General features: G+C 63.9%; 117 protein-coding genes and 2 pseudogenes (2 of these 119 running past the window's edge). 52 read left to right on the top strand and 67 right to left on the bottom strand.

Going from position 1 to position 107,809, the window contains the following annotated elements; genetic code table 11:
- Together ACS7SF_RS25200 and ACS7SF_RS25195 are read right to left on the bottom strand one after the other, a co-directional pair.
- Positions 1-76, bottom strand: partial view of an AraC family transcriptional regulator gene (locus ACS7SF_RS25200; protein WP_439893193.1) — the start only. Its footprint begins 752 nt before the window's first position; 76 of the gene's 828 nt are visible here — the first part of the coding sequence; its start codon is at positions 74-76; its stop codon lies off the left edge, out of view.
- A 390-nt stretch (positions 77-466) separates the two neighbouring features.
- The gene (locus tag ACS7SF_RS25195; RefSeq protein WP_439893192.1) at positions 467-799 is read right to left on the bottom strand and encodes a darcynin family protein; all 333 of its coding nucleotides are present in this window, start codon (positions 797-799) and stop codon (positions 467-469) included.
- Positions 800-878: 79 nt separating this feature from the next.
- Here ACS7SF_RS25195 and ACS7SF_RS25190 point away from each other — a divergent pair.
- Positions 879-1,484: pseudogene (locus tag ACS7SF_RS25190) on the top strand (TetR/AcrR family transcriptional regulator).
- Between the two features lie 153 nt (positions 1,485-1,637).
- Here ACS7SF_RS25190 and ACS7SF_RS25185 read toward each other — a convergent pair.
- From ACS7SF_RS25185 to ACS7SF_RS25175, 3 genes are read right to left on the bottom strand one after another with little or no spacing between them, the layout of a single operon-like run.
- Complete coding sequence (locus ACS7SF_RS25185) at positions 1,638-2,411, bottom strand: enoyl-CoA hydratase (protein WP_439893191.1); 774 nt, start codon at positions 2,409-2,411, stop codon at positions 1,638-1,640.
- A complete protein-coding gene (locus tag ACS7SF_RS25180) occupies positions 2,408-2,842 on the bottom strand; it encodes a MarR family winged helix-turn-helix transcriptional regulator (protein WP_439893190.1) in 435 nt (144 codons plus the stop codon). The genes ACS7SF_RS25185 and ACS7SF_RS25180 overlap by 4 nt, the downstream gene beginning before the upstream one ends.
- Complete coding sequence (locus ACS7SF_RS25175) at positions 2,839-3,726, bottom strand: alpha/beta hydrolase family protein (RefSeq protein ID WP_439893189.1); 888 nt, start codon at positions 3,724-3,726, stop codon at positions 2,839-2,841. Before ACS7SF_RS25175 ends, ACS7SF_RS25180 begins: the two co-directional genes overlap by 4 nt.
- Before the next feature lie 117 nt (positions 3,727-3,843).
- Here ACS7SF_RS25175 and ACS7SF_RS25170 point away from each other — a divergent pair, with 117 nt between their 5' ends.
- Positions 3,844-4,200 carry an ArsR/SmtB family transcription factor gene (locus tag ACS7SF_RS25170; RefSeq protein WP_426398971.1) on the top strand — a complete coding sequence of 119 codons (357 nt, stop codon included), beginning with the start codon at positions 3,844-3,846 and terminating at the stop codon, positions 4,198-4,200.
- Positions 4,184-5,143 carry an SRPBCC family protein gene (locus ACS7SF_RS25165; protein ID WP_439893188.1) on the top strand — a complete coding sequence of 320 codons (960 nt, stop codon included), beginning with the start codon at positions 4,184-4,186 and terminating at the stop codon, positions 5,141-5,143. Before ACS7SF_RS25170 ends, ACS7SF_RS25165 begins: the two co-directional genes overlap by 17 nt.
- Here ACS7SF_RS25165 and ACS7SF_RS25160 read toward each other — a convergent pair.
- Both ACS7SF_RS25160 and ACS7SF_RS25155 read right to left on the bottom strand, forming a co-directional pair.
- Positions 5,133-5,258 (bottom strand): hypothetical protein, encoded by a 126-nt coding sequence (locus ACS7SF_RS25160; protein WP_439893187.1) that lies wholly within the window; start codon positions 5,256-5,258, stop codon positions 5,133-5,135. The genes ACS7SF_RS25165 and ACS7SF_RS25160 overlap by 11 nt on opposite strands.
- A gap of 8 nt (positions 5,259-5,266) precedes the next feature.
- The gene (locus ACS7SF_RS25155; RefSeq protein WP_439893186.1) at positions 5,267-5,659 is read right to left on the bottom strand and encodes a tautomerase family protein; all 393 of its coding nucleotides are present in this window, start codon (positions 5,657-5,659) and stop codon (positions 5,267-5,269) included.
- A gap of 103 nt (positions 5,660-5,762) precedes the next feature.
- Here ACS7SF_RS25155 and ACS7SF_RS25150 point away from each other — a divergent pair, with 103 nt between their 5' ends.
- Positions 5,763-6,617 carry a LysR family transcriptional regulator gene (locus ACS7SF_RS25150; RefSeq protein WP_439893185.1) on the top strand — a complete coding sequence of 285 codons (855 nt, stop codon included), beginning with the start codon at positions 5,763-5,765 and terminating at the stop codon, positions 6,615-6,617.
- Positions 6,618-6,621: 4 nt separating this feature from the next.
- On the opposite strand, the gene ACS7SF_RS25145 is transcribed toward ACS7SF_RS25150, so the two are convergent.
- Both ACS7SF_RS25145 and ACS7SF_RS25140 read right to left on the bottom strand, forming a co-directional pair.
- Complete coding sequence (locus ACS7SF_RS25145; RefSeq protein WP_439893184.1) at positions 6,622-7,743, bottom strand: beta-ketoacyl-ACP synthase III; 1,122 nt, start codon at positions 7,741-7,743, stop codon at positions 6,622-6,624.
- Between the two features lie 190 nt (positions 7,744-7,933).
- Complete coding sequence (locus ACS7SF_RS25140; protein WP_439893183.1) at positions 7,934-9,160, bottom strand: M20/M25/M40 family metallo-hydrolase; 1,227 nt, start codon at positions 9,158-9,160, stop codon at positions 7,934-7,936.
- Positions 9,161-9,409: 249 nt separating this feature from the next.
- Between ACS7SF_RS25140 and ACS7SF_RS25135 the strand changes: the two genes are divergently transcribed.
- The 3 genes from ACS7SF_RS25135 (at position 9,410) to ACS7SF_RS25125 (ending at position 11,252) form a co-directional block, all read left to right on the top strand.
- Positions 9,410-10,084, top strand: a complete 675-nt coding sequence (locus ACS7SF_RS25135; RefSeq protein ID WP_439893182.1) for a histidine phosphatase family protein — start codon at positions 9,410-9,412, stop codon at positions 10,082-10,084.
- A gap of 39 nt (positions 10,085-10,123) precedes the next feature.
- Complete coding sequence (locus tag ACS7SF_RS25130) at positions 10,124-10,888, top strand: SDR family oxidoreductase (RefSeq protein WP_439893181.1); 765 nt, start codon at positions 10,124-10,126, stop codon at positions 10,886-10,888.
- A gap of 91 nt (positions 10,889-10,979) precedes the next feature.
- Positions 10,980-11,252, top strand: a complete 273-nt coding sequence (locus ACS7SF_RS25125; protein ID WP_439893180.1) for a hypothetical protein — start codon at positions 10,980-10,982, stop codon at positions 11,250-11,252.
- Between the two features lie 11 nt (positions 11,253-11,263).
- On the opposite strand, the gene ACS7SF_RS25120 is transcribed toward ACS7SF_RS25125, so the two are convergent.
- Positions 11,264-12,130 (bottom strand): LysR family transcriptional regulator, encoded by an 867-nt coding sequence (locus ACS7SF_RS25120; protein ID WP_439893179.1) that lies wholly within the window; start codon positions 12,128-12,130, stop codon positions 11,264-11,266.
- Positions 12,131-12,232: 102 nt separating this feature from the next.
- Between ACS7SF_RS25120 and ACS7SF_RS25115 the strand changes: the two genes are divergently transcribed.
- The 3 genes from ACS7SF_RS25115 (at position 12,233) to ACS7SF_RS25105 (ending at position 14,264) form a co-directional block, all read left to right on the top strand.
- Positions 12,233-12,859: a LysE family transporter gene (locus ACS7SF_RS25115; protein WP_439893178.1), complete on the top strand. Its 627-nt coding sequence runs from the start codon at positions 12,233-12,235 to the stop codon at positions 12,857-12,859.
- 162 nt (positions 12,860-13,021) lie between these two features.
- A complete protein-coding gene (locus ACS7SF_RS25110) occupies positions 13,022-13,582 on the top strand; it encodes an HdeD family acid-resistance protein (RefSeq protein ID WP_439893177.1) in 561 nt (186 codons plus the stop codon).
- 13 nt (positions 13,583-13,595) lie between these two features.
- Positions 13,596-14,264, top strand: a complete 669-nt coding sequence (locus tag ACS7SF_RS25105) for a phosphoribosyltransferase (RefSeq protein WP_439893176.1) — start codon at positions 13,596-13,598, stop codon at positions 14,262-14,264.
- Between the two features lie 18 nt (positions 14,265-14,282).
- On the opposite strand, the gene ACS7SF_RS25100 is transcribed toward ACS7SF_RS25105, so the two are convergent.
- The 5 genes from ACS7SF_RS25100 to ACS7SF_RS25080 all read right to left on the bottom strand — a co-directional run bounded on the left by ACS7SF_RS25100 (position 14,283) and on the right by ACS7SF_RS25080 (position 18,894).
- Positions 14,283-15,548 (bottom strand): MFS transporter, encoded by a 1,266-nt coding sequence (locus tag ACS7SF_RS25100; protein ID WP_439893175.1) that lies wholly within the window; start codon positions 15,546-15,548, stop codon positions 14,283-14,285.
- A 714-nt stretch (positions 15,549-16,262) separates the two neighbouring features.
- The gene (locus ACS7SF_RS25095) at positions 16,263-17,288 is read right to left on the bottom strand and encodes an AI-2E family transporter (protein ID WP_439893174.1); all 1,026 of its coding nucleotides are present in this window, start codon (positions 17,286-17,288) and stop codon (positions 16,263-16,265) included.
- A complete protein-coding gene (locus tag ACS7SF_RS25090; protein ID WP_439893173.1) occupies positions 17,285-17,950 on the bottom strand; it encodes a DUF1345 domain-containing protein in 666 nt (221 codons plus the stop codon). The genes ACS7SF_RS25095 and ACS7SF_RS25090 overlap by 4 nt, the downstream gene beginning before the upstream one ends.
- A gap of 52 nt (positions 17,951-18,002) precedes the next feature.
- Complete coding sequence (locus ACS7SF_RS25085) at positions 18,003-18,326, bottom strand: hypothetical protein (RefSeq protein WP_439894480.1); 324 nt, start codon at positions 18,324-18,326, stop codon at positions 18,003-18,005.
- Between the two features lie 184 nt (positions 18,327-18,510).
- The gene (locus ACS7SF_RS25080) at positions 18,511-18,894 is read right to left on the bottom strand and encodes a hypothetical protein (RefSeq protein WP_439893172.1); all 384 of its coding nucleotides are present in this window, start codon (positions 18,892-18,894) and stop codon (positions 18,511-18,513) included.
- A 412-nt stretch (positions 18,895-19,306) separates the two neighbouring features.
- On the opposite strand from ACS7SF_RS25080, the gene ACS7SF_RS25075 reads away from it, so the two are divergent.
- Complete coding sequence (locus tag ACS7SF_RS25075; protein WP_426399033.1) at positions 19,307-19,474, top strand: DUF6726 family protein; 168 nt, start codon at positions 19,307-19,309, stop codon at positions 19,472-19,474.
- A gap of 46 nt (positions 19,475-19,520) precedes the next feature.
- Here the strand turns inward: ACS7SF_RS25075 and ACS7SF_RS25070 are convergent, their stop codons facing one another.
- The 20 genes from ACS7SF_RS25070 to ACS7SF_RS24975 form a co-directional block, all read right to left on the bottom strand.
- Entirely contained in the window at positions 19,521-20,033 is a 513-nt protein-coding gene (locus ACS7SF_RS25070; protein ID WP_439893171.1) for a hypothetical protein, read from the bottom strand.
- Positions 20,030-20,596 carry a glycoside hydrolase family 19 protein gene (locus ACS7SF_RS25065; protein ID WP_439893170.1) on the bottom strand — a complete coding sequence of 189 codons (567 nt, stop codon included), beginning with the start codon at positions 20,594-20,596 and terminating at the stop codon, positions 20,030-20,032. Before ACS7SF_RS25065 ends, ACS7SF_RS25070 begins: the two co-directional genes overlap by 4 nt.
- Positions 20,589-20,999 carry a hypothetical protein gene (locus tag ACS7SF_RS25060; RefSeq protein ID WP_439893169.1) on the bottom strand — a complete coding sequence of 137 codons (411 nt, stop codon included), beginning with the start codon at positions 20,997-20,999 and terminating at the stop codon, positions 20,589-20,591. Before ACS7SF_RS25060 ends, ACS7SF_RS25065 begins: the two co-directional genes overlap by 8 nt.
- A 62-nt stretch (positions 21,000-21,061) precedes the next feature.
- Positions 21,062-21,622: a DUF4376 domain-containing protein gene (locus tag ACS7SF_RS25055; RefSeq protein ID WP_439893168.1), complete on the bottom strand. Its 561-nt coding sequence runs from the start codon at positions 21,620-21,622 to the stop codon at positions 21,062-21,064.
- A gap of 65 nt (positions 21,623-21,687) precedes the next feature.
- Positions 21,688-23,394 (bottom strand): gp53-like domain-containing protein, encoded by a 1,707-nt coding sequence (locus ACS7SF_RS25050; protein ID WP_439893167.1) that lies wholly within the window; start codon positions 23,392-23,394, stop codon positions 21,688-21,690.
- 71 nt (positions 23,395-23,465) lie between these two features.
- Positions 23,466-24,134: a hypothetical protein gene (locus ACS7SF_RS25045; protein ID WP_439893166.1), complete on the bottom strand. Its 669-nt coding sequence runs from the start codon at positions 24,132-24,134 to the stop codon at positions 23,466-23,468.
- The gene (locus ACS7SF_RS25040; protein WP_439893165.1) at positions 24,134-25,264 is read right to left on the bottom strand and encodes a baseplate J/gp47 family protein; all 1,131 of its coding nucleotides are present in this window, start codon (positions 25,262-25,264) and stop codon (positions 24,134-24,136) included. Before ACS7SF_RS25040 ends, ACS7SF_RS25045 begins: the two co-directional genes overlap by 1 nt.
- Positions 25,265-25,269: 5 nt before the next feature.
- Positions 25,270-25,650, bottom strand: coding sequence for a phage tail protein (locus ACS7SF_RS25035; protein ID WP_439893164.1), 381 nt, complete (start codon positions 25,648-25,650; stop codon positions 25,270-25,272).
- Positions 25,647-26,315 (bottom strand): phage baseplate assembly protein V, encoded by a 669-nt coding sequence (locus ACS7SF_RS25030; protein ID WP_439893163.1) that lies wholly within the window; start codon positions 26,313-26,315, stop codon positions 25,647-25,649. The genes ACS7SF_RS25035 and ACS7SF_RS25030 overlap by 4 nt, the downstream gene beginning before the upstream one ends.
- Positions 26,312-27,403 carry a phage late control D family protein gene (locus tag ACS7SF_RS25025; protein WP_439893162.1) on the bottom strand — a complete coding sequence of 364 codons (1,092 nt, stop codon included), beginning with the start codon at positions 27,401-27,403 and terminating at the stop codon, positions 26,312-26,314. Before ACS7SF_RS25025 ends, ACS7SF_RS25030 begins: the two co-directional genes overlap by 4 nt.
- A gap of 58 nt (positions 27,404-27,461) precedes the next feature.
- Positions 27,462-28,427 carry a hypothetical protein gene (locus ACS7SF_RS25020; RefSeq protein ID WP_439893161.1) on the bottom strand — a complete coding sequence of 322 codons (966 nt, stop codon included), beginning with the start codon at positions 28,425-28,427 and terminating at the stop codon, positions 27,462-27,464.
- A 6-nt stretch (positions 28,428-28,433) separates the two neighbouring features.
- Positions 28,434-30,197, bottom strand: a complete 1,764-nt coding sequence (locus ACS7SF_RS25015) for a hypothetical protein (RefSeq protein ID WP_439893160.1) — start codon at positions 30,195-30,197, stop codon at positions 28,434-28,436.
- Between the two features lie 31 nt (positions 30,198-30,228).
- Positions 30,229-30,633: a hypothetical protein gene (locus ACS7SF_RS25010; protein WP_439893159.1), complete on the bottom strand. Its 405-nt coding sequence runs from the start codon at positions 30,631-30,633 to the stop codon at positions 30,229-30,231.
- Positions 30,630-30,764: a hypothetical protein gene (locus ACS7SF_RS25005; RefSeq protein ID WP_260803557.1), complete on the bottom strand. Its 135-nt coding sequence runs from the start codon at positions 30,762-30,764 to the stop codon at positions 30,630-30,632. The genes ACS7SF_RS25010 and ACS7SF_RS25005 overlap by 4 nt, the downstream gene beginning before the upstream one ends.
- Positions 30,765-30,796: 32 nt before the next feature.
- Positions 30,797-31,183 carry a hypothetical protein gene (locus tag ACS7SF_RS25000; RefSeq protein ID WP_439893158.1) on the bottom strand — a complete coding sequence of 129 codons (387 nt, stop codon included), beginning with the start codon at positions 31,181-31,183 and terminating at the stop codon, positions 30,797-30,799.
- On the bottom strand, positions 31,183-31,614 hold the full coding sequence (locus tag ACS7SF_RS24995; RefSeq protein WP_366170265.1) for a hypothetical protein: 432 nt from the start codon (positions 31,612-31,614) through the stop codon (positions 31,183-31,185). Before ACS7SF_RS24995 ends, ACS7SF_RS25000 begins: the two co-directional genes overlap by 1 nt.
- A 75-nt stretch (positions 31,615-31,689) precedes the next feature.
- A complete protein-coding gene (locus ACS7SF_RS24990) occupies positions 31,690-33,222 on the bottom strand; it encodes a phage tail protein (RefSeq protein WP_439893157.1) in 1,533 nt (510 codons plus the stop codon).
- A 122-nt stretch (positions 33,223-33,344) separates the two neighbouring features.
- Positions 33,345-34,181 carry a hypothetical protein gene (locus ACS7SF_RS24985; RefSeq protein WP_439893156.1) on the bottom strand — a complete coding sequence of 279 codons (837 nt, stop codon included), beginning with the start codon at positions 34,179-34,181 and terminating at the stop codon, positions 33,345-33,347.
- A 338-nt stretch (positions 34,182-34,519) separates the two neighbouring features.
- Positions 34,520-34,948, bottom strand: a complete 429-nt coding sequence (locus ACS7SF_RS24980; protein WP_439893155.1) for a hypothetical protein — start codon at positions 34,946-34,948, stop codon at positions 34,520-34,522.
- A 140-nt stretch (positions 34,949-35,088) separates the two neighbouring features.
- The gene (locus tag ACS7SF_RS24975) at positions 35,089-35,376 is read right to left on the bottom strand and encodes a MarR family transcriptional regulator (RefSeq protein ID WP_439893154.1); all 288 of its coding nucleotides are present in this window, start codon (positions 35,374-35,376) and stop codon (positions 35,089-35,091) included.
- A gap of 204 nt (positions 35,377-35,580) precedes the next feature.
- Between ACS7SF_RS24975 and ACS7SF_RS24970 the strand changes: the two genes are divergently transcribed.
- Positions 35,581-36,366, top strand: a complete 786-nt coding sequence (locus ACS7SF_RS24970; protein WP_426399052.1) for a S24 family peptidase — start codon at positions 35,581-35,583, stop codon at positions 36,364-36,366.
- Between the two features lie 261 nt (positions 36,367-36,627).
- Here the strand turns inward: ACS7SF_RS24970 and ACS7SF_RS24965 are convergent, their stop codons facing one another.
- On the bottom strand, positions 36,628-37,176 hold the full coding sequence (locus ACS7SF_RS24965; protein WP_439893153.1) for a GNAT family N-acetyltransferase: 549 nt from the start codon (positions 37,174-37,176) through the stop codon (positions 36,628-36,630).
- Positions 37,177-37,326: 150 nt separating this feature from the next.
- Here ACS7SF_RS24965 and ACS7SF_RS24960 point away from each other — a divergent pair, with 150 nt between their 5' ends.
- Positions 37,327-38,310, top strand: coding sequence for a DedA family protein/thiosulfate sulfurtransferase GlpE (locus ACS7SF_RS24960; protein ID WP_439893152.1), 984 nt, complete (start codon positions 37,327-37,329; stop codon positions 38,308-38,310).
- A gap of 366 nt (positions 38,311-38,676) precedes the next feature.
- Here ACS7SF_RS24960 and ACS7SF_RS24955 read toward each other — a convergent pair whose 3' ends face one another.
- The 6 genes from ACS7SF_RS24955 to fliF all read right to left on the bottom strand — a co-directional run bounded on the left by ACS7SF_RS24955 (position 38,677) and on the right by fliF (position 45,965).
- A complete protein-coding gene (locus ACS7SF_RS24955; RefSeq protein WP_439893151.1) occupies positions 38,677-40,293 on the bottom strand; it encodes a flagellar hook-length control protein FliK in 1,617 nt (538 codons plus the stop codon).
- 37 nt (positions 40,294-40,330) lie between these two features.
- On the bottom strand, positions 40,331-40,795 hold the full coding sequence (gene fliJ / locus ACS7SF_RS24950; protein WP_426399056.1) for a flagellar export protein FliJ: 465 nt from the start codon (positions 40,793-40,795) through the stop codon (positions 40,331-40,333).
- Positions 40,796-40,911: 116 nt separating this feature from the next.
- A complete protein-coding gene (gene fliI / locus ACS7SF_RS24945) occupies positions 40,912-42,351 on the bottom strand; it encodes a flagellar protein export ATPase FliI (protein ID WP_439893150.1) in 1,440 nt (479 codons plus the stop codon).
- The gene (gene fliH, locus ACS7SF_RS24940) at positions 42,341-43,081 is read right to left on the bottom strand and encodes a flagellar assembly protein FliH (RefSeq protein ID WP_439893149.1); all 741 of its coding nucleotides are present in this window, start codon (positions 43,079-43,081) and stop codon (positions 42,341-42,343) included. The genes fliI and fliH overlap by 11 nt, the downstream gene beginning before the upstream one ends.
- 35 nt (positions 43,082-43,116) lie before the next feature.
- Positions 43,117-44,109, bottom strand: coding sequence for a flagellar motor switch protein FliG (fliG, locus tag ACS7SF_RS24935; RefSeq protein ID WP_366170289.1), 993 nt, complete (start codon positions 44,107-44,109; stop codon positions 43,117-43,119).
- The gene (gene fliF, locus ACS7SF_RS24930; protein WP_439893148.1) at positions 44,106-45,965 is read right to left on the bottom strand and encodes a flagellar basal-body MS-ring/collar protein FliF; all 1,860 of its coding nucleotides are present in this window, start codon (positions 45,963-45,965) and stop codon (positions 44,106-44,108) included. Before fliF ends, fliG begins: the two co-directional genes overlap by 4 nt.
- A 248-nt stretch (positions 45,966-46,213) precedes the next feature.
- On the opposite strand from fliF, the gene fliE reads away from it, so the two are divergent.
- The 5 genes from fliE (at position 46,214) to ACS7SF_RS24905 (ending at position 50,175) form a co-directional block, all read left to right on the top strand.
- Positions 46,214-46,552 carry a flagellar hook-basal body complex protein FliE gene (gene fliE, locus ACS7SF_RS24925; RefSeq protein ID WP_439893147.1) on the top strand — a complete coding sequence of 113 codons (339 nt, stop codon included), beginning with the start codon at positions 46,214-46,216 and terminating at the stop codon, positions 46,550-46,552.
- Between the two features lie 67 nt (positions 46,553-46,619).
- Positions 46,620-47,732 (top strand): glycosyltransferase, encoded by a 1,113-nt coding sequence (locus ACS7SF_RS24920; RefSeq protein WP_439893146.1) that lies wholly within the window; start codon positions 46,620-46,622, stop codon positions 47,730-47,732.
- An 11-nt stretch (positions 47,733-47,743) separates the two neighbouring features.
- The gene (locus ACS7SF_RS24915) at positions 47,744-49,078 is read left to right on the top strand and encodes a glycosyltransferase (protein ID WP_439893145.1); all 1,335 of its coding nucleotides are present in this window, start codon (positions 47,744-47,746) and stop codon (positions 49,076-49,078) included.
- A 165-nt stretch (positions 49,079-49,243) separates the two neighbouring features.
- A complete protein-coding gene (locus tag ACS7SF_RS24910; protein ID WP_439893144.1) occupies positions 49,244-49,666 on the top strand; it encodes an organic hydroperoxide resistance protein in 423 nt (140 codons plus the stop codon).
- A gap of 65 nt (positions 49,667-49,731) precedes the next feature.
- A complete protein-coding gene (locus tag ACS7SF_RS24905; RefSeq protein ID WP_439893143.1) occupies positions 49,732-50,175 on the top strand; it encodes a MarR family winged helix-turn-helix transcriptional regulator in 444 nt (147 codons plus the stop codon).
- Positions 50,176-50,186: 11 nt separating this feature from the next.
- Here the strand turns inward: ACS7SF_RS24905 and ACS7SF_RS24900 are convergent, their stop codons facing one another.
- From ACS7SF_RS24900 to ACS7SF_RS24885, 4 genes and pseudogenes are all read right to left on the bottom strand, one after another.
- Positions 50,187-50,543 (bottom strand): flagellar protein FliT, encoded by a 357-nt coding sequence (locus tag ACS7SF_RS24900; protein ID WP_366170303.1) that lies wholly within the window; start codon positions 50,541-50,543, stop codon positions 50,187-50,189.
- Positions 50,544-50,597: 54 nt separating this feature from the next.
- Positions 50,598-51,035: a flagellar export chaperone FliS gene (gene fliS, locus ACS7SF_RS24895; protein ID WP_439893142.1), complete on the bottom strand. Its 438-nt coding sequence runs from the start codon at positions 51,033-51,035 to the stop codon at positions 50,598-50,600.
- A gap of 52 nt (positions 51,036-51,087) precedes the next feature.
- A complete protein-coding gene (gene fliD, locus ACS7SF_RS24890) occupies positions 51,088-53,133 on the bottom strand; it encodes a flagellar filament capping protein FliD (protein WP_439893141.1) in 2,046 nt (681 codons plus the stop codon).
- A 204-nt stretch (positions 53,134-53,337) separates the two neighbouring features.
- Positions 53,338-54,160, bottom strand: a pseudogene (locus ACS7SF_RS24885) (flagellin N-terminal helical domain-containing protein).
- Between the two features lie 421 nt (positions 54,161-54,581).
- On the opposite strand from ACS7SF_RS24885, the gene ACS7SF_RS24880 reads away from it, so the two are divergent.
- Positions 54,582-55,217: a LuxR C-terminal-related transcriptional regulator gene (locus ACS7SF_RS24880; RefSeq protein WP_439894479.1), complete on the top strand. Its 636-nt coding sequence runs from the start codon at positions 54,582-54,584 to the stop codon at positions 55,215-55,217.
- A 134-nt stretch (positions 55,218-55,351) separates the two neighbouring features.
- Here the strand turns inward: ACS7SF_RS24880 and ACS7SF_RS24875 are convergent, their stop codons facing one another.
- Complete coding sequence (locus ACS7SF_RS24875) at positions 55,352-57,088, bottom strand: putative bifunctional diguanylate cyclase/phosphodiesterase (RefSeq protein WP_439894478.1); 1,737 nt, start codon at positions 57,086-57,088, stop codon at positions 55,352-55,354.
- Positions 57,089-57,580: 492 nt separating this feature from the next.
- Between ACS7SF_RS24875 and fliL the strand changes: the two genes are divergently transcribed.
- From fliL to ACS7SF_RS24750, 25 genes are all read left to right on the top strand, one after another.
- Positions 57,581-58,078 (top strand): flagellar basal body-associated protein FliL, encoded by a 498-nt coding sequence (gene fliL / locus ACS7SF_RS24870; RefSeq protein ID WP_439893140.1) that lies wholly within the window; start codon positions 57,581-57,583, stop codon positions 58,076-58,078.
- A gap of 1 nt (position 58,079) precedes the next feature.
- Positions 58,080-59,087 (top strand): flagellar motor switch protein FliM, encoded by a 1,008-nt coding sequence (gene fliM / locus ACS7SF_RS24865; RefSeq protein WP_439893139.1) that lies wholly within the window; start codon positions 58,080-58,082, stop codon positions 59,085-59,087.
- Positions 59,077-59,535: a flagellar motor switch protein FliN gene (fliN, locus tag ACS7SF_RS24860; RefSeq protein ID WP_439893138.1), complete on the top strand. Its 459-nt coding sequence runs from the start codon at positions 59,077-59,079 to the stop codon at positions 59,533-59,535. Before fliM ends, fliN begins: the two co-directional genes overlap by 11 nt.
- Before the next feature lie 98 nt (positions 59,536-59,633).
- On the top strand, positions 59,634-60,050 hold the full coding sequence (gene fliO / locus ACS7SF_RS24855) for a flagellar biosynthetic protein FliO (protein ID WP_439893137.1): 417 nt from the start codon (positions 59,634-59,636) through the stop codon (positions 60,048-60,050).
- Positions 60,047-60,808 carry a flagellar type III secretion system pore protein FliP gene (gene fliP, locus ACS7SF_RS24850; protein WP_439893136.1) on the top strand — a complete coding sequence of 254 codons (762 nt, stop codon included), beginning with the start codon at positions 60,047-60,049 and terminating at the stop codon, positions 60,806-60,808. Before fliO ends, fliP begins: the two co-directional genes overlap by 4 nt.
- A gap of 9 nt (positions 60,809-60,817) precedes the next feature.
- Positions 60,818-61,087 (top strand): flagellar biosynthesis protein FliQ, encoded by a 270-nt coding sequence (gene fliQ / locus ACS7SF_RS24845; protein ID WP_439893135.1) that lies wholly within the window; start codon positions 60,818-60,820, stop codon positions 61,085-61,087.
- A gap of 30 nt (positions 61,088-61,117) precedes the next feature.
- Positions 61,118-61,915, top strand: a complete 798-nt coding sequence (gene fliR, locus ACS7SF_RS24840) for a flagellar biosynthetic protein FliR (RefSeq protein WP_439893134.1) — start codon at positions 61,118-61,120, stop codon at positions 61,913-61,915.
- 410 nt (positions 61,916-62,325) lie between these two features.
- A complete protein-coding gene (locus ACS7SF_RS24835; RefSeq protein ID WP_439893133.1) occupies positions 62,326-63,024 on the top strand; it encodes a beta-ketoacyl synthase chain length factor in 699 nt (232 codons plus the stop codon).
- Positions 63,021-63,833: a lysophospholipid acyltransferase family protein gene (locus ACS7SF_RS24830; protein ID WP_439893132.1), complete on the top strand. Its 813-nt coding sequence runs from the start codon at positions 63,021-63,023 to the stop codon at positions 63,831-63,833. The genes ACS7SF_RS24835 and ACS7SF_RS24830 overlap by 4 nt, the downstream gene beginning before the upstream one ends.
- Positions 63,808-64,065 (top strand): phosphopantetheine-binding protein, encoded by a 258-nt coding sequence (locus ACS7SF_RS24825; protein WP_366170333.1) that lies wholly within the window; start codon positions 63,808-63,810, stop codon positions 64,063-64,065. The genes ACS7SF_RS24830 and ACS7SF_RS24825 overlap by 26 nt, the downstream gene beginning before the upstream one ends.
- A gap of 64 nt (positions 64,066-64,129) precedes the next feature.
- Entirely contained in the window at positions 64,130-64,375 is a 246-nt protein-coding gene (locus ACS7SF_RS24820) for an acyl carrier protein (protein WP_366170335.1), read from the top strand.
- Between the two features lie 16 nt (positions 64,376-64,391).
- Positions 64,392-65,027 carry a hypothetical protein gene (locus ACS7SF_RS24815; protein ID WP_439893131.1) on the top strand — a complete coding sequence of 212 codons (636 nt, stop codon included), beginning with the start codon at positions 64,392-64,394 and terminating at the stop codon, positions 65,025-65,027.
- Entirely contained in the window at positions 65,024-66,697 is a 1,674-nt protein-coding gene (locus ACS7SF_RS24810) for an AMP-binding protein (protein WP_439893130.1), read from the top strand. Before ACS7SF_RS24815 ends, ACS7SF_RS24810 begins: the two co-directional genes overlap by 4 nt.
- Positions 66,694-68,442, top strand: a complete 1,749-nt coding sequence (locus ACS7SF_RS24805) for a glycosyltransferase family 2 protein (protein WP_439893129.1) — start codon at positions 66,694-66,696, stop codon at positions 68,440-68,442. Before ACS7SF_RS24810 ends, ACS7SF_RS24805 begins: the two co-directional genes overlap by 4 nt.
- Positions 68,435-70,021, top strand: coding sequence for an HAL/PAL/TAL family ammonia-lyase (locus ACS7SF_RS24800; protein WP_439893128.1), 1,587 nt, complete (start codon positions 68,435-68,437; stop codon positions 70,019-70,021). Before ACS7SF_RS24805 ends, ACS7SF_RS24800 begins: the two co-directional genes overlap by 8 nt.
- Positions 70,008-70,463, top strand: a complete 456-nt coding sequence (locus ACS7SF_RS24795; protein ID WP_439893127.1) for an acyl-CoA thioesterase — start codon at positions 70,008-70,010, stop codon at positions 70,461-70,463. Before ACS7SF_RS24800 ends, ACS7SF_RS24795 begins: the two co-directional genes overlap by 14 nt.
- The gene (locus ACS7SF_RS24790; RefSeq protein ID WP_439893126.1) at positions 70,451-71,113 is read left to right on the top strand and encodes an outer membrane lipoprotein carrier protein LolA; all 663 of its coding nucleotides are present in this window, start codon (positions 70,451-70,453) and stop codon (positions 71,111-71,113) included. Before ACS7SF_RS24795 ends, ACS7SF_RS24790 begins: the two co-directional genes overlap by 13 nt.
- A complete protein-coding gene (locus tag ACS7SF_RS24785; protein WP_439893125.1) occupies positions 71,113-73,530 on the top strand; it encodes an MMPL family transporter in 2,418 nt (805 codons plus the stop codon). Before ACS7SF_RS24790 ends, ACS7SF_RS24785 begins: the two co-directional genes overlap by 1 nt.
- Entirely contained in the window at positions 73,527-74,708 is a 1,182-nt protein-coding gene (locus tag ACS7SF_RS24780; protein WP_439893124.1) for a beta-ketoacyl-[acyl-carrier-protein] synthase family protein, read from the top strand. The genes ACS7SF_RS24785 and ACS7SF_RS24780 overlap by 4 nt, the downstream gene beginning before the upstream one ends.
- A 2-nt stretch (positions 74,709-74,710) precedes the next feature.
- The gene (locus tag ACS7SF_RS24775) at positions 74,711-75,193 is read left to right on the top strand and encodes a hotdog family protein (protein ID WP_439893123.1); all 483 of its coding nucleotides are present in this window, start codon (positions 74,711-74,713) and stop codon (positions 75,191-75,193) included.
- Entirely contained in the window at positions 75,190-75,918 is a 729-nt protein-coding gene (locus ACS7SF_RS24770) for a 3-ketoacyl-ACP reductase FabG2 (RefSeq protein ID WP_439893122.1), read from the top strand. The genes ACS7SF_RS24775 and ACS7SF_RS24770 overlap by 4 nt, the downstream gene beginning before the upstream one ends.
- Positions 75,918-77,144, top strand: coding sequence for a beta-ketoacyl-ACP synthase (locus ACS7SF_RS24765; RefSeq protein WP_439893121.1), 1,227 nt, complete (start codon positions 75,918-75,920; stop codon positions 77,142-77,144). The genes ACS7SF_RS24770 and ACS7SF_RS24765 overlap by 1 nt, the downstream gene beginning before the upstream one ends.
- Before the next feature lie 11 nt (positions 77,145-77,155).
- Positions 77,156-78,448: a beta-ketoacyl-[acyl-carrier-protein] synthase family protein gene (locus ACS7SF_RS24760; protein ID WP_439893120.1), complete on the top strand. Its 1,293-nt coding sequence runs from the start codon at positions 77,156-77,158 to the stop codon at positions 78,446-78,448.
- Positions 78,445-78,879 (top strand): hypothetical protein, encoded by a 435-nt coding sequence (locus ACS7SF_RS24755; protein WP_439893119.1) that lies wholly within the window; start codon positions 78,445-78,447, stop codon positions 78,877-78,879. The genes ACS7SF_RS24760 and ACS7SF_RS24755 overlap by 4 nt, the downstream gene beginning before the upstream one ends.
- A gap of 54 nt (positions 78,880-78,933) precedes the next feature.
- A complete protein-coding gene (locus tag ACS7SF_RS24750; protein ID WP_439893118.1) occupies positions 78,934-79,371 on the top strand; it encodes an excinuclease ABC subunit A in 438 nt (145 codons plus the stop codon).
- A 68-nt stretch (positions 79,372-79,439) separates the two neighbouring features.
- Here ACS7SF_RS24750 and ACS7SF_RS24745 read toward each other — a convergent pair whose 3' ends face one another.
- Positions 79,440-80,168 (bottom strand): class I SAM-dependent methyltransferase, encoded by a 729-nt coding sequence (locus ACS7SF_RS24745; protein ID WP_439893117.1) that lies wholly within the window; start codon positions 80,166-80,168, stop codon positions 79,440-79,442.
- Between the two features lie 152 nt (positions 80,169-80,320).
- On the opposite strand from ACS7SF_RS24745, the gene ACS7SF_RS24740 reads away from it, so the two are divergent.
- Both ACS7SF_RS24740 and ACS7SF_RS24735 read left to right on the top strand, forming a co-directional pair.
- Positions 80,321-81,580: an NAD(P)/FAD-dependent oxidoreductase gene (locus ACS7SF_RS24740; protein ID WP_439893116.1), complete on the top strand. Its 1,260-nt coding sequence runs from the start codon at positions 80,321-80,323 to the stop codon at positions 81,578-81,580.
- On the top strand, positions 81,552-82,364 hold the full coding sequence (locus ACS7SF_RS24735; protein WP_439893115.1) for a hypothetical protein: 813 nt from the start codon (positions 81,552-81,554) through the stop codon (positions 82,362-82,364). The genes ACS7SF_RS24740 and ACS7SF_RS24735 overlap by 29 nt, the downstream gene beginning before the upstream one ends.
- 9 nt (positions 82,365-82,373) lie before the next feature.
- Here ACS7SF_RS24735 and ACS7SF_RS24730 read toward each other — a convergent pair whose 3' ends face one another.
- The 12 genes from ACS7SF_RS24730 to flgB all read right to left on the bottom strand — a co-directional run bounded on the left by ACS7SF_RS24730 (position 82,374) and on the right by flgB (position 94,018).
- Positions 82,374-83,117: a YoaK family protein gene (locus ACS7SF_RS24730; RefSeq protein WP_439893114.1), complete on the bottom strand. Its 744-nt coding sequence runs from the start codon at positions 83,115-83,117 to the stop codon at positions 82,374-82,376.
- Between the two features lie 67 nt (positions 83,118-83,184).
- Positions 83,185-84,144, bottom strand: a complete 960-nt coding sequence (gene flgL / locus ACS7SF_RS24725; RefSeq protein WP_439893113.1) for a flagellar hook-associated protein FlgL — start codon at positions 84,142-84,144, stop codon at positions 83,185-83,187.
- Positions 84,145-84,242: 98 nt separating this feature from the next.
- On the bottom strand, positions 84,243-86,180 hold the full coding sequence (gene flgK / locus ACS7SF_RS24720) for a flagellar hook-associated protein FlgK (RefSeq protein WP_439893112.1): 1,938 nt from the start codon (positions 86,178-86,180) through the stop codon (positions 84,243-84,245).
- 127 nt (positions 86,181-86,307) lie between these two features.
- Positions 86,308-87,396, bottom strand: coding sequence for a flagellar assembly peptidoglycan hydrolase FlgJ (flgJ, locus tag ACS7SF_RS24715; protein ID WP_439893111.1), 1,089 nt, complete (start codon positions 87,394-87,396; stop codon positions 86,308-86,310).
- Positions 87,397-87,418: 22 nt separating this feature from the next.
- A complete protein-coding gene (locus ACS7SF_RS24710) occupies positions 87,419-88,525 on the bottom strand; it encodes a flagellar basal body P-ring protein FlgI (RefSeq protein WP_439893110.1) in 1,107 nt (368 codons plus the stop codon).
- A gap of 10 nt (positions 88,526-88,535) precedes the next feature.
- Entirely contained in the window at positions 88,536-89,270 is a 735-nt protein-coding gene (locus ACS7SF_RS24705; protein WP_439893109.1) for a flagellar basal body L-ring protein FlgH, read from the bottom strand.
- A gap of 33 nt (positions 89,271-89,303) precedes the next feature.
- Positions 89,304-90,086 carry a flagellar basal-body rod protein FlgG gene (gene flgG, locus ACS7SF_RS24700; protein ID WP_439893108.1) on the bottom strand — a complete coding sequence of 261 codons (783 nt, stop codon included), beginning with the start codon at positions 90,084-90,086 and terminating at the stop codon, positions 89,304-89,306.
- Positions 90,087-90,124: 38 nt separating this feature from the next.
- Positions 90,125-90,862 (bottom strand): flagellar basal-body rod protein FlgF, encoded by a 738-nt coding sequence (gene flgF / locus ACS7SF_RS24695; protein ID WP_439893107.1) that lies wholly within the window; start codon positions 90,860-90,862, stop codon positions 90,125-90,127.
- 22 nt (positions 90,863-90,884) lie between these two features.
- Entirely contained in the window at positions 90,885-92,096 is a 1,212-nt protein-coding gene (gene flgE / locus ACS7SF_RS24690) for a flagellar hook protein FlgE (protein ID WP_439893106.1), read from the bottom strand.
- A 40-nt stretch (positions 92,097-92,136) separates the two neighbouring features.
- Positions 92,137-92,787, bottom strand: a complete 651-nt coding sequence (locus ACS7SF_RS24685) for a flagellar hook assembly protein FlgD (RefSeq protein ID WP_439893105.1) — start codon at positions 92,785-92,787, stop codon at positions 92,137-92,139.
- A 28-nt stretch (positions 92,788-92,815) separates the two neighbouring features.
- Positions 92,816-93,229: a flagellar basal body rod protein FlgC gene (gene flgC, locus ACS7SF_RS24680; protein WP_366170389.1), complete on the bottom strand. Its 414-nt coding sequence runs from the start codon at positions 93,227-93,229 to the stop codon at positions 92,816-92,818.
- 333 nt (positions 93,230-93,562) lie between these two features.
- Positions 93,563-94,018 (bottom strand): flagellar basal body rod protein FlgB, encoded by a 456-nt coding sequence (gene flgB, locus ACS7SF_RS24675; protein WP_426399121.1) that lies wholly within the window; start codon positions 94,016-94,018, stop codon positions 93,563-93,565.
- A gap of 403 nt (positions 94,019-94,421) precedes the next feature.
- Between flgB and flgA the strand changes: the two genes are divergently transcribed.
- The 4 genes from flgA to ACS7SF_RS24655 all read left to right on the top strand — a co-directional run bounded on the left by flgA (position 94,422) and on the right by ACS7SF_RS24655 (position 97,494).
- A complete protein-coding gene (flgA, locus tag ACS7SF_RS24670) occupies positions 94,422-95,285 on the top strand; it encodes a flagellar basal body P-ring formation chaperone FlgA (RefSeq protein ID WP_439893104.1) in 864 nt (287 codons plus the stop codon).
- Between the two features lie 121 nt (positions 95,286-95,406).
- Positions 95,407-95,727, top strand: a complete 321-nt coding sequence (gene flgM / locus ACS7SF_RS24665; RefSeq protein WP_439893103.1) for a flagellar biosynthesis anti-sigma factor FlgM — start codon at positions 95,407-95,409, stop codon at positions 95,725-95,727.
- Positions 95,728-95,859: 132 nt separating this feature from the next.
- Positions 95,860-96,321: a flagella synthesis protein FlgN gene (locus ACS7SF_RS24660; protein ID WP_426399124.1), complete on the top strand. Its 462-nt coding sequence runs from the start codon at positions 95,860-95,862 to the stop codon at positions 96,319-96,321.
- A gap of 477 nt (positions 96,322-96,798) precedes the next feature.
- Entirely contained in the window at positions 96,799-97,494 is a 696-nt protein-coding gene (locus ACS7SF_RS24655) for a LuxR C-terminal-related transcriptional regulator (protein ID WP_439893102.1), read from the top strand.
- A gap of 138 nt (positions 97,495-97,632) precedes the next feature.
- On the opposite strand, the gene ACS7SF_RS24650 is transcribed toward ACS7SF_RS24655, so the two are convergent.
- The 3 genes from ACS7SF_RS24650 to ACS7SF_RS24640 all read right to left on the bottom strand — a co-directional run bounded on the left by ACS7SF_RS24650 (position 97,633) and on the right by ACS7SF_RS24640 (position 100,096).
- Positions 97,633-98,469, bottom strand: a complete 837-nt coding sequence (locus ACS7SF_RS24650; RefSeq protein WP_439893101.1) for an outer envelope protein — start codon at positions 98,467-98,469, stop codon at positions 97,633-97,635.
- A gap of 503 nt (positions 98,470-98,972) precedes the next feature.
- Positions 98,973-99,701, bottom strand: coding sequence for a GntR family transcriptional regulator (locus tag ACS7SF_RS24645; protein ID WP_439893100.1), 729 nt, complete (start codon positions 99,699-99,701; stop codon positions 98,973-98,975).
- Between the two features lie 104 nt (positions 99,702-99,805).
- Positions 99,806-100,096 (bottom strand): H-NS family nucleoid-associated regulatory protein, encoded by a 291-nt coding sequence (locus tag ACS7SF_RS24640; protein ID WP_426399127.1) that lies wholly within the window; start codon positions 100,094-100,096, stop codon positions 99,806-99,808.
- A gap of 971 nt (positions 100,097-101,067) precedes the next feature.
- Here ACS7SF_RS24640 and ACS7SF_RS24635 point away from each other — a divergent pair.
- Entirely contained in the window at positions 101,068-103,725 is a 2,658-nt protein-coding gene (locus ACS7SF_RS24635) for a putative bifunctional diguanylate cyclase/phosphodiesterase (protein ID WP_439893099.1), read from the top strand.
- A 69-nt stretch (positions 103,726-103,794) separates the two neighbouring features.
- On the opposite strand, the gene ACS7SF_RS24630 is transcribed toward ACS7SF_RS24635, so the two are convergent.
- Together ACS7SF_RS24630 and ACS7SF_RS24625 are read right to left on the bottom strand one after the other, a co-directional pair.
- Positions 103,795-103,998 carry a hypothetical protein gene (locus ACS7SF_RS24630; protein WP_439893098.1) on the bottom strand — a complete coding sequence of 68 codons (204 nt, stop codon included), beginning with the start codon at positions 103,996-103,998 and terminating at the stop codon, positions 103,795-103,797.
- A gap of 872 nt (positions 103,999-104,870) precedes the next feature.
- On the bottom strand, positions 104,871-105,362 hold the full coding sequence (locus ACS7SF_RS24625; RefSeq protein ID WP_439893097.1) for an NUDIX hydrolase: 492 nt from the start codon (positions 105,360-105,362) through the stop codon (positions 104,871-104,873).
- Positions 105,363-105,575: 213 nt separating this feature from the next.
- On the opposite strand from ACS7SF_RS24625, the gene ACS7SF_RS24620 reads away from it, so the two are divergent.
- Positions 105,576-106,736 carry an IS30 family transposase gene (locus tag ACS7SF_RS24620; protein WP_439893089.1) on the top strand — a complete coding sequence of 387 codons (1,161 nt, stop codon included), beginning with the start codon at positions 105,576-105,578 and terminating at the stop codon, positions 106,734-106,736.
- Positions 106,737-106,776: 40 nt separating this feature from the next.
- On the opposite strand, the gene ACS7SF_RS24615 is transcribed toward ACS7SF_RS24620, so the two are convergent.
- The gene (locus ACS7SF_RS24615) at positions 106,777-107,406 is read right to left on the bottom strand and encodes a hypothetical protein (protein ID WP_439893096.1); all 630 of its coding nucleotides are present in this window, start codon (positions 107,404-107,406) and stop codon (positions 106,777-106,779) included.
- Positions 107,407-107,531: 125 nt separating this feature from the next.
- On the bottom strand, positions 107,532-107,809 hold the 3' portion of the coding sequence (locus tag ACS7SF_RS24610; protein ID WP_439893095.1) for a DUF6881 domain-containing protein. It continues 31 nt past the right edge of the window; 278 of the gene's 309 nt are visible here — the last part of the coding sequence; its start codon lies beyond the right edge, outside the window; the stop codon is at positions 107,532-107,534.

Genomic DNA, 107,809 nt, shown 5'->3' with positions numbered 1-107,809 from the left:
CGATGCGCTCGACCCCTTCTATCGGCTCGGCGCGCTTCACCCAGTCGGGGCATGAGCGTGCGGTTTGTCGGTTCATGATGTGTGACCTTGGATGACCTGAGGCATCAGGCTGCGGCACGGACGCTCAGGCGTTGTACGACGCAACGCCGCTATCCGGATAGTGGCACGGGATCCTCCACTAGCGACCACATGCTACGGTCGCCGCGCCGGGTTGAAACGCGGCCGTCAGCCTGGTGGGTATTTGCCGAGGAGGTTAGCGTGGTCCTGAACGGCGGCTATCAGGAAGGCTGAGTGTCCCTTGTGGGTTGCGGATCCAACCGGTCAATGCAACACACTAGAGACTGCATGAGCAGTGGAGGTGTTGCAAATGAAACAACGGCGCCGGATCTATTACACCGAGAGTCAGAAGGCACTCATGTAGGAGCGCTGGCGTAGGGGAGACTCTCTCTCGCAGACAGACTCACTATCACATCAAGTCGATTTCCCGATACCCATTCCGGATCGAAGGAATAATATCGACCACCTCGAAATAAGGTACTGAGAACAGAGCGGAATCGCGCAGACGTTCCATCACGACATAAAACGTGCGCAAGTCACTTGCCTCAAATTGGGCAACATCGGTGCAGCGCCCGCTGAATGCTTCCGCGTCGAAATGGTCGACCCGAATATCGGTACCTGCCAATGCAGTTTCCATGATCGCGGCAGAAAATCCGTCGCGCTCTGAACGCGACATGGCAAGCCAGGCGGGGGTGGTTTTGAGCAGCACAAATACGTTGTAACGACAGGACGATTGATCCATGGTCGGAGCCTTGAAAGAGAGGGATGAGTCGATCAGTATGTGAGTTATTGCTCGCATTTTGTACTCGCATATTTCATTGATGACCGAGCCCCTTCCTGATCCGCACAAACGGCCACGCCAGGCCCGTTCTGCCGCGACGTTCGAGGTCATCCTCGGAGCTTCTGCTCGCATTCTCGAGTCCGCCGGATTCGACGGATTCAACACCAATGCGGTAGCTGATCTCGCGGGAATCAGTATTGGCAGCCTTTACCAGTACTTTCCATCGAAACACGCCTTGATTGTGGAACTGATCAGGCGGGGACAAGACCAGTTTGCCAATGAAGTGAACGAAGCAATTCAGGCGTTACCGGGCGCGTGCGTGGAGGAACAGATCGAGCGGATTATCGAAATCGCCGTACGGCATCAGCTGGATCGTCCGGCTTTGGCGCGGACGCTTGAATATGCTTGAAGTGAACTCGAAGCGAATCAGCTTCAGCGCAAGCTTGACGCAACGGTGGCCGATCTGCTGCGTAGGCATGGAATTCCCTACGAGATGATCGCGGCACGCGATGTAGTCGCTCTCAGCAAAGGCATGATCGATACAGCTGGTGTGGCCGGAGAATTCGATAAGGCTCAGCTGAATCGGCGCGTCAGCCGAGCGGTGTTCGGGTATCCGGGGTTGGCAAGAGCGCCGCAAGAGGAGTGAGTGGCGGCTTTTTCCTCAAAAGTCGCCACTGCTCTTACGCGAAGGCCGCTGGCGGCTCCGGGTCAATAAGCGTCCTTGGTTTCCCGGAAAGGGGCAATAAAAAGGCAGCCGGACCAGGCTGCCGAATGAGACACCACCGAGACACCGCCGCGCTCAGTGCGCCACGGCGTTGAAATTGGGCGGCCGTCGATCAACGAACGCCCGGAAGGCTTCATGCGCCTCAGGAGACTTCAGGCGCTTGGAAAAGCTGGCGTTCTCCGCCTCCATCTGCTGCTTGAGCAACTCAGCATCGCGCATCAGCCGCTTCGTTTCGGTCAGCGCGCCGAGCGGCTGACGCGCCAGTCGCTCCGCAATGGCCTGCGCCTCCGTGCCGAGTTGGTACAGCGGCACCACGCGGTTGGCCAAACCCCACCCGAGCGCCGATTCCGCACTCACCGCATCGCCCAGCGCGAACATCTCGAACGCGCGCACGTGGCCCAGGCGCGCGGGCATCAGCAGACTCGACGCCGCTTCCGGCACAAGCGCCAAGTTCACGAACGGCGTGGAAAGCTGCGCGTTGTCGGCCAGCAGCACGAAGTCGCAATGCAGCAGCATGGTCGTGCCGATGCCGACCGCCCGGCCCTGCACCGCGGCCACCAGCGGGCGCGTGGCACGCACCAACGCGTGCAGAAAGCGGATGACGTTGCGCTGGCCACCACCCTCGCCCATGGCAATCGATGCGAACTCGCCGATGTCGTTGCCGGCCGAGAACATGTCGCCCTCGGCGCGCAGCAGCACCACGCGCACGGTGTTGTCGCTCTCGGCGGCGTCCAGCGCATCGGCCAGCGCGCCGTACATGGCATCGGTGATGGCGTTCTTCTTGTCGGCGCGCGCCAGCGTGAGGGTCAGCACGCCGTCGGCGTTGTGACGCTGGATGTATTCACTCATTGCTCGTCTCCTGTGGGGAACTTGGTCTGCAGGCTGGCCAGCCAGCGCGCAACGACGTCGATCTCGGCGTCGGTAAAGCCTTCGGTGAGGCGCGCATTGAGTTCGGCCAGGCCGGTGCGGGTTTCAGCTAGGGCTTCGCGGCCGGCGGGCGTGATCCAGAGTTGCCAGGCGCGGCCGTCCTTGGCATCGGCGCGGCGCTCGATGAGGCCAGCGTCGACGGTGCGATCGACCAGGCCACTCATGGCGGAGGGGCCGAGGTCCAGCGCGGCACCGGCTTCGCGCATCAACGCGCCGTCGTTCTTCTCCAGGAAGAACAGCAGACCGGATTGCGCGGCGGTCACGCCCTCGCCGGTACGCGTTTGAATCCAGCGCTGCAGGCGGCGTTGCCCGACGTTGATCAGATAGACGAGACGGCGGTCGGGTGCGGTCATGCGGCCTCTGCCTCTGCACGCGACGCCGTAGCGTGCTCCTTCAGCCAGTCCGCCAAACCAGGCCATAACGTGCAGGCGAATTGCGGGCGGAAAAAGCCCAGGTGCCCCACCGGGCCGCCGGCTTGTGCAGGTGCGATCTGCCGGCGCTCGACCCACGTGTTCGTGAAGTGCGTCGTCAACGCGTTGATGGCTGCGGGCGTCGCCCATGGGTCATCGTCAAAGCCGTAGACGAGCACAGGATGCGTTACGCGGTTGAAGCGCTCGATGGCGCCGAGCGTCGGGTCGTCGAAAAAGTAGCGCTGCATGCCGGCCCATGTGCCCCATTCGATGGCGACGCCGCCCGGCAGGTCTTCGCCCAGGCCCAGGCGCTTGCCGGGCACGTAGCCGATCAGCCGGGCCATCAACGGGCCGAGGCCACGCAAGATCAGCTCCACGCGCCAGCGTTCTCCTCGCTGGCGGATGAACCGCGAGTTGCCCGTGTGGCAGGCCACCTGCACGACGCCAGCGACATCCCAGTCTGCGCAGCACAGGCCGATGGCGTGGCCGCCCACCGAATGTCCGACTGCCAGTTGCGGCAGCTCCGGATAGCGCGCCTTCGCCCATCGCATCACGCCTTCTGCGTCGAGCAACGCCCAGTCACGCATGCGTGCAGCAAAACGGCGCAGGCTCTTGGGCCGGGATGCGCCGATGCCGCGGTAGTCGTACGTGATGGTGTGGAAGCCACGTTCCGCCAGGAACTTGGCAAAGGCTTGGTAGATGCGTTGCGGCACGCCCGTGGCCGGATGCATGACCACCACGCCCTGCGGCGTGCCGGCGGCCGTCCACAGCATGGCGCCCAGCGGGTAACCGTCGGCGGCGGGAATGGTTTGGGGTGTGCTGTCCATTGCGTGGATTTAGTTCGCATACGAAGTGTTTTACTTTGTATGCGAACTAAATGAGCCTGTCAACGGCAGAAAGATAAAGTACTTGCTTAACTATTCAGAGTCGCTATAGTTAACCACATGCTTAACCATGACACCTCTCTCGATCTCGCCTTCCAGGCGCTGGCAGACGGCAACCGACGCGCCATGCTGGTTCAGCTCGTGCGCGGGCCGGCGTCTGTGAGCGAGCTGGCCGAGCCGCTCGATATCTCGTTGCCTGCCGTTATGCAGCACCTGTCAGTGCTAGAGAACTCCGGTCTTGTGCGATCGGAAAAGGTGGGCCGCGTGCGTACGTGCCGTATCGAACCCGAGGCGTTAAGCCTCGCCGAGCAGTGGATCAACCAACGACGCCTGGAGTGGGAGCAGCACTTCGACCGCCTGGGCGCCTATCTCGAAACGCTGAAAACCCAAGGAGACCCGCATGACGACGACCGTTGACCAGCCCGCAGGCACCGCCCTACGCCCGCTTGTGATTTCACGCACCTTCCCCGTATCGCGCGACTGGGTCTTCAAGGCCTGGAGCACCGCTGAACACATCAAGCGCTGGTTCTGCCCGACGCACTACACAGTGCCCGATGCGACGGTCGAGTTTCGCGTGGGCGGCAAGTTTGATGTGTGCATGCGCTCGCCCGAAGGGCACGACCATTGGTCGCGCGGCCACTTTCTGGAGATCGTGCCCAACGCGCGCTTGGTGATCGACATGAACGTCGTGGACGGCGACAACCGCCCGCTGATGAACGCCCACACCGTCGTCACCTTTGCCGAGGAATGCGGTGGCACGCGCATGGAAGTCACGCAGACCCACACGCCGCTCGCGCCGATTGCCGAGATGATGATCAAGGGCGCGCCCGAAGGCTGGAAGCAAACGCTCGACAAGCTGGAGCGCGAAGCCGCGCGCGTACCGGTGGCCGATGGCATCCAACGCTCGGTCGTACATGCCACCTTTACGGTGGAGCGCACGTACGATGCACCACGCTCCCGTGTGTTCAAGGCGCTGACGGACCCGGCGGCCAAAGCCAAGTGGTTTGCCGGCGGCAACGGCTACACCCTGCTGGTGCGCGAAATGGACGCCACGCCGGGCGGCCGCGAAGTCGTCAAGGGCCAGTGGGACAGCGGTGTCGTGTCCAGCTTCGAGGCGCTGTATCACGATGTCATCCCCAACGAGCGCGTCGTTTATTCGTACGTGATGCACCTGGACGATCGGAAGATCTCCGCCTCGCTCGCCACGCTGGAATTGCGCGAACCCAAGGATGGCTCGGGCGGCACGCACCTCGTCATGACGGAGCAAGGCGCCTTCCTGGATGGCTACGACGACTCCGGTTCGCGCGAACGGGGCACGCAATTCCTGCTGGACATGCTGGGCAATTCGCTCAAGGACTGATCGCCCGTAACACGTCGCGCGCGACGGTCGCCACGGTGACCGCCGCGCCGACGATCAGCGCCATCCCCCACAGCAAGCCACCCACGTAGGCAACCAGCATCTGGCGCGAGGTCATGGGGCGCCTCAGCCCTTGTCCGCCACGTACTGCGCAATGCCGTGGCCGAACGACCAGTTCTCGGGCAGCACCTCCACGAGGTTGATGAACACGTCTTCGGGCCGTATGCCGGGCTTGTCGCCCAGCAGCTCAACGATGCGCCGATACAGCGCTTGTTTCTGCTCCCGCGTGCGGGTGTTGCTGACGGTCAGTTGCAGGATGACTGCGTCTTCGCTGCGCTGGATGTTCATGTACGTCGGGCTGACGCTGAAGGTGCCGGCGTCATGCTCGGTCACGGTCATGAAGCGGTCGTCTTCCGGCACGTTGAACGTCTCGCGCAGCGCGCGATAGACGCCGTTAAAAATGGCTTGGTGATAGGCGGCAGGCTTGCCGCGGCGCAGTGACACTTGGACGAGAGGCATGGTGAACTCCCTGGTTTGTGGTGTGCACAGCATGCCGCAGGTTGATCATTCAAAAAAGCCATCCTAAGATATTTCAATCATTCCATTTTCAAATGATTGAAGCATGAGAATGCTCGACCTGGAGGCCGTTCAGGCCTTCGTGCTGACCGCCGATCTGAAGAGTTTCACGCGCGCCGCAGAGGCGATGGACTCCACGCAATCCGCCGTGAGCCTGAAGATCAAGCGGCTGGAAGATGCGCTCGGCCGTCGCCTGCTGGAGCGCACGCCGCGCCTGGTGCGGTTGTCGCAGGATGGCGCGGCGTTCCTCTCACCGGCACGCGAGCTGGTGGCGGCACACGAGGGCGCGCTCGGCTCGTTTGGCGTGGAGCGGCGGCGGCTGTCGGTTGGCATGAGTCACCACATTGTCGGGGCCGAACTGCCGCGCCTGCTGCGTCAGATGGGGCGGGCCGAACCGGCGTTGACGCTGGAGATCCGCATCGACAGCTCGCGCGAGATCCTGGATGCATTTGAGAGCGGCCTGCTGGATGCCGCCGTCGTGCTGCGCCACGACACGCGCCGCACCGACGGGGAGGTCCTGATGGAAGAACCCTTCGGCTGGATGGCCGCGCCGGACTTTGAACACCGCGCGGGTGAGCCGCTCTACCTCGCCACCCAGTCCGAACCCTGCCGCGTGCGTGAGATGGCCGTAACCGCGCTGGATGCGGCGGGCATTGCGTGGCAGGAGGTGTTTGTTGGTGGCGGCATGGGCACCATTGGCGCAGCGGTGGCGGCCGGCTTGGCTGTCGCCGCGCTCAGCCGCCGCGTGGCCCCAGCGGGCACCATCGACGTGGGCGATGCCTTTGGCCTGCCGCCGCTTCCACCGCGCAGCGTGGTGCTGTATTCACGCCTGGCCGACCCTGTGGCGAAGAAGGCGCTGCGGACGTTCGCTTCTACCCTGCGGGCCACGGCGGGCCGCTAACCGATTACAGCTTCTGCACCGCCACGCTGCCAATCGAATAGCCCGCACCAAACGAGCAGATCATGCCCACGTCGCCCGCCTTCAGGTCGGCACGATGACGGTGGAACGCAATGATGGAACCCGCCGATGCCGTGTTGGCGAACTCATCCAGAATGACCGGCGCCTCATCGGCCGATGCCTCATGGCCCAGCAAGCGCTTGCCGATCAACTGGTTCATTGCCAGATTGGCCTGGTGCAGCCAGAAGCGGCGCACGCCGGCCGGCGCATGGCCGAGCGATTGCAGATGCGTGGCGATATGCTCCGCCGCCATCGGGCAGACCTCCTTGAACACCTTGCGGCCTTCCTGGCGGAAGAGCTGGTCGCGGTCGTCCGGGTTGCGGTCTTCGCTGCGCGAGAGGTAGCCGGCGTTGTTGCGGATGTTGTTGGAGAAGCTGGTTGCGCACTGCGTGCCGAGTACGCGCCATGCGTCGGTGGAGCGCGTGCCCTCAGCGCGCTCAACCAGCACGGCCGTGCACACGTCGCCGAAGATGAAGTGGCAGTCGCGATCTTTCCAGTCGAGGTGGCCGGAGGTGATTTCTGGGCTCACCACCAGTGCGGCGCGCGCCGTTCCGCTGCGCACAGCGTTGATGGCCTGCTCCAGCCCGAAGGTGGCCGACGAGCACGCAACGTTCATGTCGAACGCATAGCCGCCCGCGCCGATGCCGTTCTGAATCTCCACGCCGAGTGCCGGGTATGAGCGCTGGAAGTTCGACGTGGCGCAGATCAGCATGTCGATGCCGGCGGCATCGCGGCCGGCTGCGGCCAGCGCTTCGCGTGCGGCGGCCACACCAATTTCCGCTTGCAACGACAGTGCATCGTCCGGGCGCTGCGTCAGCTTGGGGCGCATGCGCGTCGGGTCCAGCACGCCGGATTTCTCGACGACATAGCGCTGGCGAATGCCCGACGCCTTCTCGATGAACTCCGCCGATGACTCCGCCAGCGCCGTCAGCTCACCCGCGGCAATGGCCGCTGCATGCTCTGCGTTGTAGCGCTGCGCATAAGCGTTGTAGGAAGCGACCAGCTCCTCGTTGGTGATGACCTCCGGCGCGACCCACAGGCCCGTACCGCTGATGACGACGTCGTGCATACCCGGTATATGTGAAATTTTCGTGGCGGCGACGATAGCACATCGAACCTGCCGCGCGGGGTGAACGGGTGTGGTCGTTTACATCTAGTCCGCCGTTTGCTGTCCGTGCGCGGCCAACGCCACATGGCAAAACAAAGCGGGTGGCCCCAACCGCTGCCACCCCGCGCTTTTGCTTGCCTAACTGCGGCGCTTACTTGCTGCCGGCCAACTCCATGATCATGCGCGACAGCAGATACAAGCGCGGCACCACGCTTTCCACTTCTGCGTATTCGTCCGGCGTGTGAATGCCGCCACCAACAATGCCGAAGCCATCGAGCGTGGGCGTGCCGACGCCAGCAGAAAGGCTCGAATCCGCCGCGCCGCCACTGCCTTCCAGCGTGAGCTTGCGGCCGATCTCGGCGTAGATGGCCTGTGCCTTCTCGGCCAGTGCATCGGACGCAGCATTGCGCGGCATCGGCGGGAAGCCGCGCACGAGCGAGGTCTTCACTTCTGTATCGTGGATCAGCTTGTTGGCCGACACGCGCGCCAGATCGCGCTCCACGCGGTCGAACTCTTCGGGCACGGCCACGCGCACGTCCGCATACGCGGTGGCGTGGTCGGGAATGACGTTGGTCGCATCCCCCGCCTTCAGCACGGTGATGTTGAAAGTGGTCTGCTTGGCGCTGTCACCCAGCTTGCCGAGTTGCAGCGTCTGGTGCGCCAGTTCGGTGGCGGCATTGCGGCCGGACTCCGGCGCCACGCCTGCATGCGCGGCCTTGCCCTTGATGTCGATCTCGGCGGTGCCGCTGCCCTTGCGCCACACGACCAGCCCGTCGGCGGGCCGGCCCGGCTCCAGGTTCAGCGTCACGTCATGCTGCTTGGCTTCGCGCTCGATCAGCGCGCGCGTGCCCTTGGAGCCGGTTTCCTCATTGGTGTTGAGCAGCAGCGTCACCTGCCCGTACTGCTTGAAATCCAGCTGCTGCAGGATCTTCATCGCGTACAGCCCCGCGACGATGCCGCCCTTGTCGTCCATCACGCCGGGGCCGTAGGCGCGTTTGTCCTTGATGACAAACGGCTTGGCGCGAGCGGTACCGTCCTTGAAGACGGTATCCATATGCGCCATCAGCAGAATGCGCGTCTTGCCCGTGCCCTTCCACGTGGCCAGGATGTTGTTGCCCACTGCCGCCGGTGCCGCAGACACCGTTTCCACGTGCGCGCCCGTCTTGCGCAGTTCTTCGGTGACGATGGTGCCGATCTGGCTGAGCCCGGCCTCGTTGCCGGTGCCCGAGTCGATGTTGACCAGGCGCTCCAGCAAATGCAGCGCATCGGCCCGATAGGCTTCAGCAGCAGTCAGGACCTTGGGGTTGGCATCAGCGGCGCTGGACAATCGCGCGGCACACAGCAGCAGCGCGGCAAGCGCAAGGCGGGAGGGTTTCATGCGTGACCTTGATAGCGGAGTGAGAGTGGCAAAACAGCCATTACACACACATTCCGCAAACCCCGGGGCGCCATGTTGCGTTGGGCGCACGGGTGTCAGCCGCAGCTTGCCGTGAATGACAGGACATGCCGTGCCAGACCGATCGCCCGAACTATTCATTCGATGCATTACTGGTCATTCAAACAATAAATTTCAAAAATAGTGCGCTGACCGCTAATCTGGCTCCCCCAGCAACATGGCGAGCAGACGATGGCGGAGCTTTACCTCGTGCGGCACGGACAAGCGTCGTTCGGCGCCGCCAACTATGACCAGCTTTCCGAACGCGGCGAGCAGCAGAGCGTCTGGCTCGGCGAGTATTTCGCGCGGCACGACATCGTCTTCGATCGCGTCATCTGCGGCACATTGCGCCGGCACGAGCAGACCGTCGACGGCATTCTGCGCGGCATGGGCACCACGGGTATCGGCTATGAACAGCACGCCGGTCTGAACGAGTACGACTTCCAGGGGCTGTTTGCCGCGCTGGGCGAGGATTTTCCGGAACTCACGCGGCTGGCATCCGGCTCGATGCGCGACCACTACCGGGCGCTCAAACAGGTGCTGCATCTGTGGTCGGCCGACAAGATTCGCGGCCCGCTGCCCGAAACGTGGGCCGCATTTCAGCAACGCGTGGCGGATGCGCGCGCCGTCATTCAAGCCGGTGGCGGGCAACGCGTGCTCGCCATCAGCTCAGGCGGGCCGATTGCCGTGACCGCCCAGCAAGTGCTGGAGGCTCCGCCAACCAGTGCGATTGCGCTGAACCTGCAGATCCGCAACAGCAGTGTCTCGCAGTACTTCTTCAACGCGGAATCGTTCCAGCTGGCCACCTTCAACGGCATTCCGCATCTGGACGACCCAGCGCGGCGTGCGTTCCAGACCTACGGCTGACCCGAACACCCAACAACATCACACTCGGAGACACCACGCATGAGTACGAACCTGTTCGACCTGACCGGCAAGATCGCCCTGGTGACGGGCGCCAGCCGGGGCATTGGCGAAGACATCGCCAAGCTGCTCGCCGAGCAAGGCGCCCACGTCATCGTGTCGAGCCGCAAGCTGGCCGATTGCCAGGCCGTGGCCGACGGCATCCGCGCGGCGGATGGCAAAGCCGAGGCGCTGGCGTGCCACGTCGGCCGCATGGAAGACATCGAAGCCGCCTTCACGCACATCCGCAACACGCACGGCCGGCTCGACATTCTGGTCAACAACGCGGCGGCCAATCCGTACTACGGCCACATTCTCGATACCGACCTGGCCGCGTTTGAGAAGACGGTGGACGTCAACGTCCGTGGCTATTTCTTCATGTCGGTCGAGGCCGGCAAGATGATGCGCGCCCAAGGCGGCGGCGCCATCGTCAACACTGCGTCGGTCAACGCGCTGCAGCCGGGCGACAAGCAAGGCATCTACTCCATCACCAAGGCGGCGGTGGTCAACATGACGCGTGCGTTTGCCAAGGAATGCGGCGCATTCGGCATCCGCGTGAATGCGCTGCTGCCCGGCCTAACAAAGACCAAGTTTGCCGGCGCCCTATTCGAGGACAAGGCGACCTACGACCGCTGGATCAGCGAGATCCCCCTGCGCCGCCACGCCGAGCCGCGCGAAATGGCCGGCACGGTGCTCTACCTCGTGTCGGACGCGGCGAGCTATACCAATGGCGAGTGCATCGTCGCGGATGGGGGCATCACGCTTTGACCTTGCCCGCAGCCGTTGCGCAACACAGGCCTTGAAATCCATGGAGAGCTGTATATATTTACAGTAACTGTACATTTATACAGCTCATGCCATGGACGATCTGATCCGTATCGAAAACGAGTACGACCGCCAGACGGTGCTCTGGCTGCGCGAGCGCCTGGGTGAACAGGCGTTGAACGAAGTGGTGATCCGCATGGAGAGCCACGGCCGGCCCTATGCATCGGATGTCTGCCGCACGCTTGGTCTGACGCCGCCGCCGCGCAAGCGGGTAAGCCATGCACGGCCACTCAACCGCGCGGTGGGCGAGGCGTATCTGGCCACCATTCGCGGCATTTTGCGAGCAAGCCGGCACGCTGCTGCTTAAACCCTTCCCGGCTAAACCGCCAGCGTTGCGGCGGTTTCCTCACGCAGCCAAGTCAGCCACGCGCCAGCCGGGGTATCTGGCTGGATTGGCGTACTCGCCAGCAGGTAATACGCCGAGCCATCGCGCCGAAACCCCTCCGGCGCCACAAGCCGCCCATCCACTAGGTCATCGCCCGCCATCAGCTTGGAAGCGATAGCGGTGCCCTGCCCCGCTGCAGCTGCCTGCAAGCTCAAATAGAAATGTTCAAAGCGCGCCTCGGGCGAGCGCCCGCGTGGGCGTGGTGACTCGCTGACGCGCCGCCACGTCTGCCAGGCATCGGGGCGTGTTGCCGTGTGCAGCAGGCGACGGCGTGCAGCGGCATCAACTAGCGGAGCATGCACAGGCCCGATCCACTCGTCGCAGATCGGCTCCGCACAGGTATGTTCCGGCCAGGCAAAGTCGTTGCGGCGCAGGGCCACGTCTACGCCCGTGCGCGCAAAGTCGATCGGCCCGCCCGCGGCAAACAAGTGCACCTGCACCGCCGGATGCCGCGCCTGAAAGCGTGACAGCCGAGGAATCAACCACCGCATAGCCAACGTCGGCTCACACGACACCACCAGCGCGGACGATGTTGCCCGCCGCGCGATCCGGTCAATGCTATCCGTGAGAATGAAGAACGCATCTGCCGCCGCCGCGCGTAGCTGCTCACCAGCCGGCGTCAGAAAAACCGCACGGTTGCGGCGCTCAAACAACGCCACCCCGAGCGATTCTTCCAACACCCGGATCTGGCGGCTCACGGCGCCATGCGTGACATGTAACTCGTGCGCGGCACGCACAAAGCTGGCGTGCCGCGCAGCGGCTTCGAATACACGTAGGGTGTTGAGCGGAGGTAGCGCCATCTGTCAGTTTTTCTCACGGAAAATCGGCATCATAAATCGATTTTCGGTGGTGGCGCGCTCGGCCAGAATCGGCGCATTCCCACTTTGCAATGACACGTCGATATGGCCGAACTGCTTGCTGTTGCCCTCATCACCCTCTTGGCTGTCATCAGCCCCGGCGCGGACTTCGCCATGGTCACGCGCAACAGCCTGCTGTACGGCCGACGCGCGGGCGTGTTGTGTGCGCTGGGAATTGCGCTGGGCGTGCAAGTGCACGTGCTCTACACGATGTTCGGTGTGGGGGTGCTGATCGCGCATGCCCCAGCGCTGCTGCATGCCATCAAGCTGGTGGGCGCGGCGTATTTGGTGTGGATCGGCTGGAAGACGCTATCCGCCAAGGCCACCTTGCCCAGCGATGCAACGGTCGCCGACGACACGCGGCATACGCTCTCGACCGGCGCGGCGCTGCGCATGGGCTTCTTCACCAACGCACTGAACCCCAAGACCACCCTGTTCGTCGTCAGCACCTATACGCAAGTCGTGCATGCCAGCACGCCGCTGGCCGCGCAATTCGGCTACGGGCTGTTCATGTCGATGGCCCACGCGGCGTGGTTCGCGCTGGTGGCAACGGTGTTTGCCTCGGGCGCATTGCGGCGCGCGTTACTGGTGCGTCAGCGGATGGTCGATCGCGTGATCGGCGTGATCCTGATCGGGCTGGGACTCGCGCTGGGCGTGGCGCGACTGGCGTAACGTCGCGCAAAAAGAATGCGCCGAATGCGACCGCGCATGCACACGCGCTGTCCCACGGCGATTGAGCCTCGCCACACCTTGCACTACCTTGAAACGACGAGCGATCGCCCGCCGCGCTCCGGCGCGCGGTCGCTTTTTGTTTTCGCTCAAGGAGTGTGGTTCATGCTGCATACGCTTTCCAAACTGTGGTGGGTGCTCGCATTGCGCGGGTTGTGTGCGATGGTGGTCGGCATCGGCGCATTCGTGGTGCCGGCGGCAACGCTGGCCGTGTTGGTGCTCACGTTTGGCGCGTATGCGCTGGTGGAAGGCTGCCTGCTGCTGATGACCTCGTTCGGCCGCCAGGCCATGCAGCGCGACCGCTGGCCCGTGCTGCTGCAAGGGCTGCTTGGGGTCGCGGTCGGCGTGCTCACGCTGTTCAACCCGGCGGTGACGGCACTGGGCCTGCTGCTGTACATCGCCGCGTGGCTGCTTGCGCACGGCGTGTTGCAGATCATCGTGGCGGTGCGCCTGCGCGAAGAGCTTGCCGGCGAGTGGTGGTTGATCCTCGGCGGCATCGCCAGCGTGGTACTGGCAGGCTGGCTGCTGTGGCGGCCGGAAGCCGGGGTGCTGGCCGTGCTGTGGTGGATTGGCGCGTGGGCCATCGTGTGGGGCGCCACGCTGGTCTTCGCGGCGCTGCGCGTGCGCAAATGGGGCCGCAGCGGCTCGGCGCGGGCGTTTGCCTGATGCGCGCACGGTCATGCCAACGCCCTTTCGCGATCGCACGGATGCCGGCAGGCAGCTGGCCGATGCATTAGCCACGCTCGACCTACCGGCACCGCGCATCGTGCTGGCTTTGCCGCGCGGTGGCGTGCCGGTCGGACATGCGATTGCGCAGGCGCTAGGAGCAACGCTTGGCGTGCTGCTGGTGCGCAAGCTCGGCGCACCGCTGCAACCGGAGCTGGCGCTGGGCGCGCTGGCCGATTGCGGCGCTGGCATGCCACCGCATGTCGCATGGAACACCGAGCTGACGCAGGCCCTGCAGCCATCGCAGGCGTATGTCGACAAGGTGATGGCCCACGAGTTGGCCGAACTGGAACGCCGCCGCGCACGTTATGGCGTGACACCCCTGCCGCTTGCCGGCGCCACCGTCATCGTGGTGGATGACGGCATCGCCACCGGAGCCACGGTGCGTGCAGCATTGGCAGCGGCGCGGCGGGCCGGCCCGGGGCGGCTGGTGCTCGCCGTGCCAGTTGCACCGGAGTCCACCTGGCGCGCGCTGTGCACTGAAGTGGACGAGGCCGTGTGCCTGATCGCCGCGCCAGACTTCAGCTTCCAGGCCGTCGGCCAGTACTACGAAGATTTTGAGCAGACCGAAGACAGCGAAGTGATCGCGCTGCTGGCCGATGCCCGGCAGCGCGGTCCCTAACGTGTGATCCGCGCGATATCAGGCTGTGTGCAAGCGCCCCTTGCGCTCGATATCCGGCAGGAACACCGTCAGCAGCCCAATGAGCGGCAGGAACGAGCACAGGTGATACACGTTGTAGATGTCCGTCGCATCGGCCAGCTTGCCGAGCACCGCGGCACCGATCCCGCCCAGCCCGAACGCAAACCCGAAGAACAGGCCCGACACCATTCCCACCTTGCCGGGAATCAGCTCCTGCGCATACACGAGGATGGCCGAGAACGCCGAGGCCAACACCAGGCCGATGATGACCGTCAGCACCGCCGTCCAGAACAGGTTGGCGTAGGGCAGCATCAGCGTGAACGGCGCCACACCCAGGATCGACACCCAGATCACCACCTTGCGGCCCACGCGATCGCCAATCGGCCCACCGACGATCGTGCCGACCGCCACCGAGAACAGGAAGAGAAACAGGAACAGCTGCGACGTCTGCGCCGACAGGTGGAACTTGGTGATCAGGTAGAACGTGTAATAGCTGTTCAAGCTCGCCAGGTAGAAGTACTTGGAGAACAGCAGCACGACCAGCAGCAGCATGGCAAACGCCACCTGCTGGCCTGACAGCTTGACCACCGCATGTGCACGGCCACCCGCCTTGCGGCCATGGCCCGCAGCGCGCTCGCGCTTGTACCAGCCGCCCACGTGATAGAGCACGAAGATGGCGATGAGCGCCGCAATCGAGAACCACGCCAGGCTGTGCTGTCCGTACGGCATGATGATGAGCGCCGCCAGCAGCGGCCCCATGGCGCTACCCGCATTGCCGCCCACCTGGAACAACGACTGCGCCAGCCCGTGCCGCCCACCCGACGCCATGCGCGCCACACGCGACGATTCCGGATGGAAGATCGACGAGCCCGTACCCACCAGCGCCGCCGCCAGCAGCAACGTACCGAAGTTCGGCGCCATCGACATCAACACCAGCCCCACCAGCGTAAAGCCCATCCCCACCGACAACGAATACGGCTTCGGATGTTTGTCGGTATAGAGCCCGACCATCGGCTGCAATAGCGAGGCGGTGATCTGGTACACGAGCGTGATCAGCCCGATCTGCGAGAAGTCGAGGTGGAAGTTGCCCTTGAGCAGCGGATAGATCGCCAGGATCAACGACTGCATCATGTCGTTGAGAAAGTGCGCGAAGCTGATGGCGCCGATCACGCCAAAGCCGGTTGTACCGGCGGTGCCGGCCTGCGGTGCGGGGGTTGCCGCAGGCGTGGGCAACTCAGCGGCGGTACCGTTTGCGGTGGTTTCCATGGGGACGTTTGCGGCCAAAAATTGCAGCGAGGAGCCGTCAATCATGCGCCTAAATAGTGCAGGCGCGTTACCGCAAGTTCGACAATGATTAGCGCGAATCGGACAACTTGCTGTCCAGGCAAAAGCGTCAGGCGCTGCTGCGCCATTCACGCCCCGAAGCTCTCAAACTTCCCGCAAACCCGCGCCGCGCTTGCCTTGGCAGGTAGCTAACCCGTTAGCCATTTTCGCGCGCGCGGTTACTCCGTTCGGAGCATGGTCGCTCAGGAGACGCTTTCTATACTCGCCAGCATGGACCGCTGCACGACGCCCTGGCGCCAGTGCCGACGGCCAAGACGGAGCCAATGCGGTCACACGCAGCACGCTCCGCAATCCGAACCGATGGCGCATCCAACCGATGCAGCACATTGGTCAGCCAAGGAAGGGGAGCGATGAACATCCTGCTAACGGGAACGCTATGCCGCGCGATGGGAGACCTCTTCTATCTGGCCTTGCTCGACGACCGCGTCGTCTGCTGCTTCGTCACGTCCGAAGCGGTGGAATGGACCGGTGCCGCCACGCGCCCACCGCCCGCTTCGTCCCCGTGTACCGGCCCTCGGCTCGCTGACGTCTCTCGGTCAGCGAGTTATTGCGCGCCCCTCGTCCCGTAGGGCGCGCTCTTTTCTGCCGATGCCGTCAGCGCGAGGAGCGCTGGCGCATCACCACAGCGCTGACGCGTCAGCCGATCAACCCGGCGTCCGTCAGTTCGCGTTTCATGTAGGCGTACAGCACTGGGGCGGCAATCACGCCGCCCACGCCAAACAGCGCTTCCATCACGATCAGCGCCAGAATCAGCTCCCACGCACGCGCGTCGATGCGGCTGCCGATGATGCGCGCGTTCACGAAGTACTCCAGCTTGTGCACCACCACCAAGAAGATGAGCGAAGCCACCGCCAGCTCCAGCGACGCCGTCACGCTCATCACCACGATGGCCGTGTTGGAGATCAGGTTGCCCGCTACCGGAATCAGCCCCGCCACAAAGGTCAGCAGGATCAACGATTTGGAATACGGCACGTGCTGCCCGAACAGCGGCAACGCGCCAACCAGGTAAATCGCCGCCAGCGCGGTGTTGAGCGCGGAGATCTTCACCTGCGCGAACACCACGGCTTCGAATGCGGCCGTCAGGCGGCCCAGTCGGTTCAGTAGCGCCGCAGCCAGCGGCTTGTGGCGCGCGGGGTCGGGCCTGTCCGACCACGCCACCATGGCACCCAGGATCAACCCGATCAGCGCCAGCACGCTGTGGCGCAGCCCATCGATACCGACCGTCGACACCTGATGGCCGTGTTCCTTCAGCATCTCGACCAGACGCACGCGCAGGTCCGATACGGAGTTCGGGATGTAGTCCGCCACCGATGCCGGCAGCGAAGCGCGCAGGTTGTCCAGCACATCGGCCACCCGCGTGAGCATGCCCTCCAGCCCGTGCCCATGCTCCACCAGTCGGCCAATGCCCAGGCCGATGCCCGCGAGGATGAGCGTGGCGATCACGAACACGCCGACCACCGCCAACGCCTTGGCATGCCGGGAAAACACGCGCCGCTGGCGCAGCTTCGCCTCCAGCTTGCGTGACAGCGCATAGACCAGAAAGCCCGCAATGGCGGCCGGCAGCAGGCGCAGCCAGAGCACCGTCACGATCATGGCGGCCACCAGTACATAGCTGACCGCCCTAATGGCTCGGGCGTGATTATTGGGAGGAAGCTTCGTCATGAAAACAGGCTGGCAGCAATGTTGATGGAGAGCGCAAGAATGCTCGTATTAAAGAAGAACGACAGCAGCGATTGCCCTAGCACCGCCCGTCGCATGGCGCGCGAACGGATGCTGATATCTGCCGTCTGGCTGGCGACCGCGATCGTAAAGGAGAAGTAGAGGAAATCCCAGTAATTGGGCTCAAGTTCGCGGTCCGGAAACTGCAGCGGGGGCGCATTCGGCGTGCGGTAGTACAGGTGCGCGTAGTGGACGGTAAACATCATCGGCACCATCAGCCATGCGCCGACCACCGTCACGCCGGTCAGCGCGTAGTGCCACGCTTGCGCATGGCCCGCGGCCTTGGCCGTCACCAGCTCAAACGCAATCGCCACCATGCTGGCGATCACGCCCAGGCACACCACTGCCAGCACCGCCGAGGCGCTCGCATCTTCCCGCCGGGCCACGGCACGGATGCGGCGGGGGTCTGCCCGCAGCATCATTACGGAGATCAGGACCAGGTACGTCCACACGGCAGCATCCCAGCCGAGCAGCGTGCGTGTGAGCCAGCCCTGCCCCGCTGGTGCCGCCACGCCGACGATTGCGCCCAGCGCCAACGCCACCAGCAGGCGTGGCCGGGCAGCGGCAAATCGTGAAATCGGAAAGGACTCGTCTTGCGCAGTCACATGGGCCTCTTGTGCGTTTCGAGCATCAAATTGAGGCCACATGGTAGCCGCTTCAAGACAGCGTCAGCATGGACGCGAAGGAACGCTTGCAACGCTCCTGCACCCGTTCGTGCGTCTGCAGCTGGTCGGCGGTGACGGTGGCGTCCGGGTACACGCGGCACATGCCGACGATGGCGATCTCCAGCGAGTTGTACGAGCCCGCCTGGAATTGGAATTGCTCCAGCACCGTATCGTCGGTATCGCGCACGGTGATCTGGAACGGGCCGGGTGTGACCGTGGTGCAACCGGCCAGCGCGGTCGCTGCCATCAGCGCAGAGAGGCCGCCCAACGTGCGGGTCTTGCGGTAAAGACAAGAAAGAGAGTGTGAGGCTTGCATCATGCAGGGTCTTGCGCATCGATGGTGGTCAGACGCCGTCGGCAGCGCGGGGTTCATCGATACCGCGTGGGCTCGCATTTATACCTGCTCTTGATGGCAGCACGTGTCGCGCCCAAACAAAAACGCCCGCTAAATGCGGGCGTCTTGCTGAGCGGATGAGCCGTTGGCGGCTCGGGGCGCTGCCTCAGGCAGCAGCACCGTCGGTGTACGGGTTGAACTTGTCACCGACCTTGGCGCCTTCCGTGTAGGGGTCGAACTTGCCGGCACGGGCCAGTGCGCCTTCGGTGTACGGATCAAACTTGCTGCCGGCCTTGGCGCCTTCGGTGTAGGTGTCGAACTTGCCAGCGCGGGCCAGCGCGCCTTGGGTGTACGGGTCAAACTTGTCACCCACCTTGGCGCCTTCGCTATACGGGTCGAACTTGCTACCAGCCTTGGCACCTTGCGTATAGACGTCGAAACGTTGGCCGGCGGCGGCGCCTTGCGTGTACACGTCGAACTTCGTGGCAGCCAGAGCGGGCACGGTGGCCAGGGCGATCAGGGCTGCAATCAGGGTGCGTTGGGCTTTCATGATGTCTTCTCCGGGATGGGCGCAGCGCGTCGGGCAGTGGCTCGTTTCGAGACCGGTTTTCGCTGCGGCGCCGCATTCGATGAAGTCATCGTAGGCGAGCCTGTTCAGACAATAAATGTCGCGACAGGCAATTTATTGTTGTGATATCTGGAATTACGGGAAAACCCGCGCCAGCCGTGGTTTGGTGGCTTACAGCAAGGCTTGTCGGCTTTATTTGCGCAAACAAAGCATGTGACTTTTTCAGCAAAAGCCAGCGTTGTGCGCTGAACGAACCACCGCGATTGTTGCGTCTTCCCGCATCGCACAATCGCTACGGGCGGCCGGGGGATTGTTATTTCTGGATACAAACGCGCACAAGTCGAGGCGAGACTCTGTGCCACACTGCGCGACACTCAAATCGAACGCACACACGATGAAACGTCTTCTGCTAGTGGCCGCCCTGCTGGGCGCCGCACTCCTCTCTGGTTGTGGCGTGGTCGCCGCGCCCTGCCGCGTGGCATCGGCCGGCTTGAAGATGGTGCCACTGGTCGGGCACGTGGCCGCTGCACCCACGGACGCCTGCGCAGACATCATCGATTGAGGGCGGCCAGCGCAAGGCTGGCGCCCCAGCTCGTAGCACCGAACGTCTATCGAGGCTTCGACGCCTCCATCTGCCCCGCTACCCAATCCTGCAAGTCCTTCAATTGCTGGGCGTTGGCGTGAAAGGCTTCAGCCTCGCGCTCGTGCTGGGCTTCAACGTCAGAGAGGACAACGCCACTGGCGGCTTCATCAAGGAGGCCGGCGGTGGTGGGAAGCTCGGCGCGGTTGGCGGAGTTCCACATGCCGACAAAGCGACCAGGGATGCGGCAAGCAGCATCGTCGTGCACAACGACTTCATGGGGTACCTCGCGATCTCGGTAGAGGATGCGGTCTCGAAAAACGGTCTGGATGCGCGTCTGGGCTTGTGCGGCTTGGTCGGCTACTTGGGCCGTGACGTTGGCCTGGCGAGTTTCGGTTTGCGCAGCGGCGACCTTGGCTCGCAGCGCTTGTGATTGCTCGACATGCCGCCGATGCAGATCGCCCGCGCCGTAGCCAAAGCTGAACGCCAGCACCAACGCGAGGATGGCGCCGCCCCAGAAGCGCGGATCAAGCAAGCTCATGACGCAGTCCCTCCTGCAAGCACGGCGCGGGCACGCGTCCATAGCGCACGTCGATCGTCGAGACCATTTGTGCCGCCATTGATCCGACGCGTCAGTTGTACGAAGGCGGCGTCGGTGTCCTGATCGGCAAACCGATTGAGCCCGTTGCGCAGCCAGAACCACGCGGCCGACGCCGTGGCGTGTTCGGGCAGCTCCAGCAGCTCGGGCTGTGCTTCCAAATCCAAACCCAACGCGATGCCACAAGCGCGGTAGTTGGCGCGGCCGGTGATCTGGATCAGGCCGCGGCCGAGAAAGCGCTTGCCGTCACCGGGTTGCGTATTGCCGAGGTCTGCGCGGCCATCGTAGCCGCGTTGCGCGGGCGTTGGGCCCCACAGTTCACGCACGTAGCGCAGTTGCCCCGATTCGTGCCCGACCTGCGCAAGAAACGCGGCGATGCGGGCGGGCGTGTTGATCTGCCGAAACAGCAGTACGTCGGCCAGGACGGGCGCGAACACATCGGCGCGCCCACCCGCGTTGGGCATGACGGCGCGCAGTTGCGCCGCAGTCAGAAGTGGTTCAGCCATGGCTTGCCTTGTGCATGGATTCGCGCACGTCGTCGACGACCTCGGCGAGGTCGGCATCGCGCCGCTTGTTGATGAAGTTGAAGACCCAGCGCACGATCGCCCAGCCCGGCAGGCCGCAGACGAAGTAGATGCCGCCGAGTGCCATGACGCCGTTGGCCGAGCCGATCCAGTGCGCCACCCCGAAGTACTGAATGACAGTGGCCCCGCCGCCCACGCTGGCGATGACGGTGGAGATGAGCGCCACGGCCCACTCGCCGCGCGCGCGTGGCAACGTCATCACCATGACGACGATGGTGGCGAGCGCGCTTGCGGCAACCGCCACGGCCGCAGACCCGCCAAGCGCCTTGAAGGCCGCCGCGCCCGCAGCCCCCGCTGCGGCGCTGCTGCTGATGGGTTCAGACATGGTTCCCCCGGAAAAGAAAAAAGCCCGCGCGAAGGCGGGCTGTGTTGCTGAGATGACGGTGCTTACCAGGTGATGGCTTGCACCTCTTCAATGCTGCTGGCGGCGTTGATCTTAGCGATCAGGTCCGCGTACTTCTGCTGCGCGGCGACGCGGTGGGCCAGCCAGTCGGCGTTGACTTGCTGGAGTTGCGCGGCGGAGTGCGAGGTAAAGGACCAGTGATCGCCATCCGTGCACCAGAGCGGGATGGTCCAACCCGGCGATGCGGTAGCGGCTGCGCTGACGGCGCTTTGCAGGTTGCGCTGGTCGTTGTCTTGGGATGGGTAGGTGAGTGCGACGCCTAGGGCGGAGGAGGTGAAGCCGGTGGTCAGGGCGGTGGCGCAGGCGGTGCTGATCTTGGTGGCCTGTGCTGCCTGCACCTGGCTCAGGGTCATGAGCGAGATCGGATCAACGGCGATTGGGTTGCCGTCGGCATCGGCGGTGATCGTTTTCCCGGCCGCCTGCGCATCCATCAATTGCGCGTGGGTCATCGACCATTTGGATTCTTCGATGGCATCTGCAGGGATGTTTAGGCCGTGGATGACGGGGTCGTAAAAACCACGGGTTGATTTGGAGTAATAGAGCATGGCTTTCCTTTATCGGCCGATTGGGCCTGTCAGTTTTTTGTGTGCAGGCAACTCAAGGCTTACCGTCAGGCTGGCCTAAGAATCAAATCTCGGAGAGGCCCGCCGATTGCAATGAAACTGCCCGCGTGGGCACTCGCGACATTCCCATTGCTGACCATCTGAACGCCGACAACCTGGAAGGAACTCGATGTAGGAAACCCATAGACGGCATCGGCCGTGCCCAATGACAATGTGCTCATCGGTGTGCACGCTACCGTGTAGACCGCGTTTGGAAACGCGATTGGAAAATTGACGGTAACGGCACCACTTCCGCTTGTGTTGTACATCCCCCACTGGACAATCAGACCGCTTGGCAATTTCTGGTAGCCATTGCCAGAGAGAAATGCGGAAAAGCCTACCGTCTTGTCGATAACAGCGGTGCCCTGCGCCTCCCATACCGCCGCGCCTTCTGAGATGAAGGTAACGTGCCCCGTTGTTGCAATAGGAAGCGTCTTCGATGAACCATAGCCTGCGGCAATAGCGTCGGCACCGGTCGCCACAAACGTTGGTAGAAGCCCAGCCTGGAAGATAAAGAAGCTGACGGTTGTACCTGCAGGAACCGAACTCGCCAATGGCAGTGTTACCGTAAGGGGGCTCGACCCGTTGATCACCAGCATCTTTCCCATATCGGCTGGTCCGATCGTGCGAGACGTAGACACCTGCCCAACGTCAGAGAATTGCATTCCCGCCGACCGCACAAACGCCGTCGTAGCCAACTTAGTACTGCTATCAAACTGCGCCGGCGTCACCCCCGTCGTCAGGGTCTGCCCGGCACTCACCCATCCATTCACCCCGTTTGACACAAACTGCACCGCCTCACCGGGATTCAACGCGAGGCTGTTGGCACTGCTGCCCTGCCCAAACGCGAGCGTATCGGTGCCGTTGCGCGTGACGGTGGTCGAGCCGCTGGACTGCATGTAGGTCACGCAGATGCTCGTGCCATTCGGGCAGTTGGCTGCGGGCGGCAGCGTGATGGTCTGGCCCGTGGCGGTGACGTTCACCAGTGCGCCGAGCGCCGCCGTGGTGAGCGTGCTGGATGTGGCGACGTTCTGGATGCTGGAGTAACGCTCGCCGATGGCAGCCAGGAAACCGCCCGTCGGTGCTGTGGGCGCATTCGGATAGGCGGTGATATTGGCTGCCGTGATCGTGCTCTGCCCATTGGCCACGGTGATGATGGCGAGGCCAACGTAGCCCGCCGTCACCGCTGGCGTCGTCTGCGTGCCAGTGGCGGCAGCGGTGCCCGCGACGAGTTGCAAGGACACCTGCCCCGCACGCGTGGTCGGCTGCGCGTTGCCACTGCCGCCCGGTCCGTTGAACGCCTGCGACGGATTCGCGCTGTTGTAGTACGGCAGCACGACGTTGTTGATGTCGTTCTCCAGGTATGCGGCCTGGATCAGGTAGTTCTGGCTGTAGCCGGCCGTGGCTGGCGCCGAGAGGATGAACGACTGCGCGTCCATGAGGATGCCCTGCTTGAGCAGGCTATGCGTGGTGTCGGCTGGCAGCGCGCTGTACGCGGTGCCATCCACATTGGCGAGCTGATAGATCTGCCCGGGGTTGACGGTCACGCTCATCGATGCGGGCGTGGTCGGCACGCAGCCCAGGCCCGAGACGACGGTGGACGTGCCGAACAAGTCCGCGCTCAACTTGGCCAGCGCGATCATGGTCTGCCGGTTGGTGTTGAGCAGGTCCGTGGTTTGCGGCACCTGGCCGCTGTAGACAATCTGACGATCCAAGACTGTTCTCCAAAAGAAAAAGCCCGGCGGGTTGCCGGGCTGTCGGTGGTGAGGAAAGCGCGTGGGCGCGCCTACGAACTGATACGCGTCCAGATGATGGAAGCGGCGGGCCGTACCGATTCGATGGCGGCGTAGATGTCGGCGTCGGACACGGTGTTGCTGCTCATCGAAGGGTTGACGTATTCGCCTTGCGACGGTGTGCTGTAGCCGGTCGTGACGGTGCTGTAGCCGGCCACGTTGGGGATGCCGCTGCCCAGCGGACGATACGCCTGCACGAACGCCTGGTACGTCAGCGAGACCTGCCCGTACGCACCGGCCATGCCGTAACCGCAGTTCGGCGCATCGTAGGCGCCGCAGTCTGCGGGGCGGCTGGGTTCGATGATGGTGGGCGCGCGTCCGGTCAGGTCCGTCAGCACGCGGATGATGGCGTTGCGTGTGCCGCGTTCGCGAAACAGGTTGGCGACGATGTTGGCGCGGAACGATGCGTCGGACTGTCCCGTCTTGCGCCGGATCGACAGGCCGAAAAAGTCCGCCGCGATCATGTCGAGCCAGCCATCGGTGGCGGTCAGGATGCGTGTCTGCTGCTTCGCATAGGCATACAGGCCGTAGACGTAGGCACCGCTGTACGCAAGGCCCTGCAGCAATCCGTTGAGGATGGGCGACTGCGCCACATCACCAAACCAACGCGGCAGATACCCACGGATGCGCGCGAAGATGTCTTGTTGGTCACCGGTTGCCATTACGTCACCGTGATGGAGTTGGCTGTAGTTTTGATGACTTGCAGGCTCGTGGCAGGCAAGTCTGCTGTGCTGCCGTTGAGCAACGCGCTCGTGACGTTGGTCACCGCCGGTGACGCGTCATACGCCACCTGCGCCAACCGCGAATACGCCAACGGCGTGCCCAGCGGCAAGCTGTTGATGTAGTTCAGCAACGCCGCCTGCACCTGCGCGGCGATGGTCTGATGCGTGTAGCCCGCAGCGGTCGCGATGCTCATGGAGACCGTCGCGTTGACGACGACCGGCCCATACACATAGAACGTGCTGGTCACCGGGCGCACGGCATCCACGGCGTTGCTCACGCTGGCAAGCAGCGTTGACGTGGGCGAACCCGTACCGTCATCCACGATCACGATGAACGTGCCGTTCTGCGGCAGGCCGGCGTAGGTCTGGTTCTCCAGGATCACGTACGTCAAGCCCTGCTTGACGCTTGCGATGGCGGAGCCGATGGCCGTCTTGGTGGCTTTCGACAAGCTCGCCACGTAGGCGATGAAGCGCGAGCGGAACGCTGTGTCAGGCTCGGCATCCGCGCCGTTCACGAACGTGGCCGCGTTGCTGACGGTATCCACACCGGAGATCGCACCGACGATGGTGGATACCGCCCCCGCCACCGCATTGCCCGCTGCACCGGGCGTCACAGCCTGCACCGGCACGATCACGCTGGCCGTGCCGGCGGCAATGACATAGCCGCCGAGCGTGGCGCTGTAGGCCGGGTTGGTCGTATCCACCACCACGTTGAACTGCTGCGTGCCGTCGCCCGTCTGGACCACGGCCGTAAGCGGCACCAGCACCTGCTGCGTGACCGTAAAGCGCGAGAACGTCACGCTGCCCGTGGCCGGCACAGCGGCCAGGCGTGTCAAACCGAAATCGGCCATCCACGAATCGAGGTCGGCCCCGCTGGAAGTGGAGGCGCGCGTAATGGCCATGACTTGCAGGATCAAACCCTGCAGCCACACGGTGACCGCCGCGTTGGCCTCGACGACGGCGCGCAGCACCGACCCGACAGTCAAGTCGACCAGCACCTTGGCATAGCCTTGGATGGCCGCCACCTGGTTGCGCACGAGCGTCACCCAGTCTTGCGTCTGAATGGACATATGGATCACTTGCTCACATTGAATTGAAGGGACACCGGCTCGCGCGTAATCGCGCTGCTGTACAAGATGCGCACGCTTACGCCGCCGGTGATGGCCGCCACATCCACCTGCGGCTCAGGGCTTTGCGCGACGCCCGCCTCTTGCAGGATCTGCGAACGGATCAGCCCACGCAGCGCGGGCACGTCGAGCGTCTCGCCGATCTTCTGCGGCAGGCCCGCGCCGTAGTCGGTGTGGAAGATGTAGTCGCCGGGGTTGGTGACAAGGCGCCGCACGATGCGCTGCTGCGTACGCAGGTCCGCGCTGGCAAGGCCCAGATCGCCGGTGGGCGACACCGCAATGTCGCCGCCCACCCAGTGGTTCACGTCGTTCAGAAGTTGCTGCGTCATGCCACGCCCCCTGTGTTGCTGGACCCGGACTGCACACCGGTATGGCGATGCGTGTCGTCAATCCGATGGCCGTTGGCCGACACCTGACCGCTGAACTGCGTGTTGCCGCTGATGCTCATCGAGTTGCCCGAGCCGTTGTTGCCCGACACCGCCATGCCCGCTTGGCCCGTGATGGTTTGTGTGACCACCAGCGTGCCGTCGATCTGCACCGGCCCCGTGTGGTTCCACTGCGGCGCCTGGCTGGTGAGCGTGCCCGCGCTGATGAGCGTGACCGTGCCGTCGTTGTGGAACTGCAGCTTGGAGCCCGATGCATGCGTCAGAAAGAACTCGCCCGACTGCGCACCGGTGGGCCGCGCCTGATCGCTGAACAGGCGCGCGCAGATGACGCCGTTCTCGATGTCGCCGCCCAGGAATTGCACCTCCACCTGATCGCCCGGGCTGACCGGCGCATCGATGCCCCAGCCATTGCCGACCCAGGCAGTGGCAACAGGCATCCAGCCGGTCAGCGAGCGCTCCGGGTCGGCGGTGTCTTCAGGTTGGAGGCGCACGCGCGCAGAGGCCGTGCCAGGGTCGTAGCTGGTGACGATGCCCATGCGGTTCTCCGCGCGGCTGGACTGCGCCATCATCGCGGCGAGCACCATCTGGTTGCGAAGCTGTTGAATCATTGGCTCGTGTCCTTGTTGATGTTCTTGGCCGACACCTCCATCACGTAGCCCTCGCTCAGGCTCATGCTGCGGGTGATGCTGTCGATCAGGTAGCCCTGGTCGAAGTTGGTGCCGGTGCCGGTCAGGCTGACGATGTCAGTGGGTGTGAGCAGGTGGTCAGCAGGCAAGCGCGCACGCAGCTTCATTTCGTGCTGCGCGACCTCATCAAACTTCTGTTTGGCCAAGCGCTTGACGCCGGCTTGGTCGAGCCCGTTGCGCTCAACGGTGTGTGTCGGCTTTTGGCCTTTGCCACCCCCAGGCGCATTGCTGTAGCGGGCCGTGAACTTCTTGCCTTGCTTCGCATTCCACGAGCGCGCTTCCACCGTCACGCCCTTGGCAACCGTCAGGTCGCGCGATAGTTGCAGGCTCGACACGTTGGCGGCCGGATTGCCGTTCTCGTCGCGTGCCCATCGCAACTCGTAGGGCAATGCGGGCCCTTGCAGGCGCGGCGCGAAGTAGAGCGTCTTGCCACTTACGTAGCAGAGGAAGTCCTCTTCGCGCGCCAACGCGGCAAGCAGGTCCCACTCGGTGCGTTGCGCCGTCAGGCTGACGCTATCGTGCGCGTAGGTCTTGCCGATCAGCCGCTTCGTCTCCGGGCCCTCAGCTTGCAGACCGTGTGCGTCAGCCAGCTTTTTCGCAACCTGCGACGCGGTCATGTTCTGAAACTGCAACGTCACCTGCGCGTCGATAAACAACGCGGTCAGGTCCCGGCCGCTCAGCGTGAGCTGCGCGGAGACCGGGTCCAGCTCGACACTATCCACACGGCCATAGATCAGGCTTTGCAGCGTGGTCTCGTCATACTGCAGCGGATTCGGCGGAAAGCCGGCAAAGATCTCCACCTCCAGCGCAAGCTGGCTAGAAAACCAGTTCGCATCGCGATCGGGCGGCAACGCACTCGCCGCCAGCGTGATCTGGAACGTATCCGCCTGCTCATACGAGTTGCTCAGGACCGACCAGCTCACACACGCGGGCACACGTTCGCCGCCCACCTTCACGATCGTGCGGGGCTGCCGCACATCGGGTATCACGGGTAGCTTGTTCAGGCTCATAAGAAAAAAAAGCCCCGCGTGGCGGGGCTGTCCGGTTGATGAGAACGCGCGCTATGCGCTATGGATTCGGCAAACCACCGGCCGTGTCTTTGTGGGGCGGCACGATCAGGGTTTTGACGCCTTGTACCAGCGGGTCCCATAGCAGCTCGGGGTTCGCCTTGGCGAGGCTCGTCCATGCCATCGCGTCGTCGTACTCCTTGGCGGCGAGCTTCATCAGGTCACCACCGGCCGTCACCACATGCTTGGCGCTCTTGTAGACGGACGCGATATTCGTCTGCATGCGGCCCGCAACGCGATCGAGCTGAACCAGCACGGGCAAGCTCAGCGCCGAGTTGATCTGGCCATTGAGCTTCGCCACCTGCTGCGCCAACGGATTGTTCGGCAGGATGCCGCCCAGCGTGGCCACCTTCATCAGCTCGCTGTTGGCGGAGGCAACCAATGCCTGCGCACGGTCCCGCACGGCCGTCACCTTCTGCAGCACGTTGCTGAGCGTGGACTGCGCAGCGTTGGCAAAGCTCGCCACCGTGTCGATCGCCGCGTTGGCCGAGTCGATCAGGCTGGATAGCTTGCTGTCTCCAATGCTGCTCGCCATGTCGGTCATGGCGGCGGCGTCGCTCTTGACCAGGCCGTCAATGCCGGTACCTTCATCCGGCATCGTGTACTTGGACATGTCGCTCGACACCTCGCACGTGATCTTGTAGGGGATCTTGTATGCACGCTGGAAGTCCGCACGAAATTCGCGGATGACAACGATGTAGCAGATCTCGGACCACTGCAGCACCAGTTCCTTGCCGCTCACGCGCAGATCGTCCAGCTCGCGGGCGCGAGCGAGTGCTTCTGTACCGAGCAGCCAGCCAGACCACTCGACGGGCGCACAGAATGCCCCCATCGAGTCGATCACCCGCGTGCCACCCACCAGGTCATGCATGGCCAGCTTTTGCGTGCCGCCAAACGAGATGGTTTCGGGAATTTCCAGACCCTTGAATTGGAAATTCTGTCCGAGTTTGAGAGTGAAGTCGAGCATGGTTGATCAGAGTCCGGATGGCATGAGGTTCATGCCGGTGTTGAAGTTGCTGGCCCCTGTTTGGGGGCGAGCCAATTGGTTGTCGGCATGCTTCCACACCACCTGCCCGACAGCGCGGCCATCCATAATCACATCGCCTTTGAGAGCAACCGGCTTGGAATCTGCGGGCTTGACGGCGTTGCTGACAGGACCACGGTTATGCCCCTCATTCGAATAGGAGGCAGCGTTGTCTCGCGCAACTGAATCCGTATATGCATCCTTGAGCGCCTTGTCGATCTGACCAACAACACCTCCAAGATTGAATCGCTGCGCGAAGGCGCGAAGCTCCTCCGCTACGTTTTGTATGAACGTCCGGATGAAGGTGATCGGCATTGCCGCGATTCGGCTCAGCGCATCCCACGCCTCCTGGACTCCACCTTTGATCTTCTCGAAAATCGGCGCCACACCCTCCCAGAGCATCGCAACGACGGCTTTGATCCTGTCAAGAATCGGCTGCACACGCGCCACGATTGCTGCTGCAGCAGCCTTGCCCCGCTCGAAGAGCGATAGCAACTGTGCCCAAAGCCACTGGGCTCCCTGCTTCAACAGCTCGAAGGCGCCAAGCAATCTTGGCTTGATCTCGTTCCAGTTCTTGTAGATCAAGAAAGCGACGCCAGCAATGGCCGCTAGCGCTAACGTCACCGGCAACGTCATTGCGCCTATCACGCTCACTACTGCGCTCAGTGCTGCACTGATCGCTGCACGGAGCAATGCACCGAGTGCCGTGCTGATAACGGCACCCATCGTGTTCATCACCATGCCGATTACGGACATGGTCACAGGAAAAATCCCGCTCAGTGCACTGATTGCAGCTCCAAACTGCAAGACAACGCCTGCCCCCACTGCAGCGCCTGCCAACACGGCAGCCAATCCGAGAAAAACCTTGGTCAGTGTGGGATGCTCTTTCGCAAACTCCGTCACGCTCTGAAGCAACGCATTGAGCTTCTCCAAACCGGCAATCGCCACCGGCAGAATGTGTTCGCCTAGCGTCAGCTGAAGATTGGCAAGCTTGGCCTGATACTCCAGTTCCAAGGCCTGCATGCTCGGCTTTCCCGCACCAGACGTACTCATCGCGGTTCGAGGCGATGCGATCGACTTGGCGTAGTCATCCGACGTCGCCTTCCCATTCGTGGCGACGTAGGTCTGACGCATCGAGTCCAATACTTCCGTCACTCTCTGCGGGGCAATCAACCCGGTATTCGGGTTCGTGATGGCACCACTCAGCTGCTTGGTCTTCAGCGCTGACAGTGCGCTCTCTTCAAACTTGCCTCCAGCCTCAGCACCCATGACCGCCATGACGCCAGACTTGGCTTGCGCAAGTTGAGGCATCACCAGCTTCGCCTGGTCGAAGCTACCAAGCACCGCTGTTGTTTCACGCAAAAGCTTCAAATTGTCGAGGGACGATTGCCCCATGACGTTCAAGCTCTTGGCGAACTTGTCAGCCTGTGACGCCATCGCGTCACCCGGCATGATTTGGCTGAAACGCTGAAGCTCTGTCTGATACTGCTTGGCGGCATCCAGTGGCTCTTCAAACATCTTGAAGCCCTTGGCGCCGGCACCGGAAAGCACACCTCCGGCATCAATCATCTTGCCGATCTTCTCGAGATGTTTTTTCAGTGCGTCTGCATCCAGGTTGAGTCGGTTGAAATGCCCCGCCAGGGTCGCCAACCCACGCGAAACGTTATCCACCAACGCAATCTGTATCCCAATCTTGTAAGCATCGAGGCTCATAGGAATCCTTTATCTGTTGAGGCCACCGATCTCACCTGTGCGCGTTTGCGGTGGACACAATCGGGCGGCCCTCCAGCGCTGCCGTCACCGCATCGCCCACGCTCTTTTGCAACGCATCGGCGTGCTCGTGCGCCACCACACCCAGAAACGGATGCGGCGGCGTCTGCGCACTGCCGAGCTCCTGAACGACAGCCTGTGCGGCGTTGGAGCCGATGGCCGCCTCCAACCCCTTGACCGTGTGGCCGATGGAATCGCGCAGCGCATTCACGCGCGCCGCCTCGGTGATGCCGGCGGCCGCTGCGCTTTCCACGGCTTTGGCGCGGGCCGCCAGTTCCATTGCCGCTGCGGCTGCGGCCAGCCCCTGCGACAAGGCCTCCGGCACCCGCGCCTCCAGCTCGGTCAGGCGACGCGCCATCTCTGCCAGCGAGAGGTTCATTCGCGCTCCTTGAAAGACATCGTCTTCAGGTCGAACTCCGCGCCGTGGAATTCGCTGCATTTGATGGCCATCGCCTGCCGCATGGTGTCGTCCAGTGAAAACGCCACGTCGAACGGAACACCGTTATGCACGAGCCACATCGCCTCGTGAAACGGGCCGTTCGTCAGGAGTTTTTTAGCTCGGACTCCGACGTGGCAACGTTGATGAAGCTGGCCGCCACACCACGCTGCGCGGCTTCGTTACCCTCTTCGCCCAGGCGTTGATACAGCGCGCGCAGCTGGGCTTCGGAGGCCGGCGTCGGCACCGGCTCGCCATCAATGGCGGACACGAACTTCAGGTGCGCCACCTCGGCCAGGTAGAGCATGTTCAGCTCGCTGCCGCCAGCGGCCTTGGCAAAGTCCAGGTTGGCCAGCGGGCCCGGTTTGCGCAGCGTGATCTTGCGACCGAGCGCATCGTCCACCACCACCTCTTTCACAGCGGACTTGATGAGTTGTTCGGAGGGTTTGATCGGCGTAATGGTCACGTTGGTCACGTTGGTCACGTTGGTCATCAGGACACCTTGATGCGGCGCGAGGCCACGAAGTTGACGGATTGCTTGATGGTGGCGTCGCCCGCGCGGTTGCCGGCATCGGCCAGCGTCATGAGCACGCCGTCGTAGCGGAACTGCGAAACCGAGCCATTCGCTTCCTGGATCGTTTCGTAGATCTGCGCAGGCGCTTCGTTCACGCCAGCGTAGTAGCCCGCTTCGAGTTGGGCGAAGTAGTTGTCGAGCGTTGCATCCTGGCGCTCCACATCGAACGAGCCCGACCAGCCGTCGAAGAAGCGGATGTGGTCGGTGATGCCATCCAGGCGCTTGACGCGCACGTCGGTCACATCCTGCTTGCTCTTGAAAGCGGTGATCTTGTTCGGTTGCAGCGTGCCGTTTGCAGTCTGGATGACCAGCGTGTAGTCACGACCGACGGAGTAGCCTTGAATCGGCATATCGTTCTCCAAGAAAAGATGAAAATGGCCCCGCGCCATGTGGGGCCAGAAGGTTGATTGACAGGTGTGAGTGGATTACTGGTTTGCCGTCGACGTGCGGATCACCGTGGCCTGCGAGCCTTCCACGTTCACCAGGAACTTCTCGATGACCGACAGGTAGACCACCTTCACGTCGGCTTGCATGTAACCCAGCGCGACACGGTTCATCGGGTTGTTGTTGGCATCGATCTGCACAGAGAACGCCGGCCCGCCATTGACCGCGCCGATCATCCCCTGCTGCTCCATCGAGCTGAGGAAGTTCGACAGAGTGGCCGCCGCTTGCGCACGCACCGTGGCCGACTGCAGCTGACCGACGTACTTGCCCATGCCCGCATTGATCGTGCTGGCGATGTAGTTGGTCATGCGCGTGTAGTTGTCGCCCTGCGTGAGCGCGTTCGAGCTGGTGTTGTGGCCCGCGCGGCAACCGAAGTACGCACCGCCCGGCACCGGGTTGGTGACCACGTCGATGCCCGCTTGAATCAGCGCCTGCAACTCAGCCGAGCTGTAGCTCTGGTTGGCGAACGTCTTCTGCGTGCCGACCACGCCGTAGATCGGCTTGTTCAGGCTGCTGTTCTGCGGCGACAGGTTGGCCAGCAAGCCCGCCACAAAGCCCTGCGGCGACACCAGGCGCGTCACACCGTTCACGGTGTCGAGCCAGTACACCCAATCGCCAAACAGCAGCTTGAAGGCGTACGAGTCGATGCCGGCGGTGCTCTTGGCCGTCACGGCGTTGGCGATGGTGTCACCGCTCGGGCCCACGCCGATCATGTAGATGCCTTCCGACAAGCCGAACGCCACTTGCGTCGGCCAGGTCGTTGCATCCGCGCAGTCGGCCAGCATGGCGATCGACACGCCCTGGTTGCGTAGCGCATACATGCCCTTGCGCGGCACGGTGTCCTGACCGAGCAGCACCGAGCCGGTAATGGTGGCCGCGCCATCGGTACCGCCCGCCAGTTGCAGCGTGGCGGCCGTCGGTGCTGTAGTGCTGGCGCCTGCGGTGGCAGTGATGATCTGCGAGGCGCCGCGCATCACGCTCACGCCGTTGTTGATGGCGTTGGCAATTGCCACCCACAGCGCATTGCCAGTCTGGCCGGCACCGATGTTGTCGAACACTTCCGGCGACAGCGTGGGCGCAGCCACGGTCACCTTCCACGTGTTGGCGGCCGAACCTGCCGACAGCGCCACCGTGACGGTGTTGCCCAGCGAGCCCGTGTACTTGGCGGTGAAGGTAACGCCGTTGGTCTGCGCGACCACCGTGGCGGCGGTGTCAGTGCCATCGGTCACGCGCACGCAGCGGAAGTTGTTGGCGCCCTGCTGCACCGCCACGGCCACAGCGGTGCCCATGTCGTAGGTGCGGTTCTGGATCGCACCGAACGTCTGCGCGTACATGGCCATGTTGCCAATCAGCGTCGGCGAGTTGACGGGGCCCCAGGTGGCCGTGCCGACCACGCCGAGCACGTTGGTGGGAACGCCATTGAGCAGGGTGACCTGCGGCGGAACAATCTGGACGTACAGGTCCGGAACGATGAGTGCAGTGGTATTAATGCTGCCCTGCTGGACGATCGGCATGCGTGCCTCCGAGTGAGAAAAACAAAAGGCCGCACAGGGGCGGCCGGACATAAAAAAACCGCCCGAATAAAAACGGGCGGCACGGGTTGGTTGACTTCGACTGCAATACGGCCACGACTGCGCTACTGCACGATGGTGCGAACAGGAAACTGCGCTGCCATTGATGCGCCGGCCGTTACGCTCTCGACGCCGGTCGCAATCTGGTACGCCGTGTCGGTCACGATGGTCGCGTACTCGACGGCATAGCGCAGGTCACGCCGGTAGATGCCATTGGTCAGGTCGTCATGTTGATGGCCGCGCTTGTAGCGCAACGCCGCGCCCTGGTCGGGCAACGTCAATCGCACGATGCCCGAGAGCACCGCATCGACCTTGCCCGCGATCAGGTCACGCGGCGCAGCACTGTTCGCCCACGTGGCGATGAGGAACGTGCGCTCCTGCCGGCGGGTCTCGCGCTGCACGGTGCCGACACCACCTACGCGCGGCGAAATGTAGGTCGCGTTGGGAATGGTGAGCGACGCGCCTGCAGCGGTGGCGGGTTGATCCACCGCCACGAGCGCAGCCAGCGCCGTTGCAATGCTGGCTGGCGTATCGCTGCCCTGCACCGCATAAACGTACGCACGCCCATCGACGAGTAGCACCGCGTTCTGCGGCGTACTCACGGTGCCGTTCACCATGACCGTTTGCGCGCTCACACTCAGCGCCAGCGTGTTTGCAGGTGGCGTGGCCACAGTCCAATCTGAAAACGCTGTGCTCTTGTGCCGCTGGTGGCTGGTGCTCGGAAACACCGACACATGCGCCTTGCCAGCCTGCAGGTCGGTCTTCAGTTGCGTCATGTTGGGCCAACCGCTGTAGACCAGTACCGGGTTACCCGTGATCGACGGCTGGCTGGTCCCGTTCGGATAGACCACGCCCGAAACGAGCGTGACAAGTGCGTTGGAAACATCAGAGAGATCTGCCATAAGACAAGCGCCTTCATCGATGCACGCAGCAAGGCGCGATCGATCGAGTGAGTTGCATGAAGGAGTGTGATCACCTCGATCGAGTCGTCACCGTGCAGTGACATCGAGGCAAGTGTTGCGTGTGCATGAGCGAAGCAAGGCAACAAAAAAGCCCGCTGGGTGGCGGGCTGCATTTCATTGCGTTTGCGCTTCGTCTGGGTAAGTCAATGCACCCCGGTGGGGTGCATGTCTCGGTCTGAACCGGTTACGCCGCGAGGGCAATCGAACATCTGGGAAACAGAATACGAAGGGGATATGTTCTGTGCAAGCGGTGTGCGAAAAAAAATTCGAAAAATTTTTCAGGCGTACATCGGCGCTGCTGCAGCGGCCGCGCGCACGGCCTTCACCATCTGCACGCGTGCGGCTTCCGAATCGATGACGTGCGACATGATCGACTGCGCCTTCGCCAGGCGCACCTTCCAATGTTTGAGCGTGTGCGGCGACGCGCCGTACTTGCGCACAAGGATGCGGCACACCATCTCTGCTGGCATGCGGTGCACGTAGTGATACTGCAGCAAACGTTTCGCCACCGGGTCGGCAATCTTCTGCCAGGCGCGCTCTACCAGCCAGCCGTCATTCACATCGACGGTGATGATGGCTTGCGGCGCGCCGGTCCCGGCATCGCGCATGGCGACGGCCAAGCGCGCCCACGATGCGCAGTACTGCGGTTGCCAGCTCGGGTCGCGTACCACGCGGCTCCAGTTTTCCAAACGGTCTTCGATTCCCATGTTCTGCTTCCTTTTTTTTGTTCAGTGCTTATTGATGGCAGCTTATTGATGACAGAGTTCGGCACGCGTCACTCGCGCCGTGCGCTGTTGCTGTGTTCGTCGTATTCACCGCAGCCAGCGCAAAATCGGGACACTCACCTCTACTGCATAAGGCGCTCCGGCGCGGGCACCGCACGCACCGATTGCACCCAGCGGCCCGTGGCGCTGCACTTGCGTTCTTCGGCCAGTTCCAGCCGCTTGGCGGCAATCAATTCGCTGCGGCGTGCAGAGACGCTCGACTTTTCAATGCGCAGCGCCTGCGCAATTTCAGCAATCGTGGCGGTGCCGGAGCGGGCCACGTAGTCGGCAATGCGATCGCACTGCAGCTTGGCGGTTGACGTGGTGCGGCCACGTCGGAAGACATCCATCGAAGTTTGGGCAACGGTCATCGGAAGAGACTCCAGTCGCGCGGCAAGATGCGCGCGGATTGAACGAGATTCGGATCGATCGGCTCGGCAGTCCCCGGGGGAGTAGTGGGAGGAGCGGACGGGGCGGGAAGGTTGGCCGATGGGTTGTAATTTAGATGATTCTAAACTACAGTGTCAAGATGTTTCTAAACCACACGTTAGAAGTTTCTTGCTCTAATGCGCCCCATGGACATCTACGACAACCGCCGCCAGTGGCTGACCTACTGGATCCAAACCCTCGTCAACGGTGACCGCTCGGAGTTCGAGCGTCAGTACGGCTACTCGCGCTCGCAGGTGGCGCAGTTCCTGTCGCGCACCTATCAGGACGGCCGCAGCATTGGCGACATCGCCGCGCGCCGGCTGGAGAAGAAGCTGGGGTTTGCCGATCGGATCATGGACACGCCGTTCTCCGATGCCGCGGCACAAGCGTCCGGCGGCAGCGCGGGCGATGTCGTTCGCACGGCTGCCAGCGCGCCGGCGCACAGCAAGGGCTTTCCGGCGCGGCCCATCACCACGTACGACAGCCTGGACGAGTTGCCGACCGAGACCACCATCCTCATCACCCATGTTGACGTAGCGCTTTCCGCCGGCAACGGCCGCGAAACATGGCACGTGGAAGAGAAGGAGCCACTGCCATTCCAGGCCGATTACGTGCGCCGGCTAGACGCCAGCCCCAAGCACCTGGTGGCCGTGAAGGTGCGTGGCGACAGCATGGAACCGCGCCTGTTTGACGACGATACGGTGGTCGTCGACAAGGCGGACCGGCGCATCCCCACGGGCGGCGGCGTGTTTGCGTTGGTGTATTGCGGCGAGATGCTGGTGAAGCGGTTGTTCCGCCTGCCCGACGGCTCGATCCGCGTGGTGAGCGACAACAAGGAAAAGCACGACCCGTTCATCGTCCCGCCCGAGCAACTCGAGCACATCGATATCGTGGGCCGGGTGAAGTACCGGTCGGGGATGGGCGACTTCTAAGCGCTGCCTGCGCCCACATATATGGAGACCCCGCTACGGCGGGTTTTTCTTTGCGCCCGCAACGTTCTAAACGCTAATAGTTAGATTTTTCTTGACATTGTCTTTAGAAACATCTAACATGTGGGTCTGTCTGGCGCGCATTGGGCGCACCAGCAACCAACGCAAACGGAATGACTGAGACTGAAACACTGAACCGCATTCTTGAAGCCACGCGCAAGGCGTGGAACCTCCCAGCCTTTCAATGCAGCGCTTTGCCCCACCTCACAACGACCGCTGCATCAACAAACAATCCAGCCAGCGGTCAAACTTGTAGCCGACCTTCTCCAGCACGCCCACCTCGCGAAAACCGCAGCGCGCGTGCAACTTGGCCGAGCCCGGGTTCTCATACCCGCCGCCCACCACCGCCACCATCTGCTTGAAGCCGCGCGCCTGGCATTCGCGGATGAGCGCTTGCAGCAGCATGGTGCCGACGCCACGCCCCTGTGCAGCGGTATCCAGATAGATTGAGTCTTCCACCGTGTTGCGATACGCGGGCCGCGCACGGTGCGGGCCGGCATAGGCATAACCGAGCAGCTTGCCGTCGGCTTCAGCCACCACGTAGGGCATGCCGGCGTCTTGCAGGGTTTGAAAGCGACGCGTCATCTCAGCCAGATCAGGCGGCTCGGTTTCGAAACTGGCGGTGCCGGTGCGCACATGGTGCGTGTAGATGGCGACAATGGCCGGCAGGTCAGCCAGTGTGGCGGGGCGAATGCCGATGGCACCCGCGTCGCGCTTGGAAACGGAAACGTCGGTGGGCATTGCGGAAGACATGGCAAGGAACACGGATAAGAAAACCCTATTGTCACGCCAATCCCACATGATGCGCACGTCACCCCCAGCGACACGCTGGCATGGGTATCGGGCGACGCGGGAATGCGGTAACTTGGCAGACGCATTTGCGCCCCGCCCCATCGCCCCGTCATGCACGATCTATTTCCCCTGCTCGCCGAATACGGTGCGTTTGCCGTCTTCCTGAATGTGCTGCTGACGCAAGCCGGCGCACCGCTGCCCGCCGTGCCGACATTGCTGGTGGGTGGCGCGCTCACGCTGAGCGGTCCGCTGTATTTCATGGAATTGCTGCCCGCGGCCATCACCGGTGCGCTCATCGGTGACGGCCTGTGGTATCTGGCCGGCAAGCGCTATGGCCGGCACGTGATGGCGCTGCTGTGCCGGGTGTCGCTGTCGCCGGATTCCTGCGTGCGGCGCACCCGCACCCAGTTCGAGCGTTGGGGTGCACCGCTGCTGCTAATTTCCAAATTCGTTCCGGGGTTGTCGACGGTGTCTTCAGCGTTGCTGGGGACCATGCGCACGCCGTTCAGCACGTTCGTCTTGTACAACCTGGGCGGTTCAGCGCTGTGGGCGGCGATCTGGCTGATGCTCGGGCGCATGGCGCACGACGGCATCGATCAGGCGCTGCGCCAGCTTGACGAACTCGGCACGCGCGCCGTCGCCCTGATCGCGCTACTGGCAGCGGTGTATGTGGCCGCGCGCTGGCTGCAGCGCTGGCGCTTTCGCAAGATGCTGGAGATGGTGCGCATCTCGCCCGATGAGTTGCATGCGCTGATCGAATCGGGCGCAGCGCCGGTCATCATCGACGTGCGGGCGGACAGCTCGCGCCAAGTGCAGCCGCAACGCATTCCTGGCGCGGTGCTGTACGACATGTCCAGCAAGGGCAAGGACAGCGCGCTCGACATCGACGGCCCCGACCGCGAGATCATCATCTACTGCGCCTGCCCCAACGAGGCATCCGCCGTGATGGTGGCGCGCACGCTGGTGAGCCGCGGCTTCAAGCGCGTGCGTCCGCTGCATGGCGGTATCGATGCGTGGGTCGCGCGCGGCTATGGTGTGGAACACGTGGTACCGGTGTCGCCGGCCACGCTGCAAGCCGCCGAGGCACGCGCCTGAATTTGCGGCGCTCCAAAAACAAAAAGCGCACTTCTCAGTGCGCTTTCCCGTAAGTACGGCAAACATGCGGTGCGCCAGCCCCCCGGCTCGGACACGCCGCATCGGTCCGTTGGCATCCACCCGAAGGCGGATGTGGCGAAGTGATCCCCGTTTGATCCCGTCTTCGCCAGTCGGACTTGACCCCCTTGTTATTCATCACAACGTCGCCGCGTGCTGCATGCGGTTACGTTTGCGTTACTTCCCGTCCTTCTCGTTGCTTTCGTCGCCTTGCGGCTGGCCGTTATGACGGCACTCCCAACAATTAACGACTGGCCTTAGCCAAACTTTAGATGCCCCTCCCTTCGGGGTGCGCATCATCGCAGCCCATCACGCAAACGTGTCGATGGCGCCGTCGTGACTGGATGCACGTTGCGGCGTCACCGCCACGGTGCTGGCATTCGCGCGGCCTTGTGCGTTGCCGCCAAAGCGGCCACCACCGTTGGCACCGTTGCCATCGCCATTGCCTTGCGCAGACGAGCCTTGCGATGCGTTCTGCTGCTGGCTGAAGTCGCCCGTGCTGACCGAGGTTTGTGCGAGCTGCATGCCGCCTTGCTGCATGGCGTCGCGCAAACGCGGCATGGCGTCTTGCACGAGCTCTGCCACCGCCTGGTGCTGGCAGACAAAGCTGGCGTTGACGGCGCCGTTGTCGACGTCCAGCTTGACGTGCAGCCCACCCAGCTCGGCCGGGTTCAACTGCAGTTCGGCCGACGATTGACGATGCACCTGCATGAAGGCGAGCTGGCTGGCCATACTGTGCGGCCACGCGGCATCGCCCAGCGTGGGCAGCGTGTGAATCTGTGCTGGCGTGACGGCGGTGGCTGCAGCGCCCGTCGCCCCAGCATTGCCGACAGCAAACGTCGGTGCCGCCATGCTGGCATCGCCATTGGCGCGCGCCAGCACGCCCTGGAACTGCGTGCCTGCGTTTTGCGCTTCAGCGTGCGCGCCGGCGTTGCCGCCATTGCCCGCTTGGCTGGCATCGGCCACGGCCGCAGTGGCGGTTTGCGTGACGGTGCTGTGCGTATTCGTTTCGGCCCGCTTGGGCAGGCCGTGCTCGCCACTGGCGCCCTGCGTTTGCGACGTGCTGCCAAGCTGGCGCACCGTGGACGGCGTGTTGTCGGCGGCAGCACGCGAGCGCGCGAAGGTCTGCGCCAACGAAGCGTTGTCGGGCAACGCCGTAGCCGACCGCGTTGGCGTGTTGGCGGTGCTCGCTGCACCGGCGATTGCCTTGGCGTCCTTCCCATCCTTGGCGGCTTGCAGTGCGGCTTGGCCGGCTTGCGCCACGGTGGCGGGGTCAGTGGTGCCCTGCCCCTGCGTGCCAGCAGCGGCGGCGTTCAATGCGGCCAGCGTTGCGGCATCGGTTGCGGTGGATTTGCCGGCCGGTTGCGCTGCTGCTGCGGCAGTATCGCCAATCGAGGGGGTAGCTGGCTGCTGCGGCAGCACGGTCGCGGCCGCCTGCTGTGCAGCCTGGCGCGCAGCTTCGATCTGGGCCGCCAGTTGTGCGGCCGGGTCTACGACAGCCTGGGCCGCTGCGGCATCGAGGTCCTTGGCATCTGCCGGCTGGGCCGGTTTGGCGTTGGCCGCGTCTGGCGTGCTAGCGGTGGGCGTTGCAGGCTGAGTCGACGCGTTGGCATCGGCGGGTTGGGTGTTCCGATCGCTGCGGTCGTTTCGGGCGGCGTGGGCGCGGGCAGCGTCCTTTCGGGCGATATCTGCGCGGCGGCCGGCGGCATCGTCGGCCGTGGATTGCGCATCCGCGCGGCGGCTCGCAGCGTCTTGCGCGGCGCGATCCTGTTGCAGGCGATTCGACAGCAGGTTGCCGAACGTATCGGTACCGGACGATGTCGCTTGCGTCTTGTCAGCAGCAGCGGTGTTGCTGGCCGACAGCATGCCGCTCAGGTCTTTCGCGGCAGCGCTTTGGGCAGCATTGGGGGTGGCACTCAAACCCACGGTAACTCCGTCTTGGCGTTCTGCGTTCGTGTTCAGTTCAATTGCCGCTCTGGGCCGCACGCATGCGGATCACCTTGGCGGCGTGCTCGTCGTTTTCGCGCTGGGCGCGGCGCTCCTGGTCCAGGCGCTGCTCTTCAATGTGGCGCTGGCGCAGGATGTCGAACGACTGCTCTCGGCGTTGTTTCTCCAGCCAGTTGGCGCGGCTGGCGGCAAGCTGGTTTTCCAGGGCGTTGATGGTGCCCTTCTGCTGGTGCACGGCGTTGCCCAGGCGGTCGATGAAGGCCGCGTAGTTGCGCAGGCGCGTGACATCGATGCCGTCACCGGCGGTCGCCAGCATCTGCTGGTGGTAGTTGTTGCGGTAGTCGGACAGCAGCGCCAGCTTTTGCGTGGCGGCCTCGCGCGTGTTCATCAGGCGGCCGACTTCCTGCGTGGCTTTCTCGGTGTCCTTCTGGGCCAGTTCCAGCACGGTTTCGAGGCGGAACGGCTTGTTCATGGTGGTCATGCGAGACCCTCCAGTTTCCCGTTACATCAACCAATCGGTCACAAACTCCGGGGCTTTAGCCTCCGGTTTGCCGAATTGGGACGGCGCTTGCAACTTCACACTGTCAAACGAGCCCCTCATGCGAGCACCCCAAGCATCTTCTCCAGCGTGTGCTCGCGGCTTTCGTTCTCGAACATGCCCTGCTGCAGGAACGCTTCCATGTCGGGGTAGCGGGCGATGGCCTGGTCGGTCATCGGGTCGCTGCCGCGTGCGTAGGCGCCCACGGCAATCAGGTCGCGGTTGCGCTGGTAGCGGGCATAGAGCTGCTTGAAGCGGCGGGCCGTATCGAGCTGCTCGCGCGGCACGATGGCCGACATCACGCGGCTGATCGACTGTTCAATATCAATGGCGGGGTAGTGCCCCTGCTCGGCCAGCTTGCGCGAGAGCACAAAGTGGCCGTCCAGAATGGCGCGCGCGGCATCGGCAATCGGGTCCTGCTGGTCATCGCCTTCGGCCAGCACGGTGTAGAACGCGGTGATGGAGCCGCCGCGGCCGCTCGCATCCACCATGCCGTTGCCGGCACGTTCGACCAGCGCCGGCAGCTTGGCAAACGCCGAGGGCGGATACCCCTTGGTCGCCGGCGGCTCGCCGATGGCCAGGGCGATCTCGCGCTGCGCCATCGCATAGCGCGTGAGCGAATCGACAATGAGCAGTACGTTGCAGCCCCGATCGCGGAAGTACTCGGCAATGGTGTGCGCGTAAGCGGCGCCCTGCAGGCGCATGAGCGGCGAATTGTCGGCCGGCGCGGCCACCACGGCCGAACGCGCAAGCCCTTCCTCGCCGAGGATCTCGTCGATGAATTCCTTCACTTCGCGGCCACGCTCGCCAATCAGGCCCACCACCACCACATCGGCCTGCGTGTAGCGGGCCATCATGCCCAGCAGCACGCTCTTACCGACGCCGGAGCCGGCAAACAGGCCCAGGCGCTGGCCTTGGCCGACCGTCAGCAAACCGTTGATGGCGCGCACGCCCACGTCGAGCACATGCTCGATCGGCTTGCGCTTGAGCGGGTTCAGCGGCGCGGGGCTGAGCGAGCCCCAGGCGAGTTCCTCATGTGTACCCAGCGGTCCCTTGCCGTCGAGCGGCTCGCCGTTGGCATCCACCACGCGGCCCAGCAAGCGCGGGCCCACGGGCAGGAACTTGCTGTGTGAAATCGTCGGGTCGGCTGCATCCGCGGGCAGGTGTTGCGGCTCCAGCGGGAACACGCGCGCGCCGGGTACGACGCCCACCAGGTCCGTCTGCGGCATCAGGAAGGCGCGCTCTTCGGCAAAGCCCACCACTTCGGCTAGCACGTGGCGGCCATGCGGCAACTCGACACGGCAGGCGCTGCCCACCGGCAGCTTCAGGCCCACGGCTTCCATGACCAGTCCAGCCACGCGGGTGAGCTTGCCGCACGTCACCACCGGACGTGCCAGACGCGCACGCTTGGCGGTCTGCTGCAAGTGGGCCTGCCACAGACGCACGTTGGGGTTGCTGGCGGCGCCCTGCCCCGACGGCTGCACGGTCTCAAGCGACATGGAGCGCTCCTCCTGCCACGCGCTCGGCTTCCGAGCGTTCGCTGGCAATCCATGCGGTATCGCGGCCCAGCGCGCGGGTCAGTTCGGCCCAGCGTGTCGGCAGCGTGGCGTCGGTTTCGCCAAAGCGGGTTTGTACACGGCAGCCACCGCGTTCGATGGCGGCATCGACGACCAAGGTCCAGCCGGCGGCGGCCAGCTCGGCACCCAGCATCTGGCGGATCAACTCGGCGTCGTCCGCATGCACGCGCAGCATGGCGGGCGCCGGTGCGGTGGGGGCATCGCCCAGCACCTCGCGCACCAGCGGCAGAATGCGCTCGGGCTGCGCATGCAGCGCGCCGTGCAGAAACTGCTGCGCCAGCTGCAGCGCCAAATCCACCAGTTCTTCAGCAACGCTGCCGTTCAGCTGATCCACCGCCTCGCGCACGGATTGCATGAGCGCGGCTATTTGCCTGGACTCTTCTTCACCCTGGCGGCGGCCTTGTTCAAAGCCGTCCTGAAAGCCTTGTGCAAAACCATCGCGGCGGCCTTCATCACGGGCGGTGGCCAGTTCGGCGTCCAGCGCGGCCTGCCATTCCTCTTCAGAAATCGGCGGCTCTTCGGGTTCGGGCTCAGGCGGCGGCGGCGGTGCAGCGGCAGCCGCGGCCAGCTCGGCTTCACGCACGAAGTCGGTCGGCTCCCACGGCCGGTATTCGACCAGCGTGTCGCGCGGGATGATCGGCGGGCGCGGCATCTCAGCGCTCCACTACAGCAATGCGGCCAGCACGGTCAGACATACGCGTCCTCCGCCTTGCGGCCGATGGTGATTTCGCCTTCGTCGGCCAGACGACGTGCCACCACCAGGATTTCCTTCTGCTGCGCTTCGACTTCCGACACCTTGACGGGGCCCAGCACTTCCAGCTCTTCCTTGAGCATCGTGCCGGCGCGCTGCGACATGTTGGCGAACACCTTGTCGCGGAACTCCTGCTTGGCGCCCTTGAGCGCCACCACCAGCACTTCCTGGCTGACTTCGCGCAGCAACGTCTGCAGTGCGCGGCCGTCCAGGTCGATCAGGTTGTCGAACACGAACATCTTCTCGACGATGGCGTCGGCCAGTTCCGGATCGCGCGAACGCACGCCCTCGATGACGGACGACTCCACGGCGCTCGGCACCAGGTTGAGGATTTCCGCGGCCGTGAGCACACCGCCCATCGCGCTCTTCTTGCGATGGTCGTTACCTTGCAGCAGCTTGGTCAGCACGTCGTTCAGCTCGCGCAGGGCGCTCGGCTGAATGCCGTCGAGCGTGGCGATACGCAGGATGGTGTCGTTGCGCAGGCGCTCGGTGAAATAGGTCAGGATTTCCGAAGCCTGATCGCGGTCCAGGTGGACCAGGATCGTCGCAATGATCTGCGGGTGTTCGTTGCGGATCAGTTCCGCCACCGACGAGGCATCCATCCACTTGAGGCCTTCGATGCCGCTGGTATCACCACCCGAAAGGATCCTGTCGATGATGTTGGCGGCGCGATCGTCACCCAGGGCCTTGCGGAACACGGTACGGATGTACTCGTTGGAGTCCACGTCCAGCGGCAGGTCTTCGGCTTCGACAAAGAAGGCGTCAAAGGCGTCGAGCACGCGCTCGCGCGACACGTTCTTCAGCGCGGCCATGGTCGCGCCCAGCTTCTGCACTTCGCGCGGGCCCAGGTGCTTGAGCACCTCAGCGGCTTCGCTTTCGCCCAGCGACATCATCAGGATGGCGCTGCGTTGGAGTCCTTCGGCGCTCATTCGTTATTCACCCATTGCTTGATGACGGCCGCGACGGCGCGCGGGTTGCTCTGCGCCACGCGGCGCATGGTTTCGAGCTTCTTCTCGAAGTCGTTGTTCTTGAGTTGCGGCAGGGCGTCCGGCAGTTCTTCGTCGGCGCCGCCCACAGCGGGGCCAGCCCCGGACATCGGGCCTTCCAGTTCCGGCCCGGCCGACGCCGCGGCGCCGGTGATGATGGGCGCGTTCGGGTCCTCGCCCTCGCGGCCCACAAAGGTGGCCCCGGTGGCCGACTGCGGGTCCGCCTTCTTGCCCATCGAGCGGATCAGCGGGCGCAGCACCCCAAACACCAGGATCAGGAAGCCCACCGCCAGCGCCAGGTACTTGGCCGCCTGGATGGCGTACTGAATCATGTCCGGCTGTTTCCACAGCGGCAGGTCATCCTTGGCCACCGGCAGCGTGCCCGAGAACTGGCTGTTGACCACGTTCACGGAGTCGCCGCGCTTGGCGTCAAAGCCCACGGCATCCTTCACCAGCGCGTTGAGCTTGGTCATGTCGGTGTCGGACAGCGGCTTCCAGGCCTTGCCGTCGGCGCGGTAGTTGACCACCACGGCCACCGACAAGCGGCGCACGGTACCGACCGCAGCGCGCGTGCGGCGCACGGTCTTGTCGACTTCGTAGTTGGTGGTGGTGTCGCGAGTGCTGGAAGTGGCCCCCCCGGTGGCGCCGTTGGACGTCGTGCCATTTGCGCTGGCAGCGGCGGCCGGTTGTTGCGGCTGGCCGTTCGGGCCCGTTGCAGCGGGTTGCGAAGCCGGTGCCGGTGCGGTCGGCAACATGCGCGGCGCGGTCGGCGGCTGGTTGGACAGCGCGCCCGGCACGCCGCCCTGGGCATCAGCCTTGTTCTGCATGGCTTCTGCGGTGTGCGTGCTGCGCACGGCGGCGTTGGCTGGGTCCTGGTTCGGACGGTACGTCTCGGCCATCTGCTCGGTGTTGTCCAGATCAACGTCGGCCGTCACCTGCGCGCGCACGTTGTCTTCGCCCACCACGGGGCCGAGGATGGCTTCGATGCGCTTGATATAGCCCTGCTCGACTTCGCGCACGTAGTTCAGTTGCGTCGGGTCAAGGCCCGAAGCGTTGTCCTGGAACGACGACGACAGCAAGCGGCCGGATTGGTCCACCACCGTCACGTTGGCCAGCGGCAGGTTCGGCACGCTGCTCGACACCAGGTGGCCAATGGCCTGCACCTGCGAACGATCGAGCATGCGGCCCGGATACAGCGTCAGCAGCACCGAAGCGCTGGGCTTGGCCTGCTCGCGCACAAACACCGAGGGTTTGGACAGCGCCAGATGCACGCGGGCGGACTGCACCTCCTGCATGGCCTGGATGGTGCGGGCCAGTTCGCCTTCCAGGGCGCGCTGGTAATTGACCTGTTCGGCAAACTGGCTGGTGCCGAATTTCTGGTTTTCCATCAGCTCGAAGCCAGCCAGGCCGCCCTTGGGCAGCCCTTGCGACGCCAGCTTCAGGCGCGTTTCGTGCACGTTGGCTTCCGGCACCATGATGGCCGTGCCGCCGTCGGCAAAGCGATACGGCACGTTCATCTGCTGCAGGGCAGCGATGATGGCGCCGCCGTCAGCGTCGCTCACGTTGCTGAACAGAACACGGTAATCCGGCCCCCGGCTCCACAGCGTGGCGGCAGCGATCACGGCCACCAGGGCGGCGGCGCCGATCATCATGAGCAGACGCGGCGACAGACGGCCGAACGGGCCCAGCGCACTGAGCGCTCCCGTGTTCTGGCGCACGACTGCGCCCTGGCCTACCGCCGGCATATCCACCGTACCGAGCGTGTCGGCGACAGCAACCGAATCGGCTGTCGTTGGCATCCCAAATCTCCTGACTGACTGCGTTGCTTGAGCCCCGAACCCGGAAAGCGGGCATGGCTCCGTGGTTGCCATTATCGGCAGCGGGTGGGCAAGCAAATCGGCAAGAAGAGGGCCTTTTCCCGTTCTTTTGGGCGCTTGGAACCGGCGGGCGGGCGGCTACCTTTGCATCACCGTGGCGCCATGCCGGCCTGAAAACCGCTGGCTCCGCACACAGCAACAAGCCCGGAACAAAGGGGAGTTTTAATCACATGGATATTACGAACGCCAACTCGGTGGTGTCGCTGATGAACAGCGTGCTGGCGCCATCCAGCCAGATCGGCGGCATCGGTGGCGGCAGTGCGGGCGGGGATGACGCCAAGGTCAGCGTCGATTTCGGCTCGGTGCTCAAGTCGTCGCTGGACAAGGTGGACGCCTCGCAACAGAAGGCCGAGAGCATTTCGCGCAGCTTTGAAATGGGCAGCAACGATGTCGACCTGCACGATGTGATGCTGTCGCTGCAGAAGGCCAACATCGACTTCCAGACTGCCGTGCAGGTGCGCAACAAGCTGGTTTCGGCGTACCAAACCATCATGAGCATGTCGATCTGACGCCACACGCGGCCAGATTTCCTCGCTGCTCTGTATCCGCTGCTGGCTGGCGCCAGTGGGAGCCCGCATGTCCAAACACGCCAAACACCGCGCCCGGCCTGAACTCGCGCTGGTCGTCATCGCCCGCGACGAGGCGGCCTGCATTGAGCGGTGTCTGCTGAGCGCCAAGCCGCACGTCGACCGGATGATCGTGCTGGATACCGGCTCGACCGACGACACCGCGGCCATTGCCAGGGCATGCGGCGCTCAGGTGCACCACTTCACGTGGGTGGACGACTTTTCGGCCGCCCGCAACGCAGCGCTGGCTGCCGCCAATGCCGACTGGAACCTGATTCTGGACGCCGACGAGTGGCTGGAGAGCGGCACGGAAGACTTGCGCGAAGCCTGCACGTTCGGGCCCTTGCTGGGCGTGGTGTGCGTGCGCAGCGAATACGACGTCGCCGGCCACGTGGAACACACCAATAGCTGGATCCCCCGCCTGCTGCCGCGCGGCGTGCGCTACCAAGGGCGGATCCACGAACAGCCCACCGGCAATCTGAAGCTGGTGCGTCTGCCGCTGGTGGCCGGCCACGATGGCTACATGAATGCCAAGCTCGACAAGAAGCGCGGGCGCAATCACGCCCTGCTGCAGCTTGAGTTGACCGCGCGCCCGGAGGATCCGTACGTGCACTACCAGCTCGGCAAGGATTTCGAGATTCACCAGAAAGACCCAGCGCAGGCGGCGCAGCACTATCGTCGCGCGCTTCCGCTGGTGCCCAAGAGCGCGCCCTACCGGCACGACGTGTGTATCTGCCTGCTGGCGTGCCTGAGCCAATCGCAACAGCTGGACGAGGCCCTCACCCTGGCTGGCGAATGGATGGACGAGTGGTCCGGCTCGCCCGATTACTTCTACATGCTCGGCCACCTGATGTTCGAGGCCGCCGCCCGTGACCCCGCCCAGGCCGAAACCCAATGGCTGCCGATGGCGGAAAACGCCTTCCTCAAGTGCCTGGAGATTGGCGATCAACCCAAGCTGGAAGCCAGCGTATTCGGCCGGGGCAGCTTTGCCGCCGCCCGGTATCTGGCACAGACGTACCGCGCCAAGAGCGAGGCCCTCGCCCGCAAGGCCAACCACTATTTCGATATCGCCCGCCAGATGCAAGAACGTCCTGGTGCCCATGCTGGCGCCAAGGCTGCGTGAGGCGACACACCATGATTCCAAAGACACTGCATTTCATCTGGGTCGGCGACGAGAGCAAGCGTCCGGACAACTGCATCCAGACTTGGGCCACGCTCAACCCGGACTACCAGATCAAGATCTGGGGCAACGCCTCTCTGGGCGAGCACAAGTGGTTGAATGCCCGCCACATGGACGCGATGCTCGACCGCGAATTCAACGGCGTGGCCGACATGATGCGCTGGGAGATCCTCTACAAAGAGGGCGGCATCGTGCTGGATGCCGACAGCATCTGCCTGCGCCCGCTCGACGACAGCCTGCTCGATTGCGAAGCCTTTGCCTGTTGGGAAAGCGAGATCGCCCGCCCGGGCCTGATTGCCGCCGGCTACTTTGGCTGCAAGCCGGGCAACCCGTTCGTGCAGCAGATCATGAAGGACATCCACAACGCGCCTTCGGTGATTCACGACCGTGCCTGGAAGACGGTGGGCCCGCAGCGCCTGACGGAGTCGTACCAGCGCTACCAGTACCACCCGCTGCGCATTCTGCCGAGCCACTACTTCATCCCCGAGCATTTTTCGGGCGTGAAGTACAACGGCCCAGGCCCCGTGTACGCCCACCAGATGTGGGGCAGCACAAAGAACAGCTACGACACTCTCTACCAGCAGCAATTCAGCGCAAATGGCCAGCCGGCGCAACCGGCCCCTGCCGCCGCAGCGCCTGCACCTGCGCAAGCCACGCCACCGTCGCAACCCGCGCCGTCACGCTCCACGCTGGAAGACGCGCACGACCCGTACTTCGTGCAACGGGTGCAGGTCAGCACCAACGTGATGAAGGCGAGCCGCGTCAACGTGTTCAAGACACTGTGCGCAGGCAAGCGCGTGCTGCACATCGGCTGCGCGGATTGGCCGATCACCGATCCGCAGACCTCGCTGCACCTGGCGCTGGAATCGGTGTGCGCCAAGCTCGATGGCTTCGATATCCATGCCGAGGCCCTGAAGGCGCTGGAACCCTATACCTGCGGCCGCCTGTTCTCGCGCTTTGAAGACATTCAAGACGAGTACGACCTGGTCTTGGTGCCCGAGGTGATGGAGCACGTGCCCGATGTGGCCGGCTTCCTGAAACAGCTCGACTCGTTGAAGACGCATTCATACGTAATCACCGTGCCGGACGCGTTCCAGTGCCACGCGCGCCACTTCGACTACCTGCACGACACGCAGACCTTCGTCGAAGTCGTGCACCCGGACCACAACTGCTGGTACACGCCGTACACGTTCTCCAACACCATCAAGAAGTACACCCCTTGGAACATCGACGGGATGTGGTTTTTCAACGCCATCTCGCTGTTCATGCTGGCCAGCAAGCGTCAGTAAGCCACGCAGGCGTCACGCCGCTTAAGTAGCGGCGTGCGCTGTCCTTCCCTCCGTTCGCCTTTTTCCCCTGCACGCCCATATTTATATTTGACACAATATAATTGCATGCTATCTTCATAGCCAGGCGCCGCTGTTCATTACCCGCTCACTCCAAAGGACCTGACCATGAAGACGCTTTACCAAACCCAAGTCACCGCAGAAGGCGGCCGTGCTGGCCATGTGCGTAGCGTAGACGGCACGCTGGACTTGGCGCTGTCGTTGCCGCGCGAACTCGGCGGTGCCGGCGGCGCGGCCACCAACCCCGAGCAACTGTTTGCCGCGGGCTATGCGGCGTGCTTTGAAAACGCCGTGCTCCACGTGGCGCGGGCCAAGCAGATCAAACTTGCCTCGACAGCGGTCACGGCTACCGTTGGCATTGGCCCGCGTGAAGACGGTGGGTTTGCGTTGACCGTGTCGTTGGCCGCCACGCTGGGTGGCGTGGACCAGGCGACGGCCGAAGCGCTTGTTGCTGCGGCGCATGGGGTCTGCCCCTATTCGCATGCCGTCCGTGGCAATATTGACGTCCAACTGACCACGGTCACGCGCTGAGCCCCCTTCGGGCCGCTGCGGCATCCGCTGCACGAGCGCCAAGGCCGTCCCCCTGGAGTGTTTCCGTGAACGACGTGCTGGCGCTCGATCAGCAGCTGTGTTTTCCGTTGTACGCCGCAGGCCACTTGCTGACGCGGCTGTACCGCCCGCTGCTCGACGAGCTGGGGCTGACCTATCCGCAATATCTGGTGATGATGGCCTGCTGGCAGCAGGCGCCGTGTGCCGTGGGCGATCTCGGCCGCACGCTGTATCTGGATACGGGCACCCTGACGCCGCTGCTCAAGCGGCTGGAAGAACAAGGGTTGCTGACCCGAACGCGGGATCGCGATGATCAGCGCCGCGTGGTGATTGAATTGACCGATGCCGGCCGTGCACTGCGTGAACGTGCGACGAAAGTGCCGGAAGCGCTGGTGTGCAAGATTCCGCTCGAACTGGGCGAGATCGGTGCCACGCGAGAAGTGTTGCGCAAACTGCTGGATGCGCTGGCCACGGCGGATGACCGCGGCTGAAACTCAGTACATCAGAAACGCGCCATGCTGCCGTAAGCGTTGCTGGCCGTCGTTGCACGACGCGCCGTGTCGATACGCTTTTGCAGACGGTCCAGGCGCGGATATACCATCGCGCGCACGCGGGCATCGTCTTCGAGAATCCGCACCAGCAGCACGCGCTTGCGCTCGATGTCGGCACGCGACAGATGCGGATGCGGCTCGGAACGGCGCAGCGCATCCACATAGGTGGCGCTCTCACGTTCAAGCGTGCTGACGACTTCCCAGTTTCCCACTTCAGCCGCGCCCACCATTTCCGCAGTCAGGCGGGCGATGGCTTCGTAGCAGGTGAACAGACTTTCGCTGTCCTTGATCGGGATGTTCCGTTGCATGTTGGCTCCAGGTAGGGCCGATTTCATTAAAGAGGTGCTGCGCGGCCAGCCGCGTCAGCTCACAACGCTCAGATGACTGCCACTGCCATTGCTATGCACCGCGCCAGGCTGGCCAATGGCGAGCCACGCTTCTTGCAGCGGCACGAGCAAACCATCGACCTCGGCAAGGATGCTCACGTCGTTCGTGCCGTTGGCCAACAGCAGGCGGCGCAGCATGTAGTCGTACAGGCCGTTGAGCTGCACAGCAATCTCGCCGCCACGTTGGTGGTCGAGGCTGGCCTGCAGGCCCTGGCCGATGATCGAGATGGCCTTGTCAAACGCACGCAGTTTGGTGTGCACATCACCGCGCTGGATGGCGGCGCTGGCCACGTTGATGGCCGCGCGTGCACCCTCGAACAGCATGGCGATCAACCGGTGCGGGTTGGCATCTACCACGGACGTTTCAATGCCGACTTGCGCGTAGGCACCGATAGCGCGGCGAGCTGCGTACATGGGAAAGGTCCTCACTGAATGATGTTGTTATGGGCGTTGCGTTCGTTCTGACTTAGTTGCTCGACGAGGTCTGCTTTTGCAGGGCCGCGAGCTGCGTGGTCAGGTAAGAGCTGGTGTTCGACATGCTGGCCACCAGGGAAGACAGCGCGTTGAACTGCGTGTAGTACAGCGCCTGCTTGTTATCCAGGCGCGTCTGCATCGCGGTAATCTGATTGGCGAGCGAGCTGAGCGAGCTGTTGATCGAATCGGTCTCGTTCTGCACCATGCCGGTGGTCGACAGCAGGCCGGTCATCACCGTATTGAGCTGCGCGGCATAGCCACGCTGCACGGTCACCGTGCCACGATTGCCAACCGTGCCGCCCGTCACCTGCACGGTCAGCCCATCCACCGCCGTGCCCGTGGCGCCATACAGATTCTGGCCAGAGCCTGTTGCTGCCACACCGTTGATGGTGCCTTGCACATCCTGGCCATTGACCGTGGTGGGACCTGCGCCGAAGAGCGACGACGCGCCGCTGCCCGACACCGACACCACGGAAGCCGAGCCATATTGATTGTCAGCGATGGTCAGCACGCCGCTGGCATCGGCCGAGACCGACGCAGTAATCTTCGCTGCCTGCAAACCTGTCAACGCGTTGAGCTGGCTCTGGATCTGCGCAGCCAGGCCCGTGGCGCTGTAGCTGCCGGCCGGCAGCGTGATGTTGGTGGTGATACCGCTCACGCTGATGGCCATGGTGTCGTTGACACCCGCCGTGATGGTCGTATTGGCCGCCGCCGAACCCTTGAGCGAGCCCTGCGTCGCCAGTTGTGTCACGTTCACGGCATAGCTGCCCGCCCGCGTGGTGTCCGAAAACGACGTCGCGCTGACCAGCGAATCCGTGGCCGTGCCGGTGCCCGCAAACAGCGCAGCCACCTGGCTGGGCGACGACGCAATCGCGGTCGACAGCTTGCTGTTGTCGAGCGTGAGCGTGCCGTCCGAATTCATCGTGATACCGACGCTGCCCAGCGACTGATACGCGCCATTGCCAACCGCCTGGCCCAGCACATCGGTAATCTGGTTGACGAGCGTCTTGGTACTCACATCGCCAGCCAACGGGCCATTGTTGGCGCTGTTGGCGGTGTCGATGTGGGTGAGGTTGTTCAGTTGCGTGCGCAGCGCGTTGTAGCCGTTGACGAAGCTGGTGACGGCGTTGGTCGTGGCGGTCGGATCGTTGGCCACCGACACGGTGGTGCTGCCCGTTTTGGCCAGCGTGAACGACGTGCCGTCCACCACGTTCGACAACGTGTTGGTCGGGCTCTGCACGGCAATGCCGTTGACCGTGGCCAGGGCGTTCTGGCCCGTGGTCACTTCGGTCATGTTCTGGGTGCCGGCCGGGTCTTGCGAGAGCAGCGATTGCAGGGTCGAATCGCCCGACACGGAAATCTTCATCTCCGAGCTGGAACCACCCGCCGTGGACGTCAACACCAGGCGGTACGGGTTGCCGCTGCCATCATTGACGATGCTGGCCGATACCCCGAGGTTGGCGGAGTTGATGGCATCGCGGATGCCCGACAGCGTGTTGTTGGACGAGTTGATCGTGATCGAGCCGCCCGGCAAGTTGCCGTTCTGCGTAAAGGTGGAACCCGAGTACTGGCCGTTCGAGAACGTGCCGCCCGACACCGTGCCAAACGAGAACGAAATCGTGGTCGACGCCCCGCTGCCGATGGCCGCCGTGGTGGACGTCTGCCCCTGCGCCGCCAGCACCTGCGACTGCGCAAGCTGGGTCACATTAACGGCGTACGAACCAGCCTTGGCCGAGCTGCCCACCGTGGCGCTCAGCACCGAGGTGTCATAGCCGCTCGCCTTCATGGCGCTGTAGTTGCTCAGATTGGTCAGGCTAGAGAGCGCCGTCTGAAACGTCGATAGCGAGCTCTTAAGCGTGCCCACCGCCGAGAGCTGCGTCTGGTACGAACTCTGCTGGCTCTGCAATTGCGTCAGCGGCTGGCTTTCCACCTTCATCAGGCTGGACACCAGCGTGTTGACGTCGATGCTCGTCCCGATGCCGGGAATGGAGATCGGCGGAACGTAACTGCTCGTGGAAGAGGTGGTCGTGGTCGCCATGTTCTGAAGGGGTAAGCGGCTGCGGCGGGAGTCTCCCTACACAACGGCAGCGCCGGCCACTTCTTTAGGGCATGTCGGCAGCACTTCACAGTGTGCCGTCAGCAAAGAAAAAGGCCGGCGCCCCATAAGGAACGCCGGCCTTTTTGTGCCACCAGCCGCCCGAAAATCGGGAAGGCCGGGGCAGCATCTGTCTGCTGACTAAGATTAGCCCTTCAGCAGGTTCAGGATGCTGTTCGGTGCCGAGTTGGCTTGCGCCAGCATGGCCGTACCCGCTTGTTGCAGGATGTTCTGACGGGTCATGTTCGACGTTTCCGACGCATAGTCGGTATCGATCATGGCCGACTTGGCAGCCGACAGCGCGGTGTTCGACGAGGTCAGCGTGTTGATCGTCGAGCTCAGACCGGCTTGCTGGGCGCCCAGGCTGGCACGTGCCGACTTCAGTGCGGTCAGGTCGGTGGCGATGGCGGCTTGGGCTGCCGTGGCGTTGGCGGCGCTGGTCACGCTCGTGCCGGTCAGCGTACCGAAGGTCAACAGGTTGGCGTTGGTGACCGTGGCAACGTCCGTGGACGAGCTTTGGCCGTACTGGAACGACGTCGATGCAACCGAACCATCGAACAGCTTGGCGCCGTTGTAGTTGGCGTTGGTTTCGATGTTCTTGTTGGCCGTGGCCAGCTGTTGGTATTCCTTGTCCAGGTTGGCCTGGTCAGCGGTCGAACAGACCACCGTTGTTGGCTTCCACTGCCAGCTGGTTCATACGCTGCAGGTTGTTTTCAACCTGGCTCAGGTACGAGTCGGCCGTTTGCAGGTACGACTGGCCGTTGTTGGCGTTCTGGATACCCTGGGTTTGTGCGTTCAGCGTGGTGGTCAGGCTGGAGGCCACAGCGTAAGCAGCGGCATCGTCCTTGGCGCTGTTCACGCGCAGACCGGTCGACAGACGTTGCAGCGAGGTCTGCAGTGCGTCTTTCGATGCCGACAGAGCTTGTTGCGTTTGCAGGGACGAGATGTTGGTATTAAGGCTGAGGGACATGACGGCTCCTAAGATTCCCGATGGCGTTGTTGCCCGATTGGTTGCTCGTTCCGGCTAGGCCGGGCAACGTGACCTGTAACTTGAAGGGGATCAGGTCTGCGTTGTACTCAGGTTATCGGTGGCCTCCAGAGAAAGTTTAGGGCCAACTTGACAAATTTGTGCGCCAGCGGCGGTTTGGGCTGGCGGGTACCCGGGATTGCGGCCCGGCCAGGGCCCTCCAAAAGAAGCAATGGGCCGGCTTCTTGGGCGGCAGCCCCTCGGCTATACTCGACCGACCAGACCCAAAGCGCCCCGTGCCTATCTATAGAGAGCGCTATCGCACAGATGGGGAGTTGCAAGCCCCGCCGGCACGGCACTGCAGCGCGTCGCCATCCGGCGGGTAGAAGAGCTCAACGCGAGCCGTTTGACCGCAACGCCCATCATGCTCAATGTCCTGATCGTCGAACCGCACGATATTGCCCGTGTCGGCCTGCGCCAGATCCTCAAGGATTCGCGCCTGGCCCGGCAGATCGAGGCCGTGCCAGACCTGCGCAACGCCAACAACGATCTGCTCGCCGAGCGCGAGTGGGACGTCATGCTGTTTTCAGTGGAATCGGCCTCTGGCGACGAATTCCAGACCATCAAGGCCGTGCGCCAGCAACATGCGCGCCTGGCCGTGCTGGCGCTCGGGCGCCATCCTGAAGCGTTGCTGGCCGTGCGTGCGCTCAAGGCCGGCGCCTCCGGCTACCTGCCGATGGACGCCAGCCAGCCGCAGTTGCTCGCGGCCGTCAACGCCATCTCCAAGGGGAAGAAGTACCTGCCGTCCGATCTGGTGGAGGTGCTGGCCGATAACCTGAATGTCAACTGGGACAAGCCCCGCCACGACATCCTCTCCGACCGCGAATTCCAGACGCTGCGCATGCTCGGCTCGGGCCGCACGCTGGGTGAAATTGCGGAGGCACTGCAGATCAGCGCCAAGACCGTCAGCGTGTATCGCGGCCGCGTGCTGTCCAAAATGAAGCTGCGCAACAACGCCGAGCTGACGGTGTATGTCGTCAGCAACGGCCTGCAACTATAGGGTGCCCCGTAAAGCTACTGCGCGGCCCGATCTTGGCGGTGCGATGCTCGCCGTACCTATGTACGGCTGCGCTTCTCCCACCAAGCTAGGGCCGCTCGCTACGCTTTCCAGGACACCCTAAATTGACTCAAGACTTATAGAAACCGTGGGACGCGCTCGCCGTAGCGGCGGGCGTTTTCGCGCACGAGGTCTTGCACGGCGGTCGGTTCCAGCGGGCGCGCGAGCAGGTAGCCCTGAAACTCATCGCACCCCACTTCGCGCAGGAACTCGAGCTGCCCGGTGGTCTCCACCCCTTCGGCCACGGTCTTCATGCCCATGGCCTGCGCCATCATGATGATGGCTCGCGTGATGGCTGCGCGCTCCGCCACGTGCGGCAAATCCTGCACGAACGAGCGATCGATCTTGAGCGTATCGATCGGGAACCGGTGCAGATACGACAGCGACGAATACCCCGTGCCGAAGTCATCCAGCGCCAGCGACACGCCCATCGCCCGCAGTTCGGTGAGCAGCGCATGCAATGACGGATCGTCGCGAATCAAGATGCCTTCGGTCATTTCCAGCTCCACCGCATTGCCGGGCAGACCGCTGGTGCACAGCGCCTTGCGCACCATCGAACTCAACTGCCCAGAGCTGAAAGCCTGCCCCGACAGGTTGATTGACATGCGTAAATGCGGCAGTCCGATGCGGCGCCAGCGCGCGAGCTGGTCGCAGGCGGCGCGCAGGATCCAGCGGTCGATCTCGACAATCAACCCGGTCTCTTCGGCATCGTGGATGAACTGGCCGGGCATCATCTGGCCGAAGTCGGCCGAGTTCCAGCGGATCAGCGCTTCCACGCCGACAATGCGGCCGCTGCGCACGTCCACACGCGGCTGGTAGTCCGCGTAGAACTCGTTGCGGTCGCTGGCGCGGCGCAGGCCCGATTCGATGCGGAAACGGCGTGAGACACGGTCGTCCAGATCGCTCGTAAAGGTCTGGAAGTTGTTGCGCCCTCGCTCTTTCGCCAGGTACATGGCGGCGTCGGCCTTGCGCAGCAGCGTGTTGGGGTCGTCGCCGTCGTGCGGTGCCACGGCAATGCCGATCGACACCCCCAGATACAGCTCCTGCCCCTCTATATAGAACGGCGCGCTGATGGCCGACAGGATGCGCTCGGCCACGCGGCGCGTGCCCATGCTGTCGAGCGCCTCGAGCATGACGACAAATTCATCGCCGCCCAGGCGCGCCACGGTGTCGGCTTCGCGCGCGCAAGCCTGCAGGCGCGCGGCCACTTCCCGCAGCAGCATGTCGCCAAACTGGTGGCCCAGCGTGTCGTTGACGTTCTTGAAACGATCCAAGTCCAGGAACATGACCGACACGCGCGAGCGATTGCGGCGCGCGATGGCCAGCGCGTGCTCCAGCCGATCTTCGAGCGCGGAGCGGTTCAGCAGGCCGGTGAGCGTGTCGTGCGTGGCCAGATGCCGGATGCGCTGCTGCGCCTCGCGGATCTGCGTAATGTCCACCAGCGACACCAGCACGGAATACGGCTGCGCGCCTTCCACTGCGCCCGTCGGCGAGGCGGTCATCGACTGGCCACCCTGGGTATACAGCGGCGTCCAGTTACTCGATACCCACACGGTGCGGCCATCCTGGCAATGCAGACCGAAGATCTGGTTCAGTTGCGGCTGGCCCTCGGCCAGTACGTCGCGATCGGGCCAGTCGGCCTCGTGGATGGAGGCTTCGAATTCGTCGACGGCCGAATTGACCACCGTGGGCAGCAACCGCCCGATCAGTGCGTCCATCGGCATGCCCAGCAGCCGGGCCGCGCTCGGATTGGCGTAGGTGACGCGCCGGTCGGCGCCGCAAACCAGGATGCCCTCGGTGAGCGCGTTGACCATCGACAGCAGATCCAGCTTGGGGCAGAAGCCCGGCAGTTCGCCGCGCGCCGGACAATCGGCGGGCAGGCCGTCGGCATCGACCGTTGCCAGGGCAACACGCGGGGGAAAAGGTAGAGGGTTCAAGACGGCTTCCGACAAGGCAAGTGTGCGGGCCGGACTACGCCGGCGCCTTCTACCCACTTACAACGGCAGGTGCCCGCAAATCTTTCGGACCGGCGTCACATTTGCGCCAAAAGACGGGCCTGCGCGCTTGACAAGACACCTATGTGATTGCCTCAGCAGCTGAAATGCGCATTGAAAATCGCTTTTTAGGACTGCATCAGCACGCTGGCGGCATCGCAAACCCCCGAGATAGGCGGGATTGACCGCGTTTCTTGTCAGAATGAGGTGGACACAGCTGAGGAAGAATGCCATCCGAGAACCCGACTCTATGGCTTGCAACGTGCGCCAGAGCCGGGAAGCCAATCCCCCCTTTGTTCCCGAGTGATCCCCATGGCCGAAGCTGCTGCCGCTACCACTGCCCCCGCCCCAGCCAAGGGCGGCTCCACCAAGCTGCTGCTGATCATCCTGATCGTGCTCGTGCTCGTCGGCATGGGCGGCGCCGCTGCCTGGTTCTTCCTCGGCGGCGGCAATCACGCCGCAGCCGGCCCCGCCGCGCCGCCCAAGCCGAAACAGCCGGTGTTCGTGGCCATGGAAACCCTCACCGTCAATCTGCAGCCCGAAGAAGGCAACGATCGCTACCTGCAGATCGGCATCACATTCAAGAGCTTCGACAAGCATGCCGAAGACGAAATCAAGACCTATACGCCGGAGCTGCGCAGCCGGGTCCTGACGTTGCTAGCCAGCAAGGCACCCACCGAGCTGTACTCGGCCGAGGGCAAGGGCAAGTTGTCCAAGGAAATCGTCGAACAGTGCGAAGAGGTGTTCAAGGCCGTCGGCAAGGAATCGCCGGTGGCGGACGTCCTGTTCACCAACTTTGTGATCCAGTGACATGCTCAAGGAAGAGTTTCTTTCCCAGGAGGAGATCGATGCGCTCCTCAAGGGCGTCTCCGACGACACAGACGATGAGCCTGTCGAAGACACCCCCGCTGGCATACGCTCGTACAACCTGGGCTCGCAGGAGCGCATCGTCCGTGGGCGCATGCCCACGCTGGAAATCATCAACGAGCGGTTTGCGCGCAACTGGCGCATCGGGCTGTTCAACTTCATGCGGCGCAACGCGGAGATCTCCGTCGGGCCGGTGAAGGTGCAGAAGTACAGCGAGTTCATCCGCAACCTGGTGGTGCCGACCTCGCTGAACCTGGTGCACGTCAAGCCGCTGCGCGGCACGGCGCTGTTCGTGTTCGACCCCAACCTGATCTTCCTGGTGGTCGACAACCTGTTCGGCGGCGACGGGCGCTTTCACATGCGTGTGGAAGGCCGCGACTTTACCGACGTCGAGCAGCGGATCATCCAGCGCATGCTGCACCTCGTGTTCGAGCACTACGCCAAGGCGTGGCAGCCGGTGTACCCGATCGATTTCGAATTCCTGCGCATGGAAATGCACACCGAATTCGCCAACGTGGCCACGCCCAATGAAGTGGTGGTAACCACCAGCTTCAGCATCGAGCTGGGCAGCAACGGCGGCGACGTGCACATCTGCATGCCGTACACCATGATCGAGCCGATCCGCGACCGGCTCACCTCGGCCATCCAGGGTGAGGCGCTGGAAGTGGACAAGCGCTGGCTGCGGCTGCTCTCGCAGCAGGTGCAGACCGCCGAGGTGGAGCTGATTGCCGACCTGGCCACGGCCAAGGTGCGGTTCTCCGACATCGTCAACATGAAGGCCGGCGACGTGATCCCGGTGGAGCTGGACGATTGCGTGACCGCCAAGGTAGACGGCGTGCCCGTCATGGAATGCAACTACGGCACGTTCAACGGCCAATACGCGCTGCGGGTCAACCGCATGCTGAATATGAGCGGCAGCGAGCCTGCCACGGAGTCTGAAGATGACAACTGAACCGACCATGAACCCCGAAGCCAACGCTGACGACATCGATGTCGAAATGACGATGGAAGAGGCCATGGCCCTTGAGGCCGCACAGCGTGCTGCCTCAAACCCGCCAGCCGCGGTCCCTGCCGAAACCAGCCCGGTATTCAAGCCGCTGACGGCCGACAGCCTGGGCGGCGGTGGTAGCGCCCAGCGCAACGACATCGACATGATTCTGGACATCCCCGTGCAGCTGACGGTGGAACTGGGTCGCACCAAGGTGCCCATCAAGAACCTGCTGCAGCTCGCACAGGGCTCGGTGGTGGAGCTGGACGCACTGGCGGGTGAACCGATGGACGTACTTGTCAACGGGTACCTGATCGCCCAAGGTGAAGTGGTGGTGGTGAACGAGAAGTTTGGCATCCGCCTGACCGACATCATCACGCCGTCCGAACGCATCCGTAAGTTGAATCGCTAAGCGGCAGCTCGCGGTAATTCGCGGCAACTCGCCGCAGCATTGCGCCGTGATTCGGCACCCTGACAGCAACCACAGCTCCCCCCGGGCAAGGTGTTGACATGAACCAAGCAGTCGATTGGGCCCGCACCTTTGGCGGGCTGTTTGTAGTGTTAGCCATGATCGTGGCTGCAGGCTGGCTGTTGCGCCGCCTGCAGCAGCGTGGCGGCATGGGCCCCTTGGGTGCTGGCCGCCGCCGCGGCCAGGTCATCACCGTGGTCGCTCAGCAGATGCTGGGCGCGCGCGAAAAGGTGGTCGTGGTGGACGTGGAAGGCATGTGGCTGGTGCTGGGCGTCACGCAACAGCACGTGCAGACACTGCACACGCTGCCGCGCCCCGTCGAGCAAGCCACCGAACCCTCCAGCGGCTACGACCACCCCGGCACGGCCGACGGCACATCCAGCGCGGGCAAGCCGCCCAGCTTTGCCGATGCGCTCTCTCACCAGATCAAGCGCCACCTGACGGGGAAGTCGGAATGAAGTTGCGTGTTGTGTCCCGTTCCCTCTTCCGCTGGCTGGCGGTGCTGGCGCTGTTGATCGCCGCCCCGGCCGTCTTTGCACAGGCGCAACCCGGTCTGCCACTGCTCACGGGCACGGCCGGTGGCCAGAGCTATTCCCTGCCCGTTCAGACGCTGATCTTCCTCACGTCGCTCGGCTTCCTGCCGGCCATCATGCTGATGATGAGCAGCTTCACGCGCATCATCATCGTGCTGTCGCTGCTGCGCCATGCGCTGGGCACGCAAACCACGCCGCCCAACCAAGTGTTGATCGGGCTGGCGCTGTTCCTCACGTTCTTCGTCATGTCGCCGGTGCTCGACAAGGTGTACACCGATGCCTACGTGCCGCTGCGCGACAACAAGATCACCGTGGAACAAGCCATGGACACCGCTGCCACGCCGCTGCGCCAGTTCATGCTCAAGCAGACCCGCGAGCCGGACCTCGCCCTCTTCGTCAAGATGGGCAACATGCCGGCCATCGCGAGCCCTGAGCAGACGCCCATGCGTGCGCTCATCCCCGCCTTCGTCACCAGCGAGCTGAAAAGCGCGTTCCAGATCGGGTTTGCCATCTTCATCCCGTTCCTGGTGATCGACATCGTGGTGGCGGCGGTGCTGATGTCGATGGGGATGATGATGGTCACGCCGTCGATCTTCTCGCTGCCGTTCAAGATCATGCTGTTCGTGCTGGTGGATGGCTGGCACCTGCTGCTGGGCTCGCTGGCCCAGAGCTTTGTGCAATAAGGAGCGCTCATGACGCCCGAGTACGTATTGGATATGGCCCGCCAGGCCATGCAGGTCGCCATGATGGTGGGCGCGCCCATGCTGCTGGTGTCGCTGGTCGTGGGTCTGCTGGTGGCGGTGTTCCAGGCCGCCACGCAGTTGAACGAGCAATCGCTGTCGTTCATTCCCAAGCTGGTGGCCGTGGCCGCCACCATGATCCTGGCCGGCCCGTGGATCGTCGGCGTGATCGTCAACTACACGCGGGGCGTGCTGACCAATATCCCGAACTACGTCAACTAACGTAGCGCCGCAAATCCAAGCCCACGCCTCATGATCCAGTTCACCGCCACCCAGCTCAACGGCTGGATCGCCATGTACTGGTGGCCGCTGGTGCGCGTGCTGGCGTTCATCGCCATTGCGCCGCCGTTTGCCAATACCGAGGTGCCGAACTCGGTCAAGATCGCGTTTGGCGTGATCGTCACGGTGGCGCTGGCCCCCATGCTGACGCTGTCACCGGATGTGGCCAGCGTGTCGGTCGGCTCGTACGAAGGGCTGTGGATCACCCTGCTGCAGGTGGCGATCGGGCTGACGCTGGGTTTCTGCGTGCAGCTGGTGTTTTCGGCCATCAGCGGCGCGGGTGAGTTGATGTCGATACAGATCGGCCTCGGTTTTGCCTCGCTGCTGGACCCGCAGCAGACCGAAAGCAGCATGCTGCTCGGCCGCTTCATCAGCCTCACGGCCATTACCGCGTTCATTGCCGGAGACGGCCACCTCGTGCTGCTGCACGCGCTGTTCGACAGCTTTACTGCGCTGCCGGTCTCAGCCGCGCCCTTGGCCAACCCGGGCTGGCAGACGCTCGCCGGCAGCGGCACGATCGTTTTTGCGCTGGCCCTGCGCATTGCCCTGCCGATCATCGCCATCATGCTGGTCGTCAACCTGGCGTTTGCGGTGCTCTCGCGCACGGCACAGGCGCTGAACCCGTTTGCCGTGGGCATTGCCGCCACGCTGGTGGTGGGGCTGATGCTGGTCATGGTGATGATGACCTCGCTGGCACCCGTAGTGGAGCGCTCCGTCATGGACGCGCTGGAACTGGGCGGCCGGGCGTTCGGGCAATTCGGGGCACGTTAAGCCCCTGGCCCCAAGTTAATCCGAAAGAATTAAAACAATCGTTTTACTCACACCATAGTGGAGCACCCTCCTGCACGGGATGTGGATGTCATCCCTTTGGTTTTGCACGGACGTTTCGTATATCCCCTCGACTTTTTCCGGCTTCGTCGCGCATGTGACACGAATTCACGCAAGTGGTTGTTTTCGGAGGGAACTTTTCAGTATGATTCGGCCCGGGGTTGGGGAATAGCAAGCGTATTGAAAGACAAAATCGGCCGTGATTAACGGCCCGTGCGTTCACCCAGATCAATCGATAACAACGAGAGCGGATCGGGTGGAGGCAAATGCGCGGGTTAGCGCAACGGCCGCTCCCGCGCCAGGGCGCCGTGCAATATGCCGGCACTGGCCCTGCTCCCAACGCGAACACCGATATGCCCGATTTGCACTGGACTATCCCGGTTGCTCGCTGGTCCTGCTGGCCTGCTCTTGGTTCCGATTCAGTTTCGTCGCCCGACCTCGGTTTTATTGAGCCGATGGTGCGGCGTCGCCTGAGCACGCTGTCTAAAAGCGCCCTGAAAGTCGCACACGATTGCGTGGCAGACGTCCCGCACGCGCGCATCGTGTTTGCGTCCCGGCACGGTGAATTGCGGCGCACGGCCGGCATCCTGGCCGACATTGAAAACGCCGAGCCCGTCTCGCCCACTGCCTTCAGCTTGTCTGTGCTCAACGCCATGAGCGGCGTATTCAGCATCGCGCGCGGCGACACGTCGCCCGCCATTGCCGTGTCTGCCGGCCCCGCCACGCTGGGCCTGGCACTGCTCGAAGCGCACGCGCAATACACGGCGGAACCGGCCTCGCCGGTGCTGCTGGTCTACGCGGATGAGCCTGCGGATGCGCGCTTTGGCACCGTGGCCGACGAGGTGGATGAACGCGCGCTAGCCATCTTGCTCGATGGCACGGCAACGGCTTCGCTGGTGTGCTCGCGCAGCGCGCCCGGTGAGGCCGCACAGGACACATCCCCGATGACCACGCAAAGCCAGGCCGTATTGCACAGCCTGGCAACGCGCACCTCCAGCACGTGGCAGCACGCCGACGGCACCTGGACGTGGCAATGGCGCGAGGAGCTATGACACATCCATTGACACCGGCCACACGCATCAACAAGGCATGGCGCCTGGTGGCGACGGGGCTGGCCTTTGTCGTCTTCGGCATCTGCGGCGTGCTGTTTTCCATCATCGTGTTTCCGCTGGCGTGGCTGTGGCCGCATCGCGCCTCGCGCCAGCGCACGGTCACCTTCATCATTCACTGGTTCTTCCGCGCGCTGGTGCGTGCGCTGCAATGGCTGGGCGTGATGACGCTGGACATGCAGGGCGCTGAGCGGCTGCGCGCGGGCGGCCCGGCCATCGTGGTGGCGAACCACCCGACGTATCTGGACGTGGTGGTGCTGCTGTCGCTCACGCCGCGTGCCTGCTGCGTGGTCAAGAACGCGCACTGGGGCAACCCGTGCTTCTGGGGCATCGTGCGTTCGGCGGAGTACATCAGCAATGCGGACCCGACCGAACTCGTGGAAGCCGGCGCACGCCAACTGGCCGCCGGCTACACCATGATCATCTTCCCCGAAGGCTCGCGCAGCCCGGCCAAAGACCGCTTGCATCCGTTCTCGCGCGGATTTGCGCACATGGCACTCAACGTGGGCGCGCCCATCGTGCCCGTGCTGATGGATTGCGACCCGCCCGCCCTCACCAAGGCCATGCGCTGGTACGACGTGCCGCCGCGTGCGTTCTGCATCAAGGTGGCGGTGCTGGAGCCCGTCAGCGTTGCCCAATACGTGCCGGAAGGTGCACCGTCAGCACTGGCTGCGCGGGCGCTGACCTCCGGCATTGAAACCCATATCACCGACCATCTTCTGCAATATGGATTCCTTGAAGCTCGAAATTAAACAACTCCTGATCGAGGCACTCGATCTGGAAGACATGACACCGGCCGATATCGACGACGACGCCCCGCTATTCGATACCAACGGCATCGGCCTGGACTCCATTGACGCATTGGAAATCGGCATCGTGCTGCGCAAGCGTTATCAACTGACGATTGCTGCCAATGACGAACAGACGCGCGAGCATTTCCGCTCCGTGAATACACTTGCGGCACTCGTCCAGAGCCAACAATAATCGCGCCGCCGCGAATTGCACCAGCGCACCAGCGCACCGGCAGAAATAGGGAGAAAACCACATCATGACGGACACCGAGATCCTCGAACGCATCCGCGCCATTTTCAAAGAGAACTTCGATATCGCCCCCGAACGCGTTACGCCCGAGGCGCATCTGTTTGAAGAGCTGGACCTGGACAGCATCGACGCCGTGGACCTGGCCATCAAGCTGCAAGAGATGACGGGCCGCCGCATCAAGCCGGAAGAATTCAAGACCGTGCGCACGGTGGGCGATGTGATCGTCGCGGTCGAATCGCTGCTGGCGGCATAACCGGATGCACGCGCGCATGCACGCGCAATCTGACCGCTTGATCCCACCCTCCACCACCCTGCCCCGCTGGGTGCGCGGCGCCACGCAAGCGCTGCTGAAAATCGCCTACCCGCTGGTGTTGATCGGCGCCTGGCATTTCGGCAAGCCGCGCTACGCCGGCATCGCGCTGCTGGTGCTGCTGTGGGCGCAGCGGTGGGTGGGGGCCGGCAGTGTATCGACGCTGCTGCGCCAGCTCACGCCGCTCGATTGGCTGATCGCCGGCACGTTGACGTGTACCTCGGCGGCCGTGGCCATTACCGATAACGAGTTGCTGCTGCGCCTGTATCCGGCGCTGGTCAATGCCGGGCTGCTGCTGAGCTTTGCGGCCACGCTGCGCTCGGGCCCTTCCATGATCGAAAAATTCGCGCGCATGCGCCTGCCCGATCTGCAACCCCGCGCCGTGCGCTATACGCGGCGCGTCACGCAGGTGTGGTGCGTGTTCTTCGCGCTCAACGGGCTGACCGCTGTGGTGGCGGCGCTGTACTGGTCGCGCGGCGCCTGGGCGCTGTACAACGGCGTGATCGCCTATGGGCTGGTCGGTGTGCTGATTGCGGCCGAGGCGGCGTTCCGCCATTGGGTCGTGCGGCCGCATGCGCCGTCGGAGGCCGCATGATCCCGCTCCATGCCCTGCTGTCAAACGCACGCGCAAACAACGCCGTAGTCTGCGTTGACGGCGCAACGGCCATCACATACGCGGCTTTCAGCACCCGCGTGACGGCTTACGCCGCGGCATTCGCAGCGCAACCGGCAGCACGCTATGCCCTATGCGTTGACGACCCGTTTGATTTCACCTGCGCACTGTTCGCGCTGTTTGCATGCGGCAAGCACGTGGTGGTTCCCGCCAGCGCCGCCCCCGCCTATCTGAATACTCTGGATCGCGCTTTTGATGTGCTCGTCACCGACGCCAGCCTAGCGGCGATTGACCCGCAAGCGGAAACGGCACTCGGTGCGATTGACCCGCAGGCGCCCATCACGCTGTACACGTCGGGCAGTACCGGCACACCCAAGCCTATCCACAAGACGCTCGCCCAATTCGATGCCGAAGTCGTAACCCTGGAGCAGCAATGGGGCGCGCAGATCGGGACCGGCGCCGTGATGGCCAGCGTGCCGCATCACCATATCTACGGATTGCTGTTCCGCGTGTTCTGGCCGTTGGCGGCTGGGCGTGCGTTCAGCCGGCAAACCCATACCGAACCCGCGGTCTTGCAGAGCGCGCTGGCGCAGCACCCCACCGCGGCGTTTGTTTCGAGCCCCGCGCAGCTAGCGCGCTGGCCACAACTGCCGGGGTTTGAAGCGCTGCCGGCACTGCCAGCGGTGTTCTCATCGGGTGGGCCGCTGGACGCCGCGGCCGCCACGGCATTTGCAGCCACGCATGGCTGGGCGCCCATCGAAGTGTTCGGAAGCACCGAGACCGGCGGCATCGCGTGGCGCCGCCAGGACCAGACGCTGGCATGGCGTCCGTTTGCGAATATCGAAATCCGTCAGGAAGACGACGGCGCGCTAGCCGTGCGCTCGCCGCATCTGCCGCACACAGACTGGCACCGCACCGACGACGCCATCGCCTTTGACGACAGCGGCCGCTTCCTCCTGCGTGGTCGGCTGGATCGCGTGGTCAAGGTGGACGGCAAGCGCGTCTCGCTGCCGGAAGTCGAGGGCTGGCTGGGTACGCATCCGTTTGTCACACGGGCGGCGGCGACGCTGTTGGTCGGGGCGTCACGCGAACGGTTGGGCGCGCTCGTGGCGCTCACGCCGGCTGGTGTGGAAGCCCTGCGTACGCAGGGTCGCGTGGCCCTGGCCAAGACGCTGCGCCGGCATCTGTCCACCTACACCGAGCCCACGTTGATCCCCCGCCGCTGGCGCTTCTGCATGGCCATGCCGGTAGATGCGCGCGGCAAGCTGCCGGCCGCCGCCGTGGCCGCCGCCTTCCGGCCTGGCGTGGAAGGGTTCGAAACCCTCGCGTACGTGGCCGACGCCGAAGGCGACCACTACGAACTGCGCGTCAGCCCCGACCTGGTCCACTTTGCAGGCCACTTCCCCGGTCTGCCGATCCTGCCGGGCGTGGTGCTCGTTGACTGGGCTGTTCGCCTGGCCGCTACCCGCAATAGCGCTGTACGCGCAATCGCTTCGGTGGATCAGTTGAAGTTCATGGCGCCGGTGCCGCCGGGCGCAGTGGTATCGCTGCGGCTCACACACGAGCCGGATCGGAGCCGCGTGCGCTTTGTCGCCCGGCTCGGGGGGCGGGATTGCGCTTCGGGCGTGCTGGTGCATCAGGAGGCGGCATGACCCCACCGACTGTTGTCACCACGGCCATCGTCATCCCGATCTACAACCACAAGGACGCCATCGGCAACACGGTGGCGCACCTGGCGGTGCACGGGCTGCCGATCTTTATCGTCGACGATGGCAGCGATGCGGCCACGCAAGCCGTGCTGGCAGCGTTGGCACAGCAGTACGCATCGCAAGTGACGCTGCTGCGCTTGCCGCAGAACGGCGGCAAGGGCGCAGCCGTGATGGCGGGCCTGCGTGCCGCCCGCGCTGCTGGCTATACGCACGCCCTGCAGATCGACGCCGACGGCCAGCACGACGCGGGCGACGTGCCGCGCTTCCTGGCTGCCGCAGCCGCCTCGCCTGACGCAGTCATCCTCGGCCGCCCCGTCTACGACGAAAGCGTGCCCAAGGCGCGCCTGTATGGCCGCTACCTCACGCACGTGTGGGTGTGGATCGAAACGCTGTCGTTTGACATCCGGGATTCGATGTGCGGCTTCCGCATCTACCCGCTGGCGTTGGCGTGCAAGCTGATTGACGACGTGGCCCTGCCCACACGCATGGATTTCGACATCGAGATTCTGGTACGCCTGCACTGGCGCCGCGCGCGCATCGTCACACTGCCTACGCGCGTGACGTACGAGCCGGGCGGCCTCTCGCACTTTGATGTGCTGTGGGACAACGTGCGCATCAGCAAGAGCCACACGCGCATGGTGGCCGGCATGCTGGTTCGGCTGCCGCTGCTGCTGGCCGGCAAATGCATGCCGCGCTGGCGCCATCCGGCTGCAGCAGACAAGCCGCAGAGCGAGTCTCACGGCTGGTGGCGCATGGCCGAGCGTGGCAGCCAGCTTGGCATGCAGTTTCTGGCGCTGAGTTGCCGCCTGTTCGGTACGCGGTTCACTTCGCTGTGGCTGTACCCGATCGTCGCGTACTTCCTGCTGACGGGGCGCACGGCGCGGGACGCATCGCGGCAATACTTTGCGCGACTGCATTCGGCATCGCCGGGGGCAGGCATGCCGCAGCCGGGGTGGCTGAGCGCGTACCGCCAGATGATCGCGTTTGCGCAGTCGGGGCTCGACAAGCTGGCGGCATGGTCAGGCCAAGTAAAAAACGAGCGCGTGCGCTTTGATGACCCAACCGCGTTCGAGGCGCTCGTCGCCAGTGGACGCGGTGCGCTGGTGATCGGCGCCCACCTGGGCAACCTGGAGATGACGCGCGCGCTGGCTGCCCGCAACGGCCATGCCAAGGTGACAGCGGTGGTCTACACCGAGCACGCGCAGCGCTTCAACCACGTGCTGGCACAGGCGCATCCGGATGTCGTCTCGCACCTGATGCAGGTGACCGATTTTGGCCCCGCCACCGCCATGCTGATGCAGGAACGCATCGACGCGGGCGAACTGCTGGTGATCGTGGGCGACCGCGTGCCCGCGCATGAGTCGGGGCGGACGGTGGAAGCCCGCTTCCTCGGCGCACCCGCGCAGTTCGCGCAAGGGCCGTACGTGCTGGCGCACGCGCTGGGCTGCCCCGTCTACCTGTTCTTCTGCCTGAAGACAGGCCAGGACCACACACTCTACTTCGAACCGTTTGCCGAACGCATCGAACTGCCGCGCGCCGAGCGCGCCCGCCACCTGGGCGGCTTCGCTCAACGCTATGCGGAACGGCTCGAACACTATTGCCGCAAGGCGCCTTTCCAATGGTTCAACTTCTTCGATTTTTGGGCGCGTCCGCGCGTTGCCAAGAACATGGATACCGCCCATGGCTGAACACGATCTGAATGTGACCACAGAGCGGCACGTCGAACCCGTCGTGATCGGCAACCGCCATCTGACGATCGAAGACGTGGTTGCCATCGCGCGCGGCGCGCAACCGGTGTCGCTCAACGCCGACGCCGCCTGGCGCTTTCGCATCGAGCGCGGCGCGCAATTTCTGCGGGAACGCCTGGCCGAAGGCGCGACCATCTATGGCGTGAACACCGGCTACGGCGATGCCTGCCAGGTGAGCGTGCCGATGGCGCTGGTCGAAGCCCTGCCGCTGCAACTCACGCGCTACCACGGCTGCGGCATGGGCCGTTACCTGGAAGCCTCGGAAACGCTGGCCGTGGTGGCCGCACGGTTGAACTCGCTGGCCTACGGGTACTCGGGCGTGCGCTTCGTGCTGCTGCAACGTCTGGCTGATCTCGTCAACCACCGCATCCTGCCGCGCATTCCGGCCGAGGGCTCGGTGGGTGCCAGCGGCGACCTGACCCCGCTGTCGTACGTGGCCGCTGCACTGGTCGGCGAGCGCGACGTGCTCTTCAACGACCAACTGCAGCCGGCCGCCAGCGCGTGGCAACAAATTGGTCACACGCCCATCACGCTGGCCCCCAAGGAAGGGCTCGCACTGATGAACGGCACGGCGGTCATGACGGGCCTGGCGTGTCTGGCCTACGCGCGTGCAGAGCAACTGATCCGCCTGTCGTCCAAGCTGACGGCGCTCGCCACGGTGGCACTCGATGGCCGTGCCGCGCACTTCCACCCCACCATCTTTGCCGCCAAGCCGCACGCCGGTCAGGCGGAGGTGGCCGGTTGGATTCGCGCTGACTTGGCCAACTGGGACGACACCTCCGCGCACCGCGTGCAAGACCGCTACTCGATCCGCTGCGCGCCGCACGTGATCGGGGTCGCGCGCGATGCGCAATCGTGGATCCGCCGCGACATCGAGAACGAGCTCAACAGCGCCAACGACAACCCGCTGATCGACCCCGATGCGCAGGAAGTCCTGCACGGTGGCAATTTCTACGGCGGACACATCGCGTTTGCGATGGACGCGCTCAAAACCGCCATCGCCAACCTAGCCGACCTGATGGACCGCCAGTTCGCCCTGCTGGTGGACGACAAGTTCAACAACGGCTTGCCGCGCAACCTGTCCGGCGCCACGGCCGAGCGCGCGCCGATCAACCACGGTTTCAAGGCGGTGCAGATTTCGTCGTCCGCGTGGACGGCCGAGGCGCTCAAGCACACCATGCCGGCCAGCGTGTTCTCGCGCTCGACCGAGGCGCACAACCAGGACAAGGTCAGCATGGGCACGATTGCCGCGCGCGACTGCCTGCGCGTGCTGGAGCTGACCGAACAAGTCGCTGCCGCCCATACGCTGGCGGCGGTGCAGGCGGTCCGGCTTCGGTGCCAAATCGACCCTTCGACAAAGGTACCGGCGCCGGTGCAGGCGTTTATCGACCGTGTGAGCACGCTGTCGGCGTTCGTGAGCGAAGACCGCCCGCTGGAAACCGACCTGCGCACGCTGACGCTCGCCATCGAGCGCGGCACGCTCACGGATGAACATGGAGCGCAACATGACCGCACGTGACCTGCCGGCGACCTCGCCGAAGTTGCAGCCCCTGACCGCCAGCGCCCACGTGGAAGTGCCTTTCCACGACGTCGACGCCATGGACGTCTGCTGGCACGGCCACTACCTGAAGTATTTCGAGATCGGCCGCGCCGCGCTGCTGCGCCGCTTCGATTACGACTACCGCGAGATGCGGGATTCGGGCTTTCTGTGGCCCGTGGTGGAAGCTCACCTCAAGTACATCAAGCCGGCCACCTACGGCCAACAGATCGAGGTGCGCGCCACGCTTGTTGAATACCAAAACCGTCTGAAGATCGGCTACGAAATCGTCGATTGCGCATCGGGTGCACGCCTGACCAAAGGCCACACCACGCAGGTGGCGGTGTGCGCCAGCACGGGTGAGCTGCAATTTGTCTCGCCGCCCGTGATGATCGAACGTGTGGAGCGCGCATGGCTGCGCTGACCCACACCGTGCGCGTATGGGCAACGGCGCTGGTGCTGGCGGCCTGCCCGCTGGCCAACGCGGCCCCCACGGAAGCCCCGCAGGACAGCGCGCTTGTCTCGCCGCTCGTCTCACAAATCGCGGCGCAGTTGGCGCAGGCCAAAGGCGTGCGCGCGCAGTTCGTGCAGACGCAATCGCTGCAGGCCATGCAAAAGCCGCTGGTGAGCAGCGGCACGCTGCTCTTCTTGCGCGATCAGGGCGCGCTCTGGCGCATCGAGCAGCCGACCCGCATGACCTACGTGATGACGGACACCAGCGTCACCACGCTGGATGCCAACGACAAACCCATGGCACGCGGCGCACGCAATGCCGCCGGCGTGGCGCAGGTCTCGCGCATGATGCGCGCGATGCTGGCGGGCGATCTGTCGGCGCTGTATTCGCAATTCAACGTCAACGCGCAAGGCAACGCCAGCCGCTGGCACCTGCGGTTGATTCCGGCGCAGCCGCAGGTCGCCCAGGCGTTGCGCGGTCTTGATCTGACGGGGGATACCTACCTGCGCAGCATCCGCATTCAATCGGCCAACGGCGACGAGACCCGCATCGAGTTCACGGGCAGCACGCGCGTGGACGCGCCCAACGCGGCGGAACGCACGCTGCTGGGGGCGCCCTGATGGCGCAGCAGTTTGCCCTGCGCCAGTCCGGCCAAGCCACCTGGGCCATCCGGCTCGGCTGGCTGGCGCTTGTCGTGGCCGCCGTGCTCTATTGCGGCGTGCGCCTGCACGATGGCACGGCGCTGCAGACCAACTTGCTCGCCCTGCTGCCCGCCACCGAAGCTGACCCGGTGGCCGAAAAGGCTGTCGACACGCTGGCCGCATCGCTGGGCGATCGCGCCGTGTTCCTGGTGAGCAGCCGCAATGCCGAGCCCGCCAAGGCGGCCGCATTGCAGCTTGGCGGTCAGCTCAAACGCAGCCCCGCATTCCGCAATGTGATTGCCGCGCTGCCGCCGTTCGACGCCAGCCAGATCACGCGCTTCTACCAGCCCTACCGCTTCGGCCTGCTCAGCGCCGCCGACCGCGCAGCGCTGGACGATCCGTCCACGGCGTTGCCGGCACTGCTCGCACAACGGCTCTACGCACCGGTTGAAACCGGGCTGAGCGCGCCGCTGGCCGATGATCCGTTCGGCTGGCTCGGCCACTGGCTGGCCGACCTGCCACTGGCGGCCACGCGCCTGGAGCTGGAAGACAATTTCCTGATCGCCCGGCACGACAACACCACCAGCGTGCTGGTGACCACCACCCTCGCCGCCTCCGCCTACGACGGGCAAACCCAGGCCGACGTGCGCAGCGCGGTCGCCGGAGCCGAGCAATCACTTGCGCGGTCCTTTCCCGACGTCACGCTGGTGCGCACGGGCGCGGTGTTCTACGCAGCCGCGGCGCGCAATGCTTCGGAGCAGGAGCTGCACCGCATCGGCATCGTCTCCACGGTCGGCATTGCGCTGCTGATGCTGTGGGTGTTCCGTTCGCCGCGCTATTTGCTGCTGGGGTTCGTGTCGACCGGCATCGGCATTGTGTTTGCGCTGGCGGCCACGCTGCTCGTGTTCGGCAAGCTGCATCTGCTGACACTCGTATTCGGCGCCAGCCTGATCGGCGAGGCGGTGGATTACTCCATTCAGTACTTCGTCAGCCACCTTGGCGCAGAAGCCGGGCAAGACGCACGGCGGAGCGCGCGCGATGTGCGGCCGGCGCTGTTGGTGGCACTCGCCACCAGCCTGCTCGGTTACGCCATTCTGGTGGGTGTGCCGTTTCCGGCGCTGCGCCAGATTGCCTGCTTTGCCATCGCGGGGATCGGGGCAGCGTTTCTGTCAGTGGCGTCCCTGCTGCCCGCCCTGCTGACGAACGCGCCGCGCCAATCGCGCCGCACCTATGGCCGGGCCGCACGCTGGCTGAGCGCCTGGCAGACCGCACTCACACGCCGTGGGGCTTGGCTGTGCCTGGGGCTCATCGCGGCGGCAGCGGTGCCCGGCTGGCTGCGCCTGACCAGTGACGACGACATCCACCTGCTGATCCAGCGCGATCCTGAACTGGCTCGGCAGGAATCCGTGGTGCGCGAGGCCATTGGCGTGGAAAACAGCACGCAGTTCTTTGTCGTGAAGGGCGATTCCGCCGAGCAGGTCTTGCAGCGCGCGGAAGCCCTGCAGCGCAAGCTGGAAGCGCCGATTGCCGGTGCGCCACTCAAGGGCGTGCAGTCCGTCGCGCAATTCGTGCCGTCTGCGCACCAGCAAGCGCAAGACCGCGCTCGTCTTGCCTATCGCGTGTTCGCCGATCCGCAGGCACTGAGCACCACCTTGACCGACGCCGGCTTCCGCCCCGACGTGGCGGCCGCCTATATCAACGCTTTTGCAAGCGCCGGCAGCAGCACCCCGCTCACCATCGACGCATGGCTGGCGATGCCGTGGTCGCAGCCCTACCGCCATCTCTGGCTCGGTCAGGTTGCGACCGGTGGTGCGCAACAACCTGTGTATGCAGCCATCGTCATTCCGACGGGTGCCACGGCCGCGCAATTGCCCGCGCTTGCCGCATTGGCGGAGGGCGATGCCGGCATCCGCTTTGTCGACAAGCCGGGGAGCGTCGCGCGCCTGTTCGCTACGTACCGCGTCGACAGCGGCTGGTGGCTGGCCGGCGCACTCAGCCTGATCCTGGCGTTGTTCTGCGTGCGCTATGGGCTCGCGGTGGGCGTGCGAGTGACGCTGCCGGTGGTCTGCGCGGTCGGCATCACGTTTGCCGTGTACGGTTACGCGGGCATTCCGCTGAACCTGTTCCATTGGCTGGCCCTGATGCTGGTGCTCGGCGTGGGGGCCAACTACGCTGTGTTTCTGCGCGAAGGCTGTACGCGCCACCGTGCGGACATTGGCGGCGTATGGGTGGGCGTACTGTTGTCAGCGGCTACCACGCTGCTGTCGTTCGGCCTGCTCGGTACGAGCGCCATGCCGGTGCTGCGCAGCTTTGGCATGACGCTGGCACTGGGCATCGTCATCGCGGTGGCATTGGCCCCGCTGGGTATGCCGCTGGCAAGACATCGATCCTCATGACTGCATTTACTGCCTACCTGCATGCGCTGGGCATGGTCAACGCGCTGGGCGATGACGCGGACGCCATCCGCCGCAATCTGGCGGCGGGGCACGCCCCTGGCATGGTTGCAGCGGAACGGCCCGACGGCACCACCGCCATCGTCGGGCGCGCGCTGGCTTCACTGGAGCTGGCCCCGCCGGCACATCTGGCCGCCTATGACTGCCGCAACAATCGGCTGCTGCTGGCCGCGCTGGCGCAGATCGAACCCGCATTGAATGCAGCGCGCGAGCGCTACGGTGCGCACCGCATCGGCATCGTGCTCGGCACCAGCACCTCGGGCATCGACGCGGCCGAAGCGGCACTACGCCATGCCAACGCACACGGCGCGCTGCCCCCGGCGTTTGACTATCGCCAGATGGAAATCGGCACGCTTGCGCCCTTCGCGGCTGCAGCGCTCGGCACCACTGGCCCCGCCTATACGGTATCGACCGCCTGCACGTCGAGCGCCAAGGCTTTCGCATCGGCCCGCCGATTGCTCGGCCTGAACCTGTGCGATGCCGTAGTCGTGGGCGGTGTGGATTCGCTGTGCGAGCTGACGCTGCAGGGCTTTGCCTCATTGGAATCGACCAGCCCCGTGCGCACCAACCCGATGAGTCGCAATCGTGCCGGCATCAACATCGGCGAAGGCGCCGCGGTCTTCCTCATGACGCGCGAGCCCGGGCCGGTACGCCTGGCCGGGGCGGGCGAATCGAGCGATGCCCACCATATCTCGGCGCCCGACCCGACCGGCGCCGGCGCTGAACGCGCGCTGCGCGCCGCGCTGACCGATGCAGGCATCGACGCCACCGTCATCGGCTACGTCAACCTGCACGCCACCGCCACGCGCAAGAACGACGAGATGGAAGCCCACCTCATGGCGCGCGTCTTTGCGCACGGTGTGCCGGCCAGCGGCACCAAACCGCTGACCGGCCACACGCTCGGCGCAGCGGGCGCGACCGAACTTGGCTTTGCGTGGCTCGCCCTCGCACACGAAGGCACGCCCTTGCCCCGCCACCTGTGGGATTGCGAAGCCGACCCCGCACTACCGACGCTCGACTTGATCGAAGATGACCGCCGCCTGAGCGCCGGCCAGTACGTGATGAGCAACTCGTTTGCATTCGGCGGCAGCAACGCCAGCCTGATCTTGGGCCGGGGATGAGCATGAGCGCCGACTTTCCCATCTTGCCCATCGAATCCATCCTGCCGCATCGCGGCACCATGCTGCTGCTCGCAGGCGTGGAGGCGTGGGATGACGAAACCCTGGCGGCTATGGCCCATGTCGACCCCGCTGCCTGGTATGCCGACGCCGCTGGCAACATGCCCGCGTGGATCGGCATCGAACTGATGGCGCAGGCGATTGCCGCCCACGTGGGTCTGCTCTCAACACGCGACGGCAAACCGGCGCGCCCTGGCGTGCTGCTGGGCTCGCGCAAATACGAAGCCAGCGTGCCGGCCTTCGCGCAAGGACAACCGCTGCGCGTGGAAGCGCGCGAACTGCTGCGCGGCGCCGAGGGCCATGGCGCATACGAGTGCACAATCAACGCCACAATCGGCAACGACGTGCAGATGCTGGCCAAGGCCGTCATCAAGGTGTACCAGCCGACCGATTTTCAAGCATTCATCGAAGGGAGTTTCACAGCATGAGCCGCCGTGTTCTTGTGACGGGCGCCAGCCGCGGCATCGGCCGGGCCATCGCCTACCAGTTGGCGTCGGATGGGTTCGACGTTTCCGTGCATTGCCGCAGCGGCCGCAACGAGGCTGAGGCCGTAGTGGCCGGCATCCAGGCGCAAGGTGGCACGGCCCGTGTGCTCCAGTTTGACGTGCGCGACCGCAACGCCTGCCGCACGCAGTTGGAAGCCGACGTGGAAACGCACGGCGCCTACTACGGCATCGTCCTGAGCGCGGGCGTCACGCGCGACGCCGCCTTCCCCGCGTTGACGGATGAAGACTGGGACATCGTGCTGGAGACCGGCCTGGACGGCTTCTACAACGTGGTGCACCCGCTCACCATGCCGATGGTGCGGGCGCGCAAGGGCGGCCGCATCGTTACCATCGCGTCCGTGTCGGGCGTGATGGGCAACCGTGGGCAGGTCAACTACAGCGCGGCCAAGGCCGGGTTGATCGGCGCGACCAAAGCGCTGGCGGTGGAACTGGCCTCGCGCAACATCACTGTGAACTGCGTGGCACCGGGGTTGATCGAGACTGAAATGCTGTCGAACATGGAGCACCTGAACCACGCGCTGCAGACCGTGCCGATGAACCGCGTCGGGCAGCCGGCGGAAGTCGCCGCAGTGGTCGGCTTTCTGATGTCGGACGCGGCGTCGTACGTCACGCGGCAAGTGATCGGCGTCAACGGCGGGATCGTCTGATGAAGCGCGTTGTTGTGACGGGCATGGGCGGCGTAACCGCCCTGGGCTCCGAGTGGAGCGACATCCAATCCGCCATCGAGCAAGGCCGCAACGCCGTGCGCCGCATGCCGGAGTGGGATTACTTCGACACCTTGCATGCGCGCCTCGCCGCCCCGCTGCCTTCCTTCACTACACCAGCGGACTACCCGCGCAAGAAGACGCGCTCGATGGGGCCGGTGTCGGTGTACGCCGTGCGCGCAAGCGAGATGGCGTTGGCCGATGCGGGGCTCACGGGTGACACCTCCATCGCCGATGGCCGCATGGGCGTGGCATATGGCTCGTCGTCGGGCTCGGTGCAGCCGATCCGCGCGTTCGGCAGCATGCTCGATACGGGGTCGATGCAGGGCGTGACCTCCAACAGCTACGTGCAGATGATGCCGCACACCACGGCCGTGAACGTGGCGCTGTTCTGGGACTTGAAGGGCCGCATCATTCCCACCTCGTGCGCATGCGCATCGGGCAGTCAGGCCGTCGGCTATGCCTACGAAGCCATTGCCACCGGCAAGCAGACGCTGATGCTGGCTGGCGGCGCGGAAGAACTTTCCGCACCGGCCGTGGCCGTATTCGACACGCTCTACGCCACCAGCACGCGCAATGACGAGCCACACCTCACGCCCCGCCCGTTCGACAAGGCGCGCGACGGCCTGGTGGTGGGCGAAGGCGCAGCCACGCTGGTGCTGGAAGACTATGACCACGCCCGCGCACGCGGCGCGCGCATCCACGCGGAGGTGGTCGGCTTCGGCTGCAACTCCGACGGCGCGCACATGACGCAGCCCACCGCCGCCACGATGAGCCATGCCATGCGGCTTGCGCTGCAAGACGCCGGCCTCTCGCAAGACGCCATCGGCTACGTCAACGCGCACGGCACGTCCACCGACCTGGGCGACGTCGCCGAAAGCCAGGCCACCGCTGAAGTGTTCCGCCCGTCGATGCCGATCAGCTCGCTCAAGAGCTACATCGGCCATACGCTGGGCGCGTGCGGCGCCATTGAGGCGTGGTGGACCATCGAGATGATGAAGCGGAACTGGTTCGCGCCCACGCTCAATCTGGAAAACGTCGATCCGGCCTGCGCGCCGCTGGACTACATCGCCGGCAGCGCACGCGAGCTGCATGTCGACTACGTGATGAGCAACAACTTTGCGTTCGGCGGCATCAACACGTCGCTGATCTTCAAGCGCGCCGACTGATGCAGGCTGGTATGACGCGCACTTCCTGGGGATCCGAACGCGTGGTCGTTACGGGCCTGGGCATCGTGAGCTGCCTGGGGAATACGCTCGATGCGGTTTCCGCCGCGCTGCGCGATGGGCGCTCGGGACTGGTGCACATGCCGGCCTGGCAGGCGATGGGGCTGTCGTGCCAAGTCGCGGGTGTGGCCTCCGTGCAAGACGAACCGCCGTTTGCACGCAAGTTCGAGCGCTTCATGGGCGAAACCGCGCGCATGGCGTGTCACGCTGCACGCAAGGCTGTGGATGATGCCGGGCTCGACATGGCGGCGCTGCAATCGCCACGCGCTGGCCTCGTAGCAGGTTCGGGCAGCGGCGCATTGGCCGCGTACGACACCGCGCTGGATGGCGTACGCGCACGCGGTGTGGAGCGCGCCTCACCCTACATCGTGCCGCAGGTGATGAGCAGCACAGTGTCGGCCAACCTCGCGCAGGTCTTCGGGCTGGGCGGCATCAGCTATTCGCCGTCATCTGCGTGCACCACGTCGGCCCTGGCCATCGGGCAGGCTGCGCATTGGATTCGCTCGGGCCAGCAGGACATCATGCTCGCGGGTGGCGCGGAAGAACTGCACGACAGCTACGCACTGTTCTTCGATGCCATGGGCGCGCTCTCACGGGCGCCGGGCGACACGCCTGAGCGCGCCATACGTGCATCACGCCCCTACGACACCGCACGCGATGGCTTCGTGCTGGGCTCGGGTGCCGGCATGCTGGTGCTGGAGTCGCTCACGCATGCGCTGGCGCGCGGTGCTCGCATCTATGCCGAGCTGACCGGCTTCGGACAGAGCACCGATGTGGGCTCCATGGTGTCGCCCCGCGCGCCCGGCATTGCGCGCGCCATCCAGGCGGCACTGGACGAGGCAGGCCCACAACACACTCGGCCCGATTACATCAACACCCACGGTCCCTCCACGCCATCGGGCGACGTGGAAGAAGTGCTGGCCCTGCAAGCCGTGTTCGGCGCGGAAGTGCCGGCGTTCTCGTCCACCAAGGGGCTCACCGGGCATCCGCCGGGCGCGGCAGGCGCGCACGAAGCCATCTATACCTTGCTGATGATGCGCGACGGCTTTGTCGCAGGCTCGGTCGGCATTGAAACGCCCGACCCGGCGGTGGCAGGCCTGCCACTGGTACGGGAGACGCGCCCAGCGCAAATCGGGCGCGCGCTGTCCATTTCCTTCGGCTTTGGCGGCAGTTGCGCCGGGCTGATGTTTGATGCCAGAGATGGCGATTTCTCAACCCAACAACAAGAACAGGAATGCTCTCGATGAAGACCCAACTGCTACTGGCTGCCAGCGCACTGGCCATGCTCACCCAGGCGGCCCACGCTGGCACCCAGGTGATGACGTTCCCGATTCGGCCGGTGCTGCAATCGCAGCAGTTCGCGCCCGGCGTCGGCTTGTACTTTGGTGATCAGCCGCACCCGGCCGTGGTGACGAAGCTGGGCGAAGTCACCAAGTCGTCGCACCCGGCGCGCAAGACCGCCACCGAGGTCGAAATCTGCAACGCCACGCTGGCGGATGCGCTGGGCCAACTCGCCAACGCCGCGCACGACCGCGGGGCCAACGCCGTCATCAACATCAAGACGTGGTTCCACTCCACCGTGAGCAATGACGCCAACAACTACACCTGCGGCGTCAGCGGCGTGTCGGCCGGGCTGCACGTAAGCGGCGAGCTGGTCAACGTCGAACCTGCCAAGTAATCCGTGATTGCAGTCCCTTTCCACAACCCGCAATACAACAACAAGGAGTCTGGAATGAAACGTCACCTGATGCTGGCTGCCCTGTGCGTCGCCACGATGAGCACCGCCGCCTTCGCCCGCAACGATGTCGAGACCTATTCGATCGAGGCCGCACTCAAGAGCCCTGGCTCGGAGAAAGTCGGCAGCGATGTCGCACTGAGCTTTGCGGGCCAGAAGCACACGGCCGTGGTGAAGTCGATGGGCGAGATCGCGACCAACAAGAAGACCAACGGTGTCGGCCGCAGCGATGAAGCCGCTTGCCAGTACGTCTTCCTGTCAGCCGTGCTGGCCTTGCAGGAACGTGCCCGCGAGATGGGCGGCAACGCGGTCATCAACATCAAGAGCAACTACAAGAACAACCTGACGGCCAGCGCGACGGATTTCACGTGCGGCTCGGGCGCGCTCATGTCGGGCGTGGCCCTGAAGGGCGAGGTTGTGACCCTGAAGAAGTAACGTGCCGAAATAGCCTGCTAACAGATGCTGCCGGCGAGAGGTTTCGCCGGCAGACTTGGCACAAGCGATCAGGCCGCGGGCTTGGTAGCGGCGACGTTGACGAGCGTCTCGCGCCGCTTTCCCGGCTTGGGATGGTGCAGGCCCAGGCGCTCGAACAGGCCGAAATCCGTTGCGCGGCTCCACCACAGATACGGCAGCGACACGTTGCGCTGCTCAAACGCGAAACCACCGGCTCGCAGCATCTGCAGATAACCGTCGGCGCTCTTTTGCACTTCCATGGGATGCCGGAACAGCAAACGGATCACCCACGATTTGATGTACGCATCGGTCGATTCGGCAAACAGCAGCACGCCGCCCGGTTTCAGGATGCGCCGGAATTCGGCCAGCGCACGCTCCTGCTCGACAAGATGGTGAAACGTCTGGTGGCAGAAGACGATGTCTGCGCAGGCGTCGGGCAGCGGCAGCGCGGCGCAATCGCCGTGCATGACCTCGACTGGCGTGGCGATGGCGCTTCCGGCCTTGCGAGCGGCATCGAGCGATGGCGCATGACAATCCACACCGACAATGCGCTGCGGAGCAAACGCTTTCTCCAGCAGCCGGAACGAAATACCTTGGCCGCAACCCACATCCACCAGCACAGGCGCCTCAGGCAACGGCGTGGTGATCAGCTGCTTGAGGTCGTTGATGGCGACGCGCAGCACATGGTGCTCCCACGTATACGTGCGCAGGAACCAGACACCAAATGCGGTTTCCGGCACAAACGAATGAATATGCGCAGGCGTTGAAGTGGTTTCCATGGATGAACAAGGTGGCTCTGAAAAATGAGCATAGGTATAAGGCTGGCGCATTGTACCGACAACGAATGCCAGTTTTCAAAGCAAGCACGAAGACGTAAGCTCGCCAGTTATCTCGGCAGCGGCCAACCAGACAGCGATATTCACAACCGATAATGCACTCCACCTCTCAAGCAATCGAACAGCACGAACACGTTGACGTCGCCATCATTGGCGCAGGCCCCTCGGGGGCGGTGGCCGCGGCGCTGCTGCGGCAGGCCGGGCGCAACGTACTGGTGCTGGAACGGCAGCATTTTCCGCGCTTCTCCATTGGCGAAAGCCTGCTGCCGCAAAGCATGGCTTACCTGGAGCAGGCGGGCATGCTGCAGGCCGTTGTCGAAGCTGGCTTCCAATACAAGAACGGCGCGCATTTCGTGTACGGCGATAAAAGCGCGGCATTCGATTTTCGCGACAAGCACTCCGCCGGCTGGGGCACGACGTATCAGGTCGAACGCGCAGCATTCGACAACGTGCTGATTCAATGCGCCGCCCAGCAAGGCGCTGAAGTGCGTTTCGGCCACACCGTGCGCGCCATGCAGCCGGGCGATGCGCCCGTGCTGGAAGTGGAAGACGAGGCCGGCAACGCCTATGCCGTACACGCCCGCTTTGTGCTCGACGCGAGCGGCTTCGGCCGGGTGCTCCCGCGCCTGCTGAACCTCGAAGCGCCCACCGGCATGCCGACACGCGCAGCGCTGTTCTCGCACGTGCGCGATGCGCTGCCCGCCGGCAGCACGGACCGCGACAAGATCTGCATTGCCGTGCACCCCGAACGCCGCGACGTCTGGTACTGGATGATCCCGCTGGCCGGCGGCCGCTCGTCGGTCGGCTGCGTGGCGGAAGCCGGCTTCCTCGACGTGCCGGAAGCCGAACGCGAAGCCACGCTGCGCCGCCTTATCCAGGCCGAGCCGAATATCGCCGCGCTGATCGGCAATGCACCGTTCCTGATGCCCGTGCGCCAGATCGGCGGCTATGCCGCGAACGTCGAGCGCCTGTATGGCCCCGGCTACGCGCTGCTCGGCAACGCTGGCGAGTTCCTCGATCCGGTGTTCTCGTCGGGCGTGACGATTGCGCTGCGCTCAGCCGAGCTGGCCACGCGCACGCTCCTGCGCCAGCTCAACGGCGAAGCCGTCGATTGGCTGACCGACTACGACCGGCCGCTGCGCAAGGGGGTCGACACCTTCCGCGCCTTCGTCGAACGCTGGTACACGGGCGAGCTGCAGGGCATCATCTTCCACCCGCGCCACTCGCCGGGCATCCGCCGCATGATCAGCGCGATCCTGGCCGGCTACGCGTGGGATGAAACCAACCCGTTCGTGACCGATCCGGTGCGACGCCTCAATACGCTGCATGAAGTCTGCAAACTCGAAGCGGCCTAAGCAGCCCAAGCGGCCCGACCGGCAAGCCGCCCGGACGGCTGCCCCGAACGCCGCTTCGGAGTTCCGGCTCAAACGCGACATCGGCCGCCGGCTGGCGGCACGATTTGCACTACGGTTTCACGTCGTGCTGATCTTGCTGTGGTCGTTGACGTGGGGCGTGGCTTGCAGCAAGACGCTGCATTGGGCGGGGCTGGATTCGCGCCCGTGGCGGTATGCCGTGGCCACCGTGTGCGCCTGGCTGGCGATGCTCGTCGCCATCAAGCTGTGGTTGCTGTACACCGGGTTCACGCAGCGCCGCAAGGCGCAACGCGCGAGTGCGGGTAGTGACGGCGGTGGCGACTTTGATTTCGGCCTGCCACGCACCGGGGGTCATGCAAGCCGGGCAGCGACCAACATCGGCGACCACGGCGGCACCTTCAGCGGCGCGGGTGCCTCCGCTGACTTCGAACCCCTTGCGAGTGCCAGCGACACATCCTTACTGGGCGATGCTGGCAGCGTGGCCGACGGCCTGTCGTCCGCTGACGAGGCCCTACCCATCGTGCTGGTGATTGCGGTGGTGGCAGCGGTTGCAGCCGCATGCCTTGGCGTGCTGACGTACTTCTACGCGCAAGGGCCGATGCTGCTGTCGGAAGCCGCGTTCGAGGTGCTGCTGGCGGGCGGGCTGCTTCGTTCCGTACGGCGAGCAGATGATGGCGACTGGCTGCGCACCATCGTCGTCAAAACAGCCGTGCCGTGGCTCATCGTGCTGGGCTGCGCCATCGGCGTCGGGCTGTTGCTGCACTGAGCAACACGCCTATCGCCGGCGCGCCAGCAGATCGTCCACGATCGGCACCACGGCCAGCAGCATCAGGATCGACGCCAGCGGAATGGTCGCCGCATAGCCCAGGTGCTTGAAGCCGAGGGCGCCCGTCACGCCACCCACGAAAAACATCCCCAGCAGCGAGGCCAGCAGCCGCAGCTTGGGCCGGTTGGCGACCACCGTCGGCAGATGGGGGTGGCCATGGTTCCAGTACAGCGCCTTGCCGATTTCGATGCCGATATCGGTGGCCAGACCGGTCACATGCGTGGTGCGGATCTCTGCCTTGGAAATCTTGGTGATGATGGCGTTCTGCAGCCCCATCAAGAAGCACAGCAGCGCCACGGTGGCCGGCACGAACACGACGCGGTATTGCCCAAGCGACGTGCCCATCAGCCCGAAGAGCAGCAGCAGCGCGGCCTCCAGCATGAGGGGCAGCGCAAACTCGCTTTGCGTGCTGCGCCGACGGCCCCAGTTGACGAGTACCGCCGTACAGGCGGCGCCGCACAGAAACGCTAGCAGCGAGGCAAAGCTCGCCAGCACGAGTACCACGTCGCCCAGCACAAGGTCATCGGCCATCGCTGAGACGATGCCGGACATGTGCGATGTGTATTGTTTGACGGCGAGGAATCCGCCAGCGTTGGCGGCGCCCGCCACGAAGGCAAGGGACTGGCCGAGGCGCCGGTTGGCGTCCTCGGAGCGTTCGGGGCTGGTCAGGCGGCGGAGGTATTGGATGGGCATGGCCAATCCCGACGGAAGGTGAGCCGACATGATACGCCGCGCCCTCCTGCCGCCCGCCCCCGGCAGATCAAGAATGGATGTACTGGAACAGCGACATGCCTTGCATGGCCGTGAACGTCTTCTGCGCGGCCTGCAGCGACACCTGCTGTTGCGAGAACTGCGAAATGGCGCTGGTGTAATCCACCGATTGCAGCTTGGAGATCTGCTCCTTCAACTGCTCACCGTAGTTCGAGCCGCTGCTGTTGAGCGTGGTGATCTGCGCTTGCTGCGTACCGACCGTCACCTGCGCCTGCAGCGCGACCTGATAGGCGTTGTCCAGATTGCCCTGTGCGGTCTGGACGGCTTTCTGCAGGTTGGCGACGTCCGTGGCCTGGGTGGCGGCGTTGATTGGTGTCGACAGCGCCGTGATCAGGTTCTCGTACGTCTTGAAGATGCTCTGGTTGGTGTTCGGGTTGGCCGGGTCCGTATTGGCAATGCGCACGAACACCGAATCGCCCGACACCGAGTTCGGCATCGAAACGTTTTGCGAGACCTGCACCGTGGGCGGCTGACCCGTGCCCACGTATTGCACCGAACCGCCAGTGCTGACAAACGGATCGGTCGTGCCGTTGGCGCCACCGAACAGCGCCACGCCAGACGCATCGCGCTGGTTGGCCGTGGCCAGCAACTGTTGATACTGCTGCTTGACCTGCGCCAGCACGCCAATGCGCTGCGAATCCGTCATCAGCGAGGTATTGGCGCCCACCATCGTCTGCTTGCCCTGCTGCAGCGTGGTCACCAGGTTGGTCAGCGCGGAGGACACGTTCGTCAAGCGCGCATCGGTGGCGTCGCGGTTGGTTTGGTACTGGTCGTTGGCGTCTTGCGTTTGCTGCAATTGCGCCATCTGGCCAAACGCGCTGGGGTTGTCGCCCGCGCTGTTGAGGGCGATGCCGCTCGAAATCTGCTGCTGCAGCGTCAGCAGGTTGGACTGCGTGTTCTGCATCGAGGCGCTGGACAGCGCGAAGAACTGGGCGGTACTGACTCGCATGATCGGTCCGGACGGAAGGCTTCTTTAGAGCGTTATCGGCAGAGGGGCGTGATTCTTCAGTGGCAGATTGCGCGGATGGTGCGGATTAAGCGCGCCCATCAGTGGCTGGCGATCGACAGCAGCGAATCGAACAGCGTATTGGCCGTCTGCATCACCTTGGCTGACGCCTGATAGGCCTGCTGGTACTTCATCAGGTTCATCGCCTCGTCATCGAGGTTCACGCCCGACACGGATTGCTGCTGCGACGTCGAACTCGCCAGCAGCGCTTTCTGCGACGTCAGGTTGGTGCTGGCGGAATTGGCCTGCACGCCCACTTGCGTCACCAGCGTGTTCCACGCCGAGCCGATCGAGCTGGTGCCGCCGTCGAGCAGCGTGGCGTTGCGCAGCTTGGCCAGCGCGCTGGCGTTGCCGTTGTCGGTGCTGTTCGCGGTGTTGGCCGCAACGGTGAAGGTATCGCCATTACCCGGCGAGCCCGACAGCGTCATCTGCACGCCGTTGAAGGCATACGTGGCGCCCTGGGTGTACGGCGCCGTGCCACCGGTGTAGGTGGTGGACGTGCCATTGGCGGTGACCGTCACGCTGCCCGGAAAGCCCGACAGCGAGCCGCCCACGGCGGAGCTGTAGGTAAGCGTGACCGGCGAGGCCAGTGGCGAACCGGCGTACGTGCTGTCCACGCCAATGGACGACACCGTGGCGCTGCCCGTGTTGTTGCTGCCCTGCGTGAGCACCACCGGGGAGGCTGCCGCCACGTTGTGATAGTCGGTGGTCAACGTCTGCATGGTCGATGCGGCGTTGGCCGTCGGGCGCACCAGGAACGAATCCCCGCTGTTCATGGTGCCCGACACGTTGAGCGTGACGCCGTCGACGGTGGTCGGCCAGCTCGTCACCGTGACGGAGGCCGAGCCGTCCGGATAGTGCGAAACGGTGTAAGCGCCGCCCTGGTACTTGATCTGGTAGTCGTAGCCCATCCCGGCGTCGGCGTTGGTGATGCTGGCCGTGACCGTGGCGCTGCCGGTGTTGTTGGTGCTGGCCGCCACGCTCGGCGCGCCCACGGCGAACAGGTCCGTGCCCATCTTGCCGTTGGCGTCCATGCCGAGCTTGCTCTGCGCGTTCACGTCGGCCGACACGGCGGTGGCCAGACGGCCGAGGCTGTTCTGCGCCGGGATGAGCGTGTTGCGGCGGAAATCCATCAAGCCGCCCAGCGTACCGCCGCCGAGCTGGCTGTCGTCGATCGTGACGGTGCCGGCCGGGCTCTTGTAGCCCACCGACAGCTGCGTCGGGTCGTACTGCGACGGCACCGGCGTCAACTGGTAGCTCTGGTTGCCCTGCACCAGCGCCTGACCGTTGCCGACGTAGATGTTGTATTGGCCGTCGCCGGTCTGTACCACGCTCGCCTTGATCGACTGGTTGAGCGTCTGCACGAGTTGGTCACGCTGGTCGCGCAGGTCGTTGGCGGGCTGGCCGGTCGAGGCCTCCGCCTTGGCGATCTGGTCGTTCAGGGAAGCGATCTGCTGCGCGGTGCCGTTGACCGAGCTGATCTGCGTCTGCACCTGCGTGTTGACCTGGCCAGACAGCGCATTCATCTGGCCGGAAATCGAATTGAAGCGTTGCTGCAGGCCGGCCGCCGCGTTCAGGAAGACCTGGCGCGCGGTCGTGCTCGACGGGTTGGACGCCAGGCTGTCGGCACTGTTGAAGAAGCTGGTCAGCGCGGAGCTCAGGCCGCTGTTGCTGTCCGACATGTACTTGCTCAGGCCGGAAACCAGGCTGTTGAGCTGGTCCGCCGCACTGGTGGCCGCCTGGCCGCTTTGTACCTGTGCGGTCAGGAACTGGTCGTAGATACGCTTGACGGTCGTGACGTTGGCACCCTGCCCCAGATAACCGACGCCGGCGTACATCGGAATGTTTTCCGTCTGCACGGCCTCCTGGCGCGAATAGCCGGGCGTGTTGGCGTTGGCAATGTTGTTGCCGGTCACCTGCAGGTTGATATCGGCAACCCGCAGGCCGGTGGCGCCAATGTTCAAGAGGGAGCTGCTCATGTTTGTCTCGCGGATGGTCTCGAACCGAGCGACACAACGCCGCCGGGATAGACCCTAGAAACAACATCGGCCGGCCAAGAAGAAACTTGAGCCGGCCGATGCGTTGAAATATGACGACTAATTCACTTCAAGCGATCTGCTTGAGCACCGCCATGATCTTGTGGGCGTAGTTCGGGTCGGTGGCGTAGCCGGCGCGTTGCAGGCCCTTGGCGAACGACGCTGCATCGTTGCCGTTGCCCGCCGCCACGACATTGCTGTAACGCGGGTTGTTGGACAACAGGTTGGCGTAGTCCTTGAAGGCCTCGGCGTAGGAGCTGTAGGCGCGGAACTTCTCCTGGACCTTGTGGGCGACGCCGCCGATGTATTCGGTGGTGGTCACCACTGCGGTCTTGCCCGTCCACGAGCCGCCGGCCTTGATGCCGAACAGGTTGTGCGTGTTGGAGCCGTCCTTGGCCTTGATTTCGCGGCGGCCCCAGCCGGATTCCAGCGCGGCGTGGCCAATCATGAAGTTGGCAGGAATGCCGGTTTCCTGTGCCGCTTGCGAAGCGTGGCCGATCAGCTTGTTGTAGAAGCTGGCCATGCGGCTGCCGCCAGACTCAGACGCCACGGTCAACAGATCCACATCGGCCATGGCGCTGGCGGACTTGCTTTCGGCTTCCGCCTGCTTGCGCAGGGCAGCCAACGCGCGCTGCACACGTTCCTCCAGGCCGGGGCGCGGCACGGTGCTGATGCCCGAACCATCGTCTTCCGTGCCGGTTGCCGCCGATGCGGCAATGCTGTTGAGCGACGACCGGGCAATGGTCTTGGCCGCATCCGTGGCGGAACCGGCAGCGCCCGGCAAGGCGGTGTTGGTGGCCGTGGTGTTGGACAGCGCGGTATTCACCGGCGTCGTGGACGCATCCGGGTTCACGCGGTTGGCCTGGCGCAGCATCTGCTTCAGAAGCTGGTCGGCCACGCCCACGCCGCGCGCGGCCATGGTCTGCGAAAGCTGCTGGTCAAGCATCGACGTATACATCTTGTTCGATGACGAATCGAACAGCCCGTTCTGCGGCGACGCATCGCGCATCTGCTTGAGCATCATGTTCACGAAGATCGCGTCGAACTGCTTGGCGACGGTCTTGGTGGCGCCGGTCGGGTCGGTGCGTGCCGTCTGCTTGAGCGACTCGAAACCCTTGGAATCGAGCGCCAGGCGGCTGGTGAGGTCGGTCGGGTTCATGGTCATTGCTGCATCCCCGGCATCAAATAATTTCCAGATCGGCGCGCAGCGCGTTGGCTGCCTTCATCGCCTGCAGGATCGAGATCAAGTCTTGCGGGTTGGCGCCAATCGCGTTGATGGCCTTAACCACATCTGCCAGGTTGGTGCCGCCCTTCACGTTGATGAGGCTGCCGCCCTGCTGCTTGACTTCGATGTTCGAGCGCGCGCCCGCCACCGTCTGCCCTTGCGAGAACGGCGCCGGCTGGCTCACGACCGGCTCAGTGCTGATGGTGACCGACAGGCTGCCGTGCGCCACCGCGCAGGGCTCCAGCTTGACGAGCTGATTCATCACTACCGAACCCGTGCGGGCGTTGATCACCACGCGCGCAGCGGCCAAGGCCGGGGTCACTTCAATGTTCTGCAGCTTGGCGACAAAGCCCACGCGGTCCGACGCCAGGGCCGGCGCGCGCACGTTGATCGTGCGGCCATCCGCGGCCTGGGCCGTGTCGCTGCCAAACTGCTTGTTGATGGCCGAGACGATGTTCTGCACCGTGCCGAAATCCGTCGTGCCGGTGTCGAGCTGGATGCTGCCGGCTTCGCCCACCGTGGCCTGCACGGCGCGCTCCACCGTGGCGCCGTTGGCGATGCGGCCGGCGCCGAGCTGGTTGATCTGCACCTTGCTGCCGTTAGCCGACGCACCTGCGCCGCCAATCACCACGTTGCCCTGCGCCAGCGCGTAAAGCTGGCCATCCACGCCCTTAAGCGGCGTCAGCAGCAGCGTGCCGCCGCGCAGGCTCTTGGCATTGCCGATGGACGACACCGTCACGTCAATGGTCTGGCCAGGCCGCACAAACGCGGGCAGCGAGGCCGTCACCACCACGGCGGCGGTGTTCTTGAGCTGAATGCTCGCACCGGCCGGCACGTTGATGCCGAACTGCGTGAGCATGTTGTTGAAGCTCTGGATCGTGAACGGCGTCTGCGTGGTCTGGTCGCCGCTGCCGTCCAGGCCGACGACAAGGCCATAGCCGATCAGCGCGTTTTCACGCACGCCGGCAATGGTGGTCAGGTCTTTGATGCGGTCTGCGTGCGCCGTGCCCGCCAATGAAGCGAAGGCAATGAGCGCGGCGCCGAGAATTCGATGCAATGTCATGACGAGGCCCTCAGAACGGTGACACAGACAGGAAGAAGCGCGACAGCCAACCCATCTGCTGGGATTCGGCCACATAGCCCGTGCCGCGATACTCCATGCGTGCGTCCGCCACCTGGGTAGACAGCACCGTGTTCTGGTTGTTGACAGTGGTCGGATTGACCACGCCCGAGAACTTGACCGACTCGGTCCCCTGGCCCACGGCGGTCTGCTTCTCGCCGCTGACCACGAGGTTGCCGTTGGACAGCACCTCCACCACCGTCACGGTGATGGTGGCCGTGAAGTTGTTCTGCGCGCCGTTTGCACCCTTGCTGTCGAACTTGTTGGCGTCGGTAGCCGACACGCCCAGCAAGGACAGCACGCCGGCGTTCATGCCTGCAAAGGTGGGCACCGAAGCGCTCATGCTGCCGCTGCGGTCCACAGTGCCGGTCATCTGCTTGCTGGCCGCCGTGTTTTCCGTGATCACGATGGTGATGGTGTCGCCCACCATGTGTGCGCGGCGGTCTTCAAACATGCCGCGAAAACCGCCGCTGCCCGATGCCACTTCCTGGTAAATCGCCCCGTTCTGGCGCGGCGCCATCACCGGCATCGGTGGGCGCGCGGTGGTCGGACCTTGCACGATCGGGGCCGGCGGCGGCAGGAAACCGCACGCCGTAGCGAGCAAGGTGGCCGTGCCGAGCACAGCCAATCGAACGAACCGGACAGCGCGGCCGCCATCCGAAAGCGAGTAGACCGGGGGGGTTTGCATCGCACGACTTCCTTAAAAACTGCGCTGCGCAGCTTACAGCTGCGACAGCTTTTCGAGCATCTGGTCGGACGTCTGCACCGACTTGCTGTTGATCTCGTACGCGCGCTGCGTCTGGATCATGTTGACCATCTCTTCCACCACGTTCACGTTGGACGTTTCCACGTAGTTCTGGTTGAGCACGCCGATACCGTTGGAGCCCGGATTGGCCAGGTTGGCCGTGCCCGACGCTTCGGTTTCTGCGTAGAGGTTTTCACCCATGCTGCGCAGGCCGGCAGGGTTGATGAAGTTGGCCAGCTGGAACGTGCCCACCTGCGTGCTGTTGACCGAGCCCGGCGTGGTGACCGTCACGATGCCGTCCTTGCCGATGGACAGGCTGGTGGCGTTTTGCGGCACGGTAATGGCCGGCTGCACCGGGTAACCCGCGGCCGTCACAAGCTGGCCTTGTGCGTTGACCTGGAAGCTGCCGTCACGCGTGTAGCCCAGCGTGCCGTCCGGCATCTGCACCTGGAAGAAACCGTTGCCGTTGATGGCCACGTCGGTCGAGTTGCCGGTCTGCTGCAGGTTGCCCTGCGTGTGCAGGCGTTCGGTGGCGACAATGCGCACGCCGGTGCCGATCTGCATGCCCGAGGGCAGCGTGGTCTGTTGCGACGACTGCGCACCCGGCTCACGCACGTTCTGGTACAGCAAGTCTTCGAACACGGCGCGCGAGCGCTTGAAGCCCGTCGTGTTGACGTTCGCCAGGTTGTTCGAGATGACGTCCAGCTGCGATTGCTGCGCGTCCATCCCGGTTTTGGAAATCCACAGGGAGCGAATCATGTTCGAGTCCTTGGTTGATTCAGTTATGCGCCAGCCGATCAGGCGTGGCGCAGCAGTTCATTGGCCGACTGTGCGTTCGAGTCGCTCGTGTGCAGCGACTTCATCTGCATCTCGAGCTGGCGGGAGATCTCAATCATGTTGACCAGCGAATCGGTCAGATTGACGTTGCTGCCCTCCAGCGCACCGCCCGTAATGCGCACCTTTTCGTCTACGGCGGCATCCTGGCCGTCGCGCTGGCGAAACAGGCCGTCGGTACCGCGGTCGATGTTGGCCGGCTCGATACTCACCAGCTTCAGGCGGCCGAGCGCCACGGGTGGCGTGCGGTTGTCGGCGCTGATCGCGTTGACCGTGCCGTCCTTGGCAAACTGCACCGTGGTATCGGGCGGCAGCGTGATCGGGCCGCCATCGCCCAGCACAGGCTGGCCGGACAGCGTCTGGATCGTGCCATCCGGGCCCACCTGAAACGTGCCGGCGCGGGTATAGGCCTCGCTGCCATCCGGCGTTTGCACGGCAAAGAAGCCTTGCCCGTCGATGGCCACGTCCAGGCTGCGGCCCGTGGTCTCGATCGGGCCAGGCGTGAGGTCCGTGCCGATGGCCGAGGCCATCACGTAGCTGCGCGTGGGCGAACCGTCGCCCTGCACGCCCACTGAATGGAACGCATCGATCTGGGCCTTGAAACCCGTCGTGCTGGCGTTGGCGAGGTTGTTGGCGCTGGCCGCCTGTTGGTCGAACAGGTGCTTCACGCCAGTCATCGACACGTAGATCGAACGATCCATTGTGGTGGGCTCCGGCTATGGCTTAACGCATGCTGACCAAGGTCTGGAGGATGGTGTCCTCCGTCTTGATGGTCTGCGCATTGGCCTGGTACGAACGCTGGGCCACGATCATGTTGACCAGCTCCTGGCTCAGGTCCACGTTGGATTGCTCGACCGCCGACGATTGCAGCAGACCGAACGAACCCATGCCCGGCGTGCCGAGGTTGGGTGCACCCGAGTTGGACGTTTCCACCCACTGGTTGCCGCCGATGCTCTGCAGGCCTTCCGGCGCCTTGAAGTTGGCCATGGCGATCTGGCCCAGCGTGGCCGTGCGGCCATTGGAATAGCGCGCCGTGACGATACCGTCGGTACCGACCGAGTAGCTGGCCAGGCGGCCCGTGGCGTAGCCGTCTTGCGCGACGCCGGGCGCCGTGTCGTTGTAGCCACCGCCGTATTGCGTGGTGCCCGTGAAGTCCATGCTGGCGATGCTCATGCCGCCGAACGCCACGGCGACCTTGCTGGGCGAAGACGTCAGCTGGCCGTTGCTGTTGAACGTGAGCGACGTCACCGGGTTGCCGCCGGTGGGGTTGTTTCCATCCACCTGCGAGTAGACGTCCCAGCCAGTGGCGGTGCGCACGTAGTAATTGGTCAGCATGTGCGCCGTGCCCGTGCCGTCGTATACCTGCTCCGACACGGAGTGGTTGAACGTCGCCGAGTTGGTGTTCGAGAAGGGCGTGGTGGTCGGCGCCGTGGCGGCCGCATCCAGGTTGATGCCGAACGTCGTGTTCGTGGTGGCAAGCGGTGCCAGGTCGTTCACCGGAATCTGCAGGTTGGTCAGTACAGCGGTGTTGACCTTGCCGGCGCTGTCCACGCCGTAGCCCGTCAGGTTCTGGCCCGTGGCGGACAAGATGAAACCGTTCTTGTCGGTGTGGAACTGGCCGTTACGCGTGTACGACACCTGGCCGCTGCTCGTATCGACCGTGCGGTAGAAGCCCGTGCCGTTGATCGCGATATCCAGCGGGTTGCCGGTAATGGTCACATTGCCCTGCGTGAACGACTGCGACACGTTGGTCACGCTCACGCCCTGCCCGATCTGGGTGTCCGACGCGCCCACCAGCGAACGTGCGTACACGTCGCCAAATTCGGCGGTTGCCTTCTTGAAGCCGACGGTGTTGGCGTTGGCAACGTTGTTGCCGATCACGTCGAGGTTTTTGGAGGCGGCGTCGAGACCGCTCAGGCCTTGCTGGAATCCCATTGTGTTCTCCCGAGAAAGTATGGAAGCGGTGTTCGCCGCGTTATTGAATCGTCGTGATGTCCGACAGCTTGGCCGTGTTGCCCGAGGCCAGTTGCAGCTGCGTCGTCCCGTTGGTAATGGTCACGCCCGTTACCTTGTCGGCGCCCGTGGCGTTGGCCGTGGTGGTCTTGCCGCCCAGCATGGCGGAGACCGAAATCGAATACGTACCGTCAGCCACCGTAGTGCCGCTGTCGTTCTTGCCGTTCCAGGCGTAGCTGCCGCTACCGGGCGCCATCTGGCCCAGATCGACGGAACGCACGGTGTTGCCGCGCGCGTCCTTGATGGTGACCACCACATCGTCGGCGCCGTTGGGCACCGAAATCCCGAAGTTGGCCGTGCCCGATGCCAGCGTGAGCGACGACGATGGCACCTGCACGCTGCGCCCGATCAGCGACGACGCCTGCGTGGCGGCGTTCTGCGTGGCCATGTTGGTCATCGTGGTGTTCAACTGCTGGATGCCGTTGACGGTGTTGATCTGCGCCAACTGCGAGGTCATCTGCGAGTTGTCCATCGGGTTGAGCGGATCCTGGTTCTTCAGCTGCGCGACCAGCAGCTGCATGAACGTGTTCTGCAGATCGGTGCCGCTGGTGACGGCAAGCTGGTTGCCAGTATTCGTGGTGCTGCTGGTGTTGCTGGTTGCGCTGACGGTCATGTTGGTCTCTCGCTAGGACGGGCGCCGCTTATTGGCCCAGGGTCAAGGCCTTGGAGGCCATCGTCTTGGTGGTATTGGCGACTTCCACGTTGGCCTGGTACGAGCGCGAGGCGGAAATCATGTTGACCATTTCTTCGACCGGATCCACGTTCGGCATGGTCACGTAGCCATCGGCATCGGCCAGCGGGTTGCCCGGCTGGTGCATGCGCTTCATGGGCGTGACGGTGTCTTCCACCACGCGGTCGACCGACACGCCTGTGGCATAGGCATCGCCGTCGGTCTGCTGCGCGGGGGTGAATACCACCTGCTTGGCGCGGTAGGCGGTGCCGTCCGGGCCGGTCACGCTCTCGGCGTTGGCCAGGTTGGAGGCCACTACGTTCATGCGCTTGGACTGCGCGGTGAGCGCGCTGCCAGCCACATCCATCACCTTGAATAGCGACATGTTGGTTCCGCTGTCTTCTGAATACTGTGCCCGGCGCAATTGCCGGGTCTAACTTGCCGTTGTGAGGGCGCGCTCCGAGCCAGATCTGCCTGGCCCGGGGCGCCACATCACTCCCGCCCCTCTTTCTCGCCACGCCTGACTGCTGCGTGGTCGTCTTGCCCTGTACGTCGTGTTAGTCCACTGAATCACTGAAATTGGTCGGTGCTTGCCATGCCATGGGGGCGCATCGCGTCGTTGCAAATGCTCGCAATAGCCAGCTATTGCTGCGCTTTGCGCCTAGCGCTGCATCCCCCATGGCATGTCCTTCACCTCCCATTTCAATGATTCAGCGGACTAGCTGTTCTGAATAGCCGCCAGCATCGACTTGATCTTCTGCGTCACGATGTTCAGGTCGGCCTCGTAACGCACCGTGTTGTCGGCAAAGCGCATGCGCTCGCCGTCCATATCCACCGTGTTGCCGTCAATCGAGGGCTGCTGCGAGGTGCGGTACTGCACCTCACCTTGCAGCGCCTTGGTCTGCTGAGATAGCGACGCCTGCATCGGCGTCACATCGCCTGCCGGGGCGCCGGTGGTGGTCAAGTGACCGGCCGCCGTTGCCATCATCGGGAGGCTGTTACCGCTTTGCTGGCCGACCGCGTTCTGCAGCGCCGACTGAAAATCAAAGTCGCGCGCCTTGTAATTCGGCGTATCGGCGTTGGCGATGTTCGAGGCCAGGATCTGGTGCCGCTGCGAACGCAAGTGCAGCGCCTGCTCCTGAAAACCGAACAACTGATCCAGCTTGTCGACCATGTCTGTCTTCCTTGCGCGCGGCGCCCTGTTGCTGGCGCGCCCGCCGGGTTTGTGTTTCCAATTCTGTAGGGGGTGGAGACTGCGGCACCGGCGGCCCCTTCAAAACCGCCGATGCCGGCTCCAAAAACCGCTTGTTACCGCGTGCTGCTGAGTTGCCGTCATGCACCTCAGTGGAAAAGGACTGTCTGCGATCCAGCAGCCGCCACGAACACGACCACCAGGACAGGTCACGCGAGGCACAACCAGACACCGCGCAACGCCAGGGACTTCACCACGTTGCAAAGTCTAGGGGCCGGTGCGCAAGTGCATTCGTCCGAATAAGGGGGGGATTGGCCGACATTTCCGCATTTGGCTCTCCCGCGCGCGTGGCTACACTTCACCGGACTTTTGATGGAGGGCTGTCATGTCCAACCGGTTTGCACGCAAGGCGCACCACCCCACCGTTGCCGCCGCCACGGCCATGCCGCTGGCCGCACGCCAGCGCAAGCTGCTGGTCATCCTGGCAATGGGCCTGCTCGCAAGCCTGGTCCATCCGCTGCTGGCACATGCCCAGGGCATGATGCGTGTGGGGTACGCGCCCGCCGCCAATGTGGGTGCGCCCGCCCAAGCGCCTGCTACTACCATCCAGGGCCCGACCGCCATCCAGATGCAGATTCAGCAGCAACTGCAATCGCAACTGGACATCCTGGGCGGCACCAATGACGCCGGCGCCCCGCGCGCCTCGGCGGAAATCGGCCCCATCGACCCGCGCATCGCCAACCAGCCGTGTGATCAGATCGACCTGATGTTGCCCGCCGCCAACCGCCTGCGCGGCCGTATACAAGTGGGCGTGCGCTGCCGTTCGCCTCACGCCTGGGCGGCATGGGTGCCAGCCACGATTCAGATCAGCGGAACGTATTACGTGGCCGCACACCAGTTGTCGCCAGGCAAGACGCTCGACATGGGCGACCTGGAGGCGCGCACGGGCGATCTGTCTGCGCTGCCGCCCTCCGTGGTGCAGCAACCTGCGGACGTGGTGGGCCGCGTACTCATCACCAGCGTGGCGCCCAACCAGCCGTTGCGCGCCGAGAGCCTGCGCTTGCCCATCGCCGTGCAAGCGGGCCAGACCGTCAAGCTCATCGCAGATGGGGGTGGCTTTCAAGTCACCAGTGACGGACGGGCGCTGAATCAGGCGGCCATTGGCCAAGTGGCGCAGGTGCGCACCGCCAACGGCAACGTCATCTCGGGGATTGCACAGTCGGTTGGCGTGGTCGCCGTCCAGTTTTGAGCCGGTTTGATGCGAATCGATCACTCTCCCTGTGTGATGTGCAATCGCATTCCGCCGCTAAAGTTTGAGCCGGGGTTGGCCGATATGGGTGTTAGGATGAACGCGCTCTTCGGAGACACCTGTGAAAATCAACCATATCGTCAACAACGCGCCCGCCGTGGTGCCGGCCAAGGACGCCACGTCCGGGTCGGCCCGCGCCACGAGCACACCGTCGGCCAGCAGCACGGCTGCGGGCTCGACGCGCCACAGTGGCGACACCCCGTCGCTCTCGATTCAACAAGTCTCGCGCCAAGTGGGCAGTGGCGACTTCGACGCAGCACGCGTCGAGCAGATTCGCGCCGCCATCAAGAACGGCACGCTGAAGATGGACGCCGGCAAGATCGCCGATGCGGCACTGTCCGACGCCCAGTCGCTGCTCTCGACGCGAAGCAAGAAGGCCTGACGGGGCACTTCCCGCGCCTGTCCCTCGTTTTTGATGACGCCGCCGGCCCGCATGGGCTGATCGCGGCGGGGTGGCGCTCAGCCCATGCGGGCCGGTGGCTACCCAAGCTCCCCACGCTGATAGGTCGCCACCATGGATAACACGCTGCTAATCCGCACCCTTGCCGACGAGCAGGCACTGCTGCGCGCCGCCACCCAAACCCTGGAAGCCGAAAGCCAGGCGTTGCGCGATGGCGACATGGCCGAGCTCGAGCGCATTACCCAGACCAAGCAGAACCAGCTCACCGCCCTGGGCGAAGCCGACCGTGAGCGCCGCCTCTGGTGGGCGCAGCACGGCGGCGCAGATCCGTACGGGCTAGTGAAATACCTGCGCTCGGACGAAACCGCCAGCCGCCTGTTCGACGAGAACCTCGCCCTGGCCCGCGCCCTGCGCCAGCGCAATATCGACAACGGCGCCCTGATCGACCTGCGCCTGCGTGCCACGCAGAATGCGCTGTCTGTCCTGCACGCAGCCAATAATGGCGGCGGCACCCCCTACGGCCGCGACGGAAAACAGCCGCTGTCGATGCCGCGCTTCTCGGTCGTCGCGCAATAAGCCCCCGGCGGCACACCGCCGCCACGCTCCCCGCCTGTCCTACGCCACCGCAGGCCCCAATTTTGCCCCGAGTCAATGGGCGTGAAGTGGGGCTAGCTGCTGCCGCCTGATCCTGATATCTATACCGGTCTTGCACACATCCAATCAGGGTAAACAAAAAGGTTTACATCCCATTGATGGGTGCAACAAGCATGCTGGGGATTTATTCTGCGGATTTTGGCGGGGTATATCCCCCGCGCCTGGCGACATAAATAAGAAAACCGGAAGGAAATTGCGCCTGAATGGCGTAGCAAGGTTTTGGCCCGGCGGCACCGTACTGCGGTGACCACCGGTTGAACGGGGAAACATACCGAAACCGCGCGCCATTGCATTTCCACCAGCCACGTCTGTATGTATTTGGATCGCGCCGGTCCAAATGGACGAGGCCACGGCTGATTCCGGTCATGGGCAAACAACCATAACCAGACAGGCGGCGCAGTGAAATCAATCGTAGTCGAGGCGCACCCATTGGTGCGTGCCGGTGCCACCCACGTTTTGCAGTCCTTGCCGGCCATTTCCGAGGTCGTCAGCGTCGAGCCGGACGAGGCACTTTTTGAAAACCTTGCGGCGCATGCGGACGCCGAACTGGCCCTGATCGGCCTGCCCATTCCGGGCATCGACGATCTGCCAGCTCTCTCCCGGTTGCTGCAACAGCCGCATCCGAGACATATTGCCGTGCTGGGTGAAACCGACTCAGCGGCGCACGTACGTGCGCTCATGCAATTGAATATTTCTGCCTATCTGCTGAAAAGCTATTCCGGCAAATTGATTGCCGCGGCATTGGAACTGGTATTGGCCGGCGGCCGTTATGTGCCCGCCTCCGTTGTGTTGGCCCGCGCCGAATCCTCGGCCGCTGGCGCATCCAATGGTCATGACGATTCCGCATTACTGGGGCTTACCCAGCGGCAATATGAAATTCTCGTGCTGCTCTCGCGCGGGCACCCGGTCAAAACCATCAGCCGCATGCTGAGCATTTCGGAGGCGACAGCCAAGGCGCATATCAATGCGCTGTATCGCCGGCTGGAGGTGCGCAGCCGAACGGAGGCGGTGTTCGTGGCCACCCAGCGCGGCGCCATGTTGCTGAATTCGCCACAACCGGCCGAGCCGCCCATACGCTTGGCGCGCACCGGCTAACGGCTTTCGGTTGGCTTGCACCACAAAAAACGGCGCCCGAATCTTCGGACGCCGTTGACAACCCACGCCCATGCTGTCGACACACGGGCGGTGACAAGGAAACAGCCCGCCAATACCAAAGGTACCGGCGGCAGCCCATCAGAAGTGGTATTCGGCACGCACCATCGGCGTTTTTGCCAGGGAGCCCGGCACCGATGCCGGGTTGCCGAACTTGTTGCGCCAGTATTGATATTCAATGCCCACGCGCAGCGTGTTCTTGCCCAGGTGCAAAGGCGTGCCCAGGTCGTACATCAGCATGGCGTCGATGTTCAACTCAGGCGCGGTGCCGCCGCCGAATTCGTTGTTGCCCTTGGCCGCGATGTAGTTGGCATACCCTTCAAACGACAGACCCGTCGATCCAATGGGGATGCCCCATGCGGCATTCAGCATCGGGTGCGCCTTGTAGTGGTAGCGGCTTGTGACCCCAACCGGCTCGTTGCTCTCCCACAGCATCAGCAGGCTGATGTTCAGGAAACCCGGTACGTCCATCATCACCGTCGGGCCGACCACTAGCATGCGTTTCTTCGACGCGTAGCCGGGGTCGTTCTTGGTGTTCCAGTCAAAACCGGCGGTCAAACCATAACCGCGGATAGGCCCGGCGCTGAGGTTCTTGTCGAGCACCTTGCCAATATCCAGCGTATGGCGATACACGACGTAGGCTTCCTGCGCGTTGGCGTCCTTGCTGTCTGACTGCAGGAAATCGACGTTCAGGTAGTTGGTGCCGTACTTGTATCCGCTGGCGTGCGTGAAGTTGAAAATGTTCTTGTGAATGCCGTCACCCACAAATGGCTCTGCGAATTGGGTGCCATAGCGATAGCCGATGGAGGTATCGCTCCACTCAACTGCCCCCGCATCTGCTGCCCCCGTCAACAACGCGACTGCCGTCAAGGCACAGGCAGTGAGTTTGCCCGCCACCGTCTTCTGATGTGCTGTCATAGTGTTTGATTTCCCCCGAGTAGTGAATCGCAAAAAAGAATCCATCTGCATTCGTCCCGCACTTCCGCTTTCGATAGGTTTTGGGCGAATGTCCGACCAGATCGCGCCTTGGCAGGCATCGATTTCCTCAACCCGAATCTCTCCGGCCAAGACCGTTATTCGCGGTTGAGTGGATTGCTTCGCGGGGAAGGCGGCTCAACCCGCCCCGCGCAATCGGGGCGAGTCAATGCAACAGCCGTGCCAGTGCAGCACGACGGCGTCACAACGCAGCAAATGGGCGCTTGGAAGAAAAAGTGGCGCTGCCCAGCTTGGCTACCCCAGGCAGACAAGTCCCCTCGCAGGGGTTTGTGGCGCGCTTTCTGCACCGTGCTGGCGCAGTGCGGGTTTAGAGCCGCTAACAAAGCTGTCCTGGCTAGGCGTGCCGACGCAGACAGTACAAGCAGTACCGAGTGTTGGTCACTGCGGGAGGCGCAACGACGCCAGGGCGGTTTTGTTAGCGGCTCTTAGTCGTTCTGCAGCACGCGGATGTCAACTTCGCGGGTGTAGCGCTCGGGCGAGAAATCGCAATAGGTGAGGGAGATCGGCACGTCGGCACCGCTATAACCGATGCGGCGCACGCGGACCAGCGGTACGCCCATCGCTACGTCGAGTTGAGCCGCCTGGTGGGCATCGGCCACGCAGGCCAGGGGCGCCTCGCGCGAACGCGCGATGGTCAGATTGGCGCGCTGGAACACCTGCACGAACAGGCGATCTTCAAAATCACGCGCCTCCAGCATGGCGGCCAGCCGGGAGGTCAGCCACGTGCGCAGCAGCATGATCGGTTGGCCGCCTACCTGCGCGCGGCGCTCGACGAAAGCCACTTGCGCACCCACCTCTAAACTCAGCGCGGTGGCGACGGTTTCATCAGCCTGCTCCACACGGAACACGCTCACCGTATAGACGGCGCCCGGCACATACTCCAACGCAGCGTCGGACTGGCCCGGCGCATACAGCACCGGCCGATGCGGCCCCACGCGATCGAGCACCACACTGCGTTGCCCGCGCGAGCGCTTGAGCAGCCCACGTGCCGCCAGTTCATTGAGCGTGCGGCGCGCAGTCAGCCGCGATACGCCGTAGCGCTGGGCGACTTCGTTCTCGCTGGGCGCAACGCTGCCGGCGGGCAATGCGCCGTGCAGGATGTCGAGCCGGATGCGATCGGCCAGTTCAAGGTATTTGGGCAGGCGAGGCGTCATGCCGTCGTTATACAGGAACGTGGATCGCGCGCGCCAATGAAAACGGCCCACCGTAGGGTGGGCCATCCGAGCTCTGACGCGCGCACTGGGCGCGGTCAGTCAGATCAGGCGATCAGGAACTTGTCGCGGTTCTTGCCGATCCAGGCCGGCGCACGGCCGCGGCCCGACCACGTTGCACCCGTCTTCGGATCACGGTACTTGGCCGGTACCGGTGCCTTGGAACCGGCACGGCGGCCACGGCGCGGTGCCAGACCCAGATCCTCAGCCGACAGGCCGTATTCGGCAACCGTCTGGCGAACTTGCTGGATCACGGTTTCCAGTTCCTTGGCGCGAGCGTTTTCAATCTGCTCCTCCAACTTAGCCTTTTGTGCAATCAATTCCTTGTATGTCGCCATATGCGCTCCCGATAAAGTCTGGTGTGGATCAGATATTAGATCAATTGTATTCATAACTGAAATGAAATTTCAACATTCTTGGGCCTACAACCTGAGGGGCCATCAAGCGTACAACTCCGTGTCAAACCAATTCAGGCACATCGACTGCTAAGCATTGCACCCGAAAGTCCGATTGATGCATCGGATTAACGTACGTCGTCACGCGATGGCCTCAAACCGATGTCGCACTGCATTTCATCAGTGCAATCACCATAGCAAGGGCAACCGGGTCCCGCAATTCTGGCAACGCGACCAGCATCATCAGCGCCATTGCTCGACATCGTCGCCGTACCGCACACGTCGTCACGCGTGCACGCTATACCGCGAATGCATCCACCCGGAGCGCGACATCAAAAGCCCTTTTGCGTGGCTGCGGCATACCGATTCGCAGCCAGAGGAAAAGCTGTTCAACGCAGTGCACCTCTTGGTTGGTCGCTGGATGAGACAACGATGAAACCGCGCTTACCACGCCGTTTTGACACTCTGCTTTTGTTTCTTTCCTGCTGGGATTCCTCTTTTTTGCGACCACGCCCCTTTTCTTTCCAGAACGTCCAATCGAACGCATCAGCGCCTATTTCATCGTGACAATTGGCACGTGTGTGTAGATGTGTGCCATTGGATTGGCGTGCACCCAGCGCCGGATCGAGCAGCGTTTCGCCGTGGCAGAAAACCCGTAGATGGAACCGAAGCTGTATCCCCGGCAAACGATTCAACGCCAGCTGCTTTAACCGACGCCGTACCAGCCAAGCGCAGCCCGCCGATAAAATTGGCTCAAAATGTGTTGCATCGGCCACAAATCAACAATTTGCACGACTCACAACTTTTGCGCATCATGAATGGCATTGCCCCGCCCTCTGCCGGCTAGCCCCCGTCTCGCGGCGCGCGGCTTGCGTGGGGCAGTATCCTGGGCAACCTCTTGGTTGGAGCGTGGGATGCAAGACGAACTTACCTATCCGCTGTCGGCGCAAAGCCTGCCCGTTCCGCTCTATGTCGTCCTGGAAGGCCGCATCGTGTATGCCAATGCGGCCGGGGTTTGCATGGTGCGCGCGCTGTCGGCCGATCAGTTGCTCGGTGAGCCCTTCTCGCGCTTCTTCCTGGATGTGCCGGCCTGGCTCGGCGCAACCGACCACGCCGAAGCCAACACCGATGCGTCCACCTCGGCCGGCATGTCAGCGGCGCAACTCACCTCGCTCATTTCCCTAGATGCCGCCAGCAAACCGGTGGCGGTGCGGCTGACCGTCACGCCCTCGCGCTTTGATGGCCTGCCCGCGCAGCAAGTCGTCGTGCACGGGTTGCCGCTGCCGCTCGATGCGCAACTGCCCGGCAAGGCGGGCGAGCGCCTGCTGAGCGCGGAGGCGATTGGCGCGGCGCTACCGCACGAACATCTCGACCATCTGTTGTCCACACTGCCGTCCGCCGCATCGCTGGGCGAACGGCTGCATGCCGCGCTGCGCGCGCTTGAAGCGGCGCTACCCAGCGCGCTATGTGTGGTGGTGCGCGTGGTCTCCGGACGGGCGCGGATCTATGGCACGCAAGCGGCGCGCGCGCAGTTGACCCACCGTGAGCAAGCCCCTGGGCAGTACGACCCGGATGTCGAACTCTCCCACATCGCGCCGTTGCTGAACGATCTGGCGCCGATTGAACTGATCCGTCTGCCGAACGCGCCCACAGCCCTGCGCGAAACGCTCGCCCGTGCGCTCGGCACAGCGCTGCCGGTGTGGCTGTGCCGCCTTCCCGCTCAGCAAGGCGGCGCGGCGCTCGGTGACGATCTGCTGTGCCTGTTCTACGCGGCGCCCAGCGTCAGCAATGTCGACGATGCCCCCTTGCGCCACGCGTGCGGCAGCATCGTCGGGGCGCTGGCAAAACTGCTGCGCCTGGAGAGCGAATACCGTCAGGCGCGTGACTTGCGCGATCAATACCGCCTCGTCGTCAATCATCTGAGCGAAGGCGTGCTGACGCTGTCCACCGACGGTCGCGTGCTGTCGTACAACCGCAGCGCGGCAGAAATCCTGCGGCTATCCGGCACGTCGTGGAAAGGCCGGCCGCGCATGACACTGAGCGACATGGTGCTCGGCGAAGATGGCGCGATCCTGCCGCGCGCCGCATGGCCGACCACGCTGGCCGCCCGCACGGGGCGCGCCATCAGCAATGTGGTGGTGGGTGTGCCGGCCGCAAACGGGCAGATCGTGTGGCTGCGCGAGTCGGTGCTGCCGATGTTCTCGCCCGACAGCGCTTCGCCGCATGCGGTGCTGGTCATCTTCAGCGACATCACAGCCGAGCGCTCAACCGTCGAGCAGCTGCGTCTGCTGGAGACCAAGGATTCGCTGACCGGGCTGCCCAATCGCGCAGCCTTCATCGAACGACTGGATGCGCGTCTGACGTTGCCATCCACCGGACAAGCTGCGCTCCTATACATCGGCCTAGACCACTTCAAGACCGTGAACGAAGCGATGGGCCACCACATCGGCAACCAGGTGTTGAACTTGGCGGCGCAACGCATCCGCGCCGAGGCCGGACAGCGCGCTCTGGTAGCACGCCTGGGTGGCGACCAGTTCTGCGTCGCCATCGACGCCCCGGATGCGGCCGACTCGCTAAGCCAGCAAGTCCTGGAGGCGCTGGCCAAACCCTTTACTGGCGGGGACCGCGAGTTGCACTTATCCGCCAGCATTGGCGTGGCGAGGTTCCCGGACGACGGCGGCGACGCGGCCACGCTGGTCAGCCATGCCGAAGCGGCCATGTACCGCGCCAAGGAAAACGGCCGCAACCGCGTCGCGCGGTATTCGCGGGCGCTCGAAACGCAAATGCTGCGTCGCTTCACGCTCAACGAGCGCATGCGGCGTGCCCTCGCGCGCGGCCAGGTGCGGCTGGTGTATCAACCCAAATATGCCCTCGCCTCGGGCGAACTCGTGGCCGTGGAAGCCTTGATGCGCTGGTCGGACCCGGAGCTCGGTGCGGTCTCGCCCACCGAGTTCATCGCCGTGGCGGAAGAATCGGGCTACATCCTCGAACTCGGCCGCTGGGCACTCATGCAAGCCTGCGCGCAGGGGCAAGCATGGGAGCGCAACTTCGGCTTTACCGGGCGCATCTCGGTCAATGTCTCCGCACGCCAGTGCGATGCGGGTGTGATCGAGCGCGATGTGGATGAAGCGATCGAAGCGTCCGGGCTGACGCCGTCGCGTCTGGAACTGGAATTGACCGAAAGCGTGCTGCTGGCCGATCGGCTATCCACGCAGCGGCTGCTGATGAGCCTGACCGCGCGCGGCGTGCGCATCTCGCTCGACGATTTCGGCATCGGCTTTTCGTCGTTGTCGTACCTGCGCAGCTTGCCGATCCACAACATCAAGATCGATCGCTCGTTCATCAGCGGTGTGCCGGCGGTGGCCGACTGCGTGGCACTCACCAAGACCATCATCGCGATGGCCCGTGCGCTGAACATGACGGTAACCGCAGAGGGCGTGGAAACGCCTGAGCAATCGGCCTTCCTGGCCGCGCATGCATGCGATGAAGTGCAGGGCTTCCTGTTTGGCCGACCGCTCGAGGTGCCGGCCATCGACGCGCTGCTGCGCGCGCACAGCCGCGCGCAGGCGTAAAAACGGCCCCAACGTTGACAACGCGGGGCCGTTTTCTCTTAGGCGATTGTTCTATTGGGCGATGCGTGATCAGCGCGTCGAAACGTTACCCACCAAGCCACCCAGCGCGGCGCCGCCCAGCGTTGCGCCAGGGCCGCCAATCAGCGCCGCACCTGCCAAGCCGCCCACGCCCGCCCCAATGGCGGTATTGCGTTGGCGCGCCGTCATGTCAGCACAACCGGTGGCCGTCAACAGCGTTGCGCCGGCCAGCAGAATCGTCAGTACCCGAGCCATGTTGTTCTCCTTCAATGATCGGTTGCGACTCGTGGTCGCATGCCGGAAGTCTGGTCAACAGCGGGCCGTGGTGCTGTATCAGGTTGTAATCAAACGTTGCACGATGCTCCATTTTGAAGCGATGCTCACGAACACGCCGGTGCCGAATTCGCGAGCAACACCGACCAGAAGCCGTCGCCATGCGGGTCGGATGCGGTTTCCCACAGACTTATCCACATGTTCTGTGCATAACCCGCCATGCCGTGGAACCTCGGCATAACAAAGGGCTTGACGGCTTTCGGCAAACGTGCAGCCAAACAGAATCGACTCTGCGGGGCGGAGGTTATCCACAGCTCTCCGACCGTTACATCGTGCAACAACTCCTTGTGCATCAAGCGGTTGCGTCAATTTCTGTATGCGCTTTGGGCGGTGCTGTGGACAACCTTGGCGCGGCGTTCACGCGGCGTGAAACGATCGATTCGTTGCGGATACAGCGCTTGATTAGTTCCGGATACAAGCTCCGACGGTGACCCGCAAAGCCTTACGGGGCATGGCGTATCCGGAACGAATCGGCGCTGGAGGAAATTCGGACGAGGGAAGGGTCTACAAGACATTGCCGCAACGCAACATCGGAACCGTAGACCTCTCTGGTGGCCTTCTCGAGAAACCAACCCAACGGAATGGCCGCTGCGTCAATTGCAGGCACGAAAGCTCGGAATGCAATGAGGGGCTGCTCTTGGCTGGAAGCGGCCGCTTGCAGGGATTAACGGGCGCGCTTTGCAAATGTTCGTCTTTCTCGAAGGCAGATGCTCTACGACGGCCTTGCGATTGATCGTACACATAGCCCGGAGCAAATATTCCAGCCACAGGGAGGGGCGATCGAAAAAGCTAGCTCAGTATGAGATCTCGAAGTGCGATTCCCGCTGGACGACATGTGCCAGAGAGAGATCTCCCGCCTGGAGCAACCGTTGAAGAAAGACGGGGCGCAAGTCGATGTCAGATAGTTGTTGCAGAGAAAACCATGCGAACGTTAACCGCTTGCCCTGCTCGGAACCGAGGTACGTAGCAGACAAATCCAGTAACGGCGATCCGGGTTCAAGACTCGCAACGATATAGATGCCGAGTTCGTGGTTAGGTTGCCCGTTGTGAGTAAAGAAGTTTTCGACAATACACAGCGTCTTTTCTGGGCAGATCCCTACGCCCACCTCCTCTTGCATCTCCCGAATAACTGTCCGTGCGGCGTGCTCGCCGGGCTCGACTCTGCCTCCGGGAAGCGTCCAAAACGTGTCCCCATCCGCCCGATGCAATAGCACGTGCTCGCCGCGGAAGATGACGGCAGCCGCCCTGAGATTGAAGTGATGACTTCCAGTGTCAAACGAAATCATGATCCGGTCCGTGCAAATCTGAGCCTCATAACTGGTCGAATGATCGGAGGGCTGTACGCCGCGGTCAACGCTTGTGGCGGTCGCGTCGATTGAGTCCTTATGGCTGGCAGCGGTCCCTGGCTACGGCGTAAGGAATACCGACCGCTTCTGGCTGCGGATTCAACCGGTCGATGCAACACACTAGAGACTGCGTGAGCAGTGGAGGTGTTGCAAATGAAACAACGGCGCCGGATCTACTACACCGAGAGTCAGAAGGCACTCATGTGGGAGCGCTGGCGTAAGGGCGACTCTCTCCAGCACATTGCCCAACTGTTCGATCGGAACCATTCTTCTGTACAACGGATTCTCGCGCAGACTGGTGGTATCCAGCCAGCGCAACGACACCGCTCCAGACTAGCGTTGACGCTTGCCGAGCGAGAAGAAATCTCCCGCTCGGTTGTGGCGGGGCTCTCGATACGTTCGATCGCCTTCCGGCTAGGGCGAGCTCCGTCCACAATTAGCCGCGAACTCCGGCGAAATGGCGGAAGCCATAGCTATCGTGCGAATCAGGCCGACGAGCTTGCCTGGGCTCGAGCACGCCGACCCAAGACATGTAAGCTCGTCAGAAACCGGACGCTGGCTCAGGTCGTGGCAGCCAAGCTGCGGCTACAGTGGTCCCCTGAGCAAATTGCCGGCTGGCTCAAGCACGCATATGCCGTCAACAAGGACTACCTGGTGTCACACGAGACGATCTATCGCAGCCTGTACATACAGGCCCGCGGTGCGCTTAAGAAGGAGCTGCTCGAACACCTGCGGCGTGAAAGAGCCATGCGTCGTTCGCGGCACCATACGCAGAAGACGGACGACCATGGTCGGATCTGCGACACGCTGCCGATCAGCGAGCGGCCTGCTACGGCGGACGACCGTGCGGTGCCCGGTCATTGGGAGGGCGACATGCTGTGTGGTAGCGGCGGCACCCAGATCGTGACCCTTGTGGAACGCCAAACGCGCTATCTCATGCTGGTCAAGATCGACAGCAAGGACAGCGCGACAGTCGTCAACGCGCTCGTAAAGCATGCGCGCAAACTGCCGCAGGAACTCTATAAATCGCTCACCTGGGATCGCGGGCCAGAGATGGCACAACACAAGCGCTTCACCGTTGCTACGGACATCAAGGTCTACTTCTGTGATCCTCATCATCCCTGGCAACGCGGCTCGAACGAGAACACGAATGGCCTCCTGAGACAGTACTTCCCGAAAGGGACTGATCTCTCCGTGCATTCACAGGCTAAGCTCAATGCTGTCGCCAGACGGCTCAACGAGCGTCCGCGCAAGACTCTAAACTTCGACACGCCAGCGGAACGATTCCATCAATACGTTGCATCGACCGGTTGAATCCGCAGCCGGATGCAGACGGTCGGCACCGGAAACGAACCTAGCCCTCCGCTGGTCGCGACCTGCAAGCCGCGCTAGCTGAGGTGATAGCCTCCAGCACTGCTCGGGCGTGCTCTGCAAGGGAAGACGAGTCGGGCTGGCGGCTCAGAAAATCCCGAACGACCTCTTGCGCTTCAACAGCTTCACTCCCAAGGGCTGCAAGCGCGTACAGCGCATTGAACTGTGTCTCCGTATCTGGAATCGAGAGACGCTTCATGAGTACGGGTACCACCGCAGGAACTAGCTCCTTTGCGCGGAAGTAGTCCCACATGTCAGCATCCTCCCAGACGAAGTCTGTGTAGGCTTTCACCACGTCACTGCAGTAGTTCATGTAGCGCGCATGCTTTTGGACCGCGTAAAGCTGGTCCATGTGCGCGCGGACGGCTTGCAATACCTCCGGGAACCTTAATTCACGCATACAAAATGGAACCAGTGCCCAAGGCGAGGCTAGCGTCCGCGTCGCCATCGCAACAAAGCGCTCGACAAAGAATTCGCGTGAGTCGGGATTCGCGAGCACGAGGCGCAAAACTTCGAGGTACACGGGCTCGACCACCCGGTAGTCTTCATATGACGCGTCTGCGGCTTCAATTGAGGCAAGCCGAAGCCGTTCAAATTCCATCTCTAGGGTCATTCAACGTATCCCGTCGGTTCGAATCAAGCTCGTAGACTTCCAGCTCATAAAGGCTCGGCAACGATGTCTACGGCACTGTGTGTTCGCTCTTGGCCGGCAGCGGACGGCGATGGCTCGTCCCTCGTCTACCGACCGTGGCCGCGAGCGGACACCATTGGAACATGCTTGAGCCATAGTGCCGAAAACTCCGCAGCGGTGATGCCAACACCGACGAACTGAGGGTCAGCATTTATCTCGGCAAGCGGCGGAACAGGGAGTAAGCCCAGCGCAGTCCCATGCGAAGTGTGGTCTGCTGAGGCGTAGCCGACTCGCCCGTCCCCGAAGAATTCGAGTTTTCGAATTTCCATGCGCTGCACATCAAGCTCCGAGACAAGACGCGTGGGGTCCGCATCGGAACTATGGC

Origin of the sequence: Ralstonia sp. 25C (genome assembly GCF_051904805.1) — a bacterium.
GTDB lineage: Bacteria > Pseudomonadota > Gammaproteobacteria > Burkholderiales > Burkholderiaceae > Ralstonia.
Note: the sequence above shows the minus strand (reverse complement) of the source record. Positions and strands in the feature narration are given on the sequence as shown.

Excerpts from the sequence above, each read along its gene's own strand:
- ACS7SF_RS24745 (WP_439893117.1), bottom strand. The coding sequence starts at position 80,168 with ATGGAAACCACTTCAACGCCTGCGCATATTCATTCGTTTGTGCCGGAA.
- ACS7SF_RS24970 (WP_426399052.1), top strand. The coding sequence starts at position 35,581 with ATGGACATCTACGACAACCGCCGCCAGTGGCTGACCTACTGGATCCAA.
- fliH (WP_439893149.1), bottom strand. The coding sequence starts at position 43,081 with ATGCCGCGCCCGCCGATCATCCCGCGCGACACGCTGGTCGAATACCGG.
- ACS7SF_RS24760 (WP_439893120.1), top strand. The coding sequence starts at position 77,156 with ATGACGCGCACTTCCTGGGGATCCGAACGCGTGGTCGTTACGGGCCTG.
- ACS7SF_RS24815 (WP_439893131.1), top strand. The coding sequence starts at position 64,392 with ATGCACGCGCAATCTGACCGCTTGATCCCACCCTCCACCACCCTGCCC.
- ACS7SF_RS25185 (WP_439893191.1), bottom strand. The coding sequence starts at position 2,411 with ATGAGTGAATACATCCAGCGTCACAACGCCGACGGCGTGCTGACCCTC.
- ACS7SF_RS24985 (WP_439893156.1), bottom strand. The coding sequence starts at position 34,181 with ATGGCAGATCTCTCTGATGTTTCCAACGCACTTGTCACGCTCGTTTCG.
- ACS7SF_RS24630 (WP_439893098.1), bottom strand. The coding sequence starts at position 103,998 with ATGGCTCGGGTACTGACGATTCTGCTGGCCGGCGCAACGCTGTTGACG.
- ACS7SF_RS25160 (WP_439893187.1), bottom strand. The coding sequence starts at position 5,258 with ATGACCTCGCGCCAGATGCTGGTTGCCTACGTGGGTGGCTTGCTGTGG.
- fliE (WP_439893147.1), top strand. The coding sequence starts at position 46,214 with ATGGATATTACGAACGCCAACTCGGTGGTGTCGCTGATGAACAGCGTG.
- flgK (WP_439893112.1), bottom strand. The coding sequence starts at position 86,180 with ATGAGCAGCTCCCTCTTGAACATTGGCGCCACCGGCCTGCGGGTTGCC.
- ACS7SF_RS24765 (WP_439893121.1), top strand. The coding sequence starts at position 75,918 with ATGAAGCGCGTTGTTGTGACGGGCATGGGCGGCGTAACCGCCCTGGGC.
- ACS7SF_RS25010 (WP_439893159.1), bottom strand. The coding sequence starts at position 30,633 with ATGAACCTCTCGCTGGCAGAGATGGCGCGTCGCCTGACCGAGCTGGAG.
- ACS7SF_RS24625 (WP_439893097.1), bottom strand. The coding sequence starts at position 105,362 with ATGATTTCGTTTGACACTGGAAGTCATCACTTCAATCTCAGGGCGGCT.
- ACS7SF_RS25120 (WP_439893179.1), bottom strand. The coding sequence starts at position 12,130 with ATGGCGCTACCTCCGCTCAACACCCTACGTGTATTCGAAGCCGCTGCG.
- ACS7SF_RS25080 (WP_439893172.1), bottom strand. The coding sequence starts at position 18,894 with ATGAAAGCCCAACGCACCCTGATTGCAGCCCTGATCGCCCTGGCCACC.
- ACS7SF_RS25055 (WP_439893168.1), bottom strand. The coding sequence starts at position 21,622 with ATGCTCTATTACTCCAAATCAACCCGTGGTTTTTACGACCCCGTCATC.
- ACS7SF_RS25095 (WP_439893174.1), bottom strand. The coding sequence starts at position 17,288 with ATGACGAAGCTTCCTCCCAATAATCACGCCCGAGCCATTAGGGCGGTC.
- ACS7SF_RS24820 (WP_366170335.1), top strand. The coding sequence starts at position 64,130 with ATGACGGACACCGAGATCCTCGAACGCATCCGCGCCATTTTCAAAGAG.
- ACS7SF_RS25140 (WP_439893183.1), bottom strand. The coding sequence starts at position 9,160 with ATGAAACCCTCCCGCCTTGCGCTTGCCGCGCTGCTGCTGTGTGCCGCG.
- ACS7SF_RS24830 (WP_439893132.1), top strand. The coding sequence starts at position 63,021 with ATGACACATCCATTGACACCGGCCACACGCATCAACAAGGCATGGCGC.
- ACS7SF_RS25015 (WP_439893160.1), bottom strand. The coding sequence starts at position 30,197 with ATGAGCCTCGATGCTTACAAGATTGGGATACAGATTGCGTTGGTGGAT.
- ACS7SF_RS24960 (WP_439893152.1), top strand. The coding sequence starts at position 37,327 with ATGCACGATCTATTTCCCCTGCTCGCCGAATACGGTGCGTTTGCCGTC.
- ACS7SF_RS24730 (WP_439893114.1), bottom strand. The coding sequence starts at position 83,117 with ATGCCCATCCAATACCTCCGCCGCCTGACCAGCCCCGAACGCTCCGAG.
- fliS (WP_439893142.1), bottom strand. The coding sequence starts at position 51,035 with ATGTACGCAGCTCGCCGCGCTATCGGTGCCTACGCGCAAGTCGGCATT.
- ACS7SF_RS25180 (WP_439893190.1), bottom strand. The coding sequence starts at position 2,842 with ATGACCGCACCCGACCGCCGTCTCGTCTATCTGATCAACGTCGGGCAA.
- ACS7SF_RS24995 (WP_366170265.1), bottom strand. The coding sequence starts at position 31,614 with ATGCCGATTCAAGGCTACTCCGTCGGTCGTGACTACACGCTGGTCATC.
- ACS7SF_RS25065 (WP_439893170.1), bottom strand. The coding sequence starts at position 20,596 with ATGGCTGAACCACTTCTGACTGCGGCGCAACTGCGCGCCGTCATGCCC.
- ACS7SF_RS25195 (WP_439893192.1), bottom strand. The coding sequence starts at position 799 with ATGGATCAATCGTCCTGTCGTTACAACGTATTTGTGCTGCTCAAAACC.
- flgL (WP_439893113.1), bottom strand. The coding sequence starts at position 84,144 with ATGCGAGTCAGTACCGCCCAGTTCTTCGCGCTGTCCAGCGCCTCGATG.
- ACS7SF_RS24780 (WP_439893124.1), top strand. The coding sequence starts at position 73,527 with ATGACTGCATTTACTGCCTACCTGCATGCGCTGGGCATGGTCAACGCG.
- fliP (WP_439893136.1), top strand. The coding sequence starts at position 60,047 with ATGAAGTTGCGTGTTGTGTCCCGTTCCCTCTTCCGCTGGCTGGCGGTG.
- ACS7SF_RS24915 (WP_439893145.1), top strand. The coding sequence starts at position 47,744 with ATGATTCCAAAGACACTGCATTTCATCTGGGTCGGCGACGAGAGCAAG.
- ACS7SF_RS24795 (WP_439893127.1), top strand. The coding sequence starts at position 70,008 with ATGACCGCACGTGACCTGCCGGCGACCTCGCCGAAGTTGCAGCCCCTG.
- flgB (WP_426399121.1), bottom strand. The coding sequence starts at position 94,018 with ATGGTCGACAAGCTGGATCAGTTGTTCGGTTTTCAGGAGCAGGCGCTG.
- ACS7SF_RS25040 (WP_439893165.1), bottom strand. The coding sequence starts at position 25,264 with ATGTCCATTCAGACGCAAGACTGGGTGACGCTCGTGCGCAACCAGGTG.
- ACS7SF_RS24835 (WP_439893133.1), top strand. The coding sequence starts at position 62,326 with ATGCCCGATTTGCACTGGACTATCCCGGTTGCTCGCTGGTCCTGCTGG.
- ACS7SF_RS24645 (WP_439893100.1), bottom strand. The coding sequence starts at position 99,701 with ATGACGCCTCGCCTGCCCAAATACCTTGAACTGGCCGATCGCATCCGG.
- flgF (WP_439893107.1), bottom strand. The coding sequence starts at position 90,862 with ATGGATCGTTCGATCTACGTGTCGATGACTGGCGTGAAGCACCTGTTC.
- flgG (WP_439893108.1), bottom strand. The coding sequence starts at position 90,086 with ATGATTCGCTCCCTGTGGATTTCCAAAACCGGGATGGACGCGCAGCAA.
- flgE (WP_439893106.1), bottom strand. The coding sequence starts at position 92,096 with ATGGGATTCCAGCAAGGCCTGAGCGGTCTCGACGCCGCCTCCAAAAAC.
- ACS7SF_RS24910 (WP_439893144.1), top strand. The coding sequence starts at position 49,244 with ATGAAGACGCTTTACCAAACCCAAGTCACCGCAGAAGGCGGCCGTGCT.
- ACS7SF_RS24770 (WP_439893122.1), top strand. The coding sequence starts at position 75,190 with ATGAGCCGCCGTGTTCTTGTGACGGGCGCCAGCCGCGGCATCGGCCGG.
- ACS7SF_RS25170 (WP_426398971.1), top strand. The coding sequence starts at position 3,844 with ATGCTTAACCATGACACCTCTCTCGATCTCGCCTTCCAGGCGCTGGCA.
- ACS7SF_RS24650 (WP_439893101.1), bottom strand. The coding sequence starts at position 98,469 with ATGACAGCACATCAGAAGACGGTGGCGGGCAAACTCACTGCCTGTGCC.
- fliL (WP_439893140.1), top strand. The coding sequence starts at position 57,581 with ATGGCCGAAGCTGCTGCCGCTACCACTGCCCCCGCCCCAGCCAAGGGC.
- ACS7SF_RS25075 (WP_426399033.1), top strand. The coding sequence starts at position 19,307 with ATGAAACGTCTTCTGCTAGTGGCCGCCCTGCTGGGCGCCGCACTCCTC.
- ACS7SF_RS25125 (WP_439893180.1), top strand. The coding sequence starts at position 10,980 with ATGGACGATCTGATCCGTATCGAAAACGAGTACGACCGCCAGACGGTG.
- ACS7SF_RS25070 (WP_439893171.1), bottom strand. The coding sequence starts at position 20,033 with ATGAGCTTGCTTGATCCGCGCTTCTGGGGCGGCGCCATCCTCGCGTTG.
- ACS7SF_RS24990 (WP_439893157.1), bottom strand. The coding sequence starts at position 33,222 with ATGCCGATCGTCCAGCAGGGCAGCATTAATACCACTGCACTCATCGTT.
- ACS7SF_RS24660 (WP_426399124.1), top strand. The coding sequence starts at position 95,860 with ATGGATAACACGCTGCTAATCCGCACCCTTGCCGACGAGCAGGCACTG.
- ACS7SF_RS24705 (WP_439893109.1), bottom strand. The coding sequence starts at position 89,270 with ATGCAAACCCCCCCGGTCTACTCGCTTTCGGATGGCGGCCGCGCTGTC.
- ACS7SF_RS24800 (WP_439893128.1), top strand. The coding sequence starts at position 68,435 with ATGGCTGAACACGATCTGAATGTGACCACAGAGCGGCACGTCGAACCC.
- ACS7SF_RS24875 (WP_439894478.1), bottom strand. The coding sequence starts at position 57,088 with ATGGTCAACGCGCTCACCGAGGGCATCCTGGTTTGCGGCGCCGACCGG.
- ACS7SF_RS24975 (WP_439893154.1), bottom strand. The coding sequence starts at position 35,376 with ATGACCGTTGCCCAAACTTCGATGGATGTCTTCCGACGTGGCCGCACC.
- ACS7SF_RS25130 (WP_439893181.1), top strand. The coding sequence starts at position 10,124 with ATGAGTACGAACCTGTTCGACCTGACCGGCAAGATCGCCCTGGTGACG.
- ACS7SF_RS24810 (WP_439893130.1), top strand. The coding sequence starts at position 65,024 with ATGATCCCGCTCCATGCCCTGCTGTCAAACGCACGCGCAAACAACGCC.
- flgA (WP_439893104.1), top strand. The coding sequence starts at position 94,422 with ATGTCCAACCGGTTTGCACGCAAGGCGCACCACCCCACCGTTGCCGCC.
- fliI (WP_439893150.1), bottom strand. The coding sequence starts at position 42,351 with ATGTCGCTTGAGACCGTGCAGCCGTCGGGGCAGGGCGCCGCCAGCAAC.
- ACS7SF_RS24965 (WP_439893153.1), bottom strand. The coding sequence starts at position 37,176 with ATGTCTTCCGCAATGCCCACCGACGTTTCCGTTTCCAAGCGCGACGCG.
- fliD (WP_439893141.1), bottom strand. The coding sequence starts at position 53,133 with ATGGCGACCACGACCACCTCTTCCACGAGCAGTTACGTTCCGCCGATC.
- fliQ (WP_439893135.1), top strand. The coding sequence starts at position 60,818 with ATGACGCCCGAGTACGTATTGGATATGGCCCGCCAGGCCATGCAGGTC.
- ACS7SF_RS24755 (WP_439893119.1), top strand. The coding sequence starts at position 78,445 with ATGAAGACCCAACTGCTACTGGCTGCCAGCGCACTGGCCATGCTCACC.
- ACS7SF_RS24640 (WP_426399127.1), bottom strand. The coding sequence starts at position 100,096 with ATGGCGACATACAAGGAATTGATTGCACAAAAGGCTAAGTTGGAGGAG.
- ACS7SF_RS25165 (WP_439893188.1), top strand. The coding sequence starts at position 4,184 with ATGACGACGACCGTTGACCAGCCCGCAGGCACCGCCCTACGCCCGCTT.
- ACS7SF_RS25115 (WP_439893178.1), top strand. The coding sequence starts at position 12,233 with ATGGCCGAACTGCTTGCTGTTGCCCTCATCACCCTCTTGGCTGTCATC.
- ACS7SF_RS25175 (WP_439893189.1), bottom strand. The coding sequence starts at position 3,726 with ATGGACAGCACACCCCAAACCATTCCCGCCGCCGACGGTTACCCGCTG.
- ACS7SF_RS24710 (WP_439893110.1), bottom strand. The coding sequence starts at position 88,525 with ATGACATTGCATCGAATTCTCGGCGCCGCGCTCATTGCCTTCGCTTCA.
- flgC (WP_366170389.1), bottom strand. The coding sequence starts at position 93,229 with ATGTCGCTATTCAAGGTGATGGATGTGGCTGGCAGCGCGCTCACCGCG.
- ACS7SF_RS24635 (WP_439893099.1), top strand. The coding sequence starts at position 101,068 with ATGCAAGACGAACTTACCTATCCGCTGTCGGCGCAAAGCCTGCCCGTT.
- ACS7SF_RS24685 (WP_439893105.1), bottom strand. The coding sequence starts at position 92,787 with ATGACCGTCAGCGCAACCAGCAACACCAGCAGCACCACGAATACTGGC.
- fliG (WP_366170289.1), bottom strand. The coding sequence starts at position 44,109 with ATGAGCGCCGAAGGACTCCAACGCAGCGCCATCCTGATGATGTCGCTG.
- ACS7SF_RS25150 (WP_439893185.1), top strand. The coding sequence starts at position 5,763 with ATGAGAATGCTCGACCTGGAGGCCGTTCAGGCCTTCGTGCTGACCGCC.
- ACS7SF_RS25135 (WP_439893182.1), top strand. The coding sequence starts at position 9,410 with ATGGCGGAGCTTTACCTCGTGCGGCACGGACAAGCGTCGTTCGGCGCC.
- ACS7SF_RS25145 (WP_439893184.1), bottom strand. The coding sequence starts at position 7,743 with ATGCACGACGTCGTCATCAGCGGTACGGGCCTGTGGGTCGCGCCGGAG.
- ACS7SF_RS25035 (WP_439893164.1), bottom strand. The coding sequence starts at position 25,650 with ATGACGCAGCAACTTCTGAACGACGTGAACCACTGGGTGGGCGGCGAC.
- ACS7SF_RS25100 (WP_439893175.1), bottom strand. The coding sequence starts at position 15,548 with ATGGAAACCACCGCAAACGGTACCGCCGCTGAGTTGCCCACGCCTGCG.
- ACS7SF_RS24735 (WP_439893115.1), top strand. The coding sequence starts at position 81,552 with ATGAAGTCTGCAAACTCGAAGCGGCCTAAGCAGCCCAAGCGGCCCGAC.
- ACS7SF_RS24740 (WP_439893116.1), top strand. The coding sequence starts at position 80,321 with ATGCACTCCACCTCTCAAGCAATCGAACAGCACGAACACGTTGACGTC.
- fliR (WP_439893134.1), top strand. The coding sequence starts at position 61,118 with ATGATCCAGTTCACCGCCACCCAGCTCAACGGCTGGATCGCCATGTAC.
- ACS7SF_RS25060 (WP_439893169.1), bottom strand. The coding sequence starts at position 20,999 with ATGTCTGAACCCATCAGCAGCAGCGCCGCAGCGGGGGCTGCGGGCGCG.
- ACS7SF_RS25045 (WP_439893166.1), bottom strand. The coding sequence starts at position 24,134 with ATGGCAACCGGTGACCAACAAGACATCTTCGCGCGCATCCGTGGGTAT.
- fliJ (WP_426399056.1), bottom strand. The coding sequence starts at position 40,795 with ATGACCACCATGAACAAGCCGTTCCGCCTCGAAACCGTGCTGGAACTG.
- ACS7SF_RS24615 (WP_439893096.1), bottom strand. The coding sequence starts at position 107,406 with ATGACCCTAGAGATGGAATTTGAACGGCTTCGGCTTGCCTCAATTGAA.
- ACS7SF_RS24880 (WP_439894479.1), top strand. The coding sequence starts at position 54,582 with ATGCTCAATGTCCTGATCGTCGAACCGCACGATATTGCCCGTGTCGGC.
- ACS7SF_RS25020 (WP_439893161.1), bottom strand. The coding sequence starts at position 28,427 with ATGCTCGACTTCACTCTCAAACTCGGACAGAATTTCCAATTCAAGGGT.
- flgJ (WP_439893111.1), bottom strand. The coding sequence starts at position 87,396 with ATGAACCCGACCGACCTCACCAGCCGCCTGGCGCTCGATTCCAAGGGT.
- ACS7SF_RS24980 (WP_439893155.1), bottom strand. The coding sequence starts at position 34,948 with ATGGGAATCGAAGACCGTTTGGAAAACTGGAGCCGCGTGGTACGCGAC.
- ACS7SF_RS24900 (WP_366170303.1), bottom strand. The coding sequence starts at position 50,543 with ATGCAACGGAACATCCCGATCAAGGACAGCGAAAGTCTGTTCACCTGC.
- ACS7SF_RS25025 (WP_439893162.1), bottom strand. The coding sequence starts at position 27,403 with ATGAGCCTGAACAAGCTACCCGTGATACCCGATGTGCGGCAGCCCCGC.
- ACS7SF_RS24785 (WP_439893125.1), top strand. The coding sequence starts at position 71,113 with ATGGCGCAGCAGTTTGCCCTGCGCCAGTCCGGCCAAGCCACCTGGGCC.
- ACS7SF_RS24805 (WP_439893129.1), top strand. The coding sequence starts at position 66,694 with ATGACCCCACCGACTGTTGTCACCACGGCCATCGTCATCCCGATCTAC.
- ACS7SF_RS24825 (WP_366170333.1), top strand. The coding sequence starts at position 63,808 with ATGGATTCCTTGAAGCTCGAAATTAAACAACTCCTGATCGAGGCACTC.
- ACS7SF_RS24790 (WP_439893126.1), top strand. The coding sequence starts at position 70,451 with ATGGCTGCGCTGACCCACACCGTGCGCGTATGGGCAACGGCGCTGGTG.
- ACS7SF_RS24750 (WP_439893118.1), top strand. The coding sequence starts at position 78,934 with ATGAAACGTCACCTGATGCTGGCTGCCCTGTGCGTCGCCACGATGAGC.
- ACS7SF_RS24775 (WP_439893123.1), top strand. The coding sequence starts at position 74,711 with ATGAGCGCCGACTTTCCCATCTTGCCCATCGAATCCATCCTGCCGCAT.
- ACS7SF_RS25110 (WP_439893177.1), top strand. The coding sequence starts at position 13,022 with ATGCTGCATACGCTTTCCAAACTGTGGTGGGTGCTCGCATTGCGCGGG.
- ACS7SF_RS24620 (WP_439893089.1), top strand. The coding sequence starts at position 105,576 with ATGAAACAACGGCGCCGGATCTACTACACCGAGAGTCAGAAGGCACTC.
- ACS7SF_RS25155 (WP_439893186.1), bottom strand. The coding sequence starts at position 5,659 with ATGCCTCTCGTCCAAGTGTCACTGCGCCGCGGCAAGCCTGCCGCCTAT.
- ACS7SF_RS25000 (WP_439893158.1), bottom strand. The coding sequence starts at position 31,183 with ATGACCAACGTGACCAACGTGACCAACGTGACCATTACGCCGATCAAA.
- ACS7SF_RS25030 (WP_439893163.1), bottom strand. The coding sequence starts at position 26,315 with ATGATTCAACAGCTTCGCAACCAGATGGTGCTCGCCGCGATGATGGCG.
- ACS7SF_RS25105 (WP_439893176.1), top strand. The coding sequence starts at position 13,596 with ATGCCAACGCCCTTTCGCGATCGCACGGATGCCGGCAGGCAGCTGGCC.
- ACS7SF_RS25085 (WP_439894480.1), bottom strand. The coding sequence starts at position 18,326 with ATGCAAGCCTCACACTCTCTTTCTTGTCTTTACCGCAAGACCCGCACG.
- ACS7SF_RS24920 (WP_439893146.1), top strand. The coding sequence starts at position 46,620 with ATGTCCAAACACGCCAAACACCGCGCCCGGCCTGAACTCGCGCTGGTC.
- fliN (WP_439893138.1), top strand. The coding sequence starts at position 59,077 with ATGACAACTGAACCGACCATGAACCCCGAAGCCAACGCTGACGACATC.
- fliF (WP_439893148.1), bottom strand. The coding sequence starts at position 45,965 with ATGCCAACGACAGCCGATTCGGTTGCTGTCGCCGACACGCTCGGTACG.
- fliO (WP_439893137.1), top strand. The coding sequence starts at position 59,634 with ATGAACCAAGCAGTCGATTGGGCCCGCACCTTTGGCGGGCTGTTTGTA.
- fliM (WP_439893139.1), top strand. The coding sequence starts at position 58,080 with ATGCTCAAGGAAGAGTTTCTTTCCCAGGAGGAGATCGATGCGCTCCTC.